The sequence below is a fragment of the Buttiauxella noackiae genome, assembly GCF_000737905.1.
In the GTDB taxonomy this organism is placed as follows: domain Bacteria; phylum Pseudomonadota; class Gammaproteobacteria; order Enterobacterales; family Enterobacteriaceae; genus Buttiauxella; species Buttiauxella noackiae.
In genome coordinates, this window is sequence record NZ_JPRU01000008.1 from 1 (window position 1) to 93415 (window position 93415).

The window sequence follows — 93415 nt, forward strand, 5'->3', positions numbered from 1 at the left end:
TTCGCACCTGAACTTCATTCTTTGTCCAGGGGGCCGCCTTCGCCACCGKTATTCCTCCAGATCTCTACGCATTTCACCGCTACACCTGGAATTCTACCCCCCTCTACAAGACTCTAGCCTGCCAGTTTCGAATGCAGTTCCCAGGTTGAGCCCGGGGATTTCACATCCGACTTGACAGACCGCCTGCGTGCGCTTTACGCCCAGTAATTCCGATTAACGCTTGCACCCTCCGTATTACCGCGGCTGCTGGCACGGAGTTAGCCGGTGCTTCTTCTGCGAGTAACGTCAATCACTGCGGTTATTAACCACAATGCCTTCCTCCTCGCTGAAAGTACTTTACAACCCGAAGGCCTTCTTCATACACGCGGCATGGCTGCATCAGGCTTGCGCCCATTGTGCAATATTCCCCACTGCTGCCTCCCGTAGGAGTCTGGACCGTGTCTCAGTTCCAGTGTGGCTGGTCATCCTCTCAGACCAGCTAGGGATCGTCGCCTAGGTGAGCCATTACCTCACCTACTAGCTAATCCCATCTGGGCACATCTGATGGCAAGAGGCCCGAAGGTCCCCCTCTTTGGTCCGAAGACGTTATGCGGTATTAGCTACCGTTTCCAGTAGTTATCCCCCTCCATCAGGCAGTTTCCCAGACATTACTCACCCGTCCGCCGCTCGTCACCCAGGAGCAAGCTCCCTGTGCTACCGCTCGACTTGCATGTGTTAGGCCTGCCGCCAGCGTTCAATCTGAGCCATGATCAAACTCTTCAATTAAAAGCTTGATTTGCTTCAACTCGTGAAGCGGTGCTCAAAAATTAACTTTCGTAATAATTCAACTAAATGAATTACTGCTTGGTCACTCTTCAAGACTTGATATTTTTTGTGATACCCGAAGGTATCTGAGATATCAATCCTGCGAGTGCCCACACAGATTGTCTGATAAATTGTTAAAGAGCAGTGAGTTGCGCGCTTTCGCTTGCTAACTCGAGGTGGCGTATATTACGCTTTCCTCTTTCAGAGTCAAGCGATTATTTCGCGCTTTTCTCCAACTAACCAGCCGGTTTGTAAGCCGTTGTGCCGTGTCAGTGGAGGCGCAGTATAGGGATTTTCTGGAAGCTGACAAGTGTTTATTGCAAAAATATGACTGAGCGCGTTTTTTTTATCCAAAACGTGTATTTTGGACACTATTTGCTGTTTAAGTGCACTATCTCATGGGCAAAACGAGCTACCTGCGGCCAATCTGTATAAACAACTTCTTTGCTGATATCCGTTTCACCGCCAGTCATCTTCATAATCAAACGAATCATCATACGATCGTACCAACGATAACGCGGGTAACGCAGTGCTCCAGCGAATACGGCGCAGTGATTTGGTTGCCACGGCGAGTTCAACAAGAACTTACGTGTATAAGAGTTGGTTTGTGGTGAACGCTTCTCTGGTTTGCGTGCAACCAGGTTTACGGAAAAGAAAGCGCTTGGGATGTTGTTCAGCGCTTGCTGATGCTTCTTCACAAACGCCGCAACTGATGAATGAAAGTGTCCGTACCGAATAGACGCACCAATAACGACCCGCTCATAGTTATCCCAGGCAATATCTTTGGTGCGATGCAGATTAACCACATCGCTCTCTACACCAAGCTCTTTCAACTCAGATGCTATATAAGAAGCAATCTCACGAGTTTGACCATCACGGGTCGAAAACAGAATCAAAGTTCTCACTACAGGCTCCGGTTACTCTCGCCAGAAAGTTGGCGTGAACAGTACGAGTAAGGTAAACACTTCAAGACGGCCGAACAGCATGTTGGCAATCAATATCCATTTTGCCACTGGGTTCATGCTGGCAAAGTTGTCTGCCACAACACCCAACCCTGGGCCAAGGTTATTTAATGTTGCAGCAACGGAAGCAAAGGCTGAGAAGTCATCCACGCCAGTCGCAATAATTGCAAGCATGCTGACGATAAAGACCAGTGCATAAGCAGAGAAGAATCCCCATACCGCTTCAAGGATTCGTTCCGGTAACGCACGGTTCCCAAGCTTAATGCTATATACCGCGTTGGGGTGCACGAGGCGTTTAAGTTCACGGTTGCCTTGTTTGAACAGCAACAGAATACGAATGACCTTGAGGCCACCACCTGTTGAACCCGCACAGCCACCTATAAAAGCAGAGCACAATAACAACACAGGTAAAAACAGCGGCCAACGCGCAATACTGTCGGTGGTGAAGCCAGCGGTTGTCGCCATCGATACCACCTGGAAGAATGCCTGGTTCAGCGTGAGCAAAGCAGTCTGGTAAGTATTATGGAACCACAATACCAGGGTACAAATAGCCACCAGCGTCAGTTGCACGCCAATGAACATACGGAACTCAGGGTCGCGCCAGTAGACTTTTAAATTACGCCCACTTAATAAAGAGAAGTGCAGGCCATAGTTACAACCGGAGATCAGTAAGAAGATGGCGATAATAGTGTTAATTGTTGGGCTATCGAAATAGCCGATACTGGCGTCATGAGTGGAAAAACCGCCAATAGCGATAGTCGCAAAACTATGGCCTATTGCATCAAATGCAGGCATGCCCGCAAACCAGAGCGCCAGAGCGCACGCAACGGTTAACAAGACATAGATGAGCCACAGGGTTTTTGCTGTATCCGCGATACGCGGACGCATTTTATTATCTTTAAGCGGCCCTGGCATTTCAGCGCGATAAAGCTGCATCCCACCGACGCCCAGTATCGGCAAAATTGCCACGGCGAGAACAATGATCCCCATACCGCCAAACCACTGCAACATCTGCCGATAAAAGAGAATGGCGTGAGGAAGCGTATCGAGCCCAACGAGTGTTGTCGCCCCGGTAGTGGTTAAGCCCGAGAACGATTCAAAGAACGCATCGGTAATAGTGAGATTAGGCTGTTCCGCAAAAATAAAGGGCAACGCCCCCACACTCCCCAGCACTGTCCAGAACAATACGACGATCAGGAACCCTTCTCGAGGCTTGAGCTCGCTTTTCTGTCGTCTGTTAGGCCACCACAAAAAAGAACCAATGAGTAACGCTGCGAAGAAAGTCTGGGTGAAAGCTCGGCCAGCACCATCGCGATAAATTAAAGCTACCAACCCTGGAATAATCATGGTCACGGAAAAAAGAATAACTAACAGACCAACGATTCGGGTTATGGCGCGAAAATGCATTTCAGCCGCTTCCTTAACTATCAAAAAAATAACGAGAGGGAATTATTATTCAGCCGGCAATAAATGCAATGCACCGCGGCTAAAATCAGCAAGTCTGACTGAAAAGTCAGCGAATTTTGCCTGTGGCAATGCCACACGTAATAGTACAGATGCCTGGAAATCACTTTGCATCACAATACCGTCGTACTGCTTGAGCAGCGTTTCGATTCCCGCAAGCTGTGCGTAGTCACATTGCAAAGTATATTCGGTTAACGGAACTTTGAGCACAGTAGACAATTGGTTTAATGCCGCCTGCACACCACCGCCGTAGGCTTTGACCAAACCGCCTGTTCCGAGTTTGATTCCGCCAGAGTAGCGAACGACTACAGCAGTAATTTCACCTATGCCACTTCCCATAAGCTGGGCAAGCATTGGTTTTCCAGCAGTACCTGCAGGTTCGCCATCATCAGAAAAGCCTAACTGCTGCGAGTCATCCGGCGCACCAGCCACCCAGGCCCAGCAATGATGCCGGGCATCCGGGTGTTCAGAACGTGTTTTTTCAAGAAACGCTTTCGCCGCTATTACGCCAGTCGTATGCGCGACCAGCGTAATAAAGCGACTTTTCTTGATTTCCTCACTGACCGTAACGGACTCAGCAGGAATCAGCCAACTATCCATTACGCCAGTTTCAAATCACGCGTCATGTTTTCAACACTGTTTTCGTAAACAATGACGTTGTCTTCAATGCGAACACCACCGAAAGGTTTCATTGCTTCAATGCGCTGCCAGTCAAAGTGTTTGCTGTACTGGCCTTCGCGCCATGGCGCGAGTAAAGACTCAATGAAGTAAATGCCCGGCTCGATAGTCAGAACCATACGCGGCTCCAGAATACGCGTGCAGCGCAGATACGGATATTGAGAAGGAGCAGCAAGGTGCGTACCGGTATCATCCTGCATAAAGCCAGCGACATCATGAACCTGCAGACCCAACGGGTGACCCAAACCGTGCGGCATAAACGGCCCAGTAATACCGGTTTCTACCATCGCTTCTTCGCTAATGCCCGTAACTAGCTTATGGCGGTTCAGCAACTTCGCGATACGTTGATGGAACTGAATATGATAATCGGTATAGCGCACCCCCGCTTTCAGGGTGTCAATTAACGCAAGTTGCTCGGTGTTAACGTCTTTCACCAATTGAGCATAATCATTGTCGCTATTAGCCGACCAGGTACGCGTTAAATCAGCCGCATAGCCGTTGTATTCCGCGCCAGCATCTAAAAGGAAGCTACGCATTTCCGCAGGCGCACGATTATCTAATTTGGTGTAGTGCAGAACTGCTGCGTGCTCGTTGAGTGCCACAATATTGCCATATGGCACATCGGTATCGCGGTGTCCGGTTGCCGTCAAATAAGCCAGGTTGATATCAAACTCGCTCATTCCAGACAAGAAGGCTTCATGAGCTGCCTGGTGGCCAACCACTGCGGTTTTCTGCGCTTCACGCATACACGCCAATTCATAATCTGTTTTATAAGAGCGATGGTAATGCAGGTAATCAATCACCCCTTTCGGATTGATATTCGCACCCTGAATTTCAAGCTGCACAGCACGCTCTGGCACAGGGCCGATGTAACCGATATTGCCACGTGCGGCAGGCAACTGGCTGCCAATGCCATCTGCTTTTGGCAAAGCAATGACTTCAATTTCGTCAGTCCAGAAGGATTCTGGCAGCGGCTCAACGTTGTGCCAGTAATCAACCGGCAAGTAGAACCACAGTTTCGGTTTGTTAACACCATCCACCAGCAGCCAGCAGTTTGGCACTTGTGTCACCGGAACCCAGGCTTTGAATTGTGGGTTAACTTTGAACGGATACGGATGATCATCGAGGAAGACGTTGACCAGCTCGCCCGAGTGAATCAACAGCGCGTCGAGATTAAAACGCGCCAGAACATTGCGGGTACGCTCCTGCAAAGTTGCCACATGATCTTTATAAAGTGAGGCCAGTGAATCCATGATTTACCCTTCTGTTTTTTTCATAAACTGAACGCCACGCATCTTAGCACACCGTAAAGTTTGCGAACTTATTTCCAGTGGCTGTGATCATCTTTGCAAATATTTAAAGAGTTATTTGCATTTCATTAACATCAATTCCACACTCCTCTCCATCTGGTACGACCAGATCCCATTGCTGGATTCAGGAGACTGACATGCTCTACCAAGGTGAAACCTTACATCTCGACTGGCTGGAAGATGGCATCGCAGAATTGGTATTCGATGCACCCGGCTCAGTGAATAAACTCGACACCGCGACCGTAGCAAGCCTCGGCCACGCGCTGGATGTGCTGGAAAAGCAGCCGCAGTTAAAAGGCCTGCTGCTCAGTTCCAATAAAGCAGCGTTTATCGTTGGCGCTGATATTACCGAATTCCTGTCGCTGTTCCTGGTTCCAGCGGAGCAACTGACTCACTGGCTGCAATTTGCCAACAGCGTTTTCAATCGCCTGGAAGATTTACCGGTCCCTACCATTTCGGCAGTTAATGGTTATGCCCTGGGCGGCGGATGTGAATGTGTCCTGGCAACAGATTACCGTCTGGCCACGCCTGACACCCGTATCGGCCTGCCGGAAACCAAGCTGGGCATCATGCCTGGTTTCGGTGGCTCTGTGCGTCTGCCACGTTTACTGGGAGCTGACAGCGCGCTGGAGATTATCACCGCCGGGAAAGATGTTGGTGCAGTTGAAGCACAAAAACTCGGTTTAGTTGACGGTGTCGTCAAAACTGAAAAACTGCGCGATGGCGCACTGGCAATACTGCGCCAGGCGATTAGTGGCGATCTGGACTGGAAAGCCAAACGCGCACCGAAGCTCCAACCTCTGAAACTGAGCAAAATCGAAGCCACCATGAGCTTCACCATTGCTAAGAGCATGGTGATGCAAATTGCCGGTAAACACTATCCTGCTCCGATGACGGCAGTAAAAACCATTGAAGCCGCGGCGCGTCTGGGGCGTGATGAAGCATTAAAACTGGAGACTCAAAGTTTCGTGCCGTTGGCACGTTCCAATGAGGCCCGTGCGCTGGTCGGGATTTTCCTTAACGACCAATACATAAAAGGTCAGGCGAAAAAGCTGACCAAAAATACCGAAACCCCGAAACAGGCAGCCGTTCTTGGTGCCGGGATCATGGGCGGCGGCATTGCTTACCAGTCTGCCTGGAAAGGCATACCGGTATTAATGAAGGATATTAATGAAAAGTCGCTGGAACTGGGTATTAACGAGGCCAGTAAGCTACTGAACAAACAGCTCGAACGCGGCAAAATCGACGGCATGAAACTGGCAGGTGTAATTGCCACTATTCATCCGACGCTCGATTACGCCGGTTTTGAGCGTGTCGATGTAGTGGTTGAAGCGGTTGTTGAAAACCCGAAAGTGAAGAAAGCCGTTCTGGCAGAAGTGGAAGATAAAGTACGTCCAGATACCGTTCTGGCGTCAAACACATCGACCATTCCTATTGGCGAGTTGGCAAACAGCCTGAAGCGCCCGGAAAACTTCTGCGGCATGCACTTCTTTAACCCTGTGCATCGCATGCCGTTAGTCGAAGTCATTCGTGGAGATAAAACGTCTGAGCAAACTATCGCGAAGGTCGTGGCGTGGGCCAGCAAAATGGGCAAAACCCCGATCGTTGTGAACGACTGCCCAGGCTTCTTCGTCAACCGCGTGCTGTTCCCGTACTTTGCAGGCTTTAGCCAACTGATGCGCGACGGTGCCGATTTCCGCCAAATCGACAAAGTGATGGAAAAGCAGTTTGGTTGGCCGATGGGCCCGGCGTATCTGCTAGACGTGGTTGGTATTGATACCGCGCACCACGCGCAAGCTGTGATGGCGGCAGGTTTCCCACAGCGTATGCAGAAAGATTATCGCGATGCGGTTGATGCGATGTTTGACGCAGGCCGTTACGGCCAGAAAACCCAGCAGGGTTTCTATCGCTACAAACAAGACAGCAAAGGCAAGCCGCGTAAAGAACAAGACGAAGCCACCGACAGCCTGCTGGCAGATGTCAGCAAGCCACGTCAAAACTTCAGCGACGAAGAGATCATTGCTCGCATGATGATCCCAATGGTCAACGAAGTGGTGCGTTGCCTGGAAGAAGGCATTATCGCAAGCCCGGCAGAAGCTGATATGGCTCTGGTTTACGGCCTGGGATTCCCTCCGTTCCACGGCGGTGCCTTCCGCTGGTTAGACACCATCGGCAGCGCCAAATATCTCGATATGGCTCAGCAGTATGAGCATCTAGGCCCGCTATACCAGGTGCCTGATGGTCTGCGTACAAAAGCGTCCCGTAATGAGCCGTACTATCCACCGGTTGAAGCCGCGCGCCCAACCAGTGACCTGAAAAGTGCCTGAGGAGTGATCATGGAAAAGGTTGTAATTGTTGATGCCATCCGCACCCCGATGGGCCGTTCAAAAGGCGGGGCGTTCCGTAATCTGCGCGCGGAAGATCTTTCCGCCCATTTGATGCGTGGGATTCTCTCACGCAACCCGGCACTTGAAGCCGCAGCACTCGATGATATTTATTGGGGATGCGTGCAGCAGACACTGGAGCAAGGTTTTAATATTGCGCGTAATGCATCACTGCTGGCAGAAATCCCACATTCGGTCCCGGCTGTAACCGTAAACCGGTTGTGTGGTTCTTCAATGCAGGCACTGCACGATGCTGCTCGTATGATTCAAACCGGTGATGCACATGCTTGTCTGATTGGCGGCGTGGAACATATGGGCCATGTGCCGATGAGCCACGGTGTTGATTTCCATCCGGGTCTGAGTCGTAACGTTGCAAAAGCGGCTGGAATGATGGGCTTAACCGCCGAAATGCTGTCGCGCATGCACGGTATCAGCCGTGAGATGCAGGACCAGTTTGCTGCTCGTTCACACCAACGAGCCTGGGCTGCGACAGAAGCAGGTCATTTCAAAAATGAAATTCTGCCGACCAGCGGCCATGACGCAGACGGCGTGCTCAAACGTTTTGATTACGATGAAGTCATTCGTCCAGAAACAACCGTTGAAGGGCTGGCGGCGCTGAAACCTGCGTTTGACCCGGTCAACGGTACCGTCACGGCGGGTAGCTCTTCTGCTCTTTCCGATGGCGCATCAGCGATGTTGCTGATGAGCGAAACACGGGCCAAAGAACTCGGCCTAAAGATTCGCGCATACGTCCGCTCAATGGCCGTTGTTGGCTGTGACCCTTCAATTATGGGTTACGGGCCGGTTCCGGCATCACAATTGGCGTTGAAAAAAGCGGGCCTGACTGCTGCTGACATCGACCTGTTTGAGATGAATGAAGCGTTCGCCGCACAGATCCTGCCATGTATTAAAGATCTGGGCCTGATGGATAAGATCGACGACAAAATTAACCTGAATGGTGGTGCGATTGCACTGGGTCACCCGTTGGGTTGTTCCGGTACTCGTATTAGCACCACGTTGTTGAATCTGATGGAACGCCGCGATGCGCAGTTTGGCCTCGCCACCATGTGCATCGGGTTGGGACAGGGTATTGCCACTGTAATTGAACGCGTTTAGACGTTTTCTTTGTCGTTTTTTCAAAGCCATTGGTGCTATGGCACGGCGGCAACTGAGTGAATCCCCGGGAGCATGGAGCATAGATAACTATGTGACCGGGGTGAACTAAGGCAGCCAACAAAGCTATAGCTTCAATGAGGCAGAAAAAAGTTTAGTTGCCGTTTTTCCCGCCTGTCAGGGGCGGGTTTTTTCTTTTCCCCGAACCTCCCTCGTTGTACATATATTGCTCTGACTATCTCAACGTTCTATATTTCGCCTGGCTATGACGCCATTCTAATTAAGGGAATAAGATGAAGATTGTTCAGGCTTTACTGATGACCAGCCTGTGTCTGGCCTCTATCGGGGCCAATGCAGCAGAATCTGGTGATGTCAAAATGGCTAAAGATTGCCTGGCTTATGGAAAGCGGGTCATGAAAAACAGTCCAGATATGATGGACTTGTTAAATCAGGCAAAAATAAAAAACGAAGGGATTCAGATTAACAGATACGAAGAAAAGCTAGGCAAGCAGCCTGTGTCTAGCGAGGTTGTGGCAACGATTAGCAGTTCGCAAAAAAGGCTCGGCTCTATACTGTGTCTGTATGAATCAGACAAAAAACCGCTCTATTTCCATTACACACCGTTTGAATAAACGTTGTTAACACTTGGCCACCGTAGAAAACGGTGGCCTTTATGCATCAGATAAACGAGAACGCATCACCAAACATACGATCAACCTGCGCACTACGTTCATTGCAGAACAAGTCGCGGGCAATTTTCGCCATCTCAAAACGCCCGGCAATATAGATGTCGTGCCCGGCAAGCGTTCCGTAATCCTGCATTACCGCAGTTAACACTGTGCCAGTACGTCCACGCCAACCTTCTTCCGGTTGTTCAACAACCGCTTCAACACGCAGATTTGGGTGAACCACGGACAGCGCTTCCAGCTCAGACAGATCATAAAGATGTTTATCTTCACGGCCGCCCCAGTAAATCGCGATTTCACGTTGTGGATTACGCGCAAGAGCCGTCAGCAAAATTGAACGCACATAAGAGAAGCCGGTGCCGCCTGCAATCAGAATCAGCGGACGATCTTCGTCGTCACGCAGCCAGGCGTCGCCGTGTGGAATATCAACAACGATCTCTTTTTCTTTCAAAATACGGTCCATCACCGCCATGGCGTACAGATTAATCTCTGACGCGCCAATGTGCAGCTCGATAAACTCGTGGTCGCTCGGCGTGGATGCCATGGAGAACGGGCGTTTGTCGCGCTCATCCATCACCACCATCAAATACTGCCCGGCCTGAAAGGAGAACTTCGCTTCCGGCAGTAATCGAACGCGATATACCGTATCAGTTATCGCTTCTACCGAGGTCACTTTACAGCTTAAGGTTGTCATGCTTCCCCTCTGTCGGGTCAATAATGCAAAACCGTAAAATCCGCCACTCAGGCGTTTTTACTGTCGTCGAAAATAGCCAGTTCATCCCAGATTGCATCAATACGCGCACATACTTCTGCATCTTTCTTAATAGGACGACCCCATTCACGTTGGGTTTCCCCAGGCCATTTATTGGTGGCATCCAGTCCCATTTTTGAACCAAGACCGGAAACCGGCGAGGCAAAATCCAGGTAATCAATTGGCGTGTTTTCTACCAGTACGGTATCACGCGCCGGGTCCATACGCGTGGTGATGGCCCAAATTACATCGTTCCAGTCACGCGCGTTGACATCATCATCACAAACGATGACAAACTTGGTGTACATAAACTGTCGCAGGAAAGACCAGACTCCCATCATCACGCGCTTAGCATGGCCCGCGTATTGCTTCTTAATGGTGACAACCGCAAGGCGATAAGAGCAGCCTTCCGGCGGCAGATAAAAATCAACAATTTCCGGGAACTGCTTTTGCAGAATCGGCACAAACACTTCATTCAGCGCAACACCCAGAACCGCGGGCTCATCGGGTGGGCGTCCGGTGTAAGTTGAGTGATAAATTGCATTCTGCCGCTGAGTAATATGCGTCACGGTAAATACCGGGAAGTCATCTACTTCATTGTAGTAACCCGTGTGGTCACCATATGGCCCTTCCGGTGCCATTTCACCTGGCTCGATATAGCCTTCCAGCACAATTTCCGCACTGGCAGGCACTTCGAGGTCGTTGGAAATACACTTCACGACTTCGGTTTTTGTGCCACGTAGCAAACCGGCGAACGCATATTCGGAAAGCGTATCAGGCACCGGCGTTACCGCGCCAAGAATAGTCGCAGGATCCGCGCCTAACGCAACTGAAACAGGGAAACGCTCACCCGGATGTTCAGCACACCACTCCTGGAAATCAAGCGCACCGCCGCGATGCGACAACCAACGCATGATCAGTTTGTTTTTACCAATAAGCTGCTGGCGATAAATGCCCAGATTCTGACGCTCTTTATGCGGGCCACGCGTTACCGTCAGACCCCAGGTAATCAGCGGTGCTGCATCTTCCGGCCAGCATTGCATGATAGGGATGCGGGATAAATCGACTTCATCACCTTCCCAAATTTGTTCCTGACAAGGGGCGTTACGCAGCCGCTTAGTCGGCATATTCAGGACTTGTTTAAACTGTGGCAGCTTATCGAACAAGTCGCGGAAACCTTTCGGTGGCTCCGGCTCTTTCAGGAAGGCCAGTAACTTACCCACTTCGCGTAGCGCCGACACATCTTCCTGCCCCATCCCCATCGCGACACGCTTTGGTGTGCCAAACAGGTTGCACAACACTGGCATGTCGTACCCTTTAGGGTTCTCAAAAAGCAGCGCAGGACCATTGGCGCGCAAAGTACGATCGGCAATTTCAGTCATTTCCAGGTACGGGTCGACTGGCATTGCGATACGCTTTAGCTCACCGCGTTGTTCGAGTAGTTCCAGAAAGTCGCGTAGGTCGTGGTATTTCATGCAATTAATCGTAGTCAGGATTTGGCGCTCATTATACGGGCTTCATGCACAGCATGCTGTATTTTTGTTAATAACGCGTAAATGCTTATCTGATGACCAATCAGTGATTGGTTATACCTGAGCCGTCTATCCCTGATAACGGCCTTTTGCTATTCTTCCTCGGTTAATGAGGAAAAGAGAAACTATGGAATCCTGGTATTTGTTGTACTGCAAACGAGGTCAATTACTACGGGCGCAAGAGCATCTCGAGCGTCAGGAAGTGAATTGCCTTACCCCGATGATCAAAATTGAAAAGATCGTTCGAGGCAAACGCACTGCGGTCGATGAACCATTATTCCCAAACTATATGTTTGTCCGGTTTGACCCTGAAAATATTCATACTACAACCATAAACTCCACTCGCGGTGTGAGCCATTTCGTTCGTTTCGGCAGCCTGCCGGCTACTGTACCGAGTGATGTGATTGAGCAGCTCATCAACCACACCCCAGAGAACGTTCTGGACCCGGATACGCCGTACGAAGGTGATCGCGTGGTGATAACCGAAGGGGCGTTCGAAGGCCTGGAGGCGATTTTTAGCGAACCAGACGGAGAAGCCCGCTCTATGCTGCTGCTCAACTTGTTGAATAAACAAGTGATGCAGAGCGTGAAGAATACGGATTTCAAAAAGACATAAAAAAGGCCAGCGATGACTGGCCCTACATTTGACTCTAGCGCTGCATTTGCTCATCGTGTAGCCACTGCGCTACACGCTTCGAGAAGTACGTCAGCACGCCATCTGCCCCAGCGCGTTTAAAGCACAGCAACGATTCCATGATAGCCGGTTTTTCTGCCAACCAACCGTTCTGGATTGCGGCCATATGCATCGCATATTCACCAGAAACCTGGTAGGCGAAAGTCGGCACGCCAAAGGTGTCTTTCACGCGGCGAACCACATCCAGATACGGCATACCTGGTTTCACCATCACCATATCAGCACCTTCTTGCAGATCCTGCGCAACTTCTTGCAACGCTTCATCGCCATTGGCCGGGTCCATCTGATAGGTCTTTTTATTGCCACCTTTCAAGTTGCCGGATGAACCAATTGCGTCACGGAACGGGCCGTAATAGCAGGATGCGTATTTCGCGGCATAAGACATAATCTGGGTATTCACAAAACCATCCAGCTCAAGCTGATCGCGAATCGCCCCGATACGACCATCCATCATATCGCTTGGCGCGATGATTTCAGCCCCGGCTTCTGCATGAGACAGCGCCTGACGCACCAGAATTTCACGCGTAATGTCGTTAATAACGTAACCGTCTGCATCAATCACGCCATCCTGACCGTGAGTGGTATACGGATCAAGCGCAACGTCAGTCAGCAGACCCAATTCCGGCACGGCATCTTTCAGGGCACGAACCGCACGCTGAACCAGACCATTCGGATTATAAGCTTCTTCAGCATGCAGAGACTTTCCTGCGCTCTCGATGACCGGGAACAGGGACAGCACCGGTACACCTAGCTTCGCAACGGCTTCCGCTTCTTTGAGCAGCAAATCGATAGTCATACGGTAAACGCCCGGCATTGACGCCACTTCTTCCTGACGATTCTGACCTTCCATCACAAAAACAGGGTAGATCAGGTCGTTAACCGTTAGTTGATTCTCTGCCACAAGGCGACGGCTGAAATCATGGCGACGGACGCGGCGCATACGGCGGCCAGGAAACGTACCTGGAAATGCATAGCTCATTTACTTTCTCCTGAATTAAGCCAGCCGGAAAAGACGGCGGGCATTGTCATCTGTTACTTGCGCAAGCCAGGCAGGATCTTCTCCACGCCATTGGGCCACCTTGTTCAGGATATGTGGCAAGTAGCAGGGTTCGTTCCGGCGGGAAGCAGGTTTTGGTTTTAGATCCCGCGGTAACAAATAGGGGGCATCGGTTTCCAGCAACAGTTGATTTGCGGGAATCACGGGTAACAACTCACGTAGTTCAAGGCCACGGCGCTCATCGCACACCCAACCGGTCACGCCAATAAAAAGTCCACGTGCCAGACACTCACGAGCTTCATTTTCTGTACCGGTAAAGCAGTGCAGCACCACACCAGGCAATTTATCGAGCCAGGGGTCAAGCAGAGCAATAAAGCGTTCGTGTGCTTCACGGCAATGTAAAAATACCGGCATCATCAGGTCAGCCGCAAGGACCAGTTGTGCGGTAAAAGCACGCTCTTGTTCAGCAGGTGTTGAGAAATTACGGTTGAAATCCAGGCCACACTCGCCGATTGCAACCACTTCAGAGGCACCAGCAAGTTTGCGAATGGCCTCTGCCGTTTCGTCTTGCCACTGGCTGGCATCATGAGGGTGAACGCCAGCCGTGGACCAACATCCTTGATACTGTTGCGCCAGTAACAAAGCCTGCTGACTTTCATGCAGATTCGTACCGGTCAGCAACATGCCACTGACTCCCGCTGAATGCGCGCGAGCGACAACCTCTGCGTGGTCTTTCGCAAACTGTGAGCTGGTAAGATTTACACCGATATCAAACATAGCGCCTTCCAAACGACGACCGCCCTGATGGGCGGCCTGAAATTATGACTCTTTATTAGAGTGTTGGTCTTCTGCTTCTGGAGCATCTTCCGGGTCTTCTTCACCTCTTCTACGTCCTTTACCGACATAGAAACGAGAGAAGAACACACCGACTTCAAACAGGCAGTACATCGGAATTGCCAGCAGTGTTTGCGAGAAGACATCTGGCGGAGTCAACAGCATGCCAACCACAAATGCACCAACCAGAATGTACGGGCGCTTTTTCTTTAACGCTTCCGGGCTGGTTACACCCATCCAGCACAAAAGAATAATCGCCACCGGTACTTCAAACGCCACACCAAATGCCATAAACAATGCCATGACAAAATCGAGGTATTTCGTTATGTCAGTAGACATCACGACGCCTATAGGCGCGGTTTTCGTCAGGAACCCAAACGCTAGCGGGAACACCACGAAATAGGCAAAAGCGATGCCGATATAAAACAGCATCGTGCTGGAGAACAGCAGTGGCATAACCAGTTTGCGCTCGTGTTTATAAAGCGCAGGCGCAATAAACGCCCAGATTTGATAAAGAATGACCGGTGCTGACAGGAAAACCGAGACATAAATCGTCAGTTTAATTGGCGCAAAAAACGGTGATGCGACATCGGTGGCAATCATCGTCGAGCCTATCGGCATCTGGCTGATAAGCGGTGCGGAGACGATTTGGTAAATGTCATTGGCAAAGTAAACCAGTGCCAGGAAAATCACCAGCACAGCGATAATGCTATTTAACAGTCGCTTGCGTAGCTCAATCAGATGGCTGATAAGCGGTTGGGTATCTTCTACGGCCATGTTTACTGTTTATCACTCGAAGGTTGAGAAGACGCTGGTATTTTGACTGGTTCTGCCACGGGTTTAATCTGAGGCTGGATCAACTCGTCAGAAACTGCCACAGGTGCAGGAACTGTTTCAGACTCAACGGCAGGAGCCTGATCGGGCGCACTGGCCTGGTGTGCAGCAGTGGCTGGTGTCACGCCGTCGTGCATATCCTCGGCATCTTTTATCAATGGGTTATGAATAGTATGAGCCTCGTCGCTCCCCTTTTCAGGTTCATGAGTATACGAGCGCTTCATTGACTCAGCGGCTTGACGCAGCTCATCCATTGATGCTTTTAGCTCCGGAGTGAGATTATCCATGCTCGCTTTTTCAACCTTCTTAAGGCTGTCTTGCAACTCCTGGATTTTCAGTTCCTGAACCAGTTCATTTTGCACAGTTGCCGCGAGCGAACGCAAAGCGCGAACCCAACCGACAACCGTTTTAACTGCCACAGGCAAACGTTGTGGCCCGAGGACAATCAGGCCAATCACGAATACCAGCAGCAACTCACTGAAACCAATATCGAACACGGTTTACACCTGCTCTTTATCGTTGCTCTTTGCTTCGTCTTTTTTCACTTCGCCAGGCTGCTTATCTGCAAGCGTTTTCGCTGTGAAATCAGCATCCTGAACGGATTTATCTTTCTCTTTATCTTCATCATCGCTCATGGCCTTTTTAAAGCCTTTGATGGATGCGCCCAAATCAGAACCGATAGAACCCAGTTTCTTGGTGCCGAAAAGCAGAACGACGATCACGGCAATGATCAACAATTGCCAAATACTGATACCACCCATAATGTTGCCTCAAATCACAGTGATGAATAGATTACGGCCTGTATTGTACCGCACGTTGTCTGTTAAAAACGATTAAAAACAACTCAGGTTGAGCGCCGCCAGCCGATCAACCAGGTCACAATACCCCCGGCCATCAACCAGGCAGGCATAAATTCCCATTCTGGTTTATTAATCAATAATAAAGTCCCGCTTAACATCAGCGTAGCGCCAATACCAAACAAATAGCGCGATTGCGATTGACGTACCTGATTGCGTTGCAAATCTCGCGTTATTTTATCAACACTGTGCTGTAATTGTTTACCCTGGCGCAAACTGTCGTACATCAATTCTGGCAATTCTGGCATTTTTTCTATCCAGAACGGTGCTTTTTCTTTAAAAGAACGGATAAGTGCAGGAATCCCCACCTGATCTTTGATCCAATCTTCCAGGAAAGGTTTGGCGGTTTTCCATAAATCCAGTTGCGGATAAAGCTGCCTTCCAAGCCCTTCAACGTAAAGTAGCGTCTTTTGCAGTAAAACAAGCTGTGGCTGAACTTCCATATTAAAGCGACGTGCCGTATTGAACAGGTTCAGCAGCACATGGCCAAAGGAAATTTCCGCTAATGGCTTTTCAAAGATAGGCTCGCAAACGGTACGAATGGCAAATTCGAAGTCTTCGACATTGGTGTCTGGCGGTACCCAACCTGAATCCACATGCAGTTCAGCGACTTTACGATAATCGCGATTAAAGAAGGCGATAAAGTTTTCTGCCAGATAGCGCTTATCTTCTTTATTGAGCGAACCCACAATGCCGCAGTCGATACCAATGTATTGCGGGTCTTCTGGATGGTCGTAACTGACAAAGATATTGCCTGGGTGCATATCGGCATGGAAGAAGCTGTCACGGAACACCTGAGTGAAGAAGACCTGCACTCCGCGTTCTGCCAACAGTTTCATATTGGTACCTTGCTGATGCAGCATCGCAATATCAGAAACCGGAATACCGTAAATTCGCTCCATCACCATCATGTCCTGACTGCAATAGTCTGAGAACACTTCCGGCACATACAACATCGAACTGCCTTCAAAATTGCGGCGCAACTGAATGGCGTTTGCCGACTCGCGCAGCAAATTTAGCTCATCAATTAAGGTCTTCTCATATTCGCGTACAACTTCAAGCGGGCGCAAACGGCGGCCATCAGGCAGCAAACGCGGCACCCATCGTGCGAGACGATAGATGAGTTTCATATCCGCTTTGATGATCGGCAGAATATCCGGACGAATAACTTTGATAACCACTTCTCGCCCATTCTCTTTCAGACGAGCGGTATGGACCTGTGCAATGGAAGCTGACGCGAGCGGCTTGATTTCAAAATCGTCAAACCAGGCTTCTACAGGAAGCCCTCCCATCGCTTGTTCGATTTGTTTTTTAGCTAATGCTCCGTCAAACGGTGCAACGCGATCCTGCAACATAGCCAGTTGATCGGCAATTTGCGGCGGGAACAAGTCACGACGTGTAGAAAGCATCTGCCCAAACTTGATCCACACCGGGCCAAGCTCTTGTAAAGCCAGACGTAAACGCTCACCCAGAAGTTTTTCTTTATGGCGGTTTGGCATCCAGAACAGCATACGCCGCCAGATACGTAATGGCAGTGTAATGCGGACACGAGGTATCAGTTCATCCAGACCATAACTAAGAAAAGTGCGGACAATGAAATAGAGGCGACGAATTTCTCCAGGCGTCATTTGTTCTCCAGTTTGTTCAGTCGCGCGATGAGTGCGTCAACATTCCTTTCGACTGCTGCCGTTTCCTCAGCAAACCATGCAACCTCAAGCGATCCCGGTGCCATTTTCCACTCTTCCGTAATGGCTTCTGACAGGTATTGCTGATTACGAGTAAATCCTTTTTTGAATAACTTACCGCCACCACGGATAACCTTGCTGATACCTTCGGCGGCAATATCGCCAATATACGGAGCTAACAGTTCGGCTGGGTCAAATTCGGCAAGATCCGTCAAAGCAACCCAATTCTGGACCACCTGAAGATCGCCTTGTACTTCCAATTCACCGCTGCGAATTAGCGCAGTAAGCTGCTGCCTGTCGCGTAGTTTTGGCAAGGTGCTAAGCCCTGTGATCACCAGGCAATCGGCTTCGCCTTCCCACTGGGCTAAGACATCAATTTGCTGTTCGCTAAAGACCAAAACGATAGGCGATGAAAACTCTTTGAGTTCAAGACGCAACACCTTACCCACTAAGCGCTGACGTGCCGCTTTCAGTCCCCGATCGCGCCAGAGAAAAGTATTAAGGATATTTTCAATTCCGGCAGTCATTAGCGGCGTAAAAGGCATCACGAACTCCCTGTCAGAATTTATAGCCACGGTGCAGAGCAACTACGCCAGCGGTCAGGTTGAAATAGGTGGTATTTTCAAAGCCAGTATCTTCCATCATCGCTTTCAATGTTTCTTGATCAGGATGCATGCGAATAGACTCAGCCAGGTAGCGGTAGCTTTCTGCATCCTGCGCAACAATTTCACCGATACGCGGTAAAATGTGGAAGGAGTATGCATCGTAAGCTTTGCTCAGTGGTTCGATAATTGGTTTGGAGAATTCCAGCACCAGCAGGCGGCCACCTGGTTTTAACACGCGGTACATCGAACGCAGTGCTTTCTCTTTGTCTGTCACATTACGCAGGCCGAAAGAGATAGTGATGCAATCAAAAAAGTTATCCGGGAATGGCAAAGCTTCAGCGTTAGCCTGAACATAGTTCACGTTGCCAACCACACCGATGTTGCGTAGTTTTTCACGGCCCATTTTCAGCATGGAATCGTTGATATCCGCAAGAACCACTTCGCCTGTTTCGCCAACCAGACGGGAAAACTTCGCGGTCAAATCGCCAGTCCCGCCGGCCAAATCCAGTACACGCTGACCACGGCGAACACCACTGCAATCAATGGTAAAACGCTTCCAGATACGATGGATGCCGAATGACATCAGGTCATTCATCACGTCGTATTTTGCCGCTACAGAATGGAACACATGAGCGACCATATCGGCCTTTTGTTCCTTCGCTACAGTGCGGAAGCCAAAGTGTGTTGTTTCCTGGGATTCTTCAACCATCTCGATGCCTGCTTATCCAAAAAATGTTTGTGAAGTGTAACAGAATGAGGCCTAAAGCCCTATGCTTCAAGCCGCGAGCTTAGGCAGCGCTTAACGCTCACCTACGATGCGTCGATCTTCTAAACTGTTTTCTGCGTTGTTTTCTTCGTCGTTTTCATACTCATGGCGCTCGGTGTTATCGCCGTCTTCAAGTCTGGCCTGCTCGACTAAATCTGGATTAATCTCACGTTTAACCTCAACACCAAGGCCACGAAATGCATCGGCCTGGAGCAGAATATTTCCGCGTCCGGTAGCGAGTTTTTTCATAGCCTGCCGGTAGTTATCCTGCGCTTTATCCAGGCTTTGACCAATTGCCGACATATCATCAACAAAGAGGCGCATTTTGTCATACAGGCGGCTGGCGCGTTCGGCAATTTGTTGCGCATTCCGGCTTTGGTGCTCGTAACGCCACAAATTGGCAACTGTTCGTAGCGCCACCAGCAAAGTGGTCGGGCTAACCAGCATGATGTTATTTTTGAGGGCTTCGCTGATCAGTTCCGGCTGGCGATCGATAGCCAGTAAAAATGCAGGCTCTACAGGAATAAACATCAGCACATAATCCAGTGAACGTAGCCCAGGCAACTGTTGGTAATCTTTACGGCCAAGCATGCGGATATGGTTACGTACCGCAGCAATGTGTTCGTTGAGTGCGCTTTCACGAGTTAATTCGTCGTCACCATTGTAGTAACGCTCATAGGCCACCAGCGTCATCTTGGCGTCGATCACCACGTCTTTACCTTGCGGCAAACGCACGATCACATCAGGCTGCATGCGGCTATTATTTTCTAGCTGAATATTCACCTGGGTTTCGTATTCATAACCTTCGCGTAAACCGGATGCCTCCAGAACACGCGTTAATACAACTTCACCCCAGTTGCCCTGCGTTTTATTGTCCCCTTTCAGCGCTTTAGTAAGGTTCAGCGCCTCTTGCGCCATTTGAGCATTAAGCTGCTGAAGGTTACGAATTTCGTGGGTTAGCGTGTGGCGCTCGCGAGCTTCCTGCCCAAAACTTTCCTGAACCTGGCGGCGAAAGCCATCCAGTTGTTCACGCAAAGGGGAAAGTAAGCCGTTCAGACTCTGGCGGTTTTGTTCTTCAACTTTGCGGCCACTTTGCTCAAAAATACGGTTGGCGAGGTTTTCAAACTGTTCGCTCAGGCGCTGTTCACTATTGAGCATCTGACGATGTTTATCATCGGCATTAAGGCGGGTTTGTTCCAGAAGCGTGGAGAGTTCGCGGATATCTGCTTCCTGGGCACTGTTAATTTCAAGCTGAGTACGCAATTCACGGTTGAGTTGCTCGCACTCATCCTTCCAGTGCTGATTTTGCTGTAACTCCTGCCGGGCGGCAGTCAATTCGCCGTAGATTTCTCGTTGTTCTTCATGCAGTGCGGATTGCCGCTGTGCTGCCCGCAAACTTGCCAGCAGCCAGCCAGTCAGAACACCAACCAGCGCAATACCGAGCCCGAATAAAATAGAAATATCCACAGTCACTCCCACAAGCCATGCCAGACACCAGCAAAATAAAATTGTGCTGTATAAATGTCCAGATGAAAAGGAGTTTACTGCGAGGCATTACGCAAAGCATAAAAATAAGCCGGCTTGCGCCGGCTTTAGCGGAATTAGATTAGGCGACGAGCTGCTTCTACAACGATTTTCACTGCGTGGCTTTCGGTTTTCTTCATCGTTTCAGCGTTAGGAATTTCTTGCTGAGTACGGTTCACAATCACGCCTGCAACCATACCCGCACGCAACCCCTGACTTGCACACATGGTCAGAAGTGTCGCGGATTCCATTTCGTAGTTCATCACGCCCATCTGCTGCCACTCTTCCATGGAGCCTTTGTAGCGGTTAACTACGCGTCCTGAGAAGGTGTCGTAACGCTCCTGGCCTGGGTAGAAGGTATCGGAAGATGCGGTCACACCAATGTGTGTGGTCGCGCCGATAGATTTCGCGGCTTCAACCAGTGCGGTAGTACAGGCGAAGTCAGCAACGGCTGGATATTCCATTGGTGCAAAGTGCAAGCTGGCACCATCAAGGCGCACAGAAGCCGTTGTCACCAGAACATCACCAACATTGATATGTGGCTGGATGGCACCGGTCGTCCCGATACGCAGGAAAGTACGAATCCCCAGCTGTGCCAGCTCTTCAACCGCGATAGAGGTTGATGGACCACCGATACCGGTGGAACAGACGATAACTGGCTTGCCATCTAACTCAGCACGCCAGGTAGTAAATTCACGGTGGGCAGCCAATTTGACCGGCTTGTCCATCAGCACAGCGATTTTTTCAACTCGCTCTGGATCGCCCGGGACGATGGCAAGTGTTGCCCCTTGCAGATCGCTTTTAGTGAGGCCGAGGTGAAAAACATCAGACTTGGACATAACAGACTCCTGCGTTGAATAGGTTGGCTTACATTGCTATGGGGGTACTGTACAGAACCCCCGCAAAGAATTTCGTGACGCATTTCACTTTGAATCAAACAAGTTACATTATTTTCAACTGCAATAGTGATGAAAATCACATTTAAAGGGGTGGCGTTCATCGTTCTGATATTGAGATGAGAGCAACCAAACAATCCACCAGCAACTCGAAGAATAACGGGGAAAAGCTATAGTTATCGCAATGCGCTATTTCTGGTAAGGAGAATGCCAATGAAAGAAGAACATATAGATAAATCACCGGGCGGGCATTTTGCGCCAGCGGCCTCCCCTCTTGCTTCAACCGCATTGCATACCCCAGATGATGCTATTCATGCAGGGGAAACCTCAATTCCTACGCAGGGCGAAAACATGCCTGCTTATCACGCCAGGCCAAAAGATGCTGCTGGCCCCTTACCCATCGTGATTGTAGTGCAGGAAATTTTCGGCGTGCATGAGCATATTCGCGATGTCTGCCGTCGCCTGGCGCTGGAAGGATACCTGGCAATCGCGCCAGAGCTCTATTTCCGCCAGGGTGATCCTAATGATTATGCCGATATCCCTACCTTGTTCAGCGAGCTGGTTTCAAAAGTGCCCGATGCACAGGTGCTAGCGGATCTGGATCACGTCGCCAATTGGGCGGCAAGAAACGGTGGTGATGCACATCGTTTGATGATGACGGGGTTTTGTTGGGGTGGCCGAATAACCTGGCTGTATGCCGCACATAATCCGCAGTTGAAATCGGCCGTGGCCTGGTATGGCAAATTAGTGGGCGAAAAGACATTAAATTCTCCGCATCACCCTGTAGACATTGCAGTCAATTTGAATGCGCCAGTGCTTGGGCTTTATGGCGGGCAGGATACGGGCATTGCGCAGGATACTGTGGAAACCATGCGCCATGCGTTGCGTGCTGCTAATGCCAACGCAGAAATCATCGTTTACCCGGAAGCTGGACATGCTTTTAATGCCGACTACCGCCCGAGCTATCATGCAGATTCAGCCAAAGATGGATGGCAACGGATGTTAGCGTGGTTTGAGCGCTATGGTGCAAGCAAGTAACCCTTTTAACTCAAAGCCCGTCAGGCTCACATTATTGCGACAATTTTTTAGTGCCTGGCGGGCTTTTACATCAACTTTTTTGCAGTTGCCCGCCCACAATTTGACCCCTCTCACAATTCATCTCCAGCACTTGTTAATCAATTTCGTTAATGCAAATTATTCGTTGCACCCACGGAAACTATTTCGCTGTTTTAAGCAGCACATCTTCTGAATACTCGTCTACAGACAATGTAATTATTCACCTGGTGAACTGGAGATTTTAAGATGACTCATGCTTTTGAAGCTCAACCTTTTGCTCTGCCCTTTGATCGAAAAACAACCGCGCTGGTGATGATTGATATGCAGCGTGATTTCGTGGAAGCCGGTGGTTTTGGCGAAGCGTTAGGTAATGATGTTTCACTGGTTCGCAGTGCGATTGAACCGTGTAAACACGTACTGGAAGTGGCGCGAAACAAAGATCTGTTGGTTATCCACACTCGTGAAGGCCATCGCCCGGATTTGACCGATTGCCCACCAGCCAAACTCACTCGCGGCGGTAAGACTTTTATCGGCGAACCAGGCCCAATGGGCCGCACATTGGTACGTGGCGAAGCCGGGCACGACATCATTCCTGAACTGTATCCCGTTGCCGGTGAGCCAATCATCGACAAACCGGGTAAAGGTGCGTTCTACCAGACTGATTTGCACCTGATTCTGCAAAACAACGGCATCAAAACGCTGATTGTGTGCGGCGTAACGACCGAAGTTTGCGTGAACACCACGGTGCGTGAAGCGAACGATCGCGGCTACGAGTGCATCATTCCAGAAGACTGCGTAGGTTCTTACTTCCCTGAATTCCAAAAATACGCGCTGGAGATGATCAAAGCCCAGGGCGCGATCTTTGGCTGGGTCAGCAACGCCGATGCCATCATCAAAGGTCTGAAAGGCTAAGCAACATGGCTATCGTCACGCATGCAGCCGTATCCATTGGGTATCTCGCTGCCACACGGTTACCGAAGAATGCGCATGTTCATAGCTGTTTTGCGCACGCTTTAAACCTTATCGCTGACGATGGCTATCTTTTCACGCTTTTAGATGCAGAATTTTACCAGAACTTACCCGATGCCGTGTGTGTGGATTTACCCCACAACTGGGACTGGCGACAACAGGCAAACCAGGGTGAAGCCGTTCAACTGACAGCGGAACACATTCAGTCGCTGCATTGGCAGGTGAAGTTAAGTGAAGCGGTAGTCTGGCAACCCAGGCTTAGCGGCAAGTCGTTAAGCCTGAACGCGCTGCCAGAGGCTTTGCAGCACTACGAAACGCTGGCCTCGCAATTGCTGCTCTACTGCCTGGAACACCGGGTGGAAAGCGATCTGTTTTGGGCCTCCGCTCCGGTGAGCCAAGACGAAAGTAGGCTGCGACTGATACCACAGGAACAACCTGAGTCGCTCGAAAACCAGGTCGTGAAGCTTATCGGCTATGGCAAAGGTTTAACGCCGGATGGCGATGACTATCTGTTGGGTTATCTGGCAGCCCTTAGTCCCTGGAAACTCACGCCAGAACTACAGACGCACCAGAAGCGGATGCAATCGCTGATAGCGCAGCACCTGACGCGAACCACGGACATCAGCCGTCACTATCTCAGCCGGGCTTTGGAAGGTCATTTTTCACAGCCCGTTTGCGCGTTGCAGGAACAACTCACCTCACAGGCGCAGACTATGGCGGTTGTCCACGCTGCCGAACAGGTTATGCAGTTTGGCGCCTCATCAGGCGTGGATTGTCTCGCCGGAATGCTGCACGGGTTGCGTAACTTAAAAGCCACGCTCTGACATTACAAAATCCCCCCCTGTAGAGCCACAGAAACTCTGCACGGGATCGCTTTGCCCGAATTTCACGATTGGGCAGTAAGAAACAGGCATAAACCGATGAAAGTAGATTATAAAGTTTTCAAAAATCTCTATCAGGATTCCGTCTCCCTGATGCAGATTTCAGCCCAAATCAGCAAGTTACCCGGCATTCAGCAGGCATCCGTCGTAATGGGCACCGCCACCAACCTCGAACAACTGCATGACGTCGGGCTTGGGGACAACATCAGCGCCGGGCCGAACGACCTGATCATTGCAGTGATGGGCGAAGAAGACGCCTGCCAGGAAGCGCTGGCTCTGGCCCATGAACGCCTGAACAGCAAACCTGCACAAGACAATAACGACGGTGTACGCACGCCAGATTTGGTCAGCATGGAGATGGCGCTGGAAAAAGAGCCGCAGGCGAATCTGGCGCTGATTTCCGTTCCAGGCGATTACGCCGCCGCCGAAGCCATGAAAGCGCTGAACCTCGGCATGAACGTGATGATGTTCAGCGATAACGTCAGCGTCGCGCAGGAAAAAGCGATTAAAGTCCACGCCCGCGAACGCAACCTGATTGTGATGGGTCCGGACTGTGGCACCGCCATTGTTAACGGTATTCCACTCGGCTTTGCCAACGTCGTGAATCGTGGTGCGATTGGTGTTGTCGGCGCATCCGGCACTGGTGTGCAGGAAGTCACCTGCCGTATCGACCAGCTTGGCGCGGGTATTTCCCAGGCACTCGGTACCGGCGGCCACGATTTAAGCGAGGAAATCGGCGGCATTTCTATGTTGTTCGGCCTGCAAGCACTGGCAGAAGATGAAGCGACAAAAGTGATCGTGTTAATCTCCAAGCCACCTTCAAAAGCCGTAGCTGAACGTATTCTGGAACAGGCTCAGGCGGCAGGTAAACCGGTAGTTGTTAACTTCCTCGGAGCCAACCCAGAAGATATTACCCGCCCTAACGTTACCGCTGCGTGCACCCTCGCCAGCGCAGCCGACCTTGCCTTCGCGCTGCTGAATAAAACGCCCCTGGCTCAGCACGCCTTGCAGCCAGATGCCGTACAAATCGCCGCACTGGAAAAAGCCTGCCTTCCATTGCCTGCGACTCGCCAGTTGATTCGCGGTGTATTTGCTGGCGGCACCTTCTGTTACGAAGCGCAACTTCTTTGCCAACAGCACGGCTTTACAGCTTCGTCCAACACACCTGTTTCTGGCAACAGCAAACTGGCCTACATCTGGAAGAGCGCGGGACATACGCTGATCGACATGGGTGACGACGATTTTACCCGTGGCAAACCGCACCCGATGATCGATCCAACGCTGCGTAACCAGCGTCTGCTTGCAGAACTCAACGATCCGCAAACCGCCGTTGTACTGTTTGACCTGGTGCTGGGCTATGGCGCAGCCGAAGAACCCGCCGCCGAATTGCTGGAGTTGCTGGCAAAAATCGACAAAGCCCACGCTCCGCTGCTGATCGCTCATGTTTGTGGCACCCAGGCAGACCCGCAACAGCGCAGTCGCCAGATTGATGCCCTGCGCGCGGCTGGCGTCATCGTTGCCGATTGCAACGCACAGGCCGCCACCTGGGCGAGTATCGCTGCACAGATTCAGGTTAAGAAAAACGGAGTATCCGCATGAACACCTTATTTAATCAGCCGCTGAAAGTGGTCAATGCGGGGCTTGCGGGCTTCGCCAACAATATTCAGAAAGTGGGTGGCGAAGCCATCGCGCTGAGCTGGCAGCCCCCTGCGTTGGGGAATATCGACGCCGGTTTAGATCTGGCGGATTTACTGCGCCACCCACTCGTTGAGCAAGCCAACCAGGTGGCGATGGAGCGTTACCTGAACGCCCAGCCGGTGCTGGTTGACGTGATGATGGCCGATGAAGCCATTCCGGCGATGGCCGAACGCAAACTGATTCTGCACTCTGGCCCGCCGATTAGCTGGGAAAATATGTGCGGCCCGGTTAAAGGCGCGATTGTCGGCGCGATCCTGTTTGAAGGCTGGGCCACCAGACATGAAGAGGCCGAACTGCTCGCCAAAAGCGGCAATATAGATCTTGAGCCATGCCACCACTACAACGCCGTCGGCCCAATGGCGGGGATTATCAGCCCGTCCATGCCGCTGTGGGTGATTGAAAACAAAACAAACAGCCAGCGTGCGTTCTGTAACTTCAACGAAGGGCTGGGCAAAGTTTTACGCTTTGGCGCGAATAACGACGAAGTGTTGCAACGTCTGCACTGGATGCGCAACGAACTGGCTCCGGCGCTGAAAGTGGCGGTACGTCATATCGGCGAGCTGGAATTAAAACCGCTGATGGCACAAGCGCTGCACATGGGCGACGAAGTGCACAACCGCAACGCTGCTGCCACAGGCTTGCTGATCAAACGTCTGGTGCCTGCTCTGCTGGCCAGCAATCTGCCGCTGGAAGTCATGCAACGCGTGGTGGCGTTTATCACCGGCAACGACCATTTCTTCCTTAATCTTTCGATGGCGGCCTGTAAAGCGATGATGGACGCCGCCGCTGGCGTACCGTTCAGCTCAATGGTTACGGTCATGGCGCGCAACGGCGTGAATTTTGGGATCCGCTTATCCGGCACGGGCGACCAGTGGTTCCAGGCTCCGGCGAACCCGGTTGAAGGCCTGTTCTTCCCAGGCTACGGCGTGGACGACGCTGCGGCGGATTTGGGCGACAGTGCAATCACCGAAACCGCAGGCGTCGGCGGCTTCGCTATGGCCTCTTCTCCGGCAATCGTGAAATTCGTGGGCGGCACCCCTGCTGATGCTACCAATAACAGCCGCCGTATGCAGTTCATCACGCTTGGCTCAAACCCGGCGTTTACTCTGCCAGCGCTGAACTTCGCACCAACGGCGGCGGGCATCGACGCACGCAAAGTGGCTGACCGCGGCATTCTGCCGGTCATTAACACCGGTATCGCCCACAAACAGGCAGGCGTAGGCCAGATTGGCGCGGGGATCACCACCGCACCGATGTCCTGTTTTGTAGATGCCATTGAAGCGCTGGCGCAGGCCGTTTCCCAGGGAGAGAAAAAATGAGCAAACCTTTAGCTGTTGTCGCCGTAGGCGGCAACGCACTTATCCAGGATGAGCAGCACAACAGCATTCCCGATCAGTACGAAGCGGTAATGGAAAGCGTGAAGCACATCACCGATATGGTCGAAGCCGGATGGGATCTGGTGCTCACCCACGGTAACGGCCCGCAGGTCGGCTTTATTCTGCGCCGCTCCGAACTTGCCAGTGCGGAAGTCGCTCCGGTACCGCTGGACTATGCCGTGGGCGATACCCAGGGCGCAATCGGCTACATGTTCCAGAAAGCGTTGCACAACGAACTGGCGCGCCGTGGCATTTCAAAACCCGTTGTCACTCTCGTAACTCAAACGCTGGTGAATCAAAACGACCACGCTTTCGCTAATCCGAACAAACCCGTTGGCGCGTTTATGGACGAGCAAACCGCCGTTCAGCGCCAGCAGGAACTCGGCTGGACGATGATGGAAGACGCGGGTCGCGGCTGGCGTCGTACCGTACCGTCACCGGCTCCGCTCGAAATCATCGAACGCGACACCATCGCAAGCCTGGTTAAGCAGGGTTATATCGTTATCGCCTGCGGCGGCGGCGGTATTCCGGTGGTTCGCGATGAACAGCATCAACTGAAAGGCGTTGAAGCGGTGATCGATAAAGATCTGGCATCTGCGCTGCTGGCAAGCCAGCTCGGTGCGGATCTGCTGCTGATCCCAACCGGCGTGGAAAAAGTGGCGATTAACTTCGGCACTCCGCAGCAACAATGGCTGGATACGCTGACCGTGGCTCAAGCGCAGAACCTGCTCGACGAAGGCCAGTTCGGCGTCGGCAGCATGCAGCCGAAAGTTGAAGCGATTCTTGGCTTTGTGAACACCAGCCTGCAACAGGGCAAAAATGCCAGCGGCCTGATCACCAGCCCACAAGCGATTAAAGCCTCACTGAATCATCAAAGCGGCACCTGGATTACCTCTGAGAATAAGGAATAACACCATGACAGAAACAACGTTACTCGCGGTAAACGGCACCCTGATGCGCGGCCTGAAGCTGAACCCAAACATGCAGAAAGCAGGCGGCGTATTTGTGCGCGAAGACCGCACCGACGCACATTACCGCATCTGGAGCATTAACGACGATCATCCAGGCATGATCCGCGTGATGCAAGGCGGCACTAACGTTGAACTGGAAATCTGGGAACTGCCGCTGGCAAGCTTTGCCGCTCTGCTGGAAAGCGAACCGGCTGGCCTGTCTATCGGCAAAGTAAAACTGGCCGACGGCAGCATCGTGCTGGGCGTACTGGCAGAAAACTGGCTGACCGAAGGCCAGAAAGAGATAACCGAGCTGGGAAGCTGGCGCAAATACACCGGGCATTTCCATACTGCGTAAAACGCAATTCAGAAGGAACAAGATATGCGTAAGACAGAAGAAAGTCTCAACACGGCGTCAGGATTGCGTATTGCCATGATTTTGCTGGGGATCGCTGTAACACCGGTCCTGCTATCGTCCTCAAGCCTGGGAAGCCAGCTTTCCAGCTCAGGGCTGGTTAGCGTTGTGATTATCGGCGGGTTGATCCTGACCGTTCTCGCCGCCATCACCATCAGCGTGGGCGAAAAAGCCCGTCTGCCCACCTACGGGATTGTGAAATATCCGTTTGGTGAAAAAGGTGCAATTGCTATCAACATTCTGATGGCAATCAGCCTGTTTGGCTGGATTGCGGTCACGGCCAATATGTTCGGCCATTCGGTACACGATTTACTGGCGCAGCACGGGCTCGAAGTACCGGTGCAACTATTGGTTGCGGCAGGTTGCGTGATTTTCGTCGCCTCTACTGCGTTTGGCTTCGCGGTGCTGGGCAAAGTCGCGCAAATTGCCGTTCCGGTCATTGCCGCCGTGCTTTGCTACTGCCTGTATGTCGCCACTCATACCGACGTTGCCGCACCCGATGCGGTAGTCAGCATGAATACCGGCGTTGCGGTTTCAACGGTCGTGGGCACGATTATTGTGCTGGTTGCTACCCTACCCGATTTTGGCAGCTTCGTGCATAACCGCAAACACGCCATTATTGCCGCTGCGATAACCTTTCTGGTGGCCTATCCGCTGCTGTATTGGGCGGGAGCCACTCCGAGCGCACTGAGTGGGCAAAATTCGTTGTTAGGCGCGATGGCTGTATTCGGTGCAGTAATGCCTGCCGCGCTGCTGCTTATTTTTGCCTGCGTAACGGGTAATGCCGGGAACATGTTCCAGGGTACGTTAGTAGTTTCTACGCTGCTGACCCGTTTCCCGAAATGGCAAATCACTATCGCACTTGGCGTGCTGGCGGCGATAGTCGGCAGTATGGATATCATGGCGTGGTTCATTCCGTTCCTGTTGTTCCTCGGCATTGCCACACCGCCGGTCGCCGGGATCTACATCTCCGACTTCTTCCTTTATCGCCGTAATGGTTATGAAGAGTCGGTGCTGACACGCGAGCCACAAATCAAAGTGCTGACGTTTGTTGCGTGGATTCTGGGCTCAGCAGTAGGCTTTATGACCGTTAAAGGCCTGTTTACGCTAACAACCATTCCCTCACTGGATTCCATTCTTGTGGCCTGCATTGCGTATGCAGTGCTAAGCAAAATACGTAGCCACAACTAAATCCTGGGTATAATGGGCATAATCAAATGGCCGGAACGAGGAACGATCCGGCCATTCAACGCCACCAGGGAATCTCAATGTTTATCTCCGATGAAACCATTCGCGTTGTCCATCTGGTCGCTAAATACCAGAGCATTACGACGGCTGCTGAACAACTGAACAAAGTCCCCTCGGCGATAAGCTACACCATCAAAAAAGCAGAAGAAGCCATTGGCGCCGAACTGTTTATCCGCAAAGGCCGTTACATCGAGCTGACATCTGCGGGCGAATATTTCATCCAGCACAGCAAAAATATCCTCAACGATCTGGAAGCCTTGAAACGTAATACCGTGCTGATTCATGACGGCGTTGAACAGGAACTGGTGGTCGCGGTGAATAATATTATTCCCACGCCGGTTCTGGTGGAGTTTATCTGTGATTTTGAGCGCCAGTTTCCCTCGACCACGTTGAGAATCAATCTTGAGGTTTACAACGGCTGCTGGGATGCGCTCTACAGTAAACGCGCCGATTTAGTGATTGGCGCACCGCATGCGGTGCCAAGCACAGAAGGGATTATTAGCGAGCCTATCGGCCAACTGGAATGGGATTTTGTTGTCGGCCCGCAGCACCCGCTGGCAACCCAGGTTCAGCCACTGCAAAACGCCGAATTACGCCAATATCCTGCTATTTGTATCCGCGATACTGCGGTTAATTTTATTCCTCAACAGGCCTGGCTACTGGAAGGGCAAAAACTCTTATTCGTACCAGACTTCCTGACTGCCATTTCGCTAATCCAGAAAAACGTAGGCATTGGTTATATTCCTCATCACCTGGCGCAGCCATTACTGAATAACGGCCAACTGGTGAAAAAGCCAATGCAGGAACACAAGCACGCCACAAAACTCTTTCTGGCCGCCCGTTCCGACGGCATGGGGAAAGTTTGCCGCTGGTGTATGGAGTATTTGCAGCATCCTGCGGTGAGCGGGAAATTGAGTGGGGGGAACTGATTTTGTTGGAACTCTCTAAGGTAGATTAGCGTAGCAACATCCGGTATTAATTTGACGTTCAGGACAGTAGTGATGAAGCCAGCAATCTGCCTTTTTCACCAAACATAAACGCCTTCCCCGAAAACAGAGAAGGCGCTGACTCTTAAGCGCTACGCAAGTTCTTCGCCGCCTTCACCATATTAGACAACGCGGCACGGGTTTCCGGCCAGCCGCGGGTTTTCAGGCCACAGTCAGGGTTCACCCAAAGGCGCTCGGCTGGGACAGATTCAGCCGCTTTCTTCAGAAGCGCTTCAATCCATTCCACACTTGGGACATTTGGCGAGTGAATGTCATACACGCCCGGGCCGATTTCGTTCGGGTATTCGAACTCTTTAAACGACTCCAGCAGGTCCATATCTGAACGTGATGTTTCTATAGTGATCACATCCGCATCCAGCGCCGCGATGGAATCCATGATGTCGTTGAACTCGCAGTAACACATGTGAGTGTGGATCTGCGTGTCATCGCGCACTACGGCGGCGTTCAGGCGGAAGGCTTCCACGCCCCACTCCAGATACGCCTGCCAGTCGGAGCGGCGCAGCGGTAAACCTTCGCGTAGGGCCGGTTCGTCAATCTGAATGATGCCGATACCTGCCGCTTCGAGATCCGCCACTTCATCACGCAGTGCCAACGCAATTTGTTTGGCGATAGTTTCGCGGCTGACGTCTTCGCGTGGGAATGACCAGCAGAGAATCGTTACCGGGCCGGTCAGCATGCCTTTTACCGGTTTGTCAGTCAGGGATTGTGCGTACTTCGCCCATTCCACGGTGATCGCCTCCGGGCGGCTGATGTCACCAATAACCACAGGTGGCTTCACGCAGCGGGAACCGTAGCTCTGCACCCAACCGTTTTGGGTGAATACGAAGCCGTCGAGGTGCTCGCCGAAGTATTCCACCATATCGTTACGTTCAGCTTCCCCGTGAACCAGTACGTCGAGACCTAAACGTTCCTGCTCGGCTACGGCCTGTTTGATATGCTGCGCAATACCAGTGCGGTAGTTGTTGGCATCCAGATTTCCCTTTTTGAAATCGAGGCGTAGGCCACGAATTTCAGTGGTTTGCGGGAATGAACCGATGGTCGTGGTCGGCCATGCTGGCAGATTGAAGCGCTGACGCTGAGCCTGCGCGCGAACGGTGTAGTTGTTCTGGCGTTGGCTGTCTTGCGCAGTGATCGTCGCCAGGCGTTGTTCCACTGCCGCGTTATGTACGCGCTGTGAATGGCGACGGGCCTGAATCGGCGCACTCCACTCAACCAGTTTTTCTGTATCACCACTGTTGAGCGCCTCAGTCAGTAAAGACAACTCGGCACATTTTTGCAGGGCGAAGGCAAACCAGCTCTTCACTTCAGCATCCAGGCGAGTTTCAACGCTCAGGTCGATTGGGCTGTGTAGCAGCGAGCAAGAAGAGGCGACCCAAAGTTCACGTTTGCCAACAAGATCCTTCAGTTGCGCGTATTTCTCAGTTAAATCAGCACGCCAGACGTTGCGGCCATTAATCACCCCCGCAGACAAAAGCCAGTCTGCCGGGAGCTGCTGATGCAGAGCGTTGATATCATCTTTACCATGTACAAAGTCAACGTGCAGACCCTGTACTGGCAGCGCAGTAATAGTATTTAGATTTGGCGTCACACCTTCAAAATAGGTAGTCAGCAGCAGCTTAACGTTGCCAGCAAGCGCCTCGTAAGCCGGTTTGAATGCGTCCAGCCACTCTTGCGGCAACTCCAGCACCAATGCAGGTTCGTCTATTTGCACCCATTCGATGCCGCGTTTTGCCAGTTCAGCCAGCACTTGCTGGTAAACCGGAAGAATGTCTTTCAGCAGGCTCAGACGGTCAAACTGTTCGCCCTTCACTTTACCCAACCATAGATAAGTTACCGGGCCAAGCAGAACTGGCTTCACCTTGTGGCCGAGTGCCAGCGCTTCGTCAACTTCATCCAGAAGCTGGGTCCAGGTCAGTTTGAACTGCTGGCCTTTAGTGAATTCCGGCACCATATAGTGGTAGTTGGTGTTAAACCATTTGGTCATTTCAGCGGCGGCGGCAGGCGTACCGGTTGGTGCCCGGCCACGGCCCAGGCGGAACAAAGTGTCGATATCGACGCTACCGTTCACGTTCTGATGACGAGCCGGCACGTTGCCAAGCAGCAAGCTGGTGGTCAGAACGTGATCGTACCAGGCAAAATCACCCACCGGCAGCAGTTCCACACCAGCTTCTTTTTGTTGGTTCCAGTGGCGAGCACGCAGTTCGCGACCCACTGCCAGTAATTCTTCCTGAGTGGAGTTGCCCGCCCAGTAGCTTTCTTGTGCTTTTTTCAGTTCGCGACGCAGGCCGACACGTGGGAAGCCGAGGGTGTGATTTTTAATCGTCATTTTTCTGCCTCTTTATATTTCAATTTTAAATTCTATGGATTTCGAGTAGCAGGTAGGCGGCCAGGGAGCGAATACCGATGAGCTTACTTCAGTAAGTGATTCGGGTTCGTGAGTGCAGCCAACACCCCTGCGGCTCGAAAGACGACGAATTTTTTAGACGTCTGGATGTTTACACATCTATCTTGTGCAGGTACTGTATATTCCTCAAGCGCAATTTGCTCATGCCGAAGTGAAGGACTTTCATGATCGAGATAAAACACCTGCGGACGCTCCAGGCGTTACGAAATTGCGGCTCTTTAGCCGCCGCCGCCGCCGCGTTGCATCAGACCCAATCGGCCCTCTCCCATCAGTTCAGCGATCTGGAGCAGCGTCTTGGGTTCCGCCTGTTTATCCGTAAAAGTCAGCCGCTACGGTTCACACCGCAGGGAGAGGTTCTGTTGCAACTGGCTGAACAAGTGTTGCCGCAGATAACCCGCGCGCTTCAGGCTTGCAATGAACCGCATCAGACCACACTGCGTATCGCCATCGAATGCCATAGCTGTATTCAGTGGCTCACGCCTGCGTTGGAAAATTTCCACAAGACCTGGCCACAGGTGGATCTGGATTTCAAATCTGGTGTGACATTTGACCCGCAGCCAGCGTTGCAGCAGAGCGAACTGGATATCGTTTTAACATCCGACATCCTGCCGCGCAGCGGCCTGCATTATTCGCCAATGTTTGATTATGAAGTGCGCCTGGTGCTGGCAACGGATCATCCGCTGGCTAATAAAACGCGTATTGAGCCGGAAGATTTAAGCAGTGAAACGTTATTGATTTACCCGGTGCAGCGCCAACGTCTGGATATCTGGCGACATTTCCTGCAACCGGCCGGGGTTAGCCCGTCGCTGAAAAGTGTGGATAACACGTTGTTGTTGATTCAGATGGTGTCGGCACGCATGGGAATTGCCGCGTTGCCACACTGGGTAGTGGAGAATGTTGAACGCCAGGGTCTGGTTGTGACCAAAACCCTGGGTGAAGGACTGTGGAGCCGGTTGTACGCCGCAGTACGCGATGGCGAGCAGCGTCAACCGGTGACGGAAGCCTTTATTCGCTCGACGCGTTCACACGCTTGCGAGCATCTGCCGTTTGTGAAGAACGCGGAGCGACCCAATGGCGATGCACCCATAGCGAAGCCATTATCACAGACCCACCAATAATAAAACTCGGCCAGTGAGGCTGCTCTTGCCAGATGGCGAGGTTAACCAGCAGCCCCGCTGGAACATGCACGTTGTTCATGATACCGAGCGTGCCCGCATCCACCTGCGTGGCACCGTAGTTCCACATAAAGTAACCCAGCCCGGAAGCCACCACCCCAAGCCACACCAGGATGCCCCATTGCAGATTGGTGGTCGGGAGTTTTTGCGGGTTCCCCAGCGCAAACCACGCGATGACCGCTATCACTGCCGCCCCGAGATAGAACCAGGAAAACGCACAGCGTTGCGGCATCGGACGCGTTTCCATCAGGCGCTTATAACCCACCATGCCGATGGCAAAGCAAATGTTCGCCGCCTGCACCAGCAGCAGGCCGATCCAGAAGTGATCGCTGACTTTGTCGTAGCGAATAATCGCGGCGCCAATCACCGCCAGCCCGGCACTTAACGCATATCCCCAGCGCAGCTTATTGCCGCTAATCAGGTCATAAATCAGCGTGACGTAAAGCGGTGTCATTACCGTAAACAGCAGGAATTCTGAGACGGTGAGGTAGAGATAAGCCTGGAAGCTAAACAGGTACATCACGCCGAGTTGTAACGCCCCCACCAGCATGTACAGCAGCAGCGTTTTCGCGCTGTAGCCTTTAAAACGCAGGAACGGTAGGAACACTAATGCCGCAAGTCCGACGCGCATCAGCACAGAAAAATAGCTGTCAACATGCCCGGCAAGGTATTCGCCAATCAGGCTAAAAGAGAAGGCCCACAGAATGGTGGTGATGATCAGTAACGGCACGATGAAGTCTCTACTACGGGAGATTAATGCTTCATTGTAGCGAAGGGAATGTGCAGAAGTTGGTTTATTTGGTTGACGAGTGGTGGTTAATTCACCACTCGTTTATCGCAAATCAGTCTTTACCGAGGAACATCTTACGCAGGTAATGCGGAACCGCGTTATCACCGTTGGTGCCTATGACTTCCAGCTCTGGCAGCAGGTCTTTCAGGCGCTGGTGGGCGTTGCCCATGATGCAGCCTTTACCCGCCATGCTCAGCATTTCAGCATCGTTCATGCCGTCGCCAAAGGCGATACACTCTTTCAGGCTGTAACCCATTGCTTTAGATACGGCTTCCAACGCGTGCCCTTTCGATACGCCGCCTGCCATGACTTCCAGACAAGTCAGGGTAGAGAAGCTGACGTTCACACGATCACCCCAACGGGCAATTAATGCTTGCTCAAGTGGCAGAAGTTTTTCGTGAGAATCGCAGGTGAAGAACACTTTGCTGACGCCATCTGCTTCCAGCAAACCTGGCTCAAAGAGAGTGTAGTTAAACACCGCTTCTTTGAAATATTTCATCTCTTCAGGGCGATGGCGGTTCATATACCACTGATCGCCGCGGTAGACGTTGGTCACGATATCCTGGTTGGTATGCACCACACCGAACAGGTCCTGCGCGATGTCGTGGTCGAGATCGTGGCTGAATACCAGATTGCCGTCAGTATCGTGAACTCGCGCACCGTTAGAGGTGATCATGTAGGCTTTGATTTCGAGGTTATCGCGAATCTGCCCCACGTCGATATGGTGGCGGCCCGTTGCAAAGACGAAATGAACACCCTCAGCGGTGAGCAGTTTCAGCGTTTCTTTAGCATACGGGGTCAGAAGATGATCGGGGGACAGCAACGTGCCATCCAGGTCAGACGCAACGACATGGTACATAGGATTTATAAACCTCTGGTATTAAATTCAATTAGTTGTACTCGTCATACTTCAAGCTGTGGGGGTGTTGGCTGCACTCACTTACCCCAGTCACTTACTAAAGTAAGCTCCTGGGGATAAGCTCCCTGGCCGCCTACCCACAGCTCGAATTATTTAGAGTAAATGCCTATCAAAGAAGGTGATGATGGCATTCAGCGCTTCGGTTCGCATATCGTCCTTTTCGAACAGGATCTCATGATACGCACCGTTTATGACGTAAGGTTTTTCCCCCTCACAAGGGTGGCCCGCCGCGGCACGAAGCTCACAGAATTGGTCATGCGCACGGTTATCAACGACGCGTTCCTCTTCTGCCTGCAGGATAAATATCGGCGTGGTGATAGCAGTGGCTCCTGCTAAAACCTGTTCTCCTGCGAGTATCCCTTCTCTTACCCAATGATTCGTTGGCCCACCCAACCGTAATGCTGGCTCATCAGCATAAAAACGCAGGTTACGGCGGTAACGCTCACGGCTATGGGTCAGGACATTAACGCTAAATGGTAATGCACGCCAGCGGCCTGTTCCGATTGCATAACCCTCACGAATACGTTGGTGGCCTTCAGCCCAATCAAGAATATGGCGCACCATCCAGTCGGGCCAGCGCAAGGCGATGCCAAACATTGGCGCACATAGCGCGACAGCATCAAAGCATAGTGAATTCTTTTCAAGCCACAGTGTGATGATTGCGCCACCCATAGAGTGCGCTAAAGCGTAGCGTTTTCTCCATGGGCCATTTGCGAGTTCGTGCTGATAAAAGCGGTCAAAATCGTCAACGTAGTCGCTAAATTTCGCCACATGGCCGCGATGTGAATCCGAAAGCATGCGCCCGGAACGCCCCTGGCCACGATGATCGATAATTAAAATATCGAATCCGCAGTGGAAAAGGTCATAGGCAAGCTCGGCATATTTGACGTAACTTTCGATACGCCCAGGGCAAACCACAATGACCCTGTCATGATCCTGCGAGCGAAACCGTACGTAGCGTACCGGCACTTCGTCGACGCCTGAAAATTCACACTCTTCGCGCTGGCGCCAGAAGTCCATCAGTGGACCCGTGGTGAAAGCCGCAAAGGCGTTTTCCCTGTTAGACCATCCATTTTTATGCTGAGTCATATCGCTTTTTTGTGATTCATAGCACGCTCATCAACAATAGCGTATTGTGGCATAAAAGTGTTCTTTCAGGGAATTTCACATGAGCGTTGAGTGGTGGTTAACCTATCTCCTGACCACAATAATTCTGAGTCTGTCACCCGGTTCCGGGGCAATTAATACCATGACCACCGCCATTAGCCACGGCTATCGCGGCGCGGCTGCATCTATCGCCGGGTTGCAAACCGGGCTTGCGATTCATATCGTACTGGTTGGGATTGGGCTTGGTGCGCTGTTCTCACACTCGTTGCTGGCTTTTGAAATTTTGAAATGGGCGGGTGCTGCTTATCTTGTCTGGCTTGGCATTCAGCAATGGCGTGCCGCAGGTGCGCTGGATTTAAATACGCTGGCTACCACCCAACCACGCAGCCGCCTGTTTAAGCGCGCGGTTTTTGTGAATCTCACGAACCCAAAAAGCATCGTCTTTCTCGCCGCACTTTTCCCGCAGTTTATCTCTCCACATGAGCCACAGGCGTTACAGTATTTAGTGCTCGGCGTAACGACAGTAGTGGTCGATATTATTGTGATGATTGGTTATGCGGGGCTTGCGACACGAATTGCAAGCTGGATTAAAGGGCCGCGCCAGATGAAAGCATTGAACCGCGTTTTTGGTTCTCTGTTTATGCTGATTGGCGCGCTGCTTGCCACAGCACGCCAATAAGGGGCAGACAACGATTAGCGGGAAATAATCAGGTGAATGCCGAATCCGGCAAACAAGGCACCGGCAACACCATCAATCCACTTCGCAAGGCGCTGATAACCGCGGCGCATTTGCGGAAGTGCGAACAAGCTGGCAACGACGGTAAACCAGGCCAGCGTTTCCAGTGAGATCAGAACAAACAGCCCCCAACGCTCCGCGCTACCCACGTTATCGCCGACAAACAGCGAGAACACGCTACCGAAATAGATAATAGCTTTTGGGTTAGCAAGATTGGTGAGCAGCCCTTTCATAAAGCTGCGTCCGCTACGAGCCAGTTCCACTTCTGGTGCTTGCTCGGAAGGTTTATCTTTTTTCAGTGCGCCGCGCAGCATCTGGTAGCCCATCCAGCACAGATATAACCCGCCACCGACCATAATGATGTTATGCAACCACGCCATTTTTTCCAGCAACAGATGCAGGCCAAGTAGTGCTACGCCTGACCAAATCATGACACCCATGGTAATCCCCAGTACACCCATCATCGCCTCTTTACGGGAACGACTTACGGCTGTCTGAGAAACAAAGAAAAAGTCAGGACCGGGGCTTAATAGCGCAACAAGATGCACCAGTGCCACCGTGAGAAATAGCATCAACATAGGAATTAACTCGCCGAATTATTATTTGGAGAATAACTATACGAGTTGCAGCAAAGACTGGCTACTACTCATCTTCGCCGTCGACATGGCTGCGGATAAGCGCCATAAACTCACGCCCAAAGCGTTCCAGTTTACGCGTACCCACACCGTTAACGCCTAGCATTTCACCAGGTGTAATCGGCATTTGTTCGGCCATTTCAATCAGTGTGGCGTCGTTAAACACGACATACGGCGGGATGTTCTCTTCATCTGCAATGGCTTTGCGCAACTTACGCAATTTGGCGAACAGCTTGCGGTCGTAGTTTCCACCGAATACTTTCGGACTGGATTTCGATTTGATTGCCACAATACGCGGTACTGCGAGCATTAAAGGTTCTTCGCCGCGCAAGAACGGGCGTGCTGCCTCGGTAAGCTGCAATGCCGAGTGTTGCGCGATATTTTGCGTCACTACACCGAGGTGAATCAGCTGGCGAATAACACTGACCCAGTGTTCGTGCGTCTGGTCCCGGCCAATGCCGTAGACCGGTAATTTATCGTGCTGAAACTCACGAATACGTTGGTTATTGGCACCGCGCAGCACTTCCACAACATAGCCCATCCCAAAGCGCTGGTTAACGCGATAAATACAGGACAACGCTTTTTGCGCATCCACCAGCCCGTCGTAACGACGCGGTGGATCGAGGCAAACATCGCAGTTACCACAAGATTGCTGGCGACCTTCACCAAAGTAATTCAGCAACACCAGGCGGCGACAGGTCTGCGCTTCCGCAAACGCGCCCATGGCATTGAGTTTGTGGCGTTCAATATCCTGCAATTGCCCGACGGGTTTTTCTTCGAGGCATTTACGCAGCCACGCCATGTCGGCCGGATCGTAAAACAGCATAGCTTCCGCAGGCAGGCCGTCACGCCCGGCTCGACCCGTTTCCTGGTAATAAGATTCGATATTACGCGGGATGTCGAAGTGCGCCACAAAACGGACGTTGGGTTTGTTGATGCCCATGCCGAACGCAACGGTTGCAACCACGATTTGCAGATCATCACGCTGGAATTTTTCTTGTACTTCGGCACGCACCTGGTGCTCAAGCCCGGCGTGATAAGCCCCGGCGCTGATACCTTTGCTTTGCAGACGCGCAGCTGTGTCTTCCACTTTAGCGCGACTGTTACAGTAAATAATGCCGGATTTTCCGCGCTGTTCCTGCACGTAACGCATCAGTTGATCGAGAGGTTTAAACTTCTCCATCAGCATGTAGCGAATATTCGGGCGGTCAAAGCTACTGATTTGAATGAGCGGGTCGTACAGGCCTAACAGGCGCACAATGTCTGCACGGGTAGTGTCATCAGCCGTTGCAGTTAAGGCAATGAATGGCACCGAAGGCAGGCGTTGACGCAGTTGGCCAAGTGCAGCATATTCCGGACGGAAATCGTGCCCCCACTGCGAAATACAGTGCGCTTCATCAACCGCAACCATCGACAAGTGCCAGTGACTTATTTGGTCGATGAAGTTATCCATCATCAACCGTTCAGGCGCGATGTATAACAGGCGAATCTGTCCGGTACGGCAACCCGTCATCACTTCTTGTTGCTGTTCGCGATTTTGAGTGGAGTTAAGACATGCTGCCGCAACGCCGTTTGCCAGTAGCTGATCGACCTGGTCTTTCATCAGGGAAATCAGCGGGGAAACCACAACCGTCAGCCCACCAAGCACCAGCGCTGGAATTTGGTAGCACAGTGATTTACCGCCGCCGGTCGGCATGACAACCAGGCAGTCGCGCCCTTCCAGCACCGTTTCAATGATGGTTTCCTGACCCGGGCGGAACTGTTGATAGCCGAAGGTATCTTGCAAAACCTGTCTGGCCAGCACTGCCTGATTAATTACTTCCGCCTGTGTCACGCTTTCCCCACCACTAAAACCGCCGAATTCTTAGAACAGATCGTTAAGCATAACGCCGACACCGAAGCGTGTCTGGTTAAAGTTGTAATCAATTAATGACTCGCCGTAACCGCTGTAAAGCTGGGTATAAAGACGTACATGCCTGGTGACCGGATAGCTAAAGCCTAATTCCGCGCCGCCGTAACCCGTATTCCAGTTGTACTGGCCTTTCATGCTCAGAATCGCATCGCCAAACTCATAGCCGACTCGCAGCTGGTAATAGCCCAGGTATTTGGTAATGTCCGGGTTGTCATCGGTGCTGCCAATCACATACCACGGCTTCACTTCAACCATCCAGTTGCCGTGCTCAGCCATCAGACGCGTGTATAAACGGTTCCAGCTACGGGACGTTGGGTCCGAACGACCATTTGAATCATGGTTATAACCAAACTCGACATCACGTAATGTCCAGCCGGCAAAGGATTCATCGGTCGCAAAACCGAGGAAAAGCTGCGGTTCATAGTTGGTTTCACGGAAAGGAGAAGACTCTCCACTGTTCGACAACTGCCACCAGGATTTTTGGGTATATGAGCCACCTAACACTGAGTTAGGCCCCAGAATACCGCGCCAGATAGGGAACGCGAGGCTCAACTGATATTTCACTTCATCTTTTTTGGCGTTATCAGACCAGTTATAGGTTTTGATCGCCTCTTTATTGAGGTCGTCTGTCACCGTATAAATTAAGTAGTTGGTTTCATACGGATAAAGAGTAAATGGATTGTCATGTTCCAGAAGCATATTCGCAATGATGCTGCCACGCACAGCCGGTTTATCATGCACTTCTTTAATCGTTGCTTCTTGTGCGTAAGCGGTCAAAGGCAACAGGCTTGCCGCCACTAACCATCCCAGAAACTTGCGCATCGGCAATATTCTCCTGAACAAAAAAGGTTTCAAATTATTATCAGGGACACATTCTACATAGTTCTGAATGTGCACGCTCGGTCTACAGTTCTTAAAGTAGCAATCAACGAATACGAAGCATAAAATAAACAATTAATTAACATTATTGTTTTGATCGAGGATGATCCATGTCTACGCCATTTCTGACCCCTGAAGCCGCCTTACAACTGGTCGGTGAGATTTTTGTTTATCACATGCCATTTAACCGTGCGCTGGGGCTGGAACTTATAAAATATGAGAAAGACTACGCCGAGCTTAGTTTTAATAACCAACCAATGATGGTGGGCAACTGGGCGCAAAGTATTTTGCACGGCGGCGTGATTGCGTCCTCACTGGATGTCGCGGCAGGCCTGGTTTGCGTGGGCAGCACACTCACTCGTCACGACAGTATTAGCGAAGAAGAACTGCGCCAACGTCTGTCGAAAATGGGTACTATCGACTTACGAGTTGATTATTTACGTCCGGGGCGTGGGCAGCGCTTTACCGCCAGCAGCAGCCTGCTGCGAGCCGGGAATAAAGTGGCCGTGGCGCGTGTTGAATTACACAACGAAGACCAACTGCATATCGCCAGCGCGACCGCCACCTACATGGTGGGGTGAAGTAATTATTGCTGATACAATTAGGACACTATTCATCAACGAGTTCTTTTCATGGATGCGAAACAAACCCGCCAGGGCGTGTTACTAGCGCTGGCGGCGTATTTTATTTGGGGCATCGCGCCTGCTTACTTCAAATTAATCCACTACGTTCCGGCCGATGAAATCCTGACGCATCGCGTGATTTGGTCTTTCTTCTTTATGGTGGTGTTAATTAGCCTTAGCCGCCAGTGGCCTCAGGTAAAGAAATCCTGTCAGAACCGCAAAAAGGTCTTCGCCATGGCGCTTTCTGCGGTGCTAATTGGCGGTAACTGGTTGCTGTTTATTTGGGCTGTGAATAACAATCACATGTTGGAAGCAAGCCTCGGCTATTTCATCAACCCGCTGGTTAACGTGCTATTGGGCATGATTTTCCTCGGTGAACGCTTCCGCAGAATGCAATGGGTTGCCGTGGGCCTTGCTGCTTGTGGTGTTCTGGTTCAGCTTTGGACATTCGGCTCGCTGCCCATCATCGCGCTTGGCCTGGCGTTCAGCTTCGCGTTTTACGGGCTGGTACGTAAGAAAATCGCCGTTGATGCACAAACCGGAATGTTAGTTGAAACGCTGTGGCTGCTGCCAATTGCGGCTATCTATTTGTTTGGCATCGCAGACAGTTCAACCAGTCATATGGGGCAAAACCCAATGTCGCTGAACTTAATGCTTATTGCGGCAGGCGTGGTAACAACAATTCCATTGCTGTGTTTCACCGCAGCAGCAACGCGCTTGCGCCTCTCAACACTGGGTTTCTTCCAGTACATTGGCCCGACGTTAATGTTCCTGCTAGCCGTGACATTCTACGGTGAGGTGATCGGCAAAGATAAGATGCTGACCTTCGGCTTTATCTGGGCAGCACTGGCGCTGTTTATTCTTGATGCAGTTTATACGCAGCGAAACTCGCGGATAGCAGCGCGCGCCGTCGCGCAGAAGTAAAAAAGGGAGCCAATCGGCTCCCTTCTCATTTTCATCTCACAACCAGTTTTTCCGCTTGAAGTAGAGATAAGGCGCAAGCCCGGCAAGGATCATCACGATGATCGCCGCCGGATAACCGAAGCTCAATTTCAACTCCGGCATAAACTCAAAGTTCATCCCGTAGCTGGATGCCACAAGCGTTGGTGGCAGGAATACAACGGATACAACCGAGAAGATCTTGATGATGCGGTTCTGCTCGATGTTGATAAAGCCCATCGCTGCCTGCATCAGGAAGTTCACTTTCTGGAACAGAGATTCGTTGTGCGGCAGCAGGGATTCGATATCTCGTAGAATTTCACGAGCCTGCTCAAGCTGCCCACTCGGCAAACGCGCTTTACGCACCAGGAAGTTCAGAGCACGCTGGGTATCCATCAGACACAAACGGACTTTCCAGCCGATATCTTCAAGCTCAGCAAGCGTTGAAAGTGCTGCGTCATACTCATCGCCCTGGTGCCCTTCCATGATGACACGGCTGAGTTTTTCCAGGTCGCTATAGATGTTTTCGATTTCGTCTGCCAGCTGTTCGATTTTAGTTTCGAACAAGTCGAGCAGTAATTCGTAAGCGTTGCCATCCACCATATTCTGGCTACGAGCGCGCATACGATAGAGGCGAAATGCAGGTAATTCACGTTCACGCAGCGTAAACAGGCGGCCTTCACGAATAGTAAATGCCACGGTGCTGTTGCCCGCGTGATCGTCTGCATCTTCATAAAAGAAAAATGAGTGGATGTGCAAACCGTCTTCGTCTTCAAAAAAACGCGCGGATGCTTCGATGTCTTCCAGTTCCGGGCGGGTTGCCAGGCTTTGACCAAGTTCCGTTTGCACGCGCTGACGCTCGCTCTCTTCAGGCTCGACCAAATCAACCCAAACAGAATTGCTCAGGTTATCGGTCTCATCTAATTCAAGACGGGACAGACGATTGTTTTCCAGTTGAAATGCGCTCAGCATGACCGGTACTCCCAATGCAAAAAATATCAGGGACAGTTCGGTTGGCACACAGACAGAAACTAACTAGGTTTCAGACCATTAAAAAGTCTGACTCATTGCGACGGGATATACGAGATATGAGGTCGCCGACAACCACTAAGGCTATCAGCATTCGAGGATAGCCTTAGAAGTTGTACCTGGATGACAGGTTATTGAGCCAGTATTTACTGGGTGTGTCCAAGGCGAGTGTCCTCTTAGCGTAATCGTGCGCGCATGTTACGCCACCATAAATATGGCGTCAACACGCAACGGGACACCATGGAGTAATAAACTATGGTGATATTTATAAGGTAGCAAAAGCGTGAAAAACTATGAGTTAACTCGCTAATTTACGCCGATTCAAGGCGTGCATAAGCAGCAACTAGCCACTTAATTCCCTGCCCAGGGAAAGCCACCTGAATACGGCTGTGTTCACCACTCCCTTCCAGGTTAACGACCGTGCCTTCACCAAATTTTGCATGGCGCACACGCTGCCCGAGTTTGAAGCCTGAATCATTCTCAGAGATTGGCGTGCCCATGCGTTGGTGGCTGACCGGGCGGCTGACACTGGCACGCAGGCGAACTTCTTCCACGCAGTTTTCTGGCAGCTCGCCAATGAAGCGTGACGGGCGGTGATACACCTCTTTGCCATACAGACGGCGGGTTTCAGCGTAGGTCAGTGTGAGTTTTTGCATCGCACGCGTCACACCCACATAGGCAAGACGACGTTCTTCTTCCAGGCGGCCACCTTCATCCAGTGACATCTGGCTCGGGAACATGCCCTCTTCCATACCAACGATAAATACTTGCGGGAACTCCAGTCCTTTTGCTGAGTGCAGCGTCATCAGTTGCACTGCATCTTGCCATGTATCGGCTTGCCCTTCTCCGGCTTCGAGCGCCGCATGAGACAAGAATGCCTGTAACGGCATCAAGTCTTCGTCTTCATCCTGGTAGCTGAACTGGCGCGTGGCCGTGACCAGTTCTTCTAAGTTTTCAATACGCGTCTGGCCTTTCTCGCCCTTTTCTTGCTCGTACATCACCATCAGACCCGAGTCTTTGATAACGCGGTCAGTTTGTACGTGCAGCGGCATGTCGATGGTTTCATGTGCCAGCGCGTCGATAAGCTCCATAAAGCGTTGCAATGCAGAAGCCGCACGGCCCGCCAACACTTTTTCCTGAAGCAACAAACGGCAGGCTTGCCACATTGTCAGTTGCTGGTCGCGCGATGTCTGGCGCACCACGTCCAATGTACGGTCGCCGATACCACGCGTTGGCGTGTTTACCACGCGCTCAAACGCCGCGTCGTCATTGCGGTTAGCAATCAGGCGCAGATACGAGAGTGCGTCTTTGATTTCCTGACGTTCGAAGAAGCGCATACCGCCATAAATGCGGTATGGCATGCCGACCTGCAACAATGCCTCTTCCAGCACACGCGATTGGGCGTTGCTACGGTAAAGAATCGCGCACTGCTCGAGTGCACCGCCCGCTTCCTGCCACGTTTTGATGCGGTTAACCACAAAACGCGCTTCATCTAATTCGTTAAATGCACAATACAGCGAGATGGGCTCGCCATCGCTACCATCCGTCCACAGCTCTTTGCCTAAGCGGCCTGAGTTGTTCGCAATCAGGGCGTTGGCGGCATTTAGAATATTGTTGGTTGAGCGGTAGTTTTGCTCAAGGCGAATGGTTTGCGCGCCAGGAAAGTCGGTCAGGAAACGTTGGATATTCTCAACTTGCGCGCCGCGCCAGCCATAGATTGACTGGTCATCGTCACCAACAATCATCACTTTGCCGGTATCACCCGCCAGCATGCGGATCCATGCATACTGGATGCTGTTGGTATCCTGGAATTCATCGACCAGAATGTTGGTAAAGCGTTCGCGGTAGTGGTTGAGAATGTGTGGCTTGTTCAGCCAGAGTTCATGAGCACGCAGCAATAGCTCGGCAAAGTCCAGAAGCCCTGCGCGATCGCAGGCTTCCTGATACGCCTGATACACTTTTTGCCAGGTCTGCTCTACCGGATTACCATAGCTTTCAATATGATGTGGGCGAAGCCCTTCATCTTTCTTACCGTTGATAAACCACATTGCCTGGCGTGCTGGCCACTGTTTATCGTCGAGATTCATGGCTTTAATCAGGCGCTTTAACAAACGCAGCTGATCTTCGCTATCCAGTATTTGGAAATCCTGCGGCAGGTTAGCGTCCATGTGATGCGCACGCAGCAAGCGGTGAGCAAGGCCATGGAAGGTACCAACCCACATGCCGCCCTGGCTGGTTCCCATCAACTGACTGATACGGTGGCGCATTTCTGCCGCTGCTTTGTTGGTAAACGTCACCGCCATAATGGAGTATGGCGAGCAGTTTTCTACGCTAATCAACCACGCGATGCGATGCACCAATACGCGTGTCTTACCGCTTCCTGCACCAGCCAGTACCAGCATGTTGCTACGCGTGGCCGCGACGGCTTCGCGCTGTTTGTCATTAAGGCTGTCGAGCAGGTAAGAAACGTCCATTGGCACCGCCGTTGAGGAGATAGAAATATACTGTGATTTTATACAGAACCAAGCAGATTATATCAGCGCAGTGAGGGATGCCAACTGCGAAATTTCCAGATGTGGCAATAAACGGCTGTCATCAATCTGCATCAGATCGCCATCACGCAGGTTTATCCAGCAGGCTTGCATTCCACAGCGAACAGATCCTGCAACATCAGTGGTCAGGTCATCGCCAACATGTAAAATATGGGCAAGCGGAACATCCAGCTTTTCGGCTGCCAGGTGATACATGTCGTTAAATGGCTTAGAGCGGCCGTGAGGGCCTGCGCGCAGCACAAACTTGAAATATTTATCGAGGCCAAAAAGATGGGGTTCAGCATTACCGTTGGTAATCGCCACCAGCGGCCATTTTTCTGCGAGTCTCGCTAATGTGTCGTGCGTTTCTTGCGGCACGTCGATTTGGCTACGCCAGTAAGCGAAATTCGCCATCGAAGCCTGCGCGCCTGCAGCGGCTTCTTCCGCTGACAAGCCCACGTCTAACATGGCCTGTTCAACGGCACGACGACGCCATTCGGTGACATCGTGATAAATATCGGGTTCTGCGAGACGCAGCGCATGTCGAATGCGCAAAAAGTCGTGGCTTTGCAGATGGCTAAGTTTCGGATGGTAATTCTGCACAAAGCTCATTGATTCGCGCTCGGTGCGTAGAATAACCTCACGGTTGTCATACAGCGTGTCGTCGAGATCAAAAGTGAGCGCGGCAATAGGCCCAAGTGGACGGTAAAAATGCATTACGATTTCCCTCGTTTAGCGCGTGGATGCGCAGCATCATACACTGTGGCTAAGTGTTGGAAGTCGAGATGGGTATAGATTTGTGTCGTGGAAAGGTTGGCGTGGCCTAATAGTTCCTGCACACCACGCAAATCCCCGCTGGACTCCAGCATGTGCGTGGCAAATGAGTGACGCAGTTTGTGTGGATGGACATGGCTGTTCAGCCCCTGCTTTATCCCCCACTCGCTAAAACGTTTTTGAACGTTGCGCGTCGAAATTCGCTTCCCTTGTTTTGAGAGAAACAACGCATCATCGTCCGGGCCAAAAAGCTCGCGCAGGTCAAGCCAGTGCTCAACCCAGGTCACCGCCGTTTTGCCAATCGGCACGCGGCGCTCTTTGCTGCCTTTACCCATCACCCACACTTCACCTGTCGTAAGGTCAATGTGGCGACAATCCATATTAACCAGTTCGGAAAGACGCAGCCCCGCACCGTACATCACCTCAAGCATCGCGCGATCGCGCACGGCAAGCGGGTCGTTGATGTCGATATCCAGCAGACGACTAACGTCATCGACGTCGATATTTTTTGGCAGATGGCGGCCAGCTTTCGGCGTAGTAATGCCTTTTGCAGGATTAGCTTTGAGTTCGCCCTGGCTCACGCACCAGTCGAAGAAACTACGAAGTGCAGAAAGACGTAATGCGAGGCTTGATGACCCGAGGCCAGCCTTGCGGCTGCGAACCGTGATTGAGCGAACCGCGGCGGCATCACACTGCTGCCAGGTGCTCATTTTCATCTCGCCTGCGAGGGTGATTATCGCGGCCAGTTGGCGGCCATAGTTGAGCAGTGTCAGCGGGCTTAACTGGCGTTCTACTTTCAGGTAGCGCAGAAAGCCGTCGACTAAAGGTTGCAGTGGGGAGGCCGTCATACTCGCTCGACCCAGCGCTCCAGCAAGTCTGGCAACATCAGCGCCAGTTCGTGAAGTAATTGTGTGCCTTGCCCTTCCTGGTAATGCTGAGGGTCGCGGCTACTGAAAACCAGCACGCCTAAATCAGCCTCACTGCCCATCAGAGACACGGCCACTGAACCAATGGCTTTCGCCTGAGGTAAAACAACCAGTAATTCAGGGCCATTTAACGGCCCCAAATAATGCTGATGGCCCCCAAGACGTTGAATACGTAACGGCTCGAAAGCCTGCCGATTCAGTGCCAAATGGGTAAAATCAGAAGGAGCACCAATCCGCCAACGGTCCGCAAAAAGACGCACATTTGCGCCAGCCAGACCCATTTCGCGCGCCCAACGGTGCAAGCGGTTAAGCATATCCTGCAAACTCGTGGCAGAAGCCAGACGGCCCTGCAACTTCAGTAAGCGATAGAACAAACCTTCGTTGGCACTCGCCTGCTCCATCAGCAGGGTCATGTTTTCTTCAAGGAAATTGATATGGTTACGGCTACGCGCCATGTGCCACTCAACCAACGAAACAGTGCCACGTACCGGATGCGGCACTTGCATCTGTTCTACATGCTGGGCATTACGAATAAAGAAATCGGGATGACGCAGCAGATATTCCGCCACCATTCGGTCATCCAGTTCCAATACGGCTTCTTGCTGTTCCTCGGCATTCTTCATAGATGTATAAACCCATCATAGACGTGGGCCGCTGGGCCGGTCATAAACAACGGCGTTCCCGGCCCTTTCCAGGCGATATCAAGACGACCACCAGGCAGCTCAACGCGAACCTCTTCCGCAAGTATCCCTTGCAAGATGCCCACAGCAACTGCGCCGCAAGCACCGCTGCCACAAGCTTGTGTTTCCCCGGCGCCACGTTCATAAACGCGCAGACGGATATGTTCTTTGGTTACAACCTGCATAAAGCCGATGTTTGCACGCTCAGGAAAACGCTCATGGTTTTCCATCACTGGCCCCAGTGTTTCCACAGCGGCCGTTGTTACGTCATCAACCTGAATCACGCAATGAGGATTACCCATCGACACAACACCACACATAATGGTTTGTTCAGCGGCACGCATAATATAGGTCTTTTCCGCTTTGTTTGCGCGGAACGGCACAGCAGAAGGCTCGAAATTGGGCTCGCCCATATTCACGCGGACCAACTCATCTTCCGTCACGCTGAGAATCATGCGGCCATTGGCGGTGCTAACGCGAATATCACGTTTATTGGTCAGCCCCTTCAGGCGCACAAAACGCGCAAAGCAACGCGCACCATTACCGCATTGCGAGACTTCGCTGCCATCGGCGTTAAAAATACGATAATGGAAATCGAGGTCAGGATCGTATGGCGGTTCAACCACCAACAACTGATCAAAACCCACTCCCAAATGCCTGTCGGCCAGACGGCGGATAAGCTCAGGGGAGAAATAGACGTTTTGAGTCACCGCGTCGACGACCATAAAGTCATTGCCAAGGCCATGCATCTTCGAAAACTGCATCTTCTGCTCCATATACGCGGCTACTTATTAATAATGTGCTAGTAGACAACCTGAGTCGGCGCGTTATCAGTACCACGATTATTACGATCTGGTGTGGTTGATTGCGGCTGTGGCTTAGGGGTGACCTGAGATGTAGGCTTGGTTTTACCGTCTGCTGGCGGGAAATAGAGAGGCCCTTTGAGGCCACAGCCAGAAAGACTAAAAAGTGCCAGCATGAGAGCGAATGGGCAGAGAATTTTCTTCATTATTGAGATGCCTGTAAGCCAATATTCTGCTGTCTATCATCGCAGGTGATCCCTGAAAAGCAATACTCTTTTCTATTCACCTGTGTTGCTTTTATACTGCCCGCAAGACGAACAACTGAGAAAAAGACATGAACGACAGTGAATTTCATCGCTTAGCTGACGGCCTGTGGTCAACAATCGAAGAACGCCTGGATGACTGGGATGGTGATAGCGATATTGACTGCGAAATCAATGGCGGCGTGCTGACCCTGAGTTTTGAGAACCGCAGCAAGATTATTATCAATCGCCAGGAGCCTCTCCATCAGGTTTGGCTTGCCACCAAAAGCGGCGGTTACCATTTTAACCTGAAAGACGACAAATGGATTTGTGACCGTAGCGGCGCAGAGTTTTGGGCATTACTTGAAGAAGCTTGCACACAGCAAGCAGGTGAGCCAGTTAGCTTTAGCTAGCTGTTGCTGTACTGCTGAAGTAGCGGCGCATTACTATCATCATGATTAGTCGGCGTCGCTGCTGTAATAGTCTGGGTGCGGAACGGGATAACCTGCGAGCGCCCATCGACTTTCACAATTTGATAGAACTGCGGCAAGTTGAAGTTAATGAAGCTTGAGCCGTAGGTGAAACGATCGTGCGAAGACGAGTAGAAACGGCTGACATCACGCACTAAATCTTCTTTACTGCCCTCACAGTGGTGATACACCTCTGCGCGGTTCGTCTCATCGAGGATATAGATATTGAACCCGTGATCCTCACTCGCTTCTTCAAAGAAGAATTGAATAATCCCTTCACTGGCAAACCCATCTACCACTGACGGCAACTGAACCTGGTTAGTTTCAACCTGCACCGATAAACCATGCAGTTTGTTGTGGGAAATCGCACCGTAGAACTCGACTGCATTCTCCAGTTTTTGCACTGAAACGCTCAGCCGTTCGAAGAATAGCCCCCACGTTTGGCCTGAAATACGCAGCGCTTTAAAACGGCCAGGTTCCTGGCGTGTGCTGGACAAGCGGAAGTCGATACATTCAGAAACCAGCTGCTGAACGCGTGTGCGGATAAGCCCACGCAGATGCTGGCTATAACAGAACACTTCAACACTATCTGGCGGCGCTGCATCCTGGTGCATTTTGCCCAGAATAGTTTTCAGCGCCTCAATCATCGATTGCTCGCCGTTGAAATGCAGGGTACGCACTTCATTCCAGGAGTTGCGGTAAAGCAGGTCAACGCTTCCCACCAGGCACTGTTGCTGTTGCCCGAAGCTGAACACATCCAGCTTACGGAAATCGAAATGAACAACCTGATTACGGAATGCCGCAGTCGGGTCGTATTCGAGGTTAACAATAATAGCCAAATGGCGAATTTCGCATGGGCTATACAACGCTTTTGCGGTTGGCGCAGGCAGGCGCAGCGGGAAGTGGTGCGAAACGTCGGCAACCATTTCCTGCAATTTTGGCAAATCACAGATTCCGTTGCCCTTAATAAACAGGCGGGTGCGTGAAGTCAGCAGGCCGTTGAAGTAGGCCCATGCCACCAGCTTATTAAGATAACGGTTATATTCCAGCGGTTGATGGCTGATGATGGAATCCATGTTTGGCGCACGGTTGTAGAGATACCAACCTGAACGGTTGGCACGACCTGGCGGAACATGGATAAAGGTCAGATTTGGCTCTGACAAATCAGGAGAAATCTGCGGGTTAACCAGCGTGACTTTGCCTGGTAGCGCTTCAAACGCTGCATACAATTTACGGGTCAACACACCGATATCTTGCGGACTTGCGCTGACGCTCAGGTTGTTACGGCGAGCGAAACGAATCAGGTTGCGATAGCTTTGCATCATCGCATCAAGGAGTTCGTTGTGCGCATCGCGAACCTGGTCGATTTTCCAGTTAGCGCGGTTATCAAGCATCGCCAGACGCAGCTCGTCCCAGCCCCAGTCTTTGACCAGTTGGCTTAAGACTTCACGACGCCAGCCTACACAGGCACGCTCACGGGACAGTTTTTCGCACACTTTCAGATAGAAGCAGCGGCGTACTAAGTCCAGACGCGCCGTGTCTTCAATTTGCGTGAGGTAATGAGTCACACGCTCCAGCATCATGCAGTAAGGATCAAGCCCAAAAGAGACTATCTCGCCATCATGCAGACGTTGTTTAATGTCTTTTGCCAGTAAGCGAGTATTCGGGTATTCCCAGGAATAGGCTTCCAGCAGCAGCGTTTTGAGCACGGCTTTATAAGGTGAATCAATACTCTTATAGAGCTGCCACAGGCTGGCTCCAAAGTATTCTTCCGCTGACAGAGAGCTTAAACCACCGAGATCCAACCATTCGTTTGGCGTAAGCACACCCTGCGAGTAGAGGCTCATTACGTAATCGTCGTAATGATCTTCTTCATCGCCCGGCACCATACTCCAAAGAATACGTTTCCCGGCCAGGCGCACAGCTGTACGGTAGAATTCGTCCAGCAACAAGATATGTTGTGTTGAACCACAGTCTTCGCCGCCCAGACTGCCACTTTCGTTGTGGCGGAAGCGGTTTTCGTCAATCAGGAAGAAGCTAACTTCAACACCTAAAGATGCAGCCCAGCTTTCCAACACGCTACATTTACGTTGTAGCAACTGACGCTCGTCATTATCGAGCCATGACTGGTGACAAACCCAAATATCCAGATCGGATGAACAACTCTGCCCAACGGACGATGTACTGCCCATGGTATAGAGGCCCGTGATAGGCAATTCACCGGATTCTGATTTCTGCGGCGGCATACCGCGCATCAATTCGAGTTCGTTAAGATAGTGGCGTTGGGTTTCATCAGGCGTGTAGATGCAAATGCCGTGTGGAACGTTACCCTCAAGGTAACCTGGCATCAGCGGGTGATGATAATGTAACAATGTTGGCAGAAGACTGTAGACCTGTTGAAAAGCAGGGCCCATTGCCGCAAGTGCGCGATCTACACGCAGTTGGTTGATGGCATCCAGTCTCTGTTTAAGAGTCTCAATATAGATGTACAAGACATATCGCCTGATGGTTTCAGTATTACGAAAAAACCCGTTTCCCAGTTGTTGCCTCTATTATAAACGACAAGGCAAAGAATTGCTGGAAACGTGATCAATTTAACACCTTGCTGGTTGACCGTAAAGAAAGATGCGCTACGCGCCAACTTCCGCTCCGCCTACCGGCTTTATCTTCCATAATACGAAATATGTCCCTCTTTTCCGCAAACCCGTTGAAACTGACAGCCTTCCTTGAAGAGTGGTAGGATGGTCAGGGACGATAATTACGGTAACTAGCAATGTTAGACAATGTATTAAGAATTGCCACTCGCCAAAGTCCATTAGCACTCTGGCAAGCACATTATGTCAAACAACGCCTGGAGGCGTGCCATCCCCAGCTCACGGTTGAACTGGTGCCTATGGTTACGCGTGGCGACATCATTCTTGATACACCGCTGGCGAAAGTTGGTGGCAAAGGATTGTTTGTCAAAGAATTAGAGTTAGCGCTGCTTGAAGGGCGCGCGGATATCGCCGTGCATTCAATGAAAGATGTGCCAGTCGAGTTTCCTGAAGGCTTAGGGTTAGTGACGATTTGCGAGCGTGACGATCCGCGTGATGCTTTTGTCTCCAATAATTTCTCTAGTCTTGATTCTCTCCCGGCAGGCAGCGTGGTAGGCACTTCCAGCCTCCGCCGCCAATGCCAGATCGCCGAGCGCCGCCCGGACCTTGTGATTCGTTCATTGCGCGGCAATGTGGGAACTCGTCTGGGTAAACTTGATAACGGCGACTATGACGCAATTATTCTGGCGGTAGCCGGGCTTAACCGTCTTGGCTTGCAATCACGTATTCGCTACGCATTGCCTGCGGAAGTATCTCTACCCGCTGTAGGCCAGGGTGCGGTGGGAATCGAATGCCGTCTTGATGATGAACACACTCAAGCGCTGCTTGCTTCACTTAACCATGAAGAGACTGCAATTCGCGTCTGTGCTGAACGCGCTATGAACATGCGCCTCGAAGGCGGCTGCCAGGTGCCGATTGGCAGTTATGCTGAATTGAAAGATGGCGAGCTATGGCTGCGCGCATTAGTTGGCGCGCCAGACGGTTCGATTCTGGTGCGTGGCGAACGCCGTGGTAAACCAGAAGATGCCGAAGTCATGGGCATTTCGCTTGCGGAAGAGCTTCTCGATAAAGGCGCGCGCGAAATTCTTACCGCCGTTTATGACGGAGATGCTCCGGCATGACGATACTTGTCACCCGCCCTTCCCCTGCCGGGGACGAATTAGTGAGCAGACTGCGCGCACTGGGGCAGGTGGCGTATAGCTTCCCACTTATCGAGTTTTCCCCCGGCCGACAGTTGAACAAACTGCCTCAGATGCTGGCAAGCCTGAATGAAGGCGACCTGGTGTTCGTGTTATCGCAGCACGTCATAAATTATGCCCACCCCCAATTACGCCAAAACGACATCTCCTGGCCTTCACATATTGCCTGGTTTGCCATTGGGCGTACGACAGCCTTAGCGTTTCACACGGTTAGCCATTTGCCGATTCGCTATCCGCAAGACAGGGAAACGTCGGAAGTGTTGCTACAATTACCTGAATTACAGAATGTTGCCGGAAAGCGGGCACTCATTTTACGTGGAAACGGTGGACGCGAGCTATTAGGTGAAACACTAACTGAACGCGGTGCAGAAGTGACATTCTGCGAATGCTACCAAAGAAGTGCCAGAATTTATGACGGAATGGAAGAAGCCTTTCGCTGGCGCGAACGTGGGGTTTCAACGCTGGTCGTGACAAGCGGTGAAATGCTACAACAACTTTATGCACTCATTCCGGAGTGGTATCGCAAAAACTGGTTACTACACTGCCGACTGTTAGTTGTCAGTGAGCGTTTGGCAGACCTTGCCCGGGATTTGGGCTGGCAAGATATTCGGGTCGCCGATAACGCAGACAATGACGCGCTGCTTCGCGCGTTACAATAAATCAATCCCCAAAATAATTTGAGTTGCAGTAAGGCGAGGCCAATGTACATGCAACTTGAAGTATGAAGGGGAAACAATATGGGACGCCACAATGACGGAACAACAAAACAACTCCGCCATGGTTGAAGAGACCACACCTGCGGTAGAAAGCGCTCCGCTTTCAGAACAGCCACCACAAAAAAATCGTAGTGGTATTGCCGGAATTGCGCTAGGTGCTATCGCCATTGCTATTGCCCTTGCGTTAGGTGGCGGTCTTTACAGTTATGGTAAGCATCAGGCAGCGGCGCAAAATGCCAACACCGATGCATTGGCAACGCAGCTCACCGCCTTACAAAAGCAACAAGAACAGCAGCAAGCTTCTCTGGAAACAACCATCAAGCAGCAGGCAACTGCACTGCAGGAGTCGGATCGTCAGCAGGAAAATCTGGCTCGCGAACTTGATGAAGTGCAGCAAAAAGTAGCCACGATTTCCGGCAGCGATGCAAAAACCTGGTTGTTAGCGCAATCCGACTTCCTGGTGAAACTGGCCGGGCGTAAATTGTGGAGCGATCAGGATGTCACCACTGCGGCCGCACTTTTGAAAAGTGCTGATGCCAGCCTCGCTGATATGAATGACCCGAGCTTACTTAGCGTTCGCCGTGCTCTGACGGACGATATTTCTGCGTTATCAGCAATTACTCAGGTCGACTACGACGGGATTATTCTCAAGCTTAATCAGCTTTCTAATCAGGTCGATAATCTACGTCTTGCAGATAACAATAGTGACGATACGCCGATGGATTCTGACGGCAGCGAACTATCCAGCACGGTGACGGAATGGCGTGAAAATCTAACTAAAAGCTGGCACAACTTTATGGATAGTTTCATTACTATTCGCCGCCGCGATGAAACCGCCGTTCCTTTATTAGCGCCAAATCAAGATGTTTATCTGCGCGAGAATATTCGTTCACGCTTGCTGGTTGCGGCACAAGCGGTTCCACGTCATCAGGATGAAACCTACAAACAGTCGCTGGAGAATGTTTCCACTTGGGTTCGGGCCTATTACGACACCAACGACAGCGTAACAAAATCCTTCCTTGATGAGCTGGATTCTCTTAGCCAGCAAAGCATCAATATGGATGTTCCGCAGACGCTGGAAAGCCAGCCTTTACTGGAAAAGCTGATGCAGACTCGGGTACGTAATTTACTTGCCCAACCTGCTGCGAGCGCAACCACTCCCGCTGAACAAGCGCCTGCAACAACTCAAGGAGAATAAGCATGATTAAAGTCTTATTGCTCTTTCTGCTGTTGATCGCCGGGATCGTTCTTGGACCAATGCTCGCCGGACATCAGGGTTATGTGCTGATCCAAACTGACAATTACAACGTCGAAACCAGCGTAACAGGTCTGGTGATCATCCTGATCCTGACAATGGTGGTGCTGTTTGCTATTGAATGGATACTGCGCCGTGTTTTCCGTACCGGGGCTCGTACTCGTGGCTGGTTTGTTGGGCGCAAAAGCAGTCGCGCGCGCAAGCAAACCAAAGCTGCATTGCTGAAATTAGCAGAGGGTGACTATCAGCAAGTTGAGAAGCTGATGCTGAAAAACGCCGATCATGCTGAACAACCAGTGGTGAACTACTTGTTGGCAGCTGAAGCAGCGCAACAGCGTGGCGATGAAATTCGTGCAAACCAGCATCTGGAACGTGCAGCCGAATTGGCAGATAGCGATCAACTCCCGGTAGAAATTACCCGCGTGCGCCTGCAACTCGCGCGTAAAGAAAACCATGCTGCGCGCCACGGCGTGGATAAATTGCTGGAGACCGCACCACGTCACCCTGAAGTGCTGCGCCTTGCCGAAATGGCATATGTTCGTACCGGTGCATGGGGTTCACTGCTTGATATTTTGCCAGCGATGGACAAAGTACAGGTTGGCGATGAAGCACACCGTGCCATGCTGCAACAACAAGCCTGGATTGGCTTGATGGACCAAGCGATGGCTGATCAGGGTAATGATGGGCTGAAGACCTGGTGGAAGAATCAAAGCCGTAAGACACGCCATGAAACCGTACTACAGGTGGCGATGGCGGAGCATCTTATTGAGTGTGACGATCATGATGCAGCACAGGAAATCATTCTTGATGGCCTAAAACGCCAGTACGACGAGCGTTTGATTTTACTGATGCCACGTCTGAAATCAGGCAACCCGGAGCAACTTGAAAAAGCCCTTCGCCAGCAGATCAAGACACAAGGCGATCGCCCATTGCTCAATAGCACACTCGGTCAGTTATTGATGAAACACGGTGAATGGCAACAGGCAAGCGAGGCTTTCCGTGAAGCACTCAAACAGCGTCCTGATGCCTTTGATTATGCATGGTTGGCTGATTGCCTGGATCGTCTGCACAACCCAGAAGAGGCGGCCTTGATGCGCCGTGATGGCCTGCTGCTAACCCTGCAAAACAACCCCAATTCATAACACCCCAAGGGCGCTAACTGTCGCCCTTATCTATTTCCTCAATGCAAAAAAAACACCTGCCAATTGGCAGGTGTCAAAACAGGTCTTTAAGACAACTAAGTGGTGCTTCACTCAACGTTATGTCCATGGTGTTGGATGAGGTCTGAAAGACGACATCTGTCGGTGGACGATAAGCACCGTAATCGGCTCTGCGTCATTCCTGGGTTTATGAAGCCTAAGCAAACATAAGAAGTGGAATGAGCATCTACAGGTATATTATTGCACGATGCATGCCAGGTTTGAATTCATAATTACCCGTTACCAGGAATCATTTTATATTCATGATGTTATCTCGGGCTCCTCTGGCAATAGGTGGGCTATTTTTGCACCTGAGAAGCACTGCGATAGTGTCTCTTTTTAGAGACACTTAAGTTAGAGTTTGGAATTATTACTTTTTATCAATGAGTTAATAGTCACCAAACAGCGACAATAAAAATCGCGATGTCGTGGTTTTGAGACGAGGTTTTAGATTAGCGATTTTGTCGGATGTCGCCGTGCTAATCCCACCGACGAAGCCCTAAACTGCAGACGCAAAAAAGCCAACGCGAATGTTGGCTTTTTCAAATTGAATGGGAGAGAGGGGTTACCCTACAGGCCGTAGCTAAAGCAACGTTGTTTCACTTCGCTCGGCTCAAACCCTCTTCGGAGATTCTCTTTTTCTATAAACTACAAATGCAAAAAGACCAACCCGAAGGTTGGTCTTTTCTAAATTTGGTCGGCGAGAGAGGATTCGAACCTCCGACCCACTGGTCCCAAACCAGTTGCGCTACCAAGCTGCGCTACTCGCCGAAATACTGCATTTACATCTTACTGCTTTCAACTTAGAGATGGTGCGAAGAGAGGGACTTGAACCCTCACGTCCGTAAGAACACTAACACCTGAAGCTAGCGCGTCTACCAATTCCGCCACCTTCGCAATATCACTAAATTAATGGGGTGGCTAATGGGACTCGAACCCACGACAACTGGAATCACAATCCAGGGCTCTACCAACTGAGCTATAGCCACCACTGTAAATCTTTTCGCGCGGTCCACCTTCTTAACAAGAAGTACCGCCGCAGCTCTGGCCCCATTCAATCAATGGTGCGCCCGACAGGATTCGAACCTGAGACCTCTGCCTCCGGAGGGCAGCGCTCTATCCAGCTGAGCTACGGGCGCATAGCGCCGTTGCGGGGTCGGATATTACGGGCTTCATGCTCAGCTGTCTAGTGCTTATTTAAATAAAATGCGCATTTGGTTACGCTTTGCACATTCTGATGATTATCCAGCCAAATTCAGCCGTAATACTCACTTTAATAGGGTGCCGAACCGCATTTTATAGCCGACCGGTATAATGCCAGGCCAGATAACGCAGCAACTTTATTTGCCGTGTGATGCGGCTCGGTTGCGACAATAAGCGATACAACCATTCAAGACCCAAGTTTTGCCAGATTTTTGGTGCGCGTTTTACGTGCCCGGTAAAGACATCGTATGTTCCACCCACACCCATATACAGGGCATCAGGGTAAACCTTGCGGCAATCGCGCATAAAGAGCTCCTGCCGTGGTGATCCCATCGCTACAGTGATAATAGCGGCACCACTTTCCCGGATACGCTCAAACAAAACCTGCTGCTGCTCGGCTTTAAAGTATCCATCCTGGCTACCAACAATATTGACGTTCCACTGCTTACGCAGTTTGGCTTCGGTTTGCGCCAGTATTTCAGGTTTACCACCGATCAGGAAAACCGGAGTACCTTCTCCACCTGCACGTTGCATTAAAGCTTCCCAGAGATCGGCTCCCGGAACGCGCGACACAACGGCACCTGGAAACTTTTTGCGAATCGAGCGCACCACACTGATACCGTCAGCGTATTTGTATTCTGCGTTATCGATTAACGTTCGTACTTCTTGATCACGTTCCGCGGTAAGGATTTTCTCAGCATTAATCGCAACCAGCGTACCGCTACGCAGCTCACCTCCTGCGTAGAGATAATCCAATGCATGCTGCATATCGCGCCAGCCCAGAAGGCTCAAGCCACGAATCGTATAAGAAGGGGCTGTCGTGAGTTCTGTCATGATATTCCCTGCGATACATTTTGAGAGCCAGAAACAACTTGCGGTGAACGGCGTAGACGTTGATGTATCAACCCCGCGCTATCAAATAGCCAGTAAAGCAGCTTCGCAAACAGCAAACAGACACCAAAGATAACCATGAAAAACACTACTCGGGAGACAAAAGAGTCCAATCCCTCACGTGCCAAAACAATCATGTTAAAAATCGCCCCAAAGCAGAAACTATGCAAAATGGCGGCTTTGTACTTGTTGGTCTCACGATTACCCAGGTCATACAACCAGTCGAACCATTTAATAATCAGTCCGACTACAACTGCGCCTAATGGGATAAACCACACGCCGCCCATAACCACCAGTGAACCGATTAACGTTGGTGAAATTGCCAGACCAGAGTGGTTGTTAAGAACTTCCCAGGTAAAGTAGTTCGCACTATTCAGGACAATCCCCGGACGGCCAGGCCATAACCACGTCGGAATAAAGACATAGAAATCACGTACGATTGGTGCCAGACCCTGGAACTCAATTTTGTCGTAATTCTGCAGCAGCAACCCTAAATTTTCCCAGGGTGAAAAGGTATCGCGAGTCAGGTACAAGAAGGTGTAAAACGCCTCTTCACCATTGACGTTAAGCCCATAACGTTTCAATGCCAGCCAGAACATACCTACGATGCCAAATACACCCGCCGCCGCCAGCATCCACAGCGAGATCCAGCCGCGAATAATACCGATGAACAAAAAGATGGCGAACGCGATGATAATATTGGCCCGAGTCCCACCAACAATCATGTAGGTCAGCAGACCAAACGCCACGGTGCTCACCAGGAAAAACATCCAGGCACGGCCATCTTGCTTAAGAAAATAGACCACCAGCATCGCAGGGATGAAAAAGTAGAAGAAACGTTTTAACGCAACACCTGACACTTCACTCGAGAAGATCTGACTGTATGAATGCAACTTAAACAGTAAAAAACCGTTATGCATAAAGAAGATGCCAACACTCACCAGCGCCACCACCATCAGCATTGCCCATGTCAGGTGAGTTTCAACACGGTTCATAGTAAACAACTGACGCCGAACCTCTGTAGTTCGCTTCTCCCGCAACCGTGTTTTGTAGGCGACATAGTAAATACCATAGAAGCAAACGGCAGCGAGTTGCGCTTGCAACAGTACATCTGCCGGTACAACCGAGACCCCGAAACGAAATACCAACGTACAGGTGAAGGGGAAGCCAAAGAAAAACGTCAGCAAAAACAGTAATGAGAAGAACACATTGAAATTGAAACGCACCCGGCGGAATTCCTGGTACGTTAAAATACCAATGAACATCACTGATAAAAACCAGACCGCAAATAAACCGCCAAACTCCAGCAAACTCATGCGCCTTCTCCTGATGCTACGTCCAGCGCCCGCTTCCAGCCGTCTATATAATTAGGGTTAAAGAAAGCAATCTGTTGCTTGTCCAGTAAGCGTAATTGACGCTGTGCTTCGCGCACCACCGACTCATCAAGCAGATCGCCTGCAAACAACACCGGAATATACTGCTCAGTCATATCCTGCCAGAAAGGATTTTTACGACTCAATACGCAAGGAATACCCGCCTGAATCAGCAAACAAAGCGTGCCAATACCTTGCTGGCGGTCAAAAATGAAATAGCCCAGCGAGCACTGGCGCAAAAGAGCCAGATAATCATCAAAGCCCATGCTTTCCTTCAGTATATGTAGGTTTTCTTTACTAAATAGCGCAAGTCCAGCTTGCTGAACTTCATTGATGTAAGCGTCATTATTGGTTGGATAGCCCATCGGCACGACCACGCGCACCGAATCACCAAACTGAGTATGAATCGCTTTTAATGCTGCAATATGCTGGTTGCTACGATCGCCAGAGTTACCTACCAGAATCGTCATTTTGCCAACTTTTTCTTCACTGCTGGCCAGAGTATTGAGAGACGGGTCCATACGCGTCGGAAAGTAAATTAACTCCCCTGGAACCTGCGGGTGGTGCTGATGGAAATAATTCAGGTCACCTCGTGTTGCAAACACTCTCCCCACTCGGCCCTGCGCAATTCTTCGCAGTAAGTAAAACGCCCGAAACTTGAGACTTTTTGAGGCCTCGTAAAGATCGGCGCCCCAAATGTGCCAGTTCATCTGAGCTGGTTTCAAGCCACCAGTCAGCAACGCAATCCACAGTGAGCTGTTAAACTGACCATGAAAGAAAAAGCGTTGCTGGCGATTGGCACGCGCTTTTGCCACAACGGCCTGCGCCAACGCTTTTTTCGTTGGATAGAGTGTCACAAGAAGAGTTGGAAAAGAGGACAAAAGTGAGTCGTCCTTCGAGACCACCATAAACTGGCGCGCATGCGGATTTGAGGCAGCCAGAGCATCATTGAAGAAGCGCAGCACCGTTTGGTTATGATGCGGGATATCCGATCCCAAAACGTGAATCAGTGTTGTCATGCTCGTCTACGATAAATGAGGAAAACGCTGCAACAGAGCGTGAAATAAATAATATACGTTGCCATATAAGCCTGAGCAGCCCCTAAAGCACCGTGCGCAGGTATAAGCCAATGTGAAAAACCAGTCAACAACGCAAACTGGCTGATTTCAGTCAAAACATAGAAGCGAAGTGATGCTTTCGCTATCACCAGATATCCAAACACATATGAGCCGACTTTCAGCACATCGCCTACCAACTGCCAGGCGAAGAGATCACGCATCGCAATAAATTTATGCGAGAAAAGCAGCCAAATCGCGAAGTCGCGTAACAGCCAGACGGTGAAACTTGCCAGAGCTACAGCGGGCAGAACGAACTTCAGGGAACGAACAATCTCACGGCTGATGTCATGTTTGCTGGTTAAGCGCGAGAGCGTTGGCAAAAGATAAACGCTAAACGAGGCGGTGATGAATTGCAGATAAGCATCGGAAATGCTGCTCACACCCTGCCAGATCCCGACATCATCCCAACTGTAGTGGGCCGCCAGCAAATTTCGCATCATCACGTAAGCGACCGGCAGTGTCACCGAGGTGATTAGCGCCATGATGGTGAATTTACCTAGGCTGCTGGCATACACTTTATCCCACTGCGGTTTCAGATAACTAAGCGGCACGTGTTCGCGGCGAACCAGCATAATCCCCGCAGGAATGAGCACCAGTGCAGGCACTAACGCCAGGCCCAACAACGCACCTTGATAGCCGCCGAGGCGATAGCAGAGGTAATAGGCAATCACGCCAATAATACTGCCACCAATCAGTGCCAGCGCATTACCGGCAGCATCACGAAACCCTTTCATGATGGCTAACGACAAGTTCGCCCAGGCAATCCCCATCTGAACTAGCGCCACCAGACGTACTAAACCTTGATAATCGCCATGCCCAAACAAGCCAATGCTGATTGGCTTTGCTGCAACCACAAAAATGATAGCTAACAGGGTGGAGAAGCCCAGAACCATCGCCGACGATGTACCAATGACTTTCCGAAGTTGCTCAGGCTGGTCGTGATACTGCGCGACATATTTTGTCACGCCATTGAAGATGCCCGCTCCGGCAAGCACGCCTAATACCGTAACCATCTGGCGGAAGTTTCCAGCTTGCCCAACCCCACTCGGCCCAAATGCCACAGCGAGCAGCTTTACCACCAACAAACCGGCAGCGATTTTTACCAGTGTGGACCCGGCGGTCCACACTGAGGCTTTCGCAAGCGACATATCAGGAGAAGAAGCTTAACAACGTATTAATGACAGTACGTTGGTTAGCAGGAGATAAGTTATAGAACAGCGGCAAGCGCAGCAGGCGCTCACTTTCTTGAGTAGTGAAACGATCTTCGCCATGGAAGTAACCAAACTTCTCACCGGCTGGGCAGTCATGCAATGGGATGTAGTGGAACACCGCCAGAATTTCTGCTTCTTTCAGATACGCGATCAGAGCACTACGGTCTTCGATATCACGCAGTTTGATATAAAACATATGCGCATTCTGCACACAGTCTTTTGGAACAGACGGCAGTTCAATGCGCCCGGCTTTTGCCAACGGAGCCAGGGCATCATGATAGGCATGCCACAGCTTCAGACGCTGCTGGTTAATCTTTTCTGCCGCTTCCAACTGCGCCCAAAGATAAGCCGCCTGGAGATCGGCCATCAAGTAACTTGAACCGATATCACGCCAGGTATATTTGTCCACCTGCCCACGGAAAAACTGACTACGGTTAGTGCCTTTTTCACGAATGATTTCTGCGCGCTCAATCAACGATGGATCGTTAATCAGGGTCGCACCACCTTCACCACCTGCCGTGTAATTTTTGGTTTCATGGAAGCTGAAGCAACCAATATGACCAATTGAGCCCAATGCGCGGCCTTTGTAGGTCGACATCACGCCTTGTGCGGCATCTTCAACCACAAACAGATTATGTTTGTTGGCAATGGCCATTATGGTGTCCATTTCACAAGCTACACCAGCGTAATGAACAGGCACAATCACGCGAGTCTTCTCAGTAATTGCCGCTTCAATCAGCTTTTCATCAATATTCATGGTGTCCGGGCGCACGTCGACAAAGACGATTTTTGCACCACGCAACACAAAAGCGTTGGCAGTAGAAACAAAAGTATAACTCGGCATAATCACTTCATCGCCGGGTTCAATATTCAACAGTAACGCTGCCATTTCCAGCGATGCAGTACAGGAAGGGGTGAGCAGAACTTTTTTGCTGCCGAAGCGATGCTCCATCCATTGCTGACAACGACGGGTGAAACCACCGTCACCACAGAGCTTGCCGCTACCCATTGCAGCCTGCATGTATTCGATTTCCGTACCTACTACTGGAGGAGCATTAAATGGGATCATTTTTTCACCTGTATAACCAGAAGGCGGTGCTTTCAATATTGGCACCGCTTTGAATATAACGTCGCAGGGCTGCGGTATTACTGGTTTGCGTTGCCACGCGCAGCGTTTCTACTCCGCGTTGCTGACACCAAAAACGTGCGGCATTCATTAACTGACCACCCACACCTCGTCCTGCCAACAAACCAATTCGCGCCTCGCTCTCATTAAGTTGACGCATGCTCACAAAGCCCTGAATCGCGCCACCGTTCCTCAACAACAGGCATTCATGGTCAAAGGTGCCCAGCACAGCGTTTTCAACCCACTGCGCGTAAAAACGACCACTGTCAGCGGGTTGATACCAGGGTGCACGAAAGCGGCTTTGTGTAAAAATTTTAGCGGCCAAATCTCGCAAAACAGGAATATCAGCACTTGTTGCCAGCTCTACAGAAGTCGCAGCATTTTGCGTGCCAACTGCCAGTGCAAGGTCAACTTCTCCTTCAACCAGCTTAAATCCGAGCAGTTGCAAACCATCCAGCAAGACGGTTTGCTGGCCGGATATTTTCGCCTGTACACGGGAAAAGGTATCAAGACGTTGCGCCGTAAGCAGTGGCGCACCATCTTCAATACGAAGGATTCCGCTGTTGACGGCAAAGAATTGATTTTCCCAACTAAGAGATTCAATCCGGGCGTAAACAGGATTCGAGAATGTCGTCATCGGCCTCACCCGCTGCTGGCGGAACTTAGCGCCAGACTCCTTTGGTATCAACAATCCACCGCTGTTGAACTTGCGCGCCAGGAATGGCTTTGAACGATTGATGATCAACCAACATAACCAGCACATCGGCTTGTTCAAGAGCCTCTTCTGTCGTGGCTAACTCACAATGTCCGCTCAGTTTTTTCGGCAACTCATGGATATTTGGCTCAACGGCAAGTGTTGTACCGCTATGCCAGCTGCTCAGAAGTTGTGTGATTTCCATGGCAGGGCTTTCACGCAAGTCATCAATATTGGGTTTAAACGCAAGACCAAAGCAGGCAATAGTAATTTCACTCGATCGTTTACCCGTTTCTGCCAGACAATCTGCGACAGCGGCCTTCACCTGGTTTACTACCCAGTGTGGTTTGCCATCGTTGACTTCACGTGCAGTGCGAATCAGCTGCGCTTGTTCAGGGTTTTGAGCAACGATAAACCAGGGATCAACGGCAATACAGTGCCCACCAACTCCCGGGCCAGGTTGCAGAATATTGACTCGCGGATGGCGATTAGCCAGACGAATCAACTCCCATACGTTGATCTCTTGAGCCGCACAAATCAGCGATAGCTCGTTGGCGAATGCGATATTCACATCACGGAAGCTATTCTCGGTTAGTTTGCACATTTCAGCTGTGCGGGAATTCGTCACCACGCACTCGCCTTCAAGGAAGATTTTGTAAAGCTCGCTGGCGCGAGCAGAGCAAACGGGCGTCATGCCGCCAATAACGCGATCATTTTTGATAAGCTCAACCATCACCTGGCCCGGCAACACGCGCTCAGGGCAATAGGCAACATTGATATCTGCTGCTTCGCCAGCCTGGTGAGGGAAAGTCAGGTCAGGACGCAGATCCGCTAACCAACCCGCCATTTGTTCGGTGGAGCCAACTGGAGAAGTTGATTCCAAAATCACCAGAGCGCCTTTTTTTAGCACTGGTGCTATAGATTCTGCTGCCGCTTTAACAAAAACCATGTCAGGTTCATGATCGCCTTTGAAAGGCGTTGGCACTGCAATCAAAAAAGCATCAGCTTCAACAGGCTGTATGCTGGCGCGCAAAAATCCGCCTTCTACAGCCGTTTTAACCACCTTATCCAGGTCTGGTTCAACAATATGAATAGCACCACGATTAATGGTGTCTACAGCATGTTGGTTAATATCGATACCAACAACGTTTCGCTGTTTTGAAGCAAATGCCGCCGCAGTTGGTAAACCGATATAACCCAGACCAATAACAGAGATGGTTGCAAAACTCATTGTTGTGTCACCTGATTCTTTTTCAATGCAGCCAAAATTTGCTCACAAGCCTTACCATCACCATAAGGATTATGTGCGCGACTCATAACTTGATATTCATTTTCGTCTTTCAATAAGCGCGTAACCTGGCGAACAATTTCTTGTGTATCCGTACCGACCAGACGAACGGTTCCTGCATCAACGGCTTCAGGGCGCTCAGTGGTATCACGCATGACTAACACCGGTTTACCCAATGACGGTGCTTCTTCCTGAATGCCACCTGAGTCAGTCAGAATCAGATATGCATGGTTCATCAAGTAGACAAACGGTAAATATTCTTGTGGGTCAATCAGCACCACATTTTTGACATCGCCAAGAATGCGCGTCACAGGCTCGCTGACATTCGGGTTCAGGTGCACAGGGTAAACAATCTGGACGTCACTGTTTTCTTTGGCAATCTGTGCCAGTGCGTGGCAAATGCGCTCAAAACCATCACCAAAGCTTTCACGACGGTGGCCAGTGACCAAAATCAGCTTTTTGCTGCTATCCAGGAATGGATAACACTGCGCAAGAGAACTATGCAAAGCATCATCGGCAAGTACGCGATCGCGAACAGAAATCAGCGCATCAATCACCGTATTACCGGTGACGAAAATCTTATTGTCACTGATATTTTCACGTAATAAGTTTTGTCGAGAATTCTCGGTTGGGGCGAAGTGATACATAGCCAAATGCCCGGTCAAAGTTCTGTTCGCCTCTTCCGGCCACGGAGAGTAAAGGTCTCCAGTACGCAGACCTGCTTCAACATGACCGACAGGAATGCGCTGATAAAATGCGGCAAGACTAGTGGCAACTGTAGTCGTAGTATCACCATGAACCAGCACAACATCAGGCTTGAATGACTCAAGGATCGGCTTCAGTCCTTCGAGAATGCGGCAGGTAATTTCCGTAAGTCCCTGCCCCGGTTTCATGATGTTTAAATCATAATCCGTCTCGATAGAAAATAAATTCAGCACTTGATCCAACATCTCACGATGCTGCGCTGTCACGCATACTCTTGCGTCAAAAAACGCGTCTTTTGCCAACGCATCGACCAGAGGAGCCATTTTAATAGCTTCCGGGCGCGTGCCAAAAACAGTTAACACTTTCACAGCAATTCTCTTTTGTTAAAAAAGGTGAAGGCCGTCCATCGAGCCTTCACCGGGTAAGGGCGTTACAAATATTTTGGACGGCGAGCTAATGCCACACCCGCGCCAATCAGGGCCCCAACCATACCCCACATAATCATCAAGAATGCCCGGCGTGGACTATCACGCTTCACAGGTTCTTCAGGGGTACGTAAATAGCGATATGTCTGGAAACGCGCATCAAGCGTTGGCCCAACGTTCAAAGTCGCCAGCATGGCTCGATTCTGGTCGTAGTCGATGCTGTAACTCGGACCGACAGCTTGCAGGCTTTCAAGACGAGCTTGCAGCATAGGGCGTCCTAACATGAACATTTCAGAATCAGGCAACTCATCGGCAGGAACTTCAGTTTCACTCTTTGCAATATTTTGCTGCTGCGCAATCTTCAGCGCTTGTTCCACACTGTGCACTTTGCGGTCGAAAATTGACTGAGCCACCGCTTCCTGACGCTTAACTTGTGCTTTCATCTGGATTGTACGTGCCGACCAGGCGCCCGTCAGTTCTTCGTTTAGATGGCTCGCAGCACGCTGGCTGGCAAAAGCAACGTACTGGCGCAGCAAGTTATTCGCATCAGCAGCTGTTTCTGCAATAAGTTTCACGCTATCACTGATATTGCGCGTGGCATCACCAGCTGAAAACTGAATATTATCAACCAGTTCATCAAGCAAAGCGGCATCAATTTTACTGTTGCCAACCTGACGCTGTTTGTAATAGTCAGTCTGTAGCCAAAAATCACGACGAGTATCATATGCAGATAACTGCATGATGAACTCTTTATAGGCTTCATCCATCACCGAAGGCTGATCGACAGAAACCATATTAGCTTTAGCATCAAGATTACGTAGGAATTGCTGTTGCGAATAATATCCACCCATCATGTTAACTGTTGGGCGATCGGTTATCGCGTTAGCACTCCACTCCTGCCTGGCAAAGAAGGTGTAGATGAATGCAATGGCCGCAAACAACACTGCCAGACCAACAATCCACAGCTTTCCTTGCCACAGTGTCCGGAACAAACCACGAATGTCCAACTCGTTGTCTACCATTCCCGGGTTATTTCCTGGCACGTTTTGTTTCATCACTTCCCCAATTACATTCAGAATTAAGAAATGCTGCTGTTACGACGTTGACGACGTTTATGACGTCTTATAAAGCGAGCCACTTTCCAGGCGCGCTTAATGCAGTAATCATAGAGAACAAATGCAAGCAAAAATAATGCCAACATCACCCATTCGGGTATAACTTCAACATATTCAGCAGTAACCCCGATACTTGCCAGCAATGCCGCAGCCAGAGTAATCAATGTAAATGCCTGCCGGGAAGTAAAGCCTGCTCGCATTATGAGATGGTGAATATGTTGTCGATCTGCCGAAAATGGGCTTAACCCTTTTCGGAGTCGTCGATACATGATAGCAATCATGTCCATTAATGGGATGGCAATAATCCACAGCGCAGTAACGGGGTTAATCGGATGAGAACTCCCTTGTGTTGTTTGCAATAGCATCCAAATCAGAGTGAATCCGATAAACGTACTTCCTGCATCGCCCATGAAAACTTTATATCGACGGCCAAGAACGCCAAGGTTCAGCAAAATATAAGGAAGAATGGCTGCGATCATAGCGAAACACCACATCGCAAGGCTGGTTTGTCCATCCAAGATAAGAATGATACCCAAGGCAGCAAAAGAGACGCTAGAAAGCCCACCTAATAGGCCATCAATACCATCAACCATGTTGAAGGCGTTGATGGCAGCCCATACCGCAAACAGCGTGACAATATATCCAAATGGGCCGAGAAGAAACTCCCACGAGCCTAAAATATAGCCAAAGTTAGAAAGATAGAGTTCGGCATATACCATCATAACGATAGCAACAAATGCCTGCGTAAAGGCGCGAAATTTAACGCTAATGTCGAAACGGTCGTCAAGACCTCCGACAAGCACTAAAACACCCGCACAGCCTAAATAGAGACGTGCATGGGGAACATAGTAGCTGGAAGACAACCAGGAGGCTAAAAAAGCAAAGCAGATACCAACATATACAGAAATGCCCCCCACCAGAGGAATCAACCCCTGATGCCGCTTGCGGTAATTTGGTCTATCCACCAGGCCAATATGCTTTGCTGCTTTACGAGCAAAGAATAAAAAGACAAGAGTGAAAACAAAGACAAGGATGAGGTCTGTACTCAGACTGAGTAAGTTCACAATAAATGGCTCTCTGTGAAATCATGTAAACTACAAAGCAAAAAACATGCCAAAAAAATTCATGAGCCGATTATTGTATCAAAGCTGCTTGCATGCAGGTAACTCCATAAAAACATACAACTTTCATTCAATAACTATGGATTATATACCAGAAATGAAAAACGCCACGTCTAAGCGTGGCGTTCCCCGAGTTTTTGTTACTTACGAGCGCTTCATCATATCAAAGAAGTCTTCGTTGGTTTTCGTCATCGCTAATTTGTTGATGAGGAATTCCATTGCATCAATCTCACCCATTGGGTGGATGATTTTACGCAGGATCCACATTTTCTGCAGTTCTTCCTGGGTAGTAAGTAACTCTTCTTTACGCGTACCTGAACGGTTGTAATCGATAGCAGGGAACACACGTTTCTCAGCGATTTTACGCGCCAGATGCAGTTCCATGTTGCCGGTACCTTTAAATTCTTCGTAGATAACTTCATCCATTTTAGAACCGGTATCAACCAACGCTGTAGCGATAATAGTCAGACTACCACCCTCTTCTACGTTACGTGCAGCACCGAAGAAGCGTTTTGGACGATGCAGGGCGTTAGCGTCCACACCACCAGTTAATACTTTACCTGATGCAGGTACAACGGTGTTGTACGCACGTGCCAGACGAGTGATCGAGTCGAGCAGAATAATAACGTCTTTCTTATGCTCAACCAGACGCTTCGCTTTCTCGATAACCATTTCGGCAACCTGAACGTGGCGAGATGCTGGCTCATCAAAGGTAGAAGCAACAACTTCACCTTTAACCAGACGTTGCATCTCGGTCACTTCTTCCGGACGTTCGTCGATCAGCAGAACCATCAACACACAGTCAGGGTGGTTGTAAGCAATGCTCTGCGCAATGTTTTGCAGCAGCATGGTTTTACCGGCTTTCGGCGGCGCCACAATCAGGCCACGCTGACCGCGACCGATTGGCGATGCCAGATCCAGTACACGCGCAGTTAAGTCTTCGGTAGAACCGTTACCACGTTCCATGCGTAAACGAGAGTTAGCATGCAGCGGGGTTAAGTTTTCGAACAGGATTTTGCTACGCGCGTTTTCCGGCTTGTCGTAGTTGACTTCGTTTACTTTCAGCAGTGCAAAGTAACGTTCACCTTCTTTCGGCGGGCGAATCTTACCGGAGATGGTATCCCCTGTGCGGAGGTTGAAACGGCGGATTTGGCTGGGAGAAACGTAGATGTCATCAGGACCGGCGAGGTAGGAGCTGTCTGCAGAGCGGAGGAAACCAAATCCATCCTGCAATATCTCCAGTACACCGTCACCAAAGATATCTTCACCACTCTTCGCATGTTGCTTCAGGATGGAGAAAATAATGTCCTGCTTGCGCATACGGGCTTGGTTTTCCAGCCCCATATTTTCGCCGAGAGTAATCAGCTCAGAAACCGGCGTATTCTTTAATTCGGTAAGATTCATAATGGTGGGTTCTTAAACTCGGGGTAAATCTCGAACATGTATCGTGAATGGTATGGCAGGATCATCCATGCCTGTTTAATGGCCACCACCACATGTCTTATCGCTGTCTGGTCATAGGAAAAACGCAGAACTGAAACGACACGACGGAATGGGTGATACGCCCGAAATCGATTATGCAACCACGTGCGCACTGCACTGTGTAGAGAATTAATGGCAACTTGTGGGAGCATTGGGTAGTACAAAGAGTCAAACTACAAGGCAAGTTCTAAATGCAGTAAAAGTAACTTAGCATGACTGACGCCGGGCGTCCAGCGGCTCACAAAAAATTGCGAGCCACGCACGCACCGGCTGAGATTCCATTATGCCAGATTAGCGTCGAGGAACTCTTTTAACTGGCCTTTGGACAATGCGCCAACTTTGGTAGCAGCCACTTCACCGTTCTTGAACAGCAACAGAGTTGGGATACCACGGATACCATATTTTGGTGCAGTGCCCGGGTTCTGATCGATATTCAGTTTAGCAACGGTCAGATTGCCCTGATATTCATCAGCGATTTCATCAAGAATCGGGGCGATCATCTTGCATGGACCACACCACTCTGCCCAGAAATCAACCAGAATCAACCCATCAGCTTTTAGCACGTCCGTGTCGAAACTGTCGTCAGTCAGGTGAATAATTTTATCGCTCATGTTCTACTCCGCAGGATTATGTCTACCTTGTTGGTGTAGCATTAACCAACTTAAGGTTGACTTTATTTCACCGGATACGCTTTCGTAAAGCAATAGTTAGCTGATATTCTACCACACTATGAGCAAAACACATTTGACCGAACAGAAGTTTTCCGACTTCGCCCTGCACCCTAAGGTGATTGAAGCCCTTGAAAATAAAGGGTTCCATAACTGCACCCCTATTCAAGCACTGGCACTACCGCTGACACTAGCGAATCGTGACGTTGCAGGGCAGGCGCAAACCGGTACTGGCAAAACGATGGCGTTTTTAACGTCAACGTTCCATTATTTACTCTCTCACCCGGTTCCAGAGAATCGCCAGGTGAACCAGCCGCGTGCTTTAATTATGGCGCCGACTCGTGAACTGGCAGTACAAATTCACTCTGACGCAGAGCCACTAGCACAATCGACCGGCCTTAAACTCGGCCTGGCGTACGGTGGCGACGGCTACGATAAACAGCTTAAAGTGCTGGAAAGCGGTGTTGATATTCTTATCGGCACAACTGGTCGTTTGATTGATTATGCCAAGCAAAACCACATTAACTTAGGCGCAATTCAGGTTGTGGTGCTGGATGAAGCCGATCGTATGTACGATCTGGGCTTTATTAAAGATATTCGCTGGTTGTTCCGCCGTATGCCGCCGGTAACACAACGCCTGAACATGCTGTTCTCTGCCACACTTTCTTATCGAGTGCGTGAACTGGCGTTCGAGCAAATGAACAACGCGGAATACGTGGAAGTTGAACCGGAGCAAAAAACGGGTCACCGCATCCAGGAAGAGCTGTTCTACCCTTCCAACGAAGAAAAAATGCGCCTGCTGCAGACTCTTATTGAAGAAGAGTGGCCAGATCGCGCAATTATTTTTGCTAACACTAAACATCGTTGTGAAGATATTTGGGGCCACCTTGCAGCAGACGGCCACCGCGTTGGTCTTTTAACTGGCGATGTTGCTCAGAAAAAACGCCTGCGCATCCTTGAAGAATTCACTCGTGGCGATCTGGATATTCTGGTTGCAACCGATGTTGCCGCCCGTGGTCTGCATATCCCGTTAGTAACTCACGTTTTCAACTACGACCTCCCGGATGACTGCGAAGATTACGTTCACCGTATTGGCCGTACCGGTCGTGCTGGCGAAAGTGGTCATTCCATCAGTCTTGCATGCGAAGACTATGCGTTGAATCTGTCTGCAATTGAGACTTACATTGGTCACTCAATTCCGGTCAGCAAGTACAAAACTGAAGCACTGTTAAGCGAACTTCCTCCACCGAAACGTCTGACTCGTGCCCGTCCGGGTAACGGTCCTCGCCGTAATGGTGGCGCTCCTCGTGGTAATCGCCGTCGCACAGGTTAAAAATTTATGCTCAGCTCCACCTCGCTGTATGCTGCAATAGATTTAGGCTCTAATAGCTTTCATATGTTGGTTGTACGTGAGGTGGCAGGGAGCATACAAACCCTTGCTCGGATTAAACGAAAAGTACGTCTTGCTGCTGGTTTAAGCAGCGATAATACGCTTTCACGTGAAGCAATGGAGCGCGGGTGGCAATGCCTGCGCTTGTTTGCTGAACGCCTTCAAGATATTCCTCAAACCCAAATTCGTGTTGTCGCAACCGCGACACTCCGCCTTGCCACAAATGCCAGTGAATTCATCCAGCAGGCTGAAGTAATTCTCGGCTGTCCGGTGCAAATTATCCATGGTGAAGAAGAAGCACGACTGATTTATCAGGGTGTTGCTCATACTACAGGTGGAGCCGATCAGCGTTTAGTCGTTGATATCGGTGGTGCCAGCACCGAACTGGTTACAGGAACGGGAGCACAAGCCACCGCATTATTTAGTTTGTCGATGGGCTGCGTGACCTGGCTTGAGCGTTTCTTCGCTGACCGAAACTTAGCGCAAGAAAACTTTGATGCAGCCGAACTCGCGGCAAAAGAAGTGCTTCGTCCTGTGTGCGACCAGCTAAAACATCATGGTTGGAAAGTATGTGTTGGTGCATCAGGCACCGTGCAAGCACTACAAGAAATCATGATGGCGCAGGGAATGGATGAACGCATTACACTTGCCAAACTACAACAGTTGAAGCAAAGAGCGATTCAATGCGGGCGTCTTGAAGAGCTGGAAATTGAAGGTTTAACGCTGGAAAGAGCGCTGGTATTCCCAAGCGGCCTGGCTATTTTAATCGCCATTTTCGAAGAGTTATCGATTAACTGCATGACGCTTGCCGGCGGCGCGCTGCGTGAAGGTCTGGTCTACGGAATGCTTCACTTGTCCGTTAATCAGGAAATCAGAAGCCGCACCATCCGCAACATCCAACGTCGTTTTATGGTCGATACCGGTCAGGCAGAGCGTGTACAACAGCTCGCTCAGGCTCTCGCCAACCAAGTTACGGATTCATGGAACCTGACACCACTCAGCATAGAAATGCTCAGCAGTGCAGCATTGCTCCATGAAATTGGTCTGAGTATTGATTTCAAACAAGCACCACAACATGCTGCCTATCTGGTTAAGAACCTTGATCTTCCAGGATATACGCCAGCGCAGAAAAAACTGCTGGCAACACTAATGTTAAACCAAACAAACCCAGTCGATCTCTCCTCTCTCCACCAGCAGAACGCGGTACCACCACGAATTGCGGAACATCTTTGCCGCCTGCTACGCCTGGCGATTATCTTCGCCAGCCGCCGCCGGGATGACATCCTGCCGGAAATTACGCTGAAAGTTAAAGATGAATCCCTGAATCTTGAACTCCCCGAAAAATGGCTCGAATGCCACCCTCTGGGTGCTGAACTGCTGGCACAAGAAAGCCTGTGGCAGAGTTACGTCCACTGGCCTTTAATGATTAAATAACTCAGCTTTTACGCGCTTTTGCCAGCATTTCACGGATGTTGGCAACATTACTCTGCCCTTTTGTCATACGCTCTTCAGCGGAAACGACTTTGCGTTCCGTCTCCCACTGCAAATCATCTTGTGGCAATTCCAGCAAGAAACGGCTCGGTTCCGGGCGGATCAATTCACCATACTGACGTCGCTCTTTGCAAAGCGTAAAGGTTAGCTCTTTCTGCGCACGAGTAATCCCCACGTAAGCCAGACGGCGTTCTTCATCAATATTATCTTCATCAATGCTGCTCTGATGCGGCAAAATGCCCTCTTCCATCCCTACTAAAAATACGTACGGGAACTCCAGCCCCTTCGAAGCATGAAGGGTCATCAATTGCACCTGGTCCGTATCTTCATCACTCTCGCCGCGTTCCATCATATCGCGCAGCGTAAAGCGGGTGACAACTTGGGTAAGCGTCATCGGCTCATCAATTTCCGAGCCTTCCAGCATTTCCGTCATCCAGCTAAACAGGAGATTGACGTTCTTCATGCGCATTTCAGCAGCTTTCTGGCTGGGCGAGGTTTCATACAGCCAGCTTTCATAGTCGATGCCGTGAATCAAATCCCGCACCGCAGCAATCGGTTCGCGTTCGGCCAGCGTCGCAACATCGCGCAGCCAGTGAGTAAAACGCTGCAACGACTCAAGACCGCGGCCATTCAGCGTCTGGCTCAGGCCCATATCAAAACTTGCGCCGAACAAACCTTTATTGCGCTGCGTCGCCCAGGTTCCCAGCTTTTGCATGGTCACCGGGCCGATTTCGCGCTTCGGCGTATTCACAATCCGCATGAATGCACTGTCGTCATCCGGGTTGGTCAGCACGCGCAGATAAGCCAGCAAATCTTTGATTTCAGGGCGTGAGAAGAATGACGTGCCGCCAGAGATACGATACGGAATGCGGTTCTGCATCAGCATCTTTTCGAAAACGCGCGACTGGTGATTGCCGCGATATAAAATGGCGTAATCTTTGTAGTTGGTTTTATTAATAAAGTGATGGGCGATGAGCTCGCCGGTAACGCGTTCGGCTTCATGATCTTCATTGTTAGCCGTCACCACTTTTAGCTCCGCGCCGTAACCCAGCTCAGAAAAAAGGCGTTTTTCAAAAACGTGTGGGTTATTGGCGATCAGAATATTCGCCGCTTTCAGAATGCGCCCGGAAGAACGGTAGTTCTGCTCAAGCTTAATAACCTGAAGTTCTGGGAAATCCTGGCTTAGTAAAACGAGGTTTTGCGGCCGTGCGCCGCGCCAGGAGTAAATAGACTGATCGTCATCGCCCACCACGGTAAATCTTGCTCGCGCTCCCACCAGCAGCTTCACCAGTTCATATTGGCTGGTGTTGGTGTCCTGGTATTCATCCACCAGCAAATAGCGGATGCGATTTTGCCAACGCTCGCGCACTTCTTCATTACGCTGCAAAAGCAGCGTCGGCAGCAAAATCAGATCGTCAAAATCCAGCACGTTGCAGGATTTGAGGTGGGTATCGTAAAGCCCGTAACAGTGAGCAAAGATTCGATCGCGCTCGCCTTTTGCCTGGGCAGCCGCCTGCGAAGGCGTCATCAGATCATTTTTCCAGTTTGAGATCGTCGAGATCAACTGCTGCAATAATGTCTTATCATCTTCGAGCAAACCTTCAGTCAGCTCTTTGAGCAACGCTGTCTGGTCGGTGTCATCAAACAAGGAGAAATTCGATTTCATCCCCAACGCGGCAAACTCACGTTTGATGATCTCAAGCCCCAGTGTGTGGAAAGTGGAGATCAGCAAACCGCGCGATTCTTTGCGCCCCAGCGTTTGCGCCACACGTTCTTTCATCTCACGCGCCGCCTTATTGGTAAAGGTAACCGCCGCGATATGCTTAGCCTGATAACCGCATTCGCGGATCAAATAGGCCATTTTATTGGTAATGACACGCGTTTTGCCCGAGCCTGCACCAGCCAGAACCAGGCAGGGTCCAGTGACAAATTCGACGGCTTGTTGTTGGCCAGGGTTTAAACGCATGATGTATTGCTCAATCTTCGAACGGGGGAAGGATTGTAGCAGAAGTGGGTCGGATGATGCAGCGGGCAGCCCAATCGAGCTGCCCGAAAAATCAGGAAGCGGCAGAAGCCAGAGGCGTATAGCCATTACGTTTTGCACGGGCAACCCAACTACATGAGCCCATAATCGCAATTGCCGTCAACAGAACATACTCAAGCGACATCGCGTAAACACCCTGAATGGCATAGATAACCACGCTTATCACGTCAATCACGACCCACAGCAGCCAGTTTTCCACATATTTACGGGTCATGAGCGCCATTGCCACTATCGAAAGCACCAGCATGGTTGAGTCCCATAACGGCATCGCATCAGGTTGCAGTTCTGGCATCGCTACGGATATACCCACGGCCTGCAAGATGGAAATCATCATATGGGTTAGCGCCGCAAACACTGGGTCGATAAATAACGTCATCAGCAAAATTGCCACAATACAAATCGCACCCAGTACGACGGTTTGCTGACGAGATAACCAACGAACCTTCAGCGCGGCCTCGTTATTTTCGGTCTGCCGACTCCAGGCGTACCATCCATAGATGTTGGCTGCAAAAAAGAACACCTGCAACAGCAAGCTGGCATAAAGCTGGATTTGGAAGAAGATAGCCGCAAACAGCGTGACGTTAATCAACCCAAACAAGTAGTTGATGATTTTTTCCTTGCTGGCAAACCAGATACATAGCAAGCCAAACAGCGTACCAACCGCTTCAATCCACGACAGTGCATAACCACCTTCGCCCAAAGGAATCGTGACCATCACATTGTTAATACTGAAAAAATCCATTATTTTTCTCCTTGCTGACTATCAGCATAGATTGCACGTAGTGCCAGCAGGATTTGTCGCTCTTCACCCTCCAGACACAAAGCTTCCTGCTGCACATAGTCGTTGATACTGCTACCCAGGCAACCGTTATGCTCGACAACCACGTTCAACAGTGACGCCGTGCGCAGTCCGCGTAATGCTCCAACAACCATCAGCGCGGCACTCTCCATATCCGCACCAAGAATCCCTCGCGCTGACCATTCAGCATCCAGTTGCGCTTCTCGCTCGGTATAAAAGCTGTCATGACTACGCACCAGTCCATAAACGGCGGGGACACCCATCTGTTTTGCCTGCTGGACTAACGTTGCGGTAAACAGCGGATCGGCGCAGGCCGGATAACAAGCTGGCGTATAGGTTCTGCTGGTGCCATCATCCGCAACCGCACCGTGAGCGATAACGATATTCCCCAGTGCCAGGTCATCCTGCAACGCACCGCAGCTGCCAATACGTATCATCGTTTTCACACCAATCTGGCACAGCTCTTCAATGGCTATCGCCGTTGACGGGCCACCAATACCCGTGGATAGCACAAGAATTTCAATACCCTGAAACCAGCCGCGTACAGCTCGAAACTCACGGTTTTGACCCAATTTCTCAGGGTTATCCAGAAAGCAGGCTATACGATCGACCCGCTCCGGGTCACCCGGTAGCAATGCGTACTTCGCATTCGTCATATTATTTTCAAGCCGAATATGTGGCTGAAGCGACATCATGCCTCTCCTTATCTTTCCCTTTATTTAGATATTTGCCTCCTGCTTGAGTTGCTCAGGAGCCAGCAATAAAACTCTTTCTCCTTCGGTATCAATAATCCGAAGCGATTTCAGGTCATGTAAGATGCGATTAATACTGCGCGTTGTGGCTGCAAATTCCTGGCTGATGTTTTGTTTATCAATAAAAATTTCTGTCGTCTGCTGCTGTTGAAACCTCTGCCAGAGCGCCTGACAAACCCGCTGATGAAGTGAATAAAGATTGTCGCTGCTTGCCTTTCTGGATAGCTGGTAATATTGCTGGCTGAAAAATCTCAGCATCCGCTGATTAAAATAATTATCCAGTGCTAACCAACGGCAAAAATGTGTCTGCGATAAGCTCAATATTTGGGTATTAGTTACGGCAGAAACTGAGCAGATGTAGTGCCGTGACTCAAAGATTTCCAACTCACCTAACATGTCACCTTTGTTATAACGAGCCTGTCGATAACGGCGGCCATCCTCAGCTTCAAAAAAGACGTCAACTTCACCAGCAACAATTAATGAAAAACGCTGGCATTTATCCCCTTGGCGGCAAAGCATTGCTCCACGAGGTACTTCTTCAAAAACCCAGCGCTGCATAATTTCCAGCGGGCAATTTTTTAGTAGTTCATACAGCACTGGATCACGTACAACCCTTGTCAGACCTGATAGCCAGCTATCTGAAAATTCAGTCTCTTTCATTATGTTTATGATAGCGATCTCCATTACGGGAAAGACAGGACGGGCGTCCTGCGTAATAAGGAGAAGGGCTTTAGAAAAGTAGCCTACCTCCCGATTCCTTCAATCAGACGGGACATCTGTCCTGCTAAGCCAAAGTGTATATACCCGACGTATCAATGAGTGGTAAAGAAGGGATTGCTGCAAAGTAAAAGGCAAGTAAACCAAATTTGGCTATCACATGACGCATGCTATTATTGCGGCCAGATTTATATTCACCCAATCAAGGCACTATCATGGCAAAAACCGCGGCAGCATTGCATATCCTTGTTAAGGAAGAAAAACTGGCTCAGGAAATTCTCGAACAGCTGAAAAATGGCGGCGACTTCGAAAAACTGGCTAAAAAGCATTCCACTTGCCCATCAGGCAAAAAAGGTGGTCACTTAGGTGAATTCCGTCAGGGTCAGATGGTTCCGGCGTTCGATAAAGTGGTGTTCTCTTGCCCACTGCTTGAGCCCGTTGGCCCACTGCACACGCAGTTTGGCTACCATGTGATTAAAGTTCTCTACAGAAACTAAAAACAAAGCCCGGTGACTAAACGCACCGGGCTTTTATTGTTTTGTAGGTCGGATAAGCGCTAGCGCTATCCGACAAAATCGATTAACCCGCTACAGCGATACGCTTCATATCTTTCATGTAACCACGCAGTTTCTTACCAACAGTTTCGATTTCATGATTACGAATCGCTTCGTTAACATCACGCAGTTGCGCATTATCAACCGCACCCGCCGGAATTTCTTTGCCCAAATCACCCGCTTGCAGAGTTGTCATGAACTCTTTCAGCAATGGAACTGCTGCGTAAGAGAACAGATAGTTGCCATATTCAGCGGTGTCAGAGATAACCACGTTCATTTCGTACAGGCGCTTACGAGCGATAGTGTTCGCAATCAGCGGCAACTCGTGCAGTGATTCGTAGTAAGCAGACTCTTCAATGACACCTGCATCAACCATGGTTTCGAATGCCAGCTCAACGCCCGCTTTAACCATAGCGATCATCAGAACGCCTTTATCAAAGTATTCCTGCTCAGAAATTTTGCCGTCAAACTGCGCAGCGGTTTCGAACGCAGTTTTGCCGGTTTCTTCACGCCAGGTCAGCAGTTTCTTATCGTCATTTGCCCAGTCAGCCATCATGCCAGAAGAGAACTCACCGGAGATGATGTCGTCCATGTGTTTCTGGAACAACGGAGCCATGATGGTTTTCAGTTGCTCAGATAACGCATAAGCACGGATTTTTGCCGGGTTGGACAAACGGTCCATCATCAGTGTAATGCCGCCTTGTTTCAGCGCTTCGGTGATGGTTTCCCAGCCGAACTGAATCAGTTTTTCTGCATATGCCGGATCAGTGCCTTCTTCCACCAGCTTATCGAAGCACAGCAGAGAACCTGCCTGCAGCATACCGCACAGGATAGTTTGCTCGCCCATCAGGTCAGATTTCACTTCTGCTACAAAAGAAGATTCCAGAACACCTGCACGGTGACCGCCAGTCGCCGCAGCCCAGGCTTTAGCGATCGCCATGCCTTCGCCTTTCGGATCGTTTTCCGGGTGAACTGCAATCAGCGTCGGCACGCCGAAACCACGTTTGTATTCTTCACGAACTTCAGTACCCGGACATTTTGGCGCAACCATTACAACGGTGATGTCTTTACGAATTTGCTCACCCACTTCAACCACGTTGAAACCGTGGGAATAACCCAGTGCAGCGCCATCTTTCATCATTGGCTGTACAGCTTTAACTACTGCGGAGTGCTGCTTGTCTGGCGTCAGGTTAACAACCAGGTCAGCCTGTGGGATCAGTTCTTCGTAGGTACCAACTTTAAAACCGTTTTCTGTCGCTTTACGCCATGAAGCACGTTTCTCAGCGATAGCTTCTGCACGCAGAGCATAAGCAACATCCAGACCGGAGTCGCGCATGTTCAGACCCTGGTTCAGGCCCTGTGCGCCACAGCCGACGATGACGACTTTTTTGCCTTTGAGGTAGCTTGCTTCATCGGCGAATTCTGCGCGCCCCATGAAACGACATTTACCCAGTTGCGCCAGCTGCTGACGCAGGTTCAAAGTGTTGAAATAATTAGCCATCGTGGTGGTACTCCGTAGTCGTTGTGTTGTGCTTTTATAAGGTTCGCCAGCCGTGTCTTGCTTGCGATAATGAACCCACTATATGACAGGAAATGCGTTGCTTAAATTGATATATTAACAACGTGACGTTGCAATTTATGCAACGTAAAAAAGAGGGCTGATGACCATGGACTTACGGGATCTAAAAACGTTTCTCCACCTTGCTGAAAGTCGCCATTTCGGCAGGAGCGCACGCGCGATGCACGTAAGCCCTTCAACACTTTCGCGCCAGATCCAGCGCCTTGAAGACGATCTCGGCCAACCTCTGTTTTTACGTGATAACCGCACCGTGACGCTGACTGAAGCTGGAGAACAACTCAAACAGTTCGCCCAGCACACGCTGTTGCAGTATCAGCAAATGCGCCACACCATCGGGCAAGAAGGGCCATCGCTGACTGGCGAGCTCCATCTTTTTTGCTCGGTCACCGCCGCGTACAGTCATTTACCCCCAATTCTCGACAGATTCCGTGCTGAACATCCCAATGTGGAGATCAAACTGACCACAGGCGATGCCGCCGATGCGGTAGAAAAAGTGGACTCCGATGAAGCAGATCTCGCCATCGCCGGTAAGCCAGAAATGTTACCGCCCGGCGTTGCTTTCTCGATTCTGGATAACTTATCCGTGGCACTTATCGCGCCGGCATTGCCCTGCCCGGTTCGTGCGCAGGTGAACCAGCCCGATCCCGACTGGGCCAAAATTCCGTTTATTCTGCCAGACCAGGGGCCAGTTCGCCGCCGCATTGAATTGTGGTTTCGCCGTCATAAAATCAGTAACCCATTTATTTATGCAACGGTGGCAGGGCATGAAGCGATGGTTTCAATGGTGGCGCTGGGCTGTGGTGTCGCACTGATCCCTGAAATCGTGCTGGAGAACAGCCCTGAGCCGGTGCGCAACCGCGTGCAGATTCTGGAACGAAACGATGAAACCACGCCGTTTGAACTGGGCGTTTGCGTACAAAAAAAGCGGCTCAATGAGCCGCTTGTACATGCATTCTGGAAATTACTGCCCGGTAGTCACTAACCTGCAAGGAAGAAGCGGAACGCTGGGTTACTGGTTTCGTCATGGCAGTCGTAGCCCAGCTCATTGAGCCGGGTTTCGAAATCTGGCTCATTGTCGCCCAGTTCGAACGCCGCTAGCACTCGGCCATAATCCGTACCGTGGCTGCGGTAATGAAACAGCGAAATATTCCAGTGTGTACCCAGTGTTTGCAGGAATTTCAGCAAAGCGCCCGGTGATTCCGGGAATTCGAAACTGTACAACCGCTCACGCAGTGGTTTAGACGGACGCCCACCCACCATGTAGCGCACATGCAGTTTCGCCATCTCGTCGTCAGACAAATCGACAACACCATAGCCGCCTTCGTTAAGCAGCGCGATAATTTCCTGCCGCTCTTCCAGGCCGCGCGTTAAACGAACACCCACAAAAATGCAGGCCTCTGACGAGCTTGAATAACGATAATTAAATTCCGTAACCGAACGCCCGCCAAGCACCTGGCAGAATTTCAGGAAGCTGCCCTGTTGCTCAGGAATGGTCACCGCCAGCAGCGCTTCACGCTGTTCGCCCAACTCGCAGCGTTCAGAGACATAACGCAAACCGTGGAAGTTCACGTTCGCGCCAGAAAGCACGTGAGCAAGGCGTTCACCACAGATCTGATGCTGCTGGATATACTTTTTCATCCCCGCCAGCGCCAGCGCACCAGACGGTTCAGCGACCGCACGAACATCTTCGAACAGATCTTTCATCGCAGCGCAAATCGCATCGCTATCCACGGTGATAATGTCGTCGAGATATTCCTGGCACAGACGGAATGTTTCATCGCCGATGCGTTTAACCGCCACACCTTCAGCGAACAGACCTACACGCGCCAAATCTACCGGCTTTCCTGCATCCAGCGCGGCTTTCAGGCAAGCTGAATCTTCCGCTTCAACGGCAATCACTTTGATTTGTGGCATCAGCTGTTTGATAAGCACCGCGACACCTGCCGCTAAACCGCCGCCACCAACCGGAACAAATATACGATCGATATGTGCATCTTGCTGCAGCAGTTCCAGCGCCAGCGTGCCCTGCCCGGCAATCACTGCCGGGTGGTCAAACGGAGGAACGTAAGTGAAACCCTGCTGCTGCGAAAGCTCGATTGCGCGCGCTTTCGCTTCATCAAAGTTTGCGCCATGTAGCAGCACTTCCCCACCAAACGCTCTGACAGCATCCACTTTGATGTCAGCCGTGGTAACCGGCATAACAATCAGAGATTTGATACCTAAACGCGTTGAGGAAAGCGCAACACCCTGGGCGTGGTTGCCAGCCGAAGCCGTAATCACACCACTGGCTTTTTGCTCGCTATTCAGCCCGGCAATCATCGCGTATGCGCCGCGCAGTTTGAAACTATGCACCGGCTGCCGGTCTTCACGTTTCACCAGAATGACGTTATCCAGACGCGATGAGAGCTTTTCCATCTTCTGTAATGGCGTGACCTGCGCGACTTCGTAAACCGGGGCGCGCAGCACGGCTCGCAGATATTCCGCCCCGCAAGGGGCGTCAGGTAGCGGTTGTGACTCGGCCATCATTAGCCTCCAAGCTTACTTTTATCGCGCACCGCGCCTTTATCGGCACTGGTGGCAAGCATTGCGTAAGCGCGTAGAGCGAAGGAGACCTGGCGTTCACGCGCACGTGGAGTCCAGGCTTTGTCACCGCGAGCTTCTTGCGCTTCACGACGTGCTGCCATTTGCTGCTCGGACAATTCCAGTTGGATACCACGCGATGGGATATCAATAGCAATCATATCGCCATCCTCAATCAGCGCGATATTGCCACCGCTTGCCGCTTCCGGAGAAACATGGCCGATTGAAAGACCAGAAGTACCGCCGGAGAAACGCCCATCGGTGATCAGTGCACAAGCTTTGCCCAGCCCCATCGATTTCAGGTAGGTTGTTGGGTAAAGCATTTCTTGCATGCCCGGCCCGCCTTTTGGCCCTTCGTAACGAATAACAACCACGTCGCCCGCGACAACTTTGCCACCAAGAATGGCTTCAACCGCATCATCCTGGCTTTCGTATACTTTTGCAGGGCCACGGAATACCAGGCTGCCTTCGTCCACACCGGCCGTTTTCACGATACAACCATTCTCTGCGAAGTTACCGTACAAAACGGCTAAACCGCCGTCCTGGCTGTAGGCGTTTTCCTTCGAACGGATACAACCGTTTTCACGATCAACGTCCAGCGAATCCCAACGGCAGGATTGTGAGAATGCCTTAGTGGTACGGATACCCGCAGGGCCTGCAGAGAACATACTTTTCACGCTTTCGTCTTTGGTCAGCATGACATCGTACTGTTCCAGCGTTTGCGGCAGCGTCAGACCCAACACGTTTTTCACGTTACGATTAAGTAAGCCTGCGCGATCCAGTTCGCCCAGAATACCGATTACACCACCCGCACGATGCACATCTTCCATATGATATTTCTGAGTACTTGGCGCGACTTTACACAGCTGTGGAACTTTGCGAGAAAGCTGGTCGATATCGGTCATAGTGAAATCGAGTTCCGCTTCCTGAGCTGCGGCCAGTAAATGCAGAACGGTGTTGGTTGAGCCACCCATGGCGACATCCAGCGTCATGGCATTCTCAAACGCTTCTTTGCTGGCGATGCTACGTGGCAATGCACTTTCATCATCTTGCTCGTAATAACGTTTTGTCAGAGCGACGATGCGTTTACCTGCATTCAGGAACAGCTCTTTACGGTCAGAGTGCGTTGCCAGCAAAGAGCCGTTACCCGGCTGAGATAAGCCCAGCGCTTCGGTCAGGCAGTTCATGGAGTTCGCCGTGAACATACCGGAACAGGATCCACAAGTTGGGCAGGCAGAACGCTCAACCTGCTCGCTTTGCTCGTCACTCACTTTCGGGTCGGCGCCCTGGATCATCGCATCAACCAGATCGAGTTTGATGATTTGGTCAGACAGTTTAGTTTTCCCGGCTTCCATCGGGCCGCCGGAAACAAAAATCACCGGGATGTTCAGGCGCAACGAGGCCATCAGCATCCCTGGGGTGATTTTGTCGCAGTTGGAGATACAAACCATGGCGTCTGCGCAGTGCGCGTTCACCATGTATTCCACGGAATCAGCAATCAGTTCGCGCGACGGCAGAGAATAAAGCATGCCGCCGTGGCCCATAGCAATACCATCATCAACGGCAATGGTGTTGAATTCTTTAGCAACGCCGCCGGAGGCTTCAATCTGTTCGGCAACCAGCTTGCCCAAATCGCGCAGGTGAACGTGGCCCGGCACGAACTGAGTAAAGGAGTTCACTACTGCAATAATTGGCTTGCCGAAATCATCATCGGTCATCCCGGTTGCGCGCCACAATGCGCGGGCACCCGCCATATTACGGCCATGGGTGGTAGTGGCTGAACGGTACTTAGGCATGCTTATTTACTCCAGTCTGTCTGTCGAGCGGACGGTCATCGCCATCCGCCTGGTTATATTTTTACTTAGGGTTGACCTGATCTAACCAGCCCCATTTATCTTCTGTTTCGCCAGTGAACAGACCAAAGAATGCCTGTTGAATGCGTTTAGTAACCGGACCACAACGCCCTTCACCCACTTGAATACGGTCTACGCTACGAACTGGTGTGATTTCTGCGGCAGTACCAGACATAAAGACTTCATCCGCCAGGTAAAGTGACTCGCGAGACAACACTTGCTCACGCACTTCAATACCCAAATCTTTTGCCAGTGTGATAATCGCGTCACGCGTAATGCCTGGTAGTGCGGAAGAGGTAAATGGCGGGGTGAAAAGAATGCCATCTTTCACTTCAAACAGGTTTTCGCCAGCACCCTCAGACAAGTAGCCATTCACGTCCAGCGCGATACCTTCCTGATAACCATGGCGGCGCGCTTCGCTACCAACCAGCAAGGAAGAAAGGTAGTTACCTCCGGCTTTTGCCGCGGTAGGAATGGTGTTTGGTGCCACACGGTTCCATGAGGAAACCATGGCGTCGATCCCTTGATCCAGCGCTTCTGCGCCCAGGTATGCACCCCATGGGAAGGCTGCGATGATCACATCAGTGGTATAACCGTCTGGCGGATTCACACCCATGCCGACATCACCTACAAACACTAACGGGCGGATATACGCGCTGGTCAGGTTGTTTTTACGAATAACAGAACGGCAAGCTTCCATCAGCTCATCAACACTTTGTGATACAGGGAAACGATAGATTTTTGCTGAATCACGCAAACGCTGCATGTGTTCACGATGGCGGAACACCACTGGGCCAATGTGAGATTCGTAGCAACGGATGCCTTCAAACACCGATGTACCGTAATGCAGTGCGTGTGACATTACGTGAACCTTTGCCTCGCCCCACGGCGTCATCTCACCATTGAACCAGATGTAATCAGCTTTCTTCGTCGTCATTATTCTTTTCCTTCTACGCTCAGGCGCGGATTTGTTGTGTTGTTGTTTGTTGCTGGATTTCGACGCGACCAACGTCAACCAGTTTGCTTAATTGACTAAACAGTAATTCGACTGGGCGCAGGCTGGCAACGGTCAATTCAATATTAATATCGTCGGTGTTCCCCACCGTGACCATGTTCATAGAACACACCTGAAAACCACGATGGCGCACGACACGTAATACGCGCTCCAGGGTTTCTGGACGAAAACGGGCCGTTACTGCGAGCTGATGTTGCATCATGATAATTTCTCCAGCATTTGTGAGTTACTGGCACCGGGCGGCACCAACGGCCAGACGTTTTCGTACTCATCAATAGAGACGTGAAGCATAAATGGACCATCGCTATTGAGCATCGTGTCGATAGCAGCTTCTACCTGGTCTTTACGAGTAATGTGAAGGCCAGGGATACCGAAGGCACTGGCCAGCATGAGGAAGTCGGGGTTATCGGAGAGGTTGGTTTCGCTATAACGTTCGGAGAAAAACATCTGCTGCCACTGGCGAACCATCCCTAAACGTTGGTTATCCAGTAAAACGATTTTCAACGGCAGCTGTTTTCGTTTTACGGTGCCCAACTCCTGAACGTTCATCATGAAGGAACCGTCACCGGAGATACAGATAACCGTATCGTTCGGTCGGGCAACTTGCGCACCTACAGCGGCTGGCAAACCGAAGCCCATCGTTCCCAGGCCGCTGGAGGTGATGAAATTTTCCGGGCGCGTGAAAGACATATGCTGAGCCGTCCACATTTGGTGCTGGCCCACATCGGTGGTTACCACGCAGTCGTGCGGTTTGCGGTCAGAGATTTGTTTCAACAATAACGGAGCAAAGATTGGCTGGCCTGGATGATCGTAACGCCAAGGGTTTTCGGCCCGTAAGGTTGCAACTTCTTGCTGCCATTCGGCGATCTCCAGCGGCTGCTGCAACGCTTGCAGTAACTGAGTCAAATCACCTTGTAAGCCGACATGCGCCTGGCGCAATTTACCCAGTTCTGCCGGGTCGATATCCATATGAATCACTTTGGCGTGTGGGGCGAAAGTATTCAGCTTGCCAGTTACACGGTCGTCAAAACGCGCACCAACTGCAATCAGCAAGTCGCACTCTTGCACCGCGAGGTTAGCCGCTTTAGTGCCGTGCATGCCTAACATGCCGGTATAAAAAGGATTGTCCGCCGGAACCGCGCCCAGACCTTTCAGCGTAACGGTGGAAGGCATATTGGTGACAGCGATAAATTCGCGCAGCGCCGGAACCGCCTGCGCCATACCGACACCACCACCGACATACAACATAGGCTTGCGAGCATTGGCTATCATTTCTCGAGCCTGTTGCAGCTCGGCATGTGGCATTTCGAAACCATCTTCAACAGTCGATAACCACGGCTCCAGATCACCTTGTGCTAACTGAATATCTTTAGGGATATCCACCAGGACAGGACCCGGACGGCCAGAGTTTGCAATTTCGAAAGCTTCTGCAAGAACGCGAGGTAAATCATCGAATGATTCAACGAGGAAACTGTGTTTGGTGCACGCGAGGGATAATCCTAAAACATCCACTTCCTGGAACGCATCGGTACCAATGAATGGTGCGGCGACCTGACCGGTGATGGCAACGACTGGAACGGAGTCTAACAGCGCATCGGCAAGGCCAGTGATTAGGTTAGTTGCACCAGGCCCGGAAGTGGCGATGCAAACCCCTGTTTTTCCAGTAGAACGTGCATAGCCAATGGCTGCCATTGCTGCGCCTTGTTCATGTCGACAGAGCAAGTGTTCGACCCCACCGTCATACAACGCATCATAGACGGGCATGATTGCGCCACCCGGATAGCCGAAAACTGTCTCTACACCCTGCGCTCGCAACGCATGTACCACCCACTGCGCACCATTCATAGTTAGTTCCCCGTCTCATTATCGGAGAAACAGCATTTTATTCTGCAACGCATCATCTGTTCCTCTCCGTATTTCTTTGCCCAACAAAAAACCCCCGGACCTTTCGGTGCGGGGGTTCTTTTCGATTCAGGCTTGATTTTTAAGCCTTTCTTTCTCCAAGTGCAGCCCCGCACGGTGGGATAATAATCACCACCACGCTAATCACGACCAGGCTAATCACTTGTAGGAGGGCTTTCATGTTTGTTTATTCTGTCTACTTGTTCGAAGTAATGCCTACAGAGTTATCACAGAGTCAGAGACAAGCACAAGATTTTTTTATGGCGAGAAAGAGGCTATAAAAACCAGCCAACAGAAAAACTATTTGTTTTCAGCATATAACGAGATGGTGAAAATATTTCATATAGAGCGAATTCTTATTCCTCTCCTCCAAATTTCTTCCAAAAATAAATCTTTTGCGAAGCGCATCGCAGAATAATTTTCAAAAAAGAAATCTTACCCGGAAGTCTGGAAGGCGTTACGAGGAACGTTATTTCGCCGCTTTCAGCATCATTAGCAAGCTGGCAGGATGAAACCTCACCCCAGAGGAAAGAACTATGTCACTGGCAGTTGTTAATACAAGGGCAGCATTAGGTATTGCCGCCCCTTTGGTAACCGTTGAGGTTCATATCAGCCAGGGGTTGCCAGGTTTGACGCTCGTGGGCTTGCCCGAAACGACGGTCCGTGAAGCACGAGACAGAGTGCGAAGTGCCATCATCAATAGTGGCTATACTTTCCCGGCTCGAAAAATCACGATAAATCTCGCGCCGGCAGATCTTCCTAAAGAAGGCGGAAGGTATGACTTACCTATTGCTCTGGCATTACTGGCAGCGTCTGAGCAGCTCTCTATTGATAAGTTAAGTCAATATGAGTTCGTTGGTGAACTCGCACTTACTGGGGCGCTACGAGGCGTCCCAGGCGCAATTTCATCGGCTATGGAGGCTTTAAAATCAGGGAAGAAAATAATCGTTGCCGATGAAAATGCCGCTGAACTTAGTTTGATAACACAAGCTGGCTGCCTTATTGCAAGCCACCTCACTGAAGTCTGTGCATTCCTTGAAGGCAAAGTCGAATTATCTGCTCCAGAAAAACGACAGCAGCAACAAATTGAATATCGGCAAGACCTTAATGAAATTTTTGGTCAGTCTCAGGGAAAGCGAGCACTAGAGATCACCGCAGCAGGTGGGCATAACCTATTGCTCATTGGCCCGCCTGGAACGGGTAAAACGATGTTAGTCAGCCGCCTGAATACTTTACTCCCCCCTTTAAGCGACAGTGAAGCGCTGGAGAGTGCTGCCATTCTCAGCCTGGTCAATCCACACTCTTTACAGCAACAGTGGCGTCAGCGCCCATTCAGAGCGCCTCATCATAGCGCTTCGCTGAGTGCGATGGTGGGTGGAGGTTCAATTCCAAGACCTGGTGAAATATCGCTGGCGCACAATGGCATATTATTTCTGGATGAACTCCCGGAATTTGAACGCCGTGTGCTTGATGCATTACGTGAGCCTATAGAATCAGGGGAAATTCATATTTCCCGTACCCGTGCAAAAATTAGCTACCCAGCCAATTTCCAGCTTCTGGCTGCGATGAACCCAAGTCCAACAGGTCACTATCAAGGTAAGCATAATCGCTGCACACCCGAACAAACGCTACGCTATCTCAGCCGTCTTTCAGGACCTTTTCTTGATAGATTTGATTTATCCGCAGAGATCCCACTTCCACCATCCGGAATGCTAAGCAATCCAGGTGTGAGCAGCGAAAGTAGCGCAGACGTAAGAGCAAGAGTCATCGCTACACAACAGCGGCAGTATGATAGACAGCAAAAGTTAAATTCGAGACTGGATAATCATGAAATCAGAAAACATTGTGTCATTGAGCACAATGATGCCATGTGGCTTGAGGAGACATTGGCGAAGCTGGGGTTGTCGGTACGTGCATGGCATCGATTATTAAAAGTTGCACGAACAATTGCAGATATTCAGGAGCATAAAATGATAAAGAGGGAGCATCTTCTTGAGGCATTGAGCTACCGTGCGATTGACCGCTTACTCATTCACCTACAACAGTTAACAGGATAAAAAATGGGGCTTTCGCCCCATTTTTATTAATCTTCACTGTCGGTATAGTCTTCAACCGCATCCGCCTGCGGCTTGCCACCGGAGAGGGTATGGAAACGTTTAGGACGCTTAATTCGCGCCATATACTTGCTCCACACACGTTCTGCATCTGTTACCGGCTCACGTTCACCACGGCATACAGCTACAAACAGAACTTCCTCTTCAGTACCAGGTTCTCGCTTGCCAAGATCCAGCTCATTGAACGCATAACCATGACGCTCTAACAGCTGGGCTTCTTTAATTGTGAAATCACCATGGCGAGCGAACCCGCGCGGATAATGTTTATTGTCGAAAAACCGATTAGTCGTCGTAAAGCTTTCCGCCATCCTGCACGCTCCTAATTCTCTTGGTCGAGCTATTTATGGCGCGGAGTATTAGTTACGCTTGACAGAGCGTCAAACAAAACATTTAAATCATAACGACAAATTTTTTTTGGGAGAGGGTTGTGGATACTGAATTATTAAAAACGTTTCTAGAAGTGAGCCGAACACGGCATTTTGGGCGGGCTGCGGAGGCGCTTTATCTAACGCAATCAGCAGTTAGCTTCAGAATTCGTCAATTAGAGAATCAACTTGGTGTGAATCTTTTTACTCGTCATCGTAATAATATTCGCCTGACAACAGCAGGTGAGCGTTTATTGCCCTACGCAGAAAACCTCATGAATACCTGGCAGGCTGCCAAGAAAGAAGTTTCCAATACATCTCAGCACAATGAGCTCACGATTGGTGCAAGTTCCTCACTTTGGGAATGCATGCTTTCTGAATGGCTTGTTGCACTTTATCAACAGCACAAAGGACTTCAATTTGAAGCCCGTATTTCCCAACGCCAGTCACTCGTTAAACAATTGCATGAACGTCAGCTTGATCTGCTGATCACGACAGAATCGCCAAAGATGGACGAATTTTCATGCCAGTTATTAGGGCATTTTAACCTGGCACTATTTTCTTCTTCGCCACAAAGCTCAAAAACAGGGTTAACGTATCTACGCCTGGAGTGGGGTCCTGATTTTCAACAGCATGAAGCGGGGCTTATCAACAACGATAGCATTCCGGTTCTCACGACTAGCTCCGCACAAATAGCCTATAAATTGTTAGCACCGCTCAATGGTTGCTCATTTTTACCCATCGAATGGGCTAAAGAATGCGAAGGAATTTACCAGGTACCCGATACAAATACACTTTCACGTCCTTTGTATGCGATCTGGCTGCAAAATAGTGATAAACAAAGCGCAATCAAAGAGTTATTAAAGACACCACTTATGGCGCAGTAATGCGCTTTTGTAGATTTGAGGGATAGCTTGAGGAATTTTAGGCAAAAAAAATCCTTTGCCGAAGCAAAGGATCATTATATGGCAGGGGCGGAGAGACTCGAACTCGCGACACCCGGTTTTGGAGACCGGTGCTCTACCAACTGAGCTACGCCCCTAAATAACGCTTATTATTAAGCCCGCTAATTAAGCAGGCATAATTTTTTATAAGTGGCGGAACGGACGGGACTCGAACCCGCGACCCCCTGCGTGACAGGCAGGTATTCTAACCGACTGAACTACCGCTCCACCGAATTTCTTTCTTAATACCACCAGATGTCACTTCTGGCTTTTACTGCTTTGAATTTGGAGCCTGGCAGTTCCCTACTCTCGCATGGGGAGACCCCACACTACCATCGGCGCTACGGCGTTTCACTTCTGAGTTCGGCATGGGGTCAGGTGGGACCACCGCGCTAGTGCCGCCAGGCATATTCTGTTTCATCGACCGTCATGTTATCCACATAACCATCAACTAAAATCTCGGTTCAAGCTGAAAATCAATCTCTGGTCTCTCAACCAAAACACCTTCGGTGTTGTAAGGTTAAGCCTCACGGTTCATTAGTACTGGTTAGCTCAACGTATCGCTACGCTTACACACCCAGCCTATCAACGTCGTAGTCTTCAACGTTCCTTCAGGACCCTTAAAGGGTCAGGGAGAACTCATCTCGGGGCAAGTTTCGCGCTTAGATGCTTTCAGCGCTTATCTTTTCCGCATTTAGCTACCGGGCAATGCCATTGGCATGACAACCCGAACACCAGTGATGCGTCCACTCCGGTCCTCTCGTACTAGGAGCAGCCCCCCTCAATTCTCCAGCGCCCACGGCAGATAGGGACCGAACTGTCTCACGACGTTCTAAACCCAGCTCGCGTACCACTTTAAATGGCGAACAGCCATACCCTTGGGACCTACTTCAGCCCCAGGATGTGATGAGCCGACATCGAGGTGCCAAACACCGCCGTCGATATGAACTCTTGGGCGGTATCAGCCTGTTATCCCCGGAGTACCTTTTATCCGTTGAGCGATGGCCCTTCCATTCAGAACCACCGGATCACTAAGACCTGCTTTCGCACCTGCTCGAGCCGTCACTCTCGCAGTCAAGCTAGCTTATGCCTTTGCACTAACCTCACGATGTCCGACCGTGATTAGCTAACCTTCGTGCTCCTCCGTTACGCTTTAGGAGGAGACCGCCCCAGTCAAACTACCCACCAGACACTGTCCGCAACCCSGATAAGGGGTCTACGTTAGAACATCAAACATTAAAGGGTGGTATTTCAAGGTTGGCTCCACGCAGACTGGCGTCCACGCTTCAAAGCCTCCCACCTATCCTACACATCAAGGCTCAATGTTCAGTGTCAAGCTATAGTAAAGGTTCACGGGGTCTTTCCGTCTTGCCGCGGGTACAC

The 93415-nt window shown here is 50.7% G+C and carries 84 protein-coding genes, 6 tRNA genes and 3 rRNA genes; 28 read left to right on the forward strand and 65 right to left on the reverse strand.

Translation table 11 applies throughout. The features are described 5' to 3' along the window. The 5 genes from IX31_RS21110 to pepQ form a co-directional block, all read right to left on the reverse strand. Positions 1-765, reverse strand: a 16S ribosomal RNA gene (locus IX31_RS21110); the annotation flags it as partial. 410 nt (positions 766-1175) lie between these two features. After that, complete coding sequence (gene hemG, locus IX31_RS21115; protein ID WP_034461627.1) at positions 1176-1709, reverse strand: menaquinone-dependent protoporphyrinogen IX dehydrogenase; 534 nt, start codon at positions 1707-1709, stop codon at positions 1176-1178. Between the two features lie 12 nt (positions 1710-1721). After that, a complete protein-coding gene (gene trkH, locus IX31_RS21120; protein WP_034461629.1) occupies positions 1722-3173 on the reverse strand; it encodes a Trk system potassium transporter TrkH in 1452 nt (483 codons plus the stop codon). Positions 3174-3218: 45 nt separating this feature from the next. Then, a complete protein-coding gene (locus tag IX31_RS21125) occupies positions 3219-3830 on the reverse strand; it encodes an IMPACT family protein (RefSeq protein ID WP_034461631.1) in 612 nt (203 codons plus the stop codon). After that, a complete protein-coding gene (gene pepQ / locus IX31_RS21130) occupies positions 3830-5161 on the reverse strand; it encodes a Xaa-Pro dipeptidase (protein WP_034461632.1) in 1332 nt (443 codons plus the stop codon). The genes IX31_RS21125 and pepQ overlap by 1 nt, the downstream gene beginning before the upstream one ends. A 194-nt stretch (positions 5162-5355) precedes the next feature. On the opposite strand from pepQ, the gene fadB reads away from it, so the two are divergent. The 3 genes from fadB to IX31_RS21145 all read left to right on the forward strand — a co-directional run bounded on the left by fadB (position 5356) and on the right by IX31_RS21145 (position 9347). After that, entirely contained in the window at positions 5356-7545 is a 2190-nt protein-coding gene (gene fadB, locus IX31_RS21135; protein WP_034461634.1) for a fatty acid oxidation complex subunit alpha FadB, read from the forward strand. A 9-nt stretch (positions 7546-7554) separates the two neighbouring features. Then, on the forward strand, positions 7555-8718 hold the full coding sequence (gene fadA, locus IX31_RS21140; RefSeq protein WP_034461636.1) for an acetyl-CoA C-acyltransferase FadA: 1164 nt from the start codon (positions 7555-7557) through the stop codon (positions 8716-8718). Positions 8719-9008: 290 nt separating this feature from the next. After that, on the forward strand, positions 9009-9347 hold the full coding sequence (locus IX31_RS21145) for a hypothetical protein (RefSeq protein ID WP_034461637.1): 339 nt from the start codon (positions 9009-9011) through the stop codon (positions 9345-9347). Positions 9348-9393: 46 nt separating this feature from the next. Here IX31_RS21145 and fre read toward each other — a convergent pair whose 3' ends face one another. Then, complete coding sequence (gene fre, locus IX31_RS21150; protein ID WP_034461638.1) at positions 9394-10095, reverse strand: NAD(P)H-flavin reductase; 702 nt, start codon at positions 10093-10095, stop codon at positions 9394-9396. Between the two features lie 47 nt (positions 10096-10142). After that, positions 10143-11636, reverse strand: a complete 1494-nt coding sequence (gene ubiD / locus IX31_RS21155; RefSeq protein ID WP_198528588.1) for a 4-hydroxy-3-polyprenylbenzoate decarboxylase — start codon at positions 11634-11636, stop codon at positions 10143-10145. A gap of 175 nt (positions 11637-11811) precedes the next feature. On the opposite strand from ubiD, the gene rfaH reads away from it, so the two are divergent. Beyond that, entirely contained in the window at positions 11812-12300 is a 489-nt protein-coding gene (rfaH, locus tag IX31_RS21160; protein WP_034461641.1) for a transcription/translation regulatory transformer protein RfaH, read from the forward strand. Positions 12301-12334: 34 nt separating this feature from the next. On the opposite strand, the gene hemB is transcribed toward rfaH, so the two are convergent. The 10 genes from hemB to udp all read right to left on the reverse strand — a co-directional run bounded on the left by hemB (position 12335) and on the right by udp (position 21319). Further along, on the reverse strand, positions 12335-13357 hold the full coding sequence (gene hemB, locus IX31_RS21165) for a porphobilinogen synthase (RefSeq protein WP_034461643.1): 1023 nt from the start codon (positions 13355-13357) through the stop codon (positions 12335-12337). 15 nt (positions 13358-13372) lie between these two features. Then, positions 13373-14152 (reverse strand): 3'-5' ssDNA/RNA exonuclease TatD, encoded by a 780-nt coding sequence (tatD, locus tag IX31_RS21170; RefSeq protein WP_034461644.1) that lies wholly within the window; start codon positions 14150-14152, stop codon positions 13373-13375. A 42-nt stretch (positions 14153-14194) separates the two neighbouring features. Continuing rightward, on the reverse strand, positions 14195-14986 hold the full coding sequence (gene tatC, locus IX31_RS21175) for a Sec-independent protein translocase subunit TatC (protein WP_034461647.1): 792 nt from the start codon (positions 14984-14986) through the stop codon (positions 14195-14197). A 2-nt stretch (positions 14987-14988) separates the two neighbouring features. Next, a complete protein-coding gene (gene tatB, locus IX31_RS21180; RefSeq protein ID WP_034461649.1) occupies positions 14989-15540 on the reverse strand; it encodes a Sec-independent protein translocase protein TatB in 552 nt (183 codons plus the stop codon). A gap of 3 nt (positions 15541-15543) precedes the next feature. Continuing rightward, positions 15544-15804: a Sec-independent protein translocase subunit TatA gene (gene tatA / locus IX31_RS21185; protein ID WP_034461651.1), complete on the reverse strand. Its 261-nt coding sequence runs from the start codon at positions 15802-15804 to the stop codon at positions 15544-15546. An 83-nt stretch (positions 15805-15887) separates the two neighbouring features. Further along, complete coding sequence (gene ubiB, locus IX31_RS21190; RefSeq protein WP_034461652.1) at positions 15888-17528, reverse strand: ubiquinone biosynthesis regulatory protein kinase UbiB; 1641 nt, start codon at positions 17526-17528, stop codon at positions 15888-15890. Beyond that, positions 17525-18130, reverse strand: coding sequence for a ubiquinone biosynthesis protein UbiJ (ubiJ, locus tag IX31_RS21195; protein WP_034461654.1), 606 nt, complete (start codon positions 18128-18130; stop codon positions 17525-17527). Before ubiJ ends, ubiB begins: the two co-directional genes overlap by 4 nt. Before the next feature lie 13 nt (positions 18131-18143). Then, a complete protein-coding gene (gene ubiE / locus IX31_RS21200) occupies positions 18144-18899 on the reverse strand; it encodes a bifunctional demethylmenaquinone methyltransferase/2-methoxy-6-polyprenyl-1,4-benzoquinol methylase UbiE (RefSeq protein ID WP_034461655.1) in 756 nt (251 codons plus the stop codon). A gap of 90 nt (positions 18900-18989) precedes the next feature. Next, positions 18990-20423 carry a DNA recombination protein RmuC gene (gene rmuC / locus IX31_RS21205; RefSeq protein ID WP_034461656.1) on the reverse strand — a complete coding sequence of 478 codons (1434 nt, stop codon included), beginning with the start codon at positions 20421-20423 and terminating at the stop codon, positions 18990-18992. Positions 20424-20557: 134 nt separating this feature from the next. Beyond that, the gene (udp, locus tag IX31_RS21210; protein WP_034461657.1) at positions 20558-21319 is read right to left on the reverse strand and encodes a uridine phosphorylase; all 762 of its coding nucleotides are present in this window, start codon (positions 21317-21319) and stop codon (positions 20558-20560) included. Between the two features lie 270 nt (positions 21320-21589). On the opposite strand from udp, the gene IX31_RS21215 reads away from it, so the two are divergent. From IX31_RS21215 to IX31_RS21255, 9 genes are all read left to right on the forward strand, one after another. After that, complete coding sequence (locus IX31_RS21215; protein ID WP_034461658.1) at positions 21590-22414, forward strand: dienelactone hydrolase family protein; 825 nt, start codon at positions 21590-21592, stop codon at positions 22412-22414. Positions 22415-22678: 264 nt separating this feature from the next. After that, on the forward strand, positions 22679-23344 hold the full coding sequence (locus IX31_RS21220) for a cysteine hydrolase family protein (protein ID WP_034461659.1): 666 nt from the start codon (positions 22679-22681) through the stop codon (positions 23342-23344). A 5-nt stretch (positions 23345-23349) separates the two neighbouring features. Next, a complete protein-coding gene (locus tag IX31_RS21225; protein ID WP_034461660.1) occupies positions 23350-24225 on the forward strand; it encodes an oxamate carbamoyltransferase subunit AllH family protein in 876 nt (291 codons plus the stop codon). Between the two features lie 96 nt (positions 24226-24321). Then, on the forward strand, positions 24322-25881 hold the full coding sequence (fdrA, locus tag IX31_RS21230) for an acyl-CoA synthetase FdrA (RefSeq protein WP_034461661.1): 1560 nt from the start codon (positions 24322-24324) through the stop codon (positions 25879-25881). Then, positions 25878-27299 carry a YlbE family protein gene (locus tag IX31_RS21235; RefSeq protein ID WP_034461662.1) on the forward strand — a complete coding sequence of 474 codons (1422 nt, stop codon included), beginning with the start codon at positions 25878-25880 and terminating at the stop codon, positions 27297-27299. Before fdrA ends, IX31_RS21235 begins: the two co-directional genes overlap by 4 nt. Then, positions 27296-28267, forward strand: a complete 972-nt coding sequence (arcC, locus tag IX31_RS21240) for a carbamate kinase (protein ID WP_034461663.1) — start codon at positions 27296-27298, stop codon at positions 28265-28267. Before IX31_RS21235 ends, arcC begins: the two co-directional genes overlap by 4 nt. A 4-nt stretch (positions 28268-28271) precedes the next feature. Beyond that, positions 28272-28664 (forward strand): allophanate hydrolase-related protein, encoded by a 393-nt coding sequence (locus IX31_RS21245; RefSeq protein WP_034461665.1) that lies wholly within the window; start codon positions 28272-28274, stop codon positions 28662-28664. Positions 28665-28688: 24 nt separating this feature from the next. Continuing rightward, the gene (locus tag IX31_RS21250; protein ID WP_034461667.1) at positions 28689-29912 is read left to right on the forward strand and encodes a cytosine permease; all 1224 of its coding nucleotides are present in this window, start codon (positions 28689-28691) and stop codon (positions 29910-29912) included. A gap of 77 nt (positions 29913-29989) precedes the next feature. Beyond that, positions 29990-30898 carry a LysR substrate-binding domain-containing protein gene (locus IX31_RS21255; RefSeq protein WP_034461669.1) on the forward strand — a complete coding sequence of 303 codons (909 nt, stop codon included), beginning with the start codon at positions 29990-29992 and terminating at the stop codon, positions 30896-30898. A gap of 142 nt (positions 30899-31040) precedes the next feature. Here IX31_RS21255 and metE read toward each other — a convergent pair whose 3' ends face one another. Then, the gene (gene metE / locus IX31_RS21260) at positions 31041-33302 is read right to left on the reverse strand and encodes a 5-methyltetrahydropteroyltriglutamate--homocysteine S-methyltransferase (protein ID WP_034461671.1); all 2262 of its coding nucleotides are present in this window, start codon (positions 33300-33302) and stop codon (positions 31041-31043) included. 242 nt (positions 33303-33544) lie between these two features. On the opposite strand from metE, the gene metR reads away from it, so the two are divergent. Continuing rightward, positions 33545-34498, forward strand: coding sequence for an HTH-type transcriptional regulator MetR (metR, locus tag IX31_RS21270; protein WP_072009492.1), 954 nt, complete (start codon positions 33545-33547; stop codon positions 34496-34498). On the opposite strand, the gene IX31_RS21275 is transcribed toward metR, so the two are convergent. The 3 genes from IX31_RS21275 to pldB all read right to left on the reverse strand — a co-directional run bounded on the left by IX31_RS21275 (position 34386) and on the right by pldB (position 37353). Beyond that, positions 34386-35285 carry a carboxylate/amino acid/amine transporter gene (locus IX31_RS21275; RefSeq protein ID WP_034461674.1) on the reverse strand — a complete coding sequence of 300 codons (900 nt, stop codon included), beginning with the start codon at positions 35283-35285 and terminating at the stop codon, positions 34386-34388. The two genes, metR and IX31_RS21275, sit on opposite strands and share 113 nt — an antisense overlap. Positions 35286-35397: 112 nt before the next feature. Beyond that, positions 35398-36204: a sugar/pyridoxal phosphate phosphatase YigL gene (gene yigL, locus IX31_RS21280; protein ID WP_034461675.1), complete on the reverse strand. Its 807-nt coding sequence runs from the start codon at positions 36202-36204 to the stop codon at positions 35398-35400. A 153-nt stretch (positions 36205-36357) separates the two neighbouring features. Next, on the reverse strand, positions 36358-37353 hold the full coding sequence (gene pldB / locus IX31_RS21285; RefSeq protein WP_034461677.1) for a lysophospholipase L2: 996 nt from the start codon (positions 37351-37353) through the stop codon (positions 36358-36360). 79 nt (positions 37354-37432) lie between these two features. Here pldB and rhtB point away from each other — a divergent pair, with 79 nt between their 5' ends. Beyond that, positions 37433-38050 (forward strand): homoserine/homoserine lactone efflux protein, encoded by a 618-nt coding sequence (gene rhtB / locus IX31_RS21290; protein ID WP_034461678.1) that lies wholly within the window; start codon positions 37433-37435, stop codon positions 38048-38050. Between the two features lie 14 nt (positions 38051-38064). Here the strand turns inward: rhtB and rhtC are convergent, their stop codons facing one another. The 3 genes from rhtC to pldA form a co-directional block, all read right to left on the reverse strand. Beyond that, complete coding sequence (rhtC, locus tag IX31_RS21295; protein ID WP_034461679.1) at positions 38065-38685, reverse strand: threonine export protein RhtC; 621 nt, start codon at positions 38683-38685, stop codon at positions 38065-38067. A 64-nt stretch (positions 38686-38749) separates the two neighbouring features. After that, positions 38750-40576: an ATP-dependent DNA helicase RecQ gene (gene recQ, locus IX31_RS21300; protein WP_034461680.1), complete on the reverse strand. Its 1827-nt coding sequence runs from the start codon at positions 40574-40576 to the stop codon at positions 38750-38752. 30 nt (positions 40577-40606) lie between these two features. Further along, positions 40607-41476 (reverse strand): phospholipase A, encoded by an 870-nt coding sequence (gene pldA, locus IX31_RS21305; RefSeq protein WP_034461681.1) that lies wholly within the window; start codon positions 41474-41476, stop codon positions 40607-40609. A 167-nt stretch (positions 41477-41643) separates the two neighbouring features. Here pldA and yigI point away from each other — a divergent pair, with 167 nt between their 5' ends. Together yigI and rarD are read left to right on the forward strand one after the other, a co-directional pair. After that, positions 41644-42114: an acyl-CoA thioesterase YigI gene (gene yigI, locus IX31_RS21310; protein WP_034461682.1), complete on the forward strand. Its 471-nt coding sequence runs from the start codon at positions 41644-41646 to the stop codon at positions 42112-42114. Positions 42115-42165: 51 nt separating this feature from the next. Further along, on the forward strand, positions 42166-43080 hold the full coding sequence (rarD, locus tag IX31_RS21315) for an EamA family transporter RarD (protein ID WP_034461683.1): 915 nt from the start codon (positions 42166-42168) through the stop codon (positions 43078-43080). Positions 43081-43116: 36 nt separating this feature from the next. Here rarD and corA read toward each other — a convergent pair whose 3' ends face one another. The 8 genes from corA to lptM all read right to left on the reverse strand — a co-directional run bounded on the left by corA (position 43117) and on the right by lptM (position 50044). Next, positions 43117-44067, reverse strand: a complete 951-nt coding sequence (gene corA, locus IX31_RS21320) for a magnesium/cobalt transporter CorA (RefSeq protein WP_034461684.1) — start codon at positions 44065-44067, stop codon at positions 43117-43119. Positions 44068-44230: 163 nt separating this feature from the next. Next, a complete protein-coding gene (ysgD, locus tag IX31_RS23840; RefSeq protein ID WP_367597360.1) occupies positions 44231-44287 on the reverse strand; it encodes a YsgD/CorL family protein in 57 nt (18 codons plus the stop codon). Positions 44288-44435: 148 nt separating this feature from the next. Further along, on the reverse strand, positions 44436-46598 hold the full coding sequence (gene uvrD, locus IX31_RS21325) for a DNA helicase II (protein WP_034461685.1): 2163 nt from the start codon (positions 46596-46598) through the stop codon (positions 44436-44438). A gap of 57 nt (positions 46599-46655) precedes the next feature. Beyond that, positions 46656-47372, reverse strand: coding sequence for a 5-amino-6-(5-phospho-D-ribitylamino)uracil phosphatase YigB (yigB, locus tag IX31_RS21330; RefSeq protein WP_034461686.1), 717 nt, complete (start codon positions 47370-47372; stop codon positions 46656-46658). Beyond that, complete coding sequence (xerC, locus tag IX31_RS21335) at positions 47372-48277, reverse strand: tyrosine recombinase XerC (RefSeq protein ID WP_034461687.1); 906 nt, start codon at positions 48275-48277, stop codon at positions 47372-47374. Before xerC ends, yigB begins: the two co-directional genes overlap by 1 nt. Continuing rightward, the gene (locus IX31_RS21340; RefSeq protein ID WP_034461688.1) at positions 48274-48978 is read right to left on the reverse strand and encodes a DUF484 domain-containing protein; all 705 of its coding nucleotides are present in this window, start codon (positions 48976-48978) and stop codon (positions 48274-48276) included. Before IX31_RS21340 ends, xerC begins: the two co-directional genes overlap by 4 nt. Then, entirely contained in the window at positions 48975-49799 is an 825-nt protein-coding gene (gene dapF / locus IX31_RS21345; protein ID WP_034461689.1) for a diaminopimelate epimerase, read from the reverse strand. Before dapF ends, IX31_RS21340 begins: the two co-directional genes overlap by 4 nt. Before the next feature lie 38 nt (positions 49800-49837). Then, positions 49838-50044 carry an LPS translocon maturation chaperone LptM gene (lptM, locus tag IX31_RS21350; RefSeq protein WP_034461690.1) on the reverse strand — a complete coding sequence of 69 codons (207 nt, stop codon included), beginning with the start codon at positions 50042-50044 and terminating at the stop codon, positions 49838-49840. Between the two features lie 128 nt (positions 50045-50172). Here lptM and cyaY point away from each other — a divergent pair, with 128 nt between their 5' ends. Continuing rightward, complete coding sequence (gene cyaY / locus IX31_RS21355; protein WP_034461692.1) at positions 50173-50493, forward strand: iron donor protein CyaY; 321 nt, start codon at positions 50173-50175, stop codon at positions 50491-50493. On the opposite strand, the gene cyaA is transcribed toward cyaY, so the two are convergent. Continuing rightward, entirely contained in the window at positions 50490-53042 is a 2553-nt protein-coding gene (gene cyaA / locus IX31_RS21360; protein ID WP_034461693.1) for a class I adenylate cyclase, read from the reverse strand. The genes cyaY and cyaA overlap by 4 nt on opposite strands. A 281-nt stretch (positions 53043-53323) precedes the next feature. Between cyaA and hemC the strand changes: the two genes are divergently transcribed. The 4 genes from hemC to hemY all read left to right on the forward strand — a co-directional run bounded on the left by hemC (position 53324) and on the right by hemY (position 57456). After that, on the forward strand, positions 53324-54265 hold the full coding sequence (gene hemC, locus IX31_RS21365; RefSeq protein WP_034461694.1) for a hydroxymethylbilane synthase: 942 nt from the start codon (positions 53324-53326) through the stop codon (positions 54263-54265). Further along, positions 54262-55002, forward strand: a complete 741-nt coding sequence (gene hemD, locus IX31_RS21370; RefSeq protein ID WP_034461695.1) for a uroporphyrinogen-III synthase — start codon at positions 54262-54264, stop codon at positions 55000-55002. Before hemC ends, hemD begins: the two co-directional genes overlap by 4 nt. Before the next feature lie 91 nt (positions 55003-55093). Then, a complete protein-coding gene (gene hemX, locus IX31_RS21375; RefSeq protein ID WP_034461696.1) occupies positions 55094-56257 on the forward strand; it encodes a uroporphyrinogen-III C-methyltransferase in 1164 nt (387 codons plus the stop codon). Positions 56258-56259: 2 nt separating this feature from the next. After that, positions 56260-57456 (forward strand): protoheme IX biogenesis protein HemY, encoded by a 1197-nt coding sequence (gene hemY / locus IX31_RS21380; RefSeq protein ID WP_034461697.1) that lies wholly within the window; start codon positions 56260-56262, stop codon positions 57454-57456. A gap of 751 nt (positions 57457-58207) precedes the next feature. On the opposite strand, the gene IX31_RS21385 is transcribed toward hemY, so the two are convergent. From IX31_RS21385 to trxA, 16 genes are all read right to left on the reverse strand, one after another. Then, positions 58208-58284: transfer RNA gene (locus IX31_RS21385), tRNA-Pro, on the reverse strand. A 39-nt stretch (positions 58285-58323) separates the two neighbouring features. After that, a tRNA-Leu gene (locus IX31_RS21390) sits at positions 58324-58410 on the reverse strand. Positions 58411-58426: 16 nt separating this feature from the next. Beyond that, a tRNA-His gene (locus IX31_RS21395) sits at positions 58427-58502 on the reverse strand. Between the two features lie 73 nt (positions 58503-58575). After that, positions 58576-58652, reverse strand: a tRNA-Arg gene (locus tag IX31_RS21400). A gap of 157 nt (positions 58653-58809) precedes the next feature. Then, positions 58810-59550, reverse strand: a complete 741-nt coding sequence (gene wecG, locus IX31_RS21405) for a lipopolysaccharide N-acetylmannosaminouronosyltransferase (protein ID WP_034461698.1) — start codon at positions 59548-59550, stop codon at positions 58810-58812. Continuing rightward, on the reverse strand, positions 59547-60923 hold the full coding sequence (gene wzyE / locus IX31_RS21410) for an ECA oligosaccharide polymerase (RefSeq protein ID WP_034461700.1): 1377 nt from the start codon (positions 60921-60923) through the stop codon (positions 59547-59549). Before wzyE ends, wecG begins: the two co-directional genes overlap by 4 nt. Then, positions 60920-61999 carry a TDP-N-acetylfucosamine:lipid II N-acetylfucosaminyltransferase gene (locus IX31_RS21415; RefSeq protein WP_034461702.1) on the reverse strand — a complete coding sequence of 360 codons (1080 nt, stop codon included), beginning with the start codon at positions 61997-61999 and terminating at the stop codon, positions 60920-60922. Before IX31_RS21415 ends, wzyE begins: the two co-directional genes overlap by 4 nt. Beyond that, positions 61996-63246: a lipid III flippase WzxE gene (gene wzxE, locus IX31_RS21420; RefSeq protein WP_034461704.1), complete on the reverse strand. Its 1251-nt coding sequence runs from the start codon at positions 63244-63246 to the stop codon at positions 61996-61998. Before wzxE ends, IX31_RS21415 begins: the two co-directional genes overlap by 4 nt. A 1-nt stretch (position 63247) precedes the next feature. Further along, positions 63248-64378 (reverse strand): dTDP-4-amino-4,6-dideoxygalactose transaminase, encoded by a 1131-nt coding sequence (rffA, locus tag IX31_RS21425; protein ID WP_034461705.1) that lies wholly within the window; start codon positions 64376-64378, stop codon positions 63248-63250. Between the two features lie 4 nt (positions 64379-64382). Beyond that, the gene (rffC, locus tag IX31_RS21430) at positions 64383-65072 is read right to left on the reverse strand and encodes a dTDP-4-amino-4,6-dideoxy-D-galactose acyltransferase (protein ID WP_034461706.1); all 690 of its coding nucleotides are present in this window, start codon (positions 65070-65072) and stop codon (positions 64383-64385) included. A gap of 25 nt (positions 65073-65097) precedes the next feature. Further along, on the reverse strand, positions 65098-66360 hold the full coding sequence (wecC, locus tag IX31_RS21435) for a UDP-N-acetyl-D-mannosamine dehydrogenase (protein WP_034461708.1): 1263 nt from the start codon (positions 66358-66360) through the stop codon (positions 65098-65100). Continuing rightward, the gene (gene wecB / locus IX31_RS21440) at positions 66357-67490 is read right to left on the reverse strand and encodes a non-hydrolyzing UDP-N-acetylglucosamine 2-epimerase (protein ID WP_034461710.1); all 1134 of its coding nucleotides are present in this window, start codon (positions 67488-67490) and stop codon (positions 66357-66359) included. Before wecB ends, wecC begins: the two co-directional genes overlap by 4 nt. A gap of 62 nt (positions 67491-67552) precedes the next feature. After that, positions 67553-68602 (reverse strand): ECA polysaccharide chain length modulation protein, encoded by a 1050-nt coding sequence (gene wzzE / locus IX31_RS21445; RefSeq protein WP_034461712.1) that lies wholly within the window; start codon positions 68600-68602, stop codon positions 67553-67555. A gap of 23 nt (positions 68603-68625) precedes the next feature. Beyond that, positions 68626-69726: a UDP-N-acetylglucosamine--undecaprenyl-phosphate N-acetylglucosaminephosphotransferase gene (gene wecA / locus IX31_RS21450; RefSeq protein WP_034461715.1), complete on the reverse strand. Its 1101-nt coding sequence runs from the start codon at positions 69724-69726 to the stop codon at positions 68626-68628. Positions 69727-69927: 201 nt separating this feature from the next. Then, entirely contained in the window at positions 69928-71187 is a 1260-nt protein-coding gene (rho, locus tag IX31_RS21455; RefSeq protein WP_034461716.1) for a transcription termination factor Rho, read from the reverse strand. A gap of 359 nt (positions 71188-71546) precedes the next feature. Next, the gene (trxA, locus tag IX31_RS21460) at positions 71547-71876 is read right to left on the reverse strand and encodes a thioredoxin TrxA (RefSeq protein WP_034461718.1); all 330 of its coding nucleotides are present in this window, start codon (positions 71874-71876) and stop codon (positions 71547-71549) included. Between the two features lie 118 nt (positions 71877-71994). Between trxA and rhlB the strand changes: the two genes are divergently transcribed. Together rhlB and gppA are read left to right on the forward strand one after the other, a co-directional pair. After that, positions 71995-73266, forward strand: coding sequence for an ATP-dependent RNA helicase RhlB (gene rhlB, locus IX31_RS21465; protein WP_034461719.1), 1272 nt, complete (start codon positions 71995-71997; stop codon positions 73264-73266). 6 nt (positions 73267-73272) lie between these two features. Further along, a complete protein-coding gene (gene gppA, locus IX31_RS21470; protein WP_034461720.1) occupies positions 73273-74757 on the forward strand; it encodes a guanosine-5'-triphosphate,3'-diphosphate diphosphatase in 1485 nt (494 codons plus the stop codon). 1 nt (position 74758) lies between these two features. Here the strand turns inward: gppA and rep are convergent, their stop codons facing one another. The 4 genes from rep to IX31_RS21490 form a co-directional block, all read right to left on the reverse strand. Then, entirely contained in the window at positions 74759-76780 is a 2022-nt protein-coding gene (rep, locus tag IX31_RS21475; protein ID WP_034461721.1) for a DNA helicase Rep, read from the reverse strand. 91 nt (positions 76781-76871) lie between these two features. After that, complete coding sequence (gene pnuC, locus IX31_RS21480; protein ID WP_034461722.1) at positions 76872-77600, reverse strand: nicotinamide riboside transporter PnuC; 729 nt, start codon at positions 77598-77600, stop codon at positions 76872-76874. Further along, complete coding sequence (locus IX31_RS21485) at positions 77600-78349, reverse strand: nucleoside phosphorylase (RefSeq protein WP_034461723.1); 750 nt, start codon at positions 78347-78349, stop codon at positions 77600-77602. Before IX31_RS21485 ends, pnuC begins: the two co-directional genes overlap by 1 nt. A gap of 27 nt (positions 78350-78376) precedes the next feature. Continuing rightward, positions 78377-79069, reverse strand: coding sequence for a Crp/Fnr family transcriptional regulator (locus IX31_RS21490; RefSeq protein ID WP_034461725.1), 693 nt, complete (start codon positions 79067-79069; stop codon positions 78377-78379). Between the two features lie 272 nt (positions 79070-79341). Between IX31_RS21490 and ppiC the strand changes: the two genes are divergently transcribed. Then, positions 79342-79623 (forward strand): peptidylprolyl isomerase PpiC, encoded by a 282-nt coding sequence (gene ppiC / locus IX31_RS21495; protein WP_034461726.1) that lies wholly within the window; start codon positions 79342-79344, stop codon positions 79621-79623. Between the two features lie 82 nt (positions 79624-79705). Here the strand turns inward: ppiC and ilvC are convergent, their stop codons facing one another. Then, complete coding sequence (ilvC, locus tag IX31_RS21500) at positions 79706-81181, reverse strand: ketol-acid reductoisomerase (protein WP_034461727.1); 1476 nt, start codon at positions 81179-81181, stop codon at positions 79706-79708. Between the two features lie 166 nt (positions 81182-81347). Here ilvC and ilvY point away from each other — a divergent pair, with 166 nt between their 5' ends. After that, complete coding sequence (ilvY, locus tag IX31_RS21505; protein WP_034461740.1) at positions 81348-82241, forward strand: HTH-type transcriptional activator IlvY; 894 nt, start codon at positions 81348-81350, stop codon at positions 82239-82241. Here ilvY and ilvA read toward each other — a convergent pair. The 6 genes from ilvA to ilvL form a co-directional block, all read right to left on the reverse strand. Next, positions 82238-83782 (reverse strand): threonine ammonia-lyase, biosynthetic, encoded by a 1545-nt coding sequence (ilvA, locus tag IX31_RS21510; protein ID WP_122974076.1) that lies wholly within the window; start codon positions 83780-83782, stop codon positions 82238-82240. The two genes, ilvY and ilvA, sit on opposite strands and share 4 nt — an antisense overlap. Before the next feature lie 2 nt (positions 83783-83784). Then, entirely contained in the window at positions 83785-85635 is a 1851-nt protein-coding gene (ilvD, locus tag IX31_RS21515; protein ID WP_034461729.1) for a dihydroxy-acid dehydratase, read from the reverse strand. Positions 85636-85696: 61 nt separating this feature from the next. Then, positions 85697-86629: a branched-chain amino acid transaminase gene (locus tag IX31_RS21520; RefSeq protein ID WP_034461730.1), complete on the reverse strand. Its 933-nt coding sequence runs from the start codon at positions 86627-86629 to the stop codon at positions 85697-85699. 19 nt (positions 86630-86648) lie between these two features. After that, positions 86649-86909 carry an acetolactate synthase 2 small subunit gene (ilvM, locus tag IX31_RS21525; protein ID WP_034461731.1) on the reverse strand — a complete coding sequence of 87 codons (261 nt, stop codon included), beginning with the start codon at positions 86907-86909 and terminating at the stop codon, positions 86649-86651. After that, positions 86906-88552: an acetolactate synthase 2 catalytic subunit gene (gene ilvG / locus IX31_RS21530; RefSeq protein ID WP_034461733.1), complete on the reverse strand. Its 1647-nt coding sequence runs from the start codon at positions 88550-88552 to the stop codon at positions 86906-86908. Before ilvG ends, ilvM begins: the two co-directional genes overlap by 4 nt. A gap of 139 nt (positions 88553-88691) precedes the next feature. After that, on the reverse strand, positions 88692-88790 hold the full coding sequence (gene ilvL, locus IX31_RS22710) for an ilv operon leader peptide (protein ID WP_072009493.1): 99 nt from the start codon (positions 88788-88790) through the stop codon (positions 88692-88694). A 355-nt stretch (positions 88791-89145) separates the two neighbouring features. Here ilvL and IX31_RS21535 point away from each other — a divergent pair, with 355 nt between their 5' ends. After that, positions 89146-90666, forward strand: coding sequence for a YifB family Mg chelatase-like AAA ATPase (locus IX31_RS21535; protein WP_034461735.1), 1521 nt, complete (start codon positions 89146-89148; stop codon positions 90664-90666). Positions 90667-90692: 26 nt separating this feature from the next. On the opposite strand, the gene IX31_RS21540 is transcribed toward IX31_RS21535, so the two are convergent. Then, entirely contained in the window at positions 90693-91031 is a 339-nt protein-coding gene (locus IX31_RS21540; protein ID WP_034461737.1) for a MaoP family protein, read from the reverse strand. An 89-nt stretch (positions 91032-91120) separates the two neighbouring features. Between IX31_RS21540 and hdfR the strand changes: the two genes are divergently transcribed. After that, positions 91121-91975, forward strand: a complete 855-nt coding sequence (gene hdfR / locus IX31_RS21545) for an HTH-type transcriptional regulator HdfR (protein WP_422110239.1) — start codon at positions 91121-91123, stop codon at positions 91973-91975. A 79-nt stretch (positions 91976-92054) separates the two neighbouring features. On the opposite strand, the gene IX31_RS21550 is transcribed toward hdfR, so the two are convergent. The 4 genes from IX31_RS21550 to IX31_RS21565 all read right to left on the reverse strand — a co-directional run. Beyond that, positions 92055-92130: transfer RNA gene (locus IX31_RS21550), tRNA-Trp, on the reverse strand. A gap of 53 nt (positions 92131-92183) precedes the next feature. Continuing rightward, a tRNA-Asp gene (locus IX31_RS21555) sits at positions 92184-92260 on the reverse strand. A gap of 62 nt (positions 92261-92322) precedes the next feature. After that, a 5S ribosomal RNA gene (gene rrf / locus IX31_RS21560) occupies positions 92323-92438 on the reverse strand. A 110-nt stretch (positions 92439-92548) separates the two neighbouring features. Further along, a 23S ribosomal RNA gene (locus tag IX31_RS21565) occupies positions 92549-93415 on the reverse strand; the annotation flags it as partial.

Excerpts from the sequence above, each read along its gene's own strand:
- trkH (WP_034461629.1), bottom strand. The coding sequence starts at position 3,173 with ATGCATTTTCGCGCCATAACCCGAATCGTTGGTCTGTTAGTTATTCTT.
- IX31_RS21125 (WP_034461631.1), bottom strand. The coding sequence starts at position 3,830 with ATGGATAGTTGGCTGATTCCTGCTGAGTCCGTTACGGTCAGTGAGGAA.
- pepQ (WP_034461632.1), bottom strand. The coding sequence starts at position 5,161 with ATGGATTCACTGGCCTCACTTTATAAAGATCATGTGGCAACTTTGCAG.
- fadB (WP_034461634.1), top strand. The coding sequence starts at position 5,356 with ATGCTCTACCAAGGTGAAACCTTACATCTCGACTGGCTGGAAGATGGC.
- fadA (WP_034461636.1), top strand. The coding sequence starts at position 7,555 with ATGGAAAAGGTTGTAATTGTTGATGCCATCCGCACCCCGATGGGCCGT.
- IX31_RS21145 (WP_034461637.1), top strand. The coding sequence starts at position 9,009 with ATGAAGATTGTTCAGGCTTTACTGATGACCAGCCTGTGTCTGGCCTCT.
- fre (WP_034461638.1), bottom strand. The coding sequence starts at position 10,095 with ATGACAACCTTAAGCTGTAAAGTGACCTCGGTAGAAGCGATAACTGAT.
- rfaH (WP_034461641.1), top strand. The coding sequence starts at position 11,812 with ATGGAATCCTGGTATTTGTTGTACTGCAAACGAGGTCAATTACTACGG.
- hemB (WP_034461643.1), bottom strand. The coding sequence starts at position 13,357 with ATGAGCTATGCATTTCCAGGTACGTTTCCTGGCCGCCGTATGCGCCGC.
- tatD (WP_034461644.1), bottom strand. The coding sequence starts at position 14,152 with ATGTTTGATATCGGTGTAAATCTTACCAGCTCACAGTTTGCGAAAGAC.
- tatC (WP_034461647.1), bottom strand. The coding sequence starts at position 14,986 with ATGGCCGTAGAAGATACCCAACCGCTTATCAGCCATCTGATTGAGCTA.
- tatA (WP_034461651.1), bottom strand. The coding sequence starts at position 15,804 with ATGGGTGGTATCAGTATTTGGCAATTGTTGATCATTGCCGTGATCGTC.
- ubiB (WP_034461652.1), bottom strand. The coding sequence starts at position 17,528 with ATGACGCCTGGAGAAATTCGTCGCCTCTATTTCATTGTCCGCACTTTT.
- ubiJ (WP_034461654.1), bottom strand. The coding sequence starts at position 18,130 with ATGCCTTTTACGCCGCTAATGACTGCCGGAATTGAAAATATCCTTAAT.
- ubiE (WP_034461655.1), bottom strand. The coding sequence starts at position 18,899 with ATGGTTGAAGAATCCCAGGAAACAACACACTTTGGCTTCCGCACTGTA.
- udp (WP_034461657.1), bottom strand. The coding sequence starts at position 21,319 with ATGTCCAAGTCTGATGTTTTTCACCTCGGCCTCACTAAAAGCGATCTG.
- IX31_RS21215 (WP_034461658.1), top strand. The coding sequence starts at position 21,590 with ATGAAAGAAGAACATATAGATAAATCACCGGGCGGGCATTTTGCGCCA.
- IX31_RS21220 (WP_034461659.1), top strand. The coding sequence starts at position 22,679 with ATGACTCATGCTTTTGAAGCTCAACCTTTTGCTCTGCCCTTTGATCGA.
- IX31_RS21225 (WP_034461660.1), top strand. The coding sequence starts at position 23,350 with ATGGCTATCGTCACGCATGCAGCCGTATCCATTGGGTATCTCGCTGCC.
- fdrA (WP_034461661.1), top strand. The coding sequence starts at position 24,322 with ATGAAAGTAGATTATAAAGTTTTCAAAAATCTCTATCAGGATTCCGTC.
- IX31_RS21235 (WP_034461662.1), top strand. The coding sequence starts at position 25,878 with ATGAACACCTTATTTAATCAGCCGCTGAAAGTGGTCAATGCGGGGCTT.
- arcC (WP_034461663.1), top strand. The coding sequence starts at position 27,296 with ATGAGCAAACCTTTAGCTGTTGTCGCCGTAGGCGGCAACGCACTTATC.
- IX31_RS21245 (WP_034461665.1), top strand. The coding sequence starts at position 28,272 with ATGACAGAAACAACGTTACTCGCGGTAAACGGCACCCTGATGCGCGGC.
- IX31_RS21250 (WP_034461667.1), top strand. The coding sequence starts at position 28,689 with ATGCGTAAGACAGAAGAAAGTCTCAACACGGCGTCAGGATTGCGTATT.
- IX31_RS21255 (WP_034461669.1), top strand. The coding sequence starts at position 29,990 with ATGTTTATCTCCGATGAAACCATTCGCGTTGTCCATCTGGTCGCTAAA.
- metE (WP_034461671.1), bottom strand. The coding sequence starts at position 33,302 with ATGACGATTAAAAATCACACCCTCGGCTTCCCACGTGTCGGCCTGCGT.
- metR (WP_072009492.1), top strand. The coding sequence starts at position 33,545 with ATGATCGAGATAAAACACCTGCGGACGCTCCAGGCGTTACGAAATTGC.
- yigL (WP_034461675.1), bottom strand. The coding sequence starts at position 36,204 with ATGTACCATGTCGTTGCGTCTGACCTGGATGGCACGTTGCTGTCCCCC.
- pldB (WP_034461677.1), bottom strand. The coding sequence starts at position 37,353 with ATGACTCAGCATAAAAATGGATGGTCTAACAGGGAAAACGCCTTTGCG.
- rhtB (WP_034461678.1), top strand. The coding sequence starts at position 37,433 with ATGAGCGTTGAGTGGTGGTTAACCTATCTCCTGACCACAATAATTCTG.
- rhtC (WP_034461679.1), bottom strand. The coding sequence starts at position 38,685 with ATGTTGATGCTATTTCTCACGGTGGCACTGGTGCATCTTGTTGCGCTA.
- pldA (WP_034461681.1), bottom strand. The coding sequence starts at position 41,476 with ATGCGCAAGTTTCTGGGATGGTTAGTGGCGGCAAGCCTGTTGCCTTTG.
- yigI (WP_034461682.1), top strand. The coding sequence starts at position 41,644 with ATGTCTACGCCATTTCTGACCCCTGAAGCCGCCTTACAACTGGTCGGT.
- rarD (WP_034461683.1), top strand. The coding sequence starts at position 42,166 with ATGGATGCGAAACAAACCCGCCAGGGCGTGTTACTAGCGCTGGCGGCG.
- corA (WP_034461684.1), bottom strand. The coding sequence starts at position 44,067 with ATGCTGAGCGCATTTCAACTGGAAAACAATCGTCTGTCCCGTCTTGAA.
- uvrD (WP_034461685.1), bottom strand. The coding sequence starts at position 46,598 with ATGGACGTTTCTTACCTGCTCGACAGCCTTAATGACAAACAGCGCGAA.
- yigB (WP_034461686.1), bottom strand. The coding sequence starts at position 47,372 with ATGCATTTTTACCGTCCACTTGGGCCTATTGCCGCGCTCACTTTTGAT.
- xerC (WP_034461687.1), bottom strand. The coding sequence starts at position 48,277 with ATGACGGCCTCCCCACTGCAACCTTTAGTCGACGGCTTTCTGCGCTAC.
- IX31_RS21340 (WP_034461688.1), bottom strand. The coding sequence starts at position 48,978 with ATGAAGAATGCCGAGGAACAGCAAGAAGCCGTATTGGAACTGGATGAC.
- dapF (WP_034461689.1), bottom strand. The coding sequence starts at position 49,799 with ATGCAGTTTTCGAAGATGCATGGCCTTGGCAATGACTTTATGGTCGTC.
- lptM (WP_034461690.1), bottom strand. The coding sequence starts at position 50,044 with ATGAAGAAAATTCTCTGCCCATTCGCTCTCATGCTGGCACTTTTTAGT.
- cyaY (WP_034461692.1), top strand. The coding sequence starts at position 50,173 with ATGAACGACAGTGAATTTCATCGCTTAGCTGACGGCCTGTGGTCAACA.
- hemC (WP_034461694.1), top strand. The coding sequence starts at position 53,324 with ATGTTAGACAATGTATTAAGAATTGCCACTCGCCAAAGTCCATTAGCA.
- hemD (WP_034461695.1), top strand. The coding sequence starts at position 54,262 with ATGACGATACTTGTCACCCGCCCTTCCCCTGCCGGGGACGAATTAGTG.
- hemX (WP_034461696.1), top strand. The coding sequence starts at position 55,094 with ATGACGGAACAACAAAACAACTCCGCCATGGTTGAAGAGACCACACCT.
- hemY (WP_034461697.1), top strand. The coding sequence starts at position 56,260 with ATGATTAAAGTCTTATTGCTCTTTCTGCTGTTGATCGCCGGGATCGTT.
- wecG (WP_034461698.1), bottom strand. The coding sequence starts at position 59,550 with ATGACAGAACTCACGACAGCCCCTTCTTATACGATTCGTGGCTTGAGC.
- wzyE (WP_034461700.1), bottom strand. The coding sequence starts at position 60,923 with ATGAGTTTGCTGGAGTTTGGCGGTTTATTTGCGGTCTGGTTTTTATCA.
- IX31_RS21415 (WP_034461702.1), bottom strand. The coding sequence starts at position 61,999 with ATGACAACACTGATTCACGTTTTGGGATCGGATATCCCGCATCATAAC.
- wzxE (WP_034461704.1), bottom strand. The coding sequence starts at position 63,246 with ATGTCGCTTGCGAAAGCCTCAGTGTGGACCGCCGGGTCCACACTGGTA.
- rffA (WP_034461705.1), bottom strand. The coding sequence starts at position 64,378 with ATGATCCCATTTAATGCTCCTCCAGTAGTAGGTACGGAAATCGAATAC.
- rffC (WP_034461706.1), bottom strand. The coding sequence starts at position 65,072 with ATGACGACATTCTCGAATCCTGTTTACGCCCGGATTGAATCTCTTAGT.
- wecC (WP_034461708.1), bottom strand. The coding sequence starts at position 66,360 with ATGAGTTTTGCAACCATCTCTGTTATTGGTCTGGGTTATATCGGTTTA.
- wzzE (WP_034461712.1), bottom strand. The coding sequence starts at position 68,602 with ATGAAACAAAACGTGCCAGGAAATAACCCGGGAATGGTAGACAACGAG.
- rho (WP_034461716.1), bottom strand. The coding sequence starts at position 71,187 with ATGAATCTTACCGAATTAAAGAATACGCCGGTTTCTGAGCTGATTACT.
- trxA (WP_034461718.1), bottom strand. The coding sequence starts at position 71,876 with ATGAGCGATAAAATTATTCACCTGACTGACGACAGTTTCGACACGGAC.
- rhlB (WP_034461719.1), top strand. The coding sequence starts at position 71,995 with ATGAGCAAAACACATTTGACCGAACAGAAGTTTTCCGACTTCGCCCTG.
- gppA (WP_034461720.1), top strand. The coding sequence starts at position 73,273 with ATGCTCAGCTCCACCTCGCTGTATGCTGCAATAGATTTAGGCTCTAAT.
- rep (WP_034461721.1), bottom strand. The coding sequence starts at position 76,780 with ATGCGTTTAAACCCTGGCCAACAACAAGCCGTCGAATTTGTCACTGGA.
- pnuC (WP_034461722.1), bottom strand. The coding sequence starts at position 77,600 with ATGGATTTTTTCAGTATTAACAATGTGATGGTCACGATTCCTTTGGGC.
- IX31_RS21485 (WP_034461723.1), bottom strand. The coding sequence starts at position 78,349 with ATGTCGCTTCAGCCACATATTCGGCTTGAAAATAATATGACGAATGCG.
- IX31_RS21490 (WP_034461725.1), bottom strand. The coding sequence starts at position 79,069 with ATGAAAGAGACTGAATTTTCAGATAGCTGGCTATCAGGTCTGACAAGG.
- ppiC (WP_034461726.1), top strand. The coding sequence starts at position 79,342 with ATGGCAAAAACCGCGGCAGCATTGCATATCCTTGTTAAGGAAGAAAAA.
- ilvC (WP_034461727.1), bottom strand. The coding sequence starts at position 81,181 with ATGGCTAATTATTTCAACACTTTGAACCTGCGTCAGCAGCTGGCGCAA.
- ilvY (WP_034461740.1), top strand. The coding sequence starts at position 81,348 with ATGGACTTACGGGATCTAAAAACGTTTCTCCACCTTGCTGAAAGTCGC.
- ilvA (WP_122974076.1), bottom strand. The coding sequence starts at position 83,782 with ATGGCCGAGTCACAACCGCTACCTGACGCCCCTTGCGGGGCGGAATAT.
- ilvD (WP_034461729.1), bottom strand. The coding sequence starts at position 85,635 with ATGCCTAAGTACCGTTCAGCCACTACCACCCATGGCCGTAATATGGCG.
- IX31_RS21520 (WP_034461730.1), bottom strand. The coding sequence starts at position 86,629 with ATGACGACGAAGAAAGCTGATTACATCTGGTTCAATGGTGAGATGACG.
- ilvM (WP_034461731.1), bottom strand. The coding sequence starts at position 86,909 with ATGATGCAACATCAGCTCGCAGTAACGGCCCGTTTTCGTCCAGAAACC.
- ilvG (WP_034461733.1), bottom strand. The coding sequence starts at position 88,552 with ATGAATGGTGCGCAGTGGGTGGTACATGCGTTGCGAGCGCAGGGTGTA.
- ilvL (WP_072009493.1), bottom strand. The coding sequence starts at position 88,790 with ATGAAAGCCCTCCTACAAGTGATTAGCCTGGTCGTGATTAGCGTGGTG.
- IX31_RS21535 (WP_034461735.1), top strand. The coding sequence starts at position 89,146 with ATGTCACTGGCAGTTGTTAATACAAGGGCAGCATTAGGTATTGCCGCC.
- IX31_RS21540 (WP_034461737.1), bottom strand. The coding sequence starts at position 91,031 with ATGGCGGAAAGCTTTACGACGACTAATCGGTTTTTCGACAATAAACAT.